Genomic DNA, 115,343 nt, shown 5'->3' with positions numbered 1-115,343 from the left:
CCACTTGTAGCCTCTACCAGTTTAGTTCCAGGAGCTATATCCCCACGTTCTATTGCACTTCTGATCATATTGAGCGACGCCCTGTCTTTAACACTACCGCCTGGATTGTTTCCCTCTAATTTGGCAAATACCCGTACAGCTGGGTTAATATTCAGCTTTTGAAGTTCAGCCATTGGCGTATTTCCGATCAGATCGATTATTCCTGCCATATTTTAATATATTAATTGGTTTCTTTATGGTTCCTAATGGTAATTATTGGAGAATGATAAGCCGTAGAAAAAGCTGGGATACTTTCAGTAAGCCATACGTTCCCCCCGATGATACTATCGTGCCCGATGATGGTTTCACCGCCCAGTATGGTTGCCCCAGAATAGATTACTACCCTATCTTCAACTGTTGGGTGGCGTTTACTGCCTGCTAATGTTTTTTTAACACTCAAAGCGCCAAGTGTTACCCCTTGATAAAGTTTCACATAACGGCCTATTGTACTGGTTTCGCCAATAACAATCCCAGTTCCATGATCGATATGGAAGTATTCGCCAATGCTGGCTGCCGGATGGATATCAATACCTGTTTTGGAATGGGCATATTCGGTAAGAATTCTCGGAACCAGCGGTATACTGAAATTATAAAGCATATTGGCAATTCTGTAGAAACAGATGGCATAAAAACCTGGGTAAGTTCTAATGACCTCAAACCTGCTCTGTGCGGCCGGATCGCCTTCATAAATGGCTACTATATCGGTGTTCAATACACGGTAAAGTTCTGGCAGTTCTTCAAAAAACTGACCTGCCGCATTTTTACATTCACTATTTTTAAGCTTACAACTGGCCGATATGATGTCATAAAGTTCAAGCTCCAAAACAGCAATATACTCCTTTACATCTATAATTGTTGAAAATACTTTTGGTGAATTTTCAGGAAAAAGTACTTGAATTAGCTTTTCTGCCCAAAGGGATATCACTTCATTGGGTGGAATATTTGGTTGTTCAAGAGGGTTCTTAATAATTTGTTCAAAAAAATGGTCTTCCATAACTGGTGGTCATACCTACCCGATCTGCTCATCGACTAGGTATATAGATTTAATCGCTAAATGTAAGTTTTGTTTTTTTAAACCAAAACAACTGGCGCATTTTTATGATAAAAATTGCTCGACAATAACAATAAAATTCATGAATATAGCTTTTAGAAAGATTTATCAGTAAAATCAAGCCTTAGAATTAAAGCTGAAAACAAATCGGCTACCAAACTTATTTATTCTTCGGCCAACTGACTATCGGTTTAGCAGAGAAGTTCTTTTGTGATGGTTTCCCGGCATCTAAAAAAACAGATATGGCCTGTTCGCTATCAGCTTTGAGCCTTACTTCAAATCCTACAATAGAAGTCCCCGGGTTTTTGGCATCATAATCGGTTCCCGGATCTGTTGACCAGGTTTTCATTTTAACTTCGCTTTGGGCATCCACGAAGAGATAACATTTTTTGTTTTTATAACTTAATTCGATGGTATGCTTATCAATAATGTGTACCATAGCAGCTGTAACCATCGACCACCGAAGTGTTACATCAGTGTTTCCTACGGTTATTTCATCGCGGATCAGCACCGTTTTTTTATTGATCAAGGCCACCCCTCTAATTGATTTTTTTAGTTTACCAGCATATAAGCTACTCAGATCGGCAACAGCATTCATAAACAGGCCATTATTAGCGCTACTAATGAAAGCAGCACTACCCTTAACAAGCTGAAAAGTACTATCGATGGAAAGGGTATTGTGTGCAAGATTATTATAGCGGAATATTTTCCAGCGCTCTGCATTTTGTTTAGTATCCCAAAGATTAATGCCTTTTGATTCGAGCGATTCATATTCTTGCATCCCGAAATCCATTGCCCAACGCACCCCTTGCGATTCCATGATGAAAGAGCCTACATCCATATGACCATGGCTAACACCGGGAGAACCACCTTTAAAGCCCACAAAAGTAGCCTGCGGATCTGTCCACGAACTTCGCATCAAAGCAACCGGATTAGGACCATTTCCTATCCAAAATTGTGTAGTTCTAGGCTGAATGTTATTAAGCGATAGTTTTGCACCCCACAACATTGCTGATGGCAGTAATCTATTCTGTAATGGCATTTGTTCATCAAGCTGTTTTTTAGTTACCCAAAGCAAACCAGGGTCGTTCAGTTTTGATGCAAACCAAAAAAGTGCGGGATTAAATTCAGCCACCGCCCTGCTATCCGAATAATTAAAAGGTTTGCCTGAAGGAGCGGTCATATTAGCCAGATAATCAGCTGATTTAAGGAAACCTGGCTGAGCGCTTAAATTAAAATCCTGATAAAAAACACCTTCCAAAGCACTGATAAACATTACATTAAAAGAAGTGCCGTATTCCCAATATCCATAACCTTCCGGATAAGCACCGTCGGGACCATATTGTTGCATGGGTAGGATTACACTTTTTATTGCCCGGTTAATGAGTTTCGCCGATAAGGCCGGGTGTTCTTCGAAAGTAGCGATTGCCCCAAACGAGATGCCCGCATTACAAACCTGATTCCAGTTATTGGTAACATTTAACCAGTTATTGTACTTATTGTTTGTTGAAGGCTGTATTCCCTTTTCGAGAATGGCAAGGGCAACTGTACTTCTGGTTGATTGGGGTAAATCTTGATATAACCAATCGTAACCTATTGATAAAGCCATTGTCATTTCACCTACATCAAGAAAATGATTTGGGTTCCAATCTTTAAAGCCAGAAACCGCAAGCAGTTCTTTTTCTGCCCTGGCTACATACTTTTTATCATGGTTGAGCCTAAAAGCATAAGAGAGGTAATAAATCCTTTTAAGTGCTTCTCTTGATACATCAAGCAAACGTTTGCCGATCATCACCCGTTCTAATATGGGTTTATTTAAAACATGATCTGCTTCTGATATTATGGCTTGGTGGATTTGTTTAAACTTCGCATCGCGCTTTACATTTTCTAAGATCTGTTCTTCAAGCTCATAGCTTATCAATAACCTTGGATGCGAAGGCATCTTAAAAGTCGAATCAATTTCCTTGTTTTGCCCTACTGCTATCGTTGAGCAAAACAAGGTTATGATGACACATATAATTGTGATAAGCTGATTTTTTTTCATGGATTACGGATCACCATTCTCAAATTTTATACGAGAAACTATTTCTTTTGTTCAGATAAAAAAGTAACTAACGAAGCCAGTTCTTCATATGATAATGAATTGGCCAATCCTTCAGGCATCATCGAAGTTTCCATTTCTTTTCTTGATAGGATATCGCCCGCTTTAATGGTGAAAACCTCTCCGGCGATATTACGAACCACTACTTTGGCAGCTGTTTCTTCTGTAATAAAGCCCATATAGGTACGGTCGCCTTTGGCCGTAATCATTACCGAAGCAAATCCCTGAGAAATGGAAGCATTAGGTTTTAATATCGATTCTGCAATCTGCTCACGGTTCATAATAGAGCCAATCTGCCCCATAAAAGGACCTTTCATTTTCTCGCTTTTACTTAAACTATGGCAGGCAATACAACCCTGATTATTGAAAATGTTTTTTCCTTTTAATGGATCACCCTGTAATTTATTGATAGCCAATAATACATCTTCGATAGATGATTTCCCCACCTGACCTTTTTTGTTTTTAATTTTATCCAAATCAATTTTTGGTTCTTCAGCTGCAGCTACTTTTTCTTCCTCGGCAAATTCAGGAATATCCATCCTTTGGCGTGCATTTAAATCAACGTAAAACTGTTTTCCCTGTGCTCCGGCTTTTGTAGCCTCTTCTTTCAGAAATTTCTCTATAATAGGAGAACCTTCCCATGAAACAGCTTTAAAATATGGGCCATGTGAATCGGGACGTGTACCCCACCACCAGGTAGCATCGTAAGCAATTTCTTTTTTATACAAACGACCTAAGGTAACCAGGATCTGCTGTTTTAATTTTTCATCTGTCGAGTGTTTGTAGTTTTCAATCAGTCCGTTCACCGCTTTTTCGGTATGTATATAACGTAATGCCCAAAGTGCAAGGGTAGAATTTCCAGTTTTAACTGCAGCAAGCAAAGCATCTACTGCCTGAAGATCAACCAAGGCCCTAACAGCTAAGTGAGGCAAAATAATGGCTGAATTTGGTGTTGCATGAGGTCCTTCAGTGCCTTTGGCAGGCGCTATAAATGAAGCTGGTACCTTGGTTTGCAAAAGTACATTGGCAACCTCTGGCCTGCCTAAACGGTTTAAACCAATTATTGAAGCCGCCTGAACGCGGACAGAAGAATCCTTTAAGCCTTGTAAAAATGGTTCAACAGGTATTTTGTCTATATTGACTTTACGATCAGCAAGTGCTTTTAAGGCAAATTCCCTCAGTGCTTTATCTTTAGTAAATTCCACCAAAGTAGCGATACCGTTTTCTTTGGTCAGCTGTGCATAGGTATAAATACCGGCTATACGAACGTCAAGTGCTAAACCTTGATCGGAAGCAACTTTTAAAGCCGTTGCAATAGCTTGTTTATTGTTGCGCAAAACCAATTCCTGCGAAGCAGTTAATCGGCCTACAGCACTATTCGATTTAAGTAACTCAGTTAACTTTTTAATTGAAGCTTTTTTAACATCAGGAAAAGCTTTGTATTTCCAGTTGTTCGGCACTGCACGAACAACGTAGCCTTTATTAGGACTTCCAGAGTAACCTGCACCATCCCAAGCCGACAAATAGAGTCTTCCTGAACCGTCTACATCAAGATCGGTAATCTGAGGTAGTTTAATAAATTCTTCGTCTTTCTGTGTAAAAGTCGGGCCGTCAGCGGTTACTCTATGAATATATAACATGCTTCTGCCCCAATCGGCCATCATTGGTACGTGGTTATATTGTTCAGGCCAGTTTGGTTCATCCATAAATAATGCTCCGGTACCCGATCCCCCACCTAAATCAGCAAGGGCCGGAATAATTTCGTCGGTAAAATTCTGAAATAAAACCGGGTAACCATATTCGCCAGATTGTATGTGGTGCGAGAAACGAACGTTCCATCCACCACCATCATTGGTATTTTCTCTGGTAAAAACGTTCATGTAAGGATCGATAGCTACATCATAAACATTACGTGTACCATGTGTATATACTTCCATTTCAGTTCCATCAGGGCGAACGCGCATAATTCCACCACCTAACATGGTTAGTTTTTTACCTGAACGATCTACCGCATCATGGAATCCAAAATCTCCAACTGAAATGTAAATCCATCCATCAATACCCATCCTAATGCCATTAGTAGCATGGTCGGTGCCACGTTCGCGGATATATTTAGCATTACTGATATGCTCTATAAGCGGCTTTTCGGGACCATCGGCCTTTCCATCGCCATCTTTATCTTCGAAAACAACTAAATCCATGCCCGTAGCTTGTTTTGTTTCTTTAGAAAAAGTTGTATGTAATACGTATACCTGGCTGCCTTGAACAATAATACCGCGTGGATTATCCACTTCGGCAAAATCTATATGCTCGTCCATTTTACCGTCGTTATCCTTATCTATCAATTTAAGAATATGGCCTTTTCCAGGATCTTTACCTAAAGAGCCCATCATATCAACACCAACATATACTTCTCCTGTTGGTGCTACGGCTAAACAGGCTGGACTGGGTGTAACGTCGGGTCCTGCGAAATTGGTTATCGTTAATTCAGGGGGTGATACACGTTGTATCTTTGGTTCGCTAAAAAAGTTTTTTAATCCAAAAAAAACTAGTGTAAAAGAAATTAAGCTTAAAGAAAATTTAATCATTTGTGTGTGTTATTGTTTCTGGTTGGTTGCTGGGTAAACTTACAAAAAAATATAAATTCTCTTGTGCCACAATTTTGTGCATTTTAAGTTAATTCTTAACCATTTGACACTTTTACTTACTGACCTCTAAACTTATTTACTTCATTTTAAAGTAAAACAACTTCACAGACGTTATCCTGATAAAGATCCACATCATTTAAAGCAACAATTCAAACTAATCACTATGAGCAACTAAATAAGCTTCAAGCAGCTATAATTATGCATAACAACAAGTAAAACACAAATTAAATGAAGAAAAAACACCTTATAAATAAGACAAAAAACCGATTTCATCAGAATCAGGTAAATTATTTCGTAAAACACTTGATCCAAACGAGATATTTCATTACATTTACTAAATACAACATTCATTAAATCAGTACGTTATGAAAAATATTTTTTATTTCTTTCTGACTGCCCTGATCTCCTCCATTGCGCTGTTAACTACAAGGGATTCATTTGAACCCGAATTGGTTTATAGCACAGTGGTACTAATATGGATTCTGTACATCTGGTACCATATTTATGCTGCTAATAAGAGGAACTACAGCGAGTAGTCTGTGGCTTAATTAAATTGAATTCTCCAATTGAATATAATCTGGAGCTAAAATATTAGTGACCAATATTTTATCCTTACTTTTTACTTTCATCTCATTATTAATTTGTTTAGTGCAGCCATTGAAAGTAAATCAATTTACTTTCTTGTTAAGAATTCGTAACTATTTAATATGATTGCCGGGTGCATCAACAGTTAATTTATTATCTTCGTCGAAAACTAAAACACAGTAGTTTACGTTTATAACTAAGCTTGGCCAATTGGCCGGGTTATACATAAAGCTTAATGAACTTGGAGTTATCGACCTCGTACATGGGGTAGATTAGCGCACAAGGTCATGAAATCAAAAGCAAAATTCCCATGTTTAGCAGGGAATACATTTTACTCGGAAGTTCGCCGCAGAGTAAACAACGACTTTAAAGAAAACAATAGAAGTATCAATGCCAACGTGCTGATGTGGTTTAAAGCTTTTCTTTTCCTTACTATATTTCTGGCACTTTACTTTTCAATACTTCTTTTAAACGTGCATAGCGCCATACTTTTAGGGCTCACCATTTTCCTTGGCGCAACTTGTGCATTTATTGGTTTTAATATCTGCCACGATGCCATTCACGGTTCGTTTTCGAGTTCTAAACGCATCAACTCTTTTTTCAGTTTTCTTTTTAATATGGTTGGTGCCAGCCCGTATGTGTGGAACATTACCCACAATGTGGTACACCACACCTATACCAATATACCGGGCCACGACGAAGATATCGAAGTAGCGCCGGGCTTAATACGGATCTGTACGGAAGATGAATTAAAACCACATCAGCGTTTCCAGCAATGGTATGCCTTTCCTTTATATAGCCTGGCTTCGCTTTCCTGGGTGTTTCGTAAAGATTATAAAAAGTTTTTTCAAAAAAGTGTGGGTGCCTGCCAGAACAAGCATCCAAAGGTTGAATACTTTAACCTCTTTTTCTATAAGTTTCTGTACTACTTTATTTTTATTGGTTTACCAATACTGATCATGCCGCTTGCCTGGTGGCAGATTGCAATCGGTTTTGTGGTGTTACACATGGCTCAAGGCTTAACCATGGGACTGGTTTTCCAACTTGCTCATGTAGTAGAAGGAACAACTTTTCCAATAACCAATGCAGAAGGCAATATGGAAGAAGCCTGGGCCGAACACCAAATGCGTACTACAGCTAACTTTGCTACCCAAAGCCCTGTTTCGGCTTTCTTTCTTGGTGGATTGAACCGACAGATAGAACACCACCTTTTCCCTAAAATATGCCATGTTCATTATGGACGGATCTCTATCATTGTAAAACAAACCGCTCTGGAATTTGGACTGCCATATCATGAAAACAGCACCTTCTTATCGGCACTTCGCTCCCATTACCGCATCCTAAAAAAAATGGGACGGCCCGAAACATTTTAGTGATTTTATTAATTTAAGGGCGATAATTCAAACTTAATATTCTTATTCCCTTAATGGTATAAATCCTTAAACCTTATTTATTTCATCATTAAGAACTTTAGGGCATTAAGATCATGCGAATTCAACCTTAATGTTCTTATCCCTTAATGGTATAAATCCTTAGCCATGCTTTATTTGATCATTAAGAAGTTCAGTCCATTAAGTTTTAACTCCAGTAAAATTCGGCAATATGCATGAACAAATGACCAATTCACTAATGACTAATGAACCAATAAACTAACACCTAATAACATAAACTTAACATAAAATACATTTCTTCAGGAGGCAGATGTTTTTATCTTTAACCATATGTACTGGTACGAAGAAGAAGTTAAACAATTGGAAAGGGCGCATCGCTTAGATCGGGAGCATCCTGGTGTTATTTTCTATGGCAGTTCATCTATCCGGTTGTGGAATAGTCTCGAAGATGATTTTGATTATATGAAAGTAACTAATTTAGGCTTTGGTGGCTCTACATTAGCAGCATGTGTATGGTTTTTTGAGCGGATTATGATAGACTACAGACCGAAGGCACTTGTGGTATATGCAGGCGATAACGACCTTGGCGATGGCAGAAACCCTGAGGAAATATTTATCTTTTTCCAACAGTTGATGGTTAAAGTTAACCAGCGGTTTGGCATACTGCCCTGCTATTTTATTTCGCTAAAGCCCAGTCTTACCCGCTGGCAAATGGCCGATCAGTTTAGATATACCAATAACCTCATCGAAAGCGAAATTATTAAACTAGATAGCCATTGGAAATTTATTGATGTATTTAAAAAAATGCTCACCAAAGAAGGCAACCCAAACCCTGCACTTTACGATCACGACGGACTGCACCTGAGCGAAGAAGGTTATCGTTTATGGGCAAATACTGTTAAAGAGAAATTAGGTTAATCATTACGCTTAATTAATATCCCGATAACATACATGCATTAATTTTCGACAAAAGAATTGAAGCCAATGAACAGGGAATATCATAAATGGTTCAGCCATAATCTTCAACGGGATATGGAACTACTTGTTTTCGGTCATGCCGGAAGAGCAGTTATCTTTTTTCCCACCCGCATGGCCAGATTTTATGATTACGAAAACTGGGGAATTATAGCTTCTTTAAGTGCGCGGATTGAAAATGGCGAACTTCAAATTTTCTGTGTTGATAGCATAGATGGAGAGAGCTTTTATAATGATGAGGTATTTCCATCGGTACGGATAGACAGGCATTTACAATATGAAAAATATCTCCTCGAAGAAGTATTATCGCTTATCTATCAGAAAAACGATGGCGATTATGTAGAAACTGCCGGCTGTAGCATGGGCGCTTACCACGCCATAAACCTGGCCATGAAATATCCCTGGTTATTTAAAAAAGCTGTTGGTATTAGTGGAAGATACGATCTTACAGACAATATAGGCGATTTTAGAGACCTGCTTAACGGGTTTCACAGTGAAGCCGTTTATTTTAATATGCCAGCACAGTACATTGCCAACTTAAATGATGATCGACTGCTATCAGCAGTTAGAAACATGGAAATTATTCTGGCGGTAGGCGAAACTGATCCTTTCTTGAGCGGAAACCAACATCTTAGTAGTTTATTATGGGAAAAAGGTGTGCCCAACCAGTTTCATACCTGGGAAAGCAATGCGCACCGCCCCCATTACTGGCGAAAAATGGCGCCTATGTACATTTAATTATTACATAACATAGGCACCCTATCTTACTTTACTGCCAAAGTAAAATATTGTTTAATATGGATGGTATCTACAGGTATTTTAGATTTTTCGGCGGCTACAACAATATGAGCATCCAGCAACCATTTTTCAGCTGAATTATTAGTATTAGCCACTTTAATTCCTTTAACTGTACCTGCAATTGGAGTTAAGTTGTAATAATCGCATGAGGAGCAAGAAAACAGATGTTTTACCTTTCCAGCCAGAATATCAGCAGCCGTTATTAAAAATTTATCACCCTGCATTGGTGCTTGCATGTATATCCGCGTGGTGCTGAAGCTATTACTTTTCGTAGCAAAAAAAATCCGGTGTTGCCCGGTGGTAAGTGCAATCTGCTGATCAACCATTGCTGCATAATTAGTATACTCAAACAGGCAGGTTCCCCCGGTACAAGGCGTTAGGTTTTGCGTATCAATGGTAAAATCATCTGGGTCATCAGTTTTCTTTTTGCAAGCACTCAAGGTGGTTAATACAATCAAAAAGACGGCGGTTACTTTAAAAGCGTTTCTCATAATTTAATTTTCTATGAATACGATAGAAATTTCGAATACGCTACAATTCGAACATTAATTTCTTATTAAATAAATGAACAGGAAAGAAATACCACTCAACTTAGCAGGATGAGTTTGGGTAAAAACTGACTACCTAAAGACTTTATCTTAACACTGATTGAACAAGAAAATATTAAGTTTGCATCTAAACAGATTAAATCTACAAAAACATGAAACAAGGATTATTAATAGATATGGATGGGGTGATTTATAGCGGGGAAGAATTGATATTTGGTGCTGATAAATTCATTAAAAACTTAATTGATGAAGATATTCCTTTTGCATTTATGACCAACAATAGTCAGAGAACAGCTTTGGAGGTAGTACGAAAACTTAAAGGATTAGGTATAAAGGTAGAAGAAAGCCATGTATACACCAGTGCGATGGCTACTGGAAAATTTCTGTCCGATCAAAGCCCGAATGGTACCGCGTATGTATTGGGAGAAGGTGGTTTATTAAGCAGTTTGCACGATCATGGTATTACTTTGGTAAACACCGATCCGGAATTTGTGGTACTGGGAGAAGGTAGAAACTTTACGCTCGAAATGGTGCAGCGTGCTGTTGATATGATTCTTGCGGGAGCTAAATTTATCACCACCAACAGAGATCCATCGCCCAAAAAACCAGGATGGAATAATTTAGGTATTGCTGCAACTACTGCCATGATTGAAGAAGCAACCGGCCGAAAAGCTTTTGTTACAGGTAAACCAAGTCCGGTGATGATGCGCTCGGCACGTAAATTTTTAGGATTGGAAACCAGTGAAACTACGGTTATTGGCGATACCATGGAAACTGATATACAGGGAGGTGTACAAATGGGCTATAAAACCATTCTGGTACTTTCGGGCATCTCAAGCAAGGATACTTTAGGGCATTATGCTTTTAAACCTGATATGATTGCAAGCTCTGTTGATGAGATTAAATTTCCTTTAGCCTGGTGGGAAGGTAAGTAGTGTGATTTTCGAACTTAAACGTGCTGCCAGATGTTACCATCTGGCAATGAGAACCATTTAGAAACTGGAATAAAGGATCAAACAAAGTGTCAGATAGAAATATCTGACACCACATGATAATCTTTATAGCGAATCACGGGCAAGAAAGATTGCTTCGTCGTTCCTTCTCGCAATGACGAACCTTTCTATTGGAATCTGTCAATGACAGAGGTTAGAATTTTTCAAAGACAACGGAGGTTGATGACATATTCGTAATTGATAGAATTACTTTATTTTATTAATTGTAAATAAAGGGTTTGAATGGAGATACACGGGCTTTAAAAAATTCAACCGATAATCAGTTGTAAATACAACAGGTGCACCCTCAAATTTAGCAGCAGTATCAACATGATTAAACAATTTTAATGAAGCTGAATCATTTACAATATGCTCATGTACTGAGGCTTCAGGGCTTTTATCATCAGTAAATTTATTCGCTTTGGTTAAAAGCCCAACTGCTGGTATAACCATTAAAAGCGCTACGCAAGAAATCAGTCTCATATCAATGTGCTTAAATTATCCTATTATTTGGTTAAGGTCTTTTTACAAAGATGAACCAATGTTATTAGTAAAATAGTTAGCTAGCGTTATGAAATTATTAAAGTTACGGTGCAGTTTTAATTCAATATTAAATGTATCACGCCAATAGCGCGATTTATATTACCGCACCCGCTATTTATATTATTGCACCTGTGATTTATATTAAGATATCGGGCTTAAGGATTATTTGATTTGATAATATGGATTTATAGCCATTAGGTTAGGATTAAGATTGCGTAGAAACATCCATCGCTACGCAATCATTAACTAACCAAATAAATGTATTTACCAAGGTTAACATCAGATAACCAGTCTGATGTACGTTTGATATAGACGGTAATTCGGGCACTAATCAACCTATTCATTACTATGTCGTTTACATTTAAATCTTCCTGTCCAAACTGGTTTATGCCCTCTCGGCCTTGCCTTCCTTTTATCGCAAAGCCTGGTCAGATAGTTTAAACCGTACGGCTCTTTAAATCTTACTTCAAAAAAAATTAGGAAAATAACGGTTCATCCAGGCTACATTTTAGCATCCATTAACTTTGCTGCTTTTGCTTTTGGCACCACCAGTTTCATTTTAATTACAAATGCTTTGTTGGGTTGAAAATCTTTTGGCAATATTACATCGTAATAGGTATTCTTATCCAGATCCAATCCGATGTCTGATTGTTTTAATTCCAAATTTTTGCTGTCGATTAAAAGCGCAGCTGTACCCGGAACTTGTTTTGAATTTTTGGGTACTGCAATGCGCACAATACCATTTACGGGTTGGTTAAAAACCGTTAAATAAAGGTTATCGTTTTTTTGAGTAAAGTAGCCTAATTTAGAAGGGGTTAATGCAGCATGGCGCACGCCATATACCGCCTCGGCATTTATTTTTATCCACTCGCCGATTTCCTTTGCAATTTTATCCTCCTCGGGATGCATATTTCCATTGCCATCGGGCCCAAAGTTTAGTACAAAATTGCCATTCATTGATACCGAACGCATCAGCATATCCAATAAATCGTCGGTGGTTTTGGTATAAATCCCCGACCAGTCTTTCATATATCCCCAACCGTTTGGCGGGATAGTCATTACCGCATCCCAATCGTTACCGTTTAACCACTCAAATTCAGCAGGTAACTTACGCTCCCAGCCTTGTTCGTAATCACCTAAAATGTTGCCATTCGAATCGAAGTGCCTCGAGCCGTGTTCATCGTTACGGAAACGTGAGCCGATAATTAATCCAGGATGTTTTTCGCGGAGTTCTTTTTCTAAATTATAGGTAAACTGATAGGCGCTCTTCCACGAAGCATCCCAGGTACCATCAAACCAGAAACCTTTAATTTTCGGATAGTTATCCAACTGCTCTAAAAGTTGGTTTCGGGTATAAGCTAAAAATTTATTAAATTTCTCTTTCTCCTCGTCTGTTTTAGGGGCTTTACCCATATAATTGGGGTTGTTCCATTCTAAAATAGAAAAATAGAGATATACATCAATACCTTCAGCGGTATAGGCATCCACAATCTGTTTTACAATATCTTTTTTATACGGCGATGCAGTAACATTATAATCAGAATATTTGGTTGGCCAAAGTGCAAAGCCATCATGATGTTTGGTGGTAAAAATCACATATTTTGCGCCCATATCCTTAGCTTGTTTAGCCCAGCGTTTAGCATCGAAGTTTTTCGGATTAAACTGCTTGTACAGGTTATCGTAAGTTTTGGTCCAATCTTTTGGCGCTGTAGGCCCGCCCCAGGAGCGGATCCATTCTGATGCTGCTGCACCTCCCCTTGCACTTACCCCGTTCCATTCGTTACCCGCAATAGAATAAATTCCCCAGTGGATAAACTGCCCTAAGCCATAACTGCGAAAAGCTTCCATATCGGCATCAGCACGGTGTGGTGGTGTTAAGGTGCCGTATTTAACTTCAACTTCTGTTGTAGGTTTGCTTTTTGGTCCTGTCCATTGTGCGTCTGCAGGACTTACTACAACTACAGCAACAAGGATAACCAGGGCAAACTTTAATATATTCTTCATATTCAAATTTTATTCGTGTTATTGTTAATCTTTATAATTTAATGGTTTCTTCCTCCTAACCGGTATTTCAGGGTTTTGTAAGGGTTTTGAAGGATGATAATAATAAAGTCCTGCTTTGCTATAAAGTACCAGATGCTGGCTTAGGTTGTTGCTGAAGGCTTTAAAATCTTTATGTTTTTGCGGTGTCCATGCGGCTTCTGCCAGGGCAGCAATCCGCGGAAAAAGCAAGTAATCTAAACGGTTGCTATTATCTACTGTTTCTGTCCAAAGGTTTGCCTGAATACCTAAAATAAGCTGTTTTTCTTTTTTATTTTCGGCAAAAGACTGTGCATCGAACTGGTATATCTGCTCAATGGGGCTATACAGTTTGTTCCATTTCCTACCGTATTGATGGGTGCTATCCTGAACAAAATCAAAATATAGCGGCAAACGTGGGCATAAAACCGTTTGATAACCTTTACTAAAGCAGTACGGAGTTGTTCAGGTTTTTCCTGACGCCACCAAAACATAATGGTTTTCTCTTTTGGTAAGTCGGCTTCGGCCATTTCATCCCAAAAAATAGCCCTCGCATTTAATTGATAAAGCGAATCGGCCATACGTTTCATAAAATAATGTTCTACTGCAGCATCATCCTTAAGCTTTTCACGCTCTCGGAGTTTTAAAATATCAGGGTTACTTTTCCATTTTTCATTTCCATAACTCACTTCGTCTCCCCCTAAATGGATTAATCCGGCAGGGAAAAGCACATTGGTTTCTTTTAGAATATCAGTTAAGTAACTATAGGTTTTTTCCAGTCCTGGGTTAAACGTAAACTCAGGATGCCCCATCGAACCACCCCCTGAATATTCCGGATAGGCTTTATTCGCTGCCGTAGCATGCCCAGGCATATCAATTTCTGGTATAACTTTAATGTAGCGCTCGGCAGCGTAAGCCACAATTTCCCTAATATCGGCCTGTGTGTAAAACTGAGCGGGCAAATTGGGGTTTAAATAATCACCAATGCCACCAATAAGAGCCAGATTCGGATATTTCTTAATTTCCAACCGCCAAGCAGGTTCATCGGTTAAATGCCAGTGAAAAGTATTCAATTTATAAAAGGCCATCCAGTTTAAAATGAACTTTACTTTTTGTTTGCCAAAAAAATGACGCGATTCGTCAAGCATAAAGCCACGCCAACCATAAGCTGGTGCATCACTTATCTCTGCCACCGGAAGCTTGTTGTTTTTATTGGTTAGTGCCAATTGCAACAGCGAAACTACTCCGTAAAAAATACCGTTAGGGTGTGTACCCGAAACTATAATCTGGTCAGGTTTGATACTAATCTGATAAGCACATGAATCTGCATGTTTGCGACCTGCTTTTAGGACCAGCACAATACTTGCCGATTTTACTTTCTGCTGAAGGGTAATTCCTTTTTGACTTAATAACTCGTTCTGAAAATAGTAAGCAATCGTTTTTAGCTGTTCGTTATTACAACTAATACTATTGTAATTATTTATGGTATAATAGCCATTGCCTTTTACAAATTGCACTGGCATAGGAATAATCTCCGGTTGCTGCGCAAATGCCGTTGAATATTTATCAGCTTTAAATTCTTCCAATGTATTTTTTTGCCCTGTTTGCCCAAACAGTAGCTGGGCAAACAGGGCAGATAACAGACTTAAAAAAAGTGTTTTTCTCATTTTTGATTACGTTTTGAACCATTTATCATAAGCCTGTTTATAAATATAATAATTAAAGGGCAATCACTTTTATGGATGATGCCTTATCATTAAAGCTAGAAACATACGTACTTGACGAAGTTAATTCGATGCTACTTCCGGTAAAGTTATCTCCATCATACATAATTACTTTAACGCCAAGACCTAAATTAACAGATGATACATCGTTATTGCTAATACCGCGACTAATTAAATCAGCTGTGGTATACTGGCCAACTGGTAACGATACCCCATAGCCACCATAACTGGAATTCTGATGAAATTTAGCTGAACCGTTTGCACCAATTTGTGGCACACCATTTAAAAATGAAAATGAATAGGTTTTGCTTACATTACCGCCATTTTTCAATAGCAGTTTGAACCTGATGTTGTAAGCTTCGTTATTTTTATAAGAAAGCTCGCTAAAAGGAATGGTTGCCGAAATTGTATTTCCAATGCTTGGGTTCGATCTCCACGCCACTGCATTATAATCCGCATCACTACCACCCAAATCTGGATCCATGTAAATTAAAATATCATTTACCTCTTTGTTGCTGGTAAACGAACCTGTAACATTGAAAGCCTGCGTTGTTGCATTATAGGCAAACTGTGCATTAATAGTGGTGGTAGCTGCCTCATAAGGTATTTCGGTAGGTAAAGGATTCTGGAATACTTCGTTACGGTTTAAAATGGCAGCATCAACCTCTGTTAAAAATGTTGGCTGACCTTTACTGAAAGTTACATTTCCTGATCCCATTAGCGATGTACCTAAGGTTGGTTGTTCTGAAGCATATTTGGCATGATTGTGCGGTAAATTTAAGCCATGTCCAAGCTCGTGCAGCATACCACCAAGTAAATTTGATGTTGCATTAGGGATTTTATCAACTGCCATATTTGAATTATCGGTAGCAAAACAATTTCTACCATAACCGTAAAAAGGCTGATCGAAACTGCCATCGGTACGCTGTGGCAATAAAATGAGGGTGTGGCTCGAATTTGAAAACTCTGAAGCATGTGTAGCTTTGTAAGCCGCAATTTCATTCAGGATTTTAGTTGCCGAAGTACTGGCGGCGTAAGGGTAAGCCGATTGTGCAAACTGAGCGGGTATTTCGATAAAACGCACCAATCCGGTAGAGTCAATTTTGGGAAGCCCCATGTATTTATCATAGCCATACCTTAACATTTCGGTATGGAACCAACCCTGAAAATGAACCAATAAAGAGGTTAAGCGGGTCTTGTAGTCAGCAAGCGCCGGATTATCAGTAGGCACAAACATTACAATATTCAGGTTTTTAGTATTGGTAACAAAACTCGGCGGCGTGGTTCCCGAAGTAATTGCCAATGTAGTAGGTTTTGTGCCAACTACTTCTGGTTCTGAAGCAGGTGCTTTTTTACAGGCGTTCATTAAAAGACCGCTTGAAATCATCAAAAGCAGCGCAAAGCAAAGTTGTTTTTTGTTTTTCATGTTTAATGGTTTGAGGTTATTTGATTAATTGATTTTTATTTCATTATTGTCATTTTAGTTAAAAAGTAACCCTTACAGCCCTCCTCGCAGCTTTTTTGCTGAATACCAATGTTTCTGGTACCGATACCCTAAGTCCTCTGTAATCTTGTTTCCAGTTGAGTTTTCGCCTGCTTCGCCTAACATTACCGCTTTAACCCGAATCTGGTCGTGAGATAGCGACTTAATAATCAGTTCGCCATATTCGGCTTCGTTTAAAAAAATCTGCAGTTCATCTTGCTTCCCCGAATAAAACAAAATGGGCTCAAGTGTTCTGATTTTTGTTATTGGGTTCATTGTGTATCGGTTAATTGTTTGAAACAGTTAACTGATTGGTTATTGTTCGTTGGTTCACTAGTCATTAGTTCATTGGTGGTTGGTCATTGATCAATTGGCCTTTCAAAATTGCTATTGAAAGGCAAGATAAGCGGTAGCTGAAGCAATCGCATTAAGATTGCTTCGTACCTCACAATGACGGCCTGATCGACTCCAGACTTATGACTTCGGACTTAAGACACTCTTACCATCCAGGATTTTGAATCAGCACTGCACTCTTGTTAATTTCTGATTGAGGAATAGGGAAATAATACATTTGAGGATTGGTAAATCTCCTTGTTTCAAAAGTAAAGCGAGCTCCGGTAACAGTTGATCCGCTACGTGTCCAACGCATCCCATTGGCCGGACCGTTTATTAAATTTTCCGCCAGTTTCCATCTTTTGATATCAAAGAATCTAGTCGCTTCCTCATAGGTTAACTCTACCCTTCTCTCATTGCGGATCACTTCCCTCATTTGCTCTTTGGTTAACTGCAATGGCAATTGAAATGGCACTAAACCAGCTCTTTCCCTGATTTGCTCAACAGCTTGATATACTTCTGTACCAGGCCCGCTAAACTCGTTAAGTGCTTCTGCGTAATTCAGTAATATTTCGGCATATCTGATAGCCACCAAGCCAATATTATTGGATATACCAAAATTGCCACCAGCACCTTCATGACAAAATTTACGGTATAAATACCCCGTTTTAGTAGAACCTGAGGTACCTAAGCCGTCGCCTGGAGCATTGGCGTACAAATTAACTACCGTTTTGGTGTTTGTTGTATTGTTTAACCACAAGCTGCCATCATATAATATAGAATAATAAAAACGGGGGTCTCTGTCTTTGTACATATTTGCTTCTACGTAACCAGAGCCTGCTTCTTTAATGTTCTTACCATTTTTCATCGGATAGGTATCTACCAGTTCCTGGGTTGGATAAGAATAAGCCTGCCCACCGCGGGAAACTGGAAGCAGAAAACCTTCGTACCATCTGTTTGTCGATTTCATTACCTGAAAAATATGTTCAGGAGTATTTCTTGTAATCATCATCTGATAGTATCCATAACCAGGCGCAGTTGTATTATCTTTCACTAAACTGTATATGCCCATATCCATCACCGCCTTTGATGCATCAACGGCCAGTTTCCATCTATTGTTATCTAAATTATCGTAACCTGCCAAATTTTTATTGGCACCTGTACCAGGGTTTTGCCCGTTAAATAGCGGACTGGCAGCCAGAAGTAAAACTTTTGATTTTAGGCCCAATGCGGCACCTTTTGTGGGCCGTCCGAAATCTTCAATTTGTGTGGTTACAGGCAAAGCTGCGCAGGCATCTAATTCGCTAACGACATAATTTACAGTTTCGGCAAATGTAGATCTGGCCAAACCAAAATCGTCAGTTATAGCATACACTTTATCGCCAATAACTGGCACGCCACTATAATTACGCAGTAAATGCCAGTAATAATAGGCCCTTAAAAACCTGGCTTCTAATTTTAAAGTTGCTCTTCTGCCGGCCGAAATTGGAGATCTGTCTACGTTTGCCAAAAAAACATTAGCCCGCCTGATGTTATTGTAGCAATTGTTCCAGTGGTTCTTAAATCGGCTAAAATCGGCCTGATTTTGAAATGTTGCCGAATTAAAGGCAGGTGCTATTTGTGCGGTAGCACCGCCCCATACGATATCCGAATCGTCTGATGCATCGCTGTACGACCACAAACCACCGCCCGTTAAGCCATTATCGAGGTAGTATGTTCCGGCCAACCCTGTATAAATACCTGTCAAAAATCGAAATGTTAACAAACTATCTGCAAATACGGTAGCTTCATTGAGCTGCCCCACATCTGTTTTATCCAAAAAACTATTGCTATCAGTTTTTTTGCAGGCAACAGCACCTATCGCTAATAAGCCAACTAATGTTAAAGTTTTTATATAATTTATATCTTTCATCTGTTTATATATTAGAATGTTACCTGTAAGCCAAGGTTTACAATTTTTTGTTGAGGATAGGATGAATAGGCTTCTACCGTTCCTGTAGAATTTATAGACTCAGGGTCTACATCGTAAATTTTCAAGCTAAACCAGGTAATCAGATTTGCGGCATTAGCATAAATACGGGCATTTGATAATCCGATTTTATTTACCAGCTTGTTATTAAAGTTATAGCCCAGTTCTACATTTTTGAGCCGGATGTAATCTGTTGGGCGTAACCAAAAGGTAGACTGGTCAAAATTGGCACCCCCTAAGCGTGGTAATTCTGCCGTTTCCTTAGCTTCTGGCGTCCATCTTTTTAAGTGTGTTTCAGAAGGTGTACCATTAGTAGTTCCTATCTGAAACATGGTAGACGCACTTAAACTTCCTTTTGCGGCACCCTGAAAAAGCACGGAAACATCGAAGCCCTTGTAGCTTGTACCTAATGAAAAGCCGTAGTTGACCTGAGGGATATTAGGATTGCCAATCGGGCCAATATCACCCTGATCGATCTTTCCATCGTTGTTAATATCGGCATACTTCAGATCGCCAGGTTTAACTGCACGGCCAACTGATGTTGGACTATTGGCAATATCGTCGGCGTCATTGTAGAAACCTATATTGGTATACCCATAAATCTGACCAATAGGCCGGCCTGTGCGCATCAGCAATGGGTTACCTTGATTATAGGGCTCATCACGGTAAATTATTTTATTTTTATAGATGGAAATGTTTCCTTTAACGAAATAGGATAAGTTTTCTGACAGTTTATTCTGGTATGACAGGTCGAGCTCAAAACCTTTATTATTTACAATACCCAAATTTACCGGAGGCAACGAAATACCTGAGAAATTAGGCACGGTTTCCCTTACTGTTAAAATATCGTACCTTTTATGGTCAAAATAATCGAAGGTTATTCCTAGTTTACTGTTCAGCAATTTAATGTCTGTACCAATATCCAACTTACGCTCCTGCTCCCATCTTACATCTTCATTTGCGAGGGCACCCGGAGTAATACCATACTGTAAGCTGTTATTATCGCCAAACCAGTAAGAGTTTGCCGCCGTTGACGGGGCATTATAAATTTCTTCGTAGATATAACGGTAAGTATTCGGAAAATCATCAGAACCAACGGTACCCAACGAGCCCCTTAATTTCATATAATTGATAAAAGGAAGCGCTTTTTTAAAGAAGGGCTCTTCACTAATGTTCCAGCCTGCACTTACTGCCGGAAATAGACCATTCCGCTTACTTGCTTTAAACCTATCGGTACCATTATACGCACCGTTCAGTTCGAATATGTACCTCGATTTGTAATTATATCCTACCCTTGCAGAATATCCTCTAAAATTTGCAGGAATATTGGCACCAGAAATATCTGTTAACTGGTTGTACACGATCAGACCGTATAAATTGTGGTTTCCAAGCTGACGGTTATAATCTAAAATACCTTGTGCATTGATCTTGCGAAGGGGGTAGCTAGATCTATTGGCATCAAATGCAGTAGCCGCGGTAAGCGGGTCTAACCTGCTTAGCTCCGGAAAAACAGGATCCAAAACATCAGATCCCGGCAGGTAGGCATAAGTAGGGAAACGTCCTCTGGTTAACGATCGGTTAAACTCTACATTATTGGTATAGGCCAAAATTGCCCTTACAGCAAGACCTTTGGTTACAAAATCTAAGTTTTGATTGGCCTTTAGGTTTAAGTTAAGGTTATTACTATAATTTCTGTTGTAACCTGCATATTGCAAAATACCAACCGGATTTAACGTTGCAGATTTTCTGCCTCCGTAACTCCCATCTTCGTTCTTTACCGGGTAGTTCCATGGATTTAAAAGTCCGCTGCTCAACCTTCGCCAAATAGAAACAGCGCCACCGGCCAGTACATCGGGTAGGTTTGGCTCATTAATTTCATTAAACCTGGCAGAAAGATCCAACTTTAGTGTTAATGTTTTAGTTACATTCAAATCAACATTCGATCTGATATTGTATCTTTTTAAATAATAATTACTGTTAAAATTTTCATCTTTTTGTATCTCTTTTAAAATACCATTTTGATTAACGTTACCTAGTGCAACGAAATACTTTAAATTTTGAGTACCACCAATAATGTCAATATTGTTGCTTTGCTGCAATGCGTTTTTGCGCATTACCTCATCGTACCATTTTACACTCGGGTAACGGTACGGATCGTCTCCCAATTTAAAATGGTTTAGTGCTTCCTCGGTAACCAGCCCCGGAAAAGTCAGGTTGGGGTCTCTACCCTCATTTACCTCCATCTCTTTCAACAAGATTAAGGCATTATAAGAATCCAGTGGTTTTCTTCGTATGGTTGGCGTTTGCAAGCCAAAATCGCTTCTGAATGTAATTTTCGGTGCAGAATTTGTTCCTCTTCGGGTGGTAATCGCAATTACACCGTTAGCGCCCTTTATACCATATATAGCCGTTGAAGAAGCATCCTTTAAAATGGAAACGGTTTCGATCTCATTAGAACTTAACTGACTTAACTGTTCGTAAGGGTACTCTACATCATCTACAATTACCAATGGCCTGTTAGACGCACCTGTATAGGTGCTAATCCCACGAATGTAAATATTAGCAGCATCGGCACCTGGCTGGCCGCTGGTTTGCTGCTGGAACAAGCCGGGTAGCCTTCCCGCCAGTGCATTTTGAAAGCTTGCAGCAGGGCTCTGTCTTAATTCTTTACCCGATACAGTACTGGTTGCACCGGCATTGGTGATCTTCTTTTGTGGGGTAAAGCCAACTACAACAACTTCATTTAAATTTGAATTATCTTCTTTTAAAACAATATTTAAAGGTTGGCTGGTAATGGTTACCACTTTTGTGATATAACCAACAGAGCTTATGATAAGTTTGGTACTATTTGCACCAACTTTTATGCTAAAAGCGCCACTAGTGTTTGTGATGACAATATTCTTTGGGTTTTCTTGCTCTGTAACTGTTGTAGCAATCAGTGTTGTGCCAGTATCATCTGCAACAACACCCCGTACAACTTTGCTTTGGGAGTAAGCTAAATTAGTGATCAGCACAAGCAATATTATATTCAGTATTTTTTTCATCTGTATATAGTTTCTTTTTATCAGCATGAAGCCATCCCGATTTCCGTTTCACTCCTGTGATCTGAAAAACCAGTGTGATTCATTATTTATATTTATGCTTTTTATTAGTTAGACCATCCTGGGTTTTGAACCACTTTATTATTGGCTAATATTTCGGCCTGTGGTATGGGGTACCAATACATTTTAGCATCGAAAACAGCATTTGCGACATTGAAATAAGTATAAGAGAAGGCTGTTCCGTTTTTGATAATCTGCACCCCTCTAACTGGCTTATTTAATTCAATTTCGGCCAGCTTCCACCTTCTCAGGTCCCAGGTTCTGTGCTCTTCAAAAGCCAGTTCTATACGGCGTTCGTTCTGAATTATTTTACGCAATTCATCTTTGCTAAGCGTAAGCGATAAGCCGTAAAGATTATTGGAACCCGGAAGAATTCCTGCTCTTTTTCTGATTAAAACCAAATTGTTAACGATATCAGCAACTGCTCCACCCGATTCATTCAGCGCTTCGGCATGGTTTAATAAAATTTCAGCATACCTTAATAAGATGACGTGATGGGCCTGATTGGTATAGGTAGTGGAAGTTTCAAATTTGCCCATAAATTTTCTCAGATAATATCCCGTTCTAGTCTGTGTTCTGTTCCCTCCCGGCTTATCCTGGCCGCCTCCAAATGTTTCAACAGGCCTTCCCAACCAATTTTTGCCATTGTGCATAATGGTAGCTGTTAACCTCGGATCTCTGTTTAAGTATGGATTGTTTGGGTCATAAGTTGATCCCGCATCGGAAATTGCTTTTCCATCAAGCATTAAAAATGCATCGACCAGATTTTGCGATGGGCTGGTTAAGCCAACACCCTGTAAATATCCAATCGGACCGTTATTGATTTCGATATTTGTATTTAAAGCATTCTGTTTAATAAAAATAAACTCGGTGTTTTTGGTCGCATTAAAATTGGCAATCCAATCGGTTACCAGGTTATAGCCCAATGCTTTAACATCGGCTGCTGCCTGTGCGGCTAGCGCCCATTTCTGGATATTATTTGTCGGGTTGCTTAAGGGGCTGGCGGCATATAACAGCACTCTCGATTTTAGGGCCATTGCGGCTCCGATATTCGCCCTACCCCAATCTCCATCGCTAATGGCATAAGGCAATAATGAACTTTTTATGACATCCAACTCAGCTACGATATAAGCATAACATTCGTCGAGCGTATTTCTAGGAACATTTATATCATCATCAATGGTAAATACCCTATCCCCAATTAAAGGTACACCGCCCCAGCGCTTAACCAGCTCAAAGTAAAAATAAGCCCTCAAAAATCTTGCTTCAGCTTTAAACTGAGTTTTTAAAACTGCAGTTGTGGGTACTACATCTACTTTGCTTAAAAAAAGATTGGCTCTTCTGATGCCCAGATAATTCTTGCTCCAAACATCATCAGGAAGGGTCGTAGATGATATTCTACCCGTACGGTAGAATTCTGCCTGGGTTCCTATTCTTGATGGTACTGCATCGTCTGTTCCGGCATCTAAAAAGCTGCCATCTATTCTGTTATACCAATCTGGCAACAACAAATAGGTTCCGTTTAAAAATTGCTTTGCATAATCAGCATTCTTATCAAGTGGATCAAAAATTAAATCGCCGGTTATGCGGTCCAAGGGCTCTGCCTCAAATTTTTTCGAACAGCCAAATGCAAATAACAGGCAGATTATAGCGAAGTATTTTTTGTAATTATTCATAATCAAGATTTAAAACTGAAGGTTAATACCAAAATTGAATATCCGCTGATTGGGTACATTTCCGATCAATACTTCGGGATCTACCCCGTCTAAGGTTGTAGCGGTTAACAGGTTAAGTCCATTGGCGAATACCCTGACATTGGTAAAGCCAATTAATTTAATCAGGTTACCGGGCAAGCTATAACCTATTTCTACATTTCTTAACCTTAAATAGCTGCCGTTTCTAACCCAGAAAGAAGAAACCTGACTATTATTTGGATTATTACCAACACTTAAACGTGGATATTGTGCCTGCAAAGCGGTAGCAGGTGTCCACCTTAACAAACTGCTTTCTAAGGCTTGTCCATATCCGCCAGCTGCACCGGTTGATGCAAAATTGATAAAGTTGAAATACACATTTCTGTTTGCTGTGCCATTCAAGGTGAATGAAAAATCTAAGCCTTTATAATTTATACCTCCGGTTATACCGTAAAAGAAAACAGGCTTGGTACTGCCAATTGCGGTCATATCATAAGTATTGATGATACCGTCGTTATTTAAATCTTTATATTTTAAATCGCCCGGAACCGGGAGGTAGCCATCAACCTTTGGTCCGTTGTTAATTTCGGCAGTGTTGTTATAAAAACCATCTGCTACATAACCAAAAGTTTGTCCTACGGGCTGCCCTGTTCTGTATTCGTAAGTATTTTTCCTAAAAGGCTCATCGTTAAAAATCACTTTGCTTGCACTCCACGAGCCGTTTGCAGAAATAAAATACTTAAAGCTGTTTATTTGATTTTGATATCCAAGGCCAAGCTCAACACCCGAATATTGATTTTTACCCATATTCTCGGCCGGCAAAACAGCTCCAATTACAGTACTTGCGTTTGTTCTTCTGGTTTGCAACAGGTCGTAATAACTGTTCTTATAATAATCGGCGGTAAACCATATCTTATCCTTTAATATTGAAGCATCGAAGCCGATATTAAATTTCCTTGCTTTTTCCCAGGTAATATTTGGGTTAGCCAGCGGTCCCTCATCTTTTGTAGTTGAAGATGTTAGCGGATTTCTGCTGTAAAATGTATCGCCATTCTCAAAGTTTTGCAGGTATTGGAAATAACCAGCGGCTGCATTTGTAGCTGTTAAGCCATAAGAAGTTCTGATTTTTAACGAATTAATTGTGTTCTTTAAATTGGCAAAAAAACTTTCATTGGCGATGTTCCAGCCTAAACCAACCGATGGAAAAAAGCCCCACTGGTCTCCGGCTTTATAGCGATCGTAGCCCATGTACGAAGTGGCCAATTCCAATAAGTACTTATTATCGTAATCGTAATTAAACCTCCCCCCAACTGATTGATTAACCTGCGATAAAGCGCCTCCCAAAACGTAACTGTCTCTAACAAATAACAATTGGGCTTTGAAAGTATTTTTATCTATTATTTTATCATAACCCAAATCGAAACGGGAAAATACTTGTTTATTTAAATCTGTGGGAGAAGAACTATTCGATTGCGTACCGTCGCCACCTATCGTTTTATAGCCAGTTTGGTTTGTAATAGGGTTTACTAACGGAGAATACACAGCAAAAGATTTACTTCTGTTAATGTTCTCATTATAGTAAGAATTGAAAGATATTGCACCACTAGCATACAAACCAGGCAAAAAGGTATCGAGCTTTTGCATTAACGATACATCTGCCCCTAAATTTCTATTTACCGATGGCCTGTAGCCCGATTTTATGGACATACCATACAGGTTATTTTGAAACTCAGTGTTTCCGCCCAGCGAGCCATTTTCGTTAAATTTCAGATAGGCATTATTAGGGGTAGTTAACAATGCACTGTAAATACTGGCTACGGTAGATCCAGGTTGATTGCTATTTCTTATTCTTCCAAACAAGCTTAAACTGAGCGTTGTGCTCTTTGTTAAATCAACATCTATATTACTTCTAAAAGAAAATCGCTTAAAACTATTGTTTGTTTCATAAGTATTTATGGAAGGATCGGTAACTAAAAAACCACTCTGGCTCAGGTAGTCGAGATCTACAAAATACCTTACCTTGTTGCTTCCGCCTCTTAGGTTAAGGTTTTGTCTGCTTACAGGTGCCGTAGCCTTTAAAATTTCATCAGTCCAGTTTATATTGGGGTGTGTAAACGGATTCGTACCATTTTTATACTTATCCAAATCGGCTGCTGTATAAATGGGTTGCCTTCCGTCGTTTGCCAAGGCCTCGTTAAATAAGGTAGCATAATTAAATGCATCTAAAAATTCAGGCCGTTCAATTTGTTGCTGAATACCATACTGACTGGTAAAGGTAATTTGCTTAGGCATATTTGCACCGCGTTTGGTAGTGATCAATAACATACCATCAGCTGCCTTCATGCCATATAGTGAGGTTCCCAGTGCATCTTTTATTACTGAAATGCTCTCTATTTGTTCGGGGTCGATACTCAGATACGAGCGTGGTACACCATCAATTACGACCAATGGTGTTCTTCCCCTTAATGATATAGCAGGCTCGTCAGAACCTAACTGGAAATTATTTTGAACCACGTACAAACCTGGCAGTTTCCCATACAGCATTAAGCCAACCTGTGGCGTTGGAAAACTCTTCAGTTCTTCTCCACTTATAGTAGCCGAAGATTGAATTCTTTTTACATTTTTCTGCGTTCCAAATAAAACCGGAACATCATTATCTGGCAAAGTTACCGTTACAGAATTCCTGAGTTTGTTTCTCAAAGAATCTCTCAAATTCGATAACGAATCGTTGGGAATTTGTTTACTATTTTTTTTGGCCGACACCGGTACCTGAAATTTCTTGCTTTTTAAAGCATTGGTAAGGTTTGGTAATGCCAAAACATCAACACTGTTTGCCAAAAATAATAGCACTCCAAACAGCGTCATCCGTTTTATAATCGAAGTATAAGTTCCGTTCATTTAAAATAATTTATTTTGTTTATAATTTTAGTTATGCAGAAAGTGCCTATTTTCAATGCTGAGCGTAGGTTTTATTCATCTGGCATCCTAATGGCCAGAATTATTTCTGCATGCCTCATTATTTGTAAGCAGCAACTCACATTTAATTTATTAGTGTGATAGATTGGATTTATGCCTTAGCATAGGCATCAGAAGTTTTGATTCGATTTCTGTAAATGATAAACGGAAACAGCGGACATATGCAAACCGGCATAGTACCCCGTTGGTTTGGGTTAAATTTCATTGTTTTGGTTATCTTTTTGATTAGTTGATTTGGATTAGTCAATTCAAAGTCGTGGAACAGACTATAGTTTAGTTTGTGCGGTTAGCTTTTCTTCATATCCTCTGGTTTGGTCAGTTTATTTAATCAATAGTTTGTACCACTGGTTATTGTGGAATAGTTGGCTCAATTTTGTTAAATCAAAACTGATGTATTATTCTTTCAAAAAGGTCGAAAATTGTAAATGAAAGGGTAGAAAAACTGTAATCCTTCAATATTTTGATAAGTTCGCGCTATATTTAAAGGAAATACATCAAGGGCTATTTTTCTCTTAGCTATAGGATGGCCAAAAAACTAGCTTAATTTTATGAAACTGCGTTTAAACGCTTTATGGTTCTTCCCACTGCTTTTTATTTGCACCTCCTTGTGTGCACAGAAGCATATTGTTTTTAACCACCTCAGGATGGAAAATGGCTTGTCACAAAATTCGGTGATGGCTATTGAACAAGACAGGAACCAGTTTATTTGGATGGGTACCAAACATGGATTGAACCGCTATGATGGCTATCGTTTTAAAATTTACAGTAATAGCTCCGATAACATCAACAGCATATCTAATAATGTGATTAATGCCCTATTGACAGATTCGAAAGGAAGATTATGGGTAGGTACAGAAAACGGGTTGAATATTTACAATGAAAAAACGGATCATTTTTATCGCATTAATAAACGCAGTTCTGCAAATTCCTTTAGCTGTGATTCGGTGGAGTGTTTGTATGAAGACCCTCAAAAAAACATCTGGATAGGCACATATAATGGTCTCAATCTGGTTATAGATACCAAGAAGCAGATTTTTAAGAAATTTCTTTTCGATAAGCCCAATTATAAATCTGGCCTTAACTGTGTTTTCTCGATTTTTAAAGACGATAAACAAAACCTTTGGGTAGGTACTTACAATGGTTTAGTACGTATTTACCTGGTTAAGGGCAAATATCACTTTGAAATTTTCAGGCATAACCCCAATAACAAGAACAGCATCAGTTCGAATGCAGTAAAAAGTATTGTAATCGATAAACAAAAGCGGCTTTGGTTAGGTACTTACAACGGCTTAAACCTATTCGATTACGAACACAAAACATTTAAACGATACCAAACCAGTGCTACAGATCCAAATTCGATTGTTAATAACGACATTAGAAAACTAACGTGCGACAAAGCGGGCAATATTTGGATCGGTACACAGGAAGGATTAAGTATCCTCGATCCAAACACCCGAAAATTTAGTAATTACCGTTACAATCCTGAGCAAACAGACGGATTGAGTCAGAATTCTATTCATAGTATCTTTCAAGATATTAAAGGCTCAGTTTACGTCGGTACATTTTACAAAGGGGTAAATGTTGTTTATCCATCTGCTACACCTTTTAATGTTTTTAGAAATTCGAAAAAACAGCAAGGTTTGAGCAGTAATATTGTTAGCGCCATGACCGAAGATGAATACCATAACCTATGGATTGGTACTGAAGGTGGTGGTTTAAATTACGTAAACAGAAGCAACAATACCTTTACCTACTATAAATCAGAACCCAACATCAATGGACTCAACTCCAACTTAATTAAAACCCTGTGCCTCGATAAAGCTGGGCAGCTATTGGTGGGTACACACCGTGGTGGTTTATACGTATTTAATCCCTCAAGCCATAATTTTAAAAAAATAATCAATGTTAAAGATGTAAAAAATAGCCCAGGGAGTTCAGAAGTGATTGCCATAGCTGTAGATAGCGATGGTACTGTTTGGGTAGGTTCCAGAGATGGATTATCTACCTTAAAAAAAACCAATGGCCAATATGCTTCTACAACGGTTAAAAGTCCGTTAGAGCTGAACCTAAGGAACACATATATCCAGGTTATATTTGAAGATAAGGCCAAAAATTTATGGATTGGAACGATGGACGGATTATATGCTTACCATCCAGCCAATAAAAGAATTACAGGTTATTATGAGAGCAAAAGCAAGGCAGGTAGTTTAAAATCCGATCATATTAATTGCATTATTCAAATACAAAATGGAAATATTTGTGTTGGAACTTCTTTTGGAGGTTTGAGCATTTTCGATAACAAAAGCAGAAAATTCAGGAACTACAGTGAAAAGGATGGCCTGCCAAATAGTAATGTATTGGGAATAATCGAAGATGAGGAAAACAATCTGTGGATCAGTACAGATAAAGGGCTATCCAAATTGGTAACCAAAACGGGAAAATTCATTAATTACACCAAAAGCGACGGGCTTGCAGGCAACGATTTTAATATCAGATCGTTTTTAAAAGATAGTCGTGGCCAGTTGTTTTTTGGCGGTTATGATGGTTTAACAGCCTTTTATCCCAGCCAGATTGATATTAATAGGGATGTTGCGCCAATCACCTTTACCGAACTCAAACTATTCGATCAAGCTGTGGCGGTAAATGCGCCAGATGGATTGTTAAAAGAAGATATCAAAAGTACCAAACAGATTACCTTTAAACACGACGACAACAATTTCAGTCTCGGTTTCGCCTTATTAAACTACATTAAACCAGAAAAAAACAGTTACCGTTACATCCTTAAGGGCCATAGCAAAGATTGGGTAAAAACCGATGTACCAAGTGTTACTTATACCGATCTTCCTGCTGGCAATTATACCTTTATGGTAACCGGAAATAATAATGATGGAAATCCTGGGGCCAAACCTGCAACCCTTAAAATCACTGTGCTTCCACCCTTCTGGGCTACCTGGTGGGCCTATCTTATTTATTTTGCTTTCTTTTCAGGCTTACTGTTTTTAATAGTACGTTATCTTTTTATTCGTGCTTTACTTAAACGTACAGAAGACATTCAGAAAATGAAACTGAATTTCTTCACTTATGTAGCCCACGAAATCAGAACGCCGCTTACCCTAATTCTAGGCCCATTAGAAAATCTTTCTAAACAATACCAAACCGATACAGAGTTAAACCGCCAGATTATTCCCATAAAAAATAATGCCAACAGGTTAATGCGGCTTATTACCGAGTTAATGGATTTTAGAAAAGCTGAAACCGGGCATCTCACCCTGCATGTTACAGAAGATAATATTGTCGATTTTATTAACGAAATTTTCATCTCCTTCGCTCATCTTGCCCAAACAAATGGTGTACAATACGAGTTTGTACACGAGCAGGAAAACATCAGCCTGTTTTTTGATAAACGGCAGCTCGAAAAAGTATTGTTCAACCTATTATCTAATGCCTTTAAATTCTGCGATAAAGGTGGCAAAATCTCTGTTTCTCTATTGGAAATGAAGAATGAAGTAGTAATTAACATATCAGATAACGGATTGGGTATACCTGCAGAAAGCTTAAAAAATCTTTTTAGCGATTATTTCCAGGTAGATGAGCAACACTCCAATCAAATTGGTTCGGGAATAGGTTTAGCACTTTCTAAAGCAATTGTAGAGGAACATAAAGGGCATATTGCCGTAGAAAGCACACCTGCTGAAAATGGTAAACGTGGTTTCACCAACTTTACAGTAAGGCTGAAGAAAGGAAAATCCCATTTTAAAACGGCTCTTTTTGATGGCGTAAAAGATTATCCAAGTTATCCCGATATCTACACGCAACAGCCCGAAAAAGAGCTAACAATTTCAAAATCTGGAAAAGAAACTGATATTTCCACCGAAACCATATTGGTGGTTGAAGACAATAGTGAAATCAGACTACTAATTGCATCACTTGTTGGCAAACATTACCAGGTAGCGGAAAGTGAAAATGGATTAATTGGTTGGGAAACGGCTGTAGAAACACTACCCGATCTGATCATCTGCGATATAATGATGCCCATAATGGATGGCATTGAACTTTGCCGCAGACTTAAGGAGGATGAACGCACCAGCCACATTCCTGTTATTATCCTTACCGCCCGCTCTTCTCATATCTATCAGGTTAGTGGTTTAGAAACTGGTGCTGATGCCTATATTACTAAACCTTTCAGTCCTGAATTGCTACTGTTAAACGTTCGTAATTTACTGATGTCGAGACAGGTAATGCGTCAAAAATTCCTGAAACACATCCATTTACAACCGAAAGAGCTCACCATCAATGCCATTGACGAAGCTTTTATGTTAAAACTGTTAAAATACATTGATGAACATATTACTGATGAAGATTTTGGTGTATCTGAACTGGCTTCGATGGTCGGTATGAGCAGGCCTGTTCTGTATAAAAAAATCAGAAACCTAACCAACCTCTCCGTAAATGATTTCGTTAAATCGATCCGTTTAAAGAAAGCGATGGAGCTATTTAAACAAAATAGGTTTACTATTTATGAAGTGGCTTATCAGGTTGGTTTTAACGACCCTAAATATTTCAGCAGAGAATTTAAAAAGCAGTTTGGAAAAAGTCCGCGGGCATTTATGAATGGCGAGATTGAGCCCTGAGTCTTCAGTCCAAAGTCCTTAGTCTCCTAGGTCTGTCACCCTGAGGGATAATTTATTTGTATAAGATCAATATAAATGACAGCGTATTTTTATTCCAGCGATAGGCAGTGAAGAATCGTCATTGCGAGAAGGCTTTTTCAGCCGACGAAGCAATCTAAAAGATTAATACAATCGTTGTAAGATTGCTTCGTCGTTCTTCCTTGCAATGGACAGACCATATTACTTTGCCTCTTCTAATTTTAACACCACGCTGGTTCTGGTGGCATCCACATTGGGATTAAAACCAACTTTCATCAAGAAATCGCCGGTATAGGTTTTAGTATCATCTATAGATGATTTTGTACCTGGATAAAGGTTGATTTCTTTAATGTGGTACTTCTTTGTTGCATCTAAACCGTTCAATTTAATCGGATACTTGCTATTTTCACCATAACGGTTATTGACCAGGTAATTAAAAATTACCCCATTTGTTTTTTGCGCATTCACATACAGCATGGATGCTATGCTACACGTACGTGGATTAGCCAAACGGTATTGTTCTCCTTGCCAGATCGTCTGTTTTACATCGTTATAGTTTTTAATAGCCTCCTGACAAAACTGAAGCTCTTTTTCAGGTAATTTACTCACTACGATATCAAAACCCAATTTCCCCATCATGGCTACATCAGTACGGAATTTTATTGGCTGTTTGCCCCAATCGGTTACATGGTTAGAACTGCTAATGGCCGGATAAAAATAAGAGTATTCCCATTGTATAAATATGCGTTCTAAGGGGTCGGTATTATCGCTAGGCCAAAACTCTGTAAAATACTGTAAGGCAGCATAATCTACCCTACCACCTCCACCAGAGCATAACATCATGGGTACAGTTGGATATTTTGCACGGATTCTTTGCAATACACTATACAAACCCCTTACATAATCGATGTAAAAATGAGATTGATTTTTTAAATGCGCAGAGTATGCATTGTAAATTACCGCATTACAATCCCATTTAATGTAGGCCAATTTAGGGTTTTTAGTAAATAGATCATCCACCACACCGAAAACAAAATCCTGTACTTTTGGGTTACTCAGATCAAGTTCCAATTGGTTTCTAAAATAATATTCAGGTCTGTTCGGCTGTTTTACTACCCAGTCAGGATGTTTTTCATAAAGTTCACTTTTCGGGTTGACCATTTCCGGCTCTATCCATATTCCGAATCTGGTTCCTACATTATCGGCCTCTTTTACCAAAGAAGCTATTCCGTTTGGCAATTTTTTCTTGTTCTCCTGCCAATCGCCAAGCCCGGCATGGTCATCATTACGCGGATATTTGTTCCCGAACCAACCATCATCAAGCAAAAAGAAATCGACACCCAGTTTTTTGGTATCTTTTAACAAATCGGCCAATTTTTGTTCATTAAAATCGAAATAAGTGGCTTCCCAGTTATTCAAGAGGGTTAACCTACTGCCTTTTCCATCTAATATTTTATAGTTACGTGCCCAATCTTGCAATTTTCTACTGGCATCGCCTTTTCCCTGATCAGAAAAAGTGTATAAAAAAGCAGGGGTAATAAAAACTTCACCTGCCTTTAAGCTGTAGGGCGAGGCATAATTGTTCATTCCGGCAATAATGCGGAGGTTATCCTGATAATCCAGCTCAAGATCTATCTTAAAGTTACCGCTCCATTCCATCGCACCATATAAAACATTGCCTTCGTTTTCTTCAGCTGGTTTATCTAACGAAATCATAAAAACAGAAGGTTGAAACAAATTTGCCCTCGTACCCAATTTGCTATCCAAAGTTTTAATACCGTGGGTAATTTCACTTTGTTCTGGCTGCATTTCCTTAGCCCAATCGCCATGGTACTGGTTTAACCAAAAATGCGGTGATTTTAGGTGCAGATTGGCTGATGCATATTTATGCAATACCACTGCTCCCTTTTCAGCATGTTTAATTTCAGTCCATTGTTCTATTACATCTTGTTTATAAAAAGACTTATAAAACATAGTGACTTCGAAATTGTAAACCGGATCTTTCAACCTGATTTTAAGTAAACTCACATTATCGTCAACAGCCGTAACGGTATGATCTACATATTTCAGATCTAAGGAGTTATTGCCATCGGCATGCGTAATGCTAATAGCTGGTTCTACCAAATTCCTTGATCCTGATGGCGTATACACAGAATTTAGCTGACCTGTATAATCTTCAGTCTGTTTATATTGCGCGGTAATTTGAGCGTATTCTTGTTTGTTGGCTAGTTTCCTTCCAAAAAATATGGTGTTTACATCTTTTTTTGCATTGGTTTCTAGTACCAATGCATTGTGTGCGGTTTCGATGGGTATTATGCTTTGGGCCTTAATATTGCCAATGGTAAAAAGTGAAACTGCAAGGACTAATGCCCCATGCTTCATGTAACCTGTAATTTGATCTGATTTGTTCATTTGTGCTTTCAATGTTAATCGGGTGAAGTTAGAATATCTATCCTAATAATCAGTTTATGGCTTAGCCCATTGAGATTCCCTATACAAGTTGTTTGTGTTTGATTAAGAATTTATGATGCTCAAATCTTTGATTTCAATGAACAGCTTTTCCTTATTCATGCAACTCCATTTAGTTTATAATCGATTTAGTTTAAGGTAATTTTGTTCGAAATATATAAATTTAATAGTGATAATCTGTAAAAATTTTATCGCAATACCAGGTGTTTATCGACTGCAAACAAACAAAACCATCATAGGCACGAAATAATCTTAATATTTGAGCTAAAAATTTAGCGCTCGGACTTCGGAGGTTACATGTGTCCTTTTTAATCGTGATACTAGATGTTACCATCTAACAGCGTCGAAATAGTTGTAACAATAGGTATAGGAAATCGTCTAAAACTTTTAACGAACTCAAAATGTTTAACTAATAAAAAAGAAAAGAACATGGGAATTTTAAAAACAGCAATTATTGGCGCAGCAGTTTATGCTGGCGTAAAATATATCACCAAGAAAGATCCAATTACCGGACAATCGATAGTAGATGAACTATTGGATAAAGCTCCAGAATGGGTAGAGAAAGCAAAAGGATACACTGAAGACCTGAAAACCAAGGCAAGCAATGCTGCGGAGGATTTAGCCAGATGAATACCAATTAAAAGAAAGGAACCTGAACAGGTTTATCTATTTCTTTAATTTTTAAAAAAAACAAAAAACGTCCCGATATAAATTCTGGACGTTTTTGATATCAGTGTCAGATGGTAACATCTGACACCACTATGAAAGGTGCTGATTTTAACCATAACCGGAAGCTGGTGCCCAAATTGTGTTGATGAAGCTACTTTTATTACGCCCTGGTATAAAGAAAACAAGAAACGTGGTGTAGAAATTATTGCTTTGCATTACGAGCGCTCAACCGAGCCTGAATATGCAAAAAAGGTGATGACACGTTTCTGCGAACGTTTTGGCATTGAATACGATCAGGTTATTACAGGTACCCACGATAAACAAGTGGTATCTGAATTGATACATTGCTGAAGAAATAAGATTTACTAATCTATTAAACCGAAACAACCATCTTTAGAAAAGGAATGGTTGTTTCGGTTTATAAATGCCCATCAAACTGTAAACTATGCAATCTTCAAAGTTAGGGCATAATCTAGTTTTGGTTTTGAGCCCTTAAGGTTTATCAATAACCCATTGTCGGTCTGGCTAAAAGATAATTTTTCTCCTGTTCCTACTAACTCCACCTTGTTAAGTTTTTGTTTCAGGTATTCGCCCCCATTCTTCATGCTTTTAATCAGGATGTTACCATCCTCAGGCCAGCCCAAAACAATTGCATAAATAGTATTATTTTTAGTGGTAAAACGAATATCGGCAGCAGTGAAGGGTTTTCCTTTTCCCTCGTTAAATCCTTGAGCCGAAAGTGGAGCAGCCGATTCTATTGAAGGCCCTTCGCCAAACACTAACCATGGGCGCGTATCGTATATAGCCTCATTATTAACAGCCATCCATTCACCAATTTCCTCGACAATTTTTCTTTCCAATTCATCTATTGTGCCATTTCCCTTTACCGGAATATTAAGTAAAAGATTGCCATTTTTGCTCACCACATCTGCAAGTGTATGAATAACTGTCTTGGCACTTTTATAGCTTTTGTTATTGTAGATACGCTGATCATAATGCCAGCTACCAATACAGGTATCGGTTTGCCAAGGTAAAGGCTCAATGGCATTACTTTGCCCACGCTCAATATCCCAAACCATACATTTACGTTGAAGCTGATCTAAAATTTTACCAAAAATTACCGCTTCTACTTTTCCGTTCTTCTTCAGGCTCTTGTTGTATAGGTGGGCTGCTATTTTCAATCCGGCATCATCTATAGGCCATAGTGGAAGTGCGGTATCGTCAAAATAAACCATATCCGGATTGTAAGCATTAATCAGATCGATGGTCCGGTTAAAAAATTTATCACAATAGGCTTTTGAAGGCAGGCTAACACCATTTCCCCAGTTCCACTGTTTATGGATGGTGCCATTATTTTCACTATGCTCGCTTAAAGCATGGTTCTGGGCATAAAGTTCCTGAGGATCAATCCCTTCCCACCATTTTCCTTTTCCATCTGCAGCTGTTAGTTTTCCATCGTAAGGTACACCAGCTAAGGGGCCAATCTTATCTGCACGTTGCGCGGTTTCCATCCAACTCCAGGTATGTGCAGCATGTACGCTTACACCGAAGTGCATATTATTATTTCGGGAGGCAGTTCTCCATCCCTCAATTAAATCTTTTTTAGGTCCTATTTTGGTGGCATTCCATTTTTTTTGATGTTTACTGTTGTATAAATCAAAATTATCATGATGATTGGCAAGTGCCATAAAATAACGTGCGCCTGCTTTTTTATAAAGCGATACCAGTTCTTCAGGATTCCAGGCTTCTGCTTTCCATTCGTTAATTACATCTTTAAAACCAAATTTTGAAGGATGACCGTATTTAGCAACATGATATTTGTATTGTGAACTGCCTTCCATATACATTTCGCGTGCATACCAGTCACCAAATTCGGGCTGGCACTGTGGGCCCCAATGCGCCCATATTCCAAATTTCGCGTTACGAAACCAATCTGGTGTTTTATAGGCAGAAAGAGAATCCCAGGTTGGCTTAAAGCTTCCTGAAGTCATCATTTCTCCCGATCCATTAAAGATATGATCTGCTGCCCTGATCTGGCTGGCCAATGCCAATGTGGGAATTGTGGTGGCCAAATGTTTTAAAAGTGCCCTGCGCTTCATTTTATTTTTGATTAGGATGGATATTTGGTTAGCTAATTTTATAGTTTGCGTAATAAAATTAGTCGAAAACAAATTTATAAAACCATCAATGTACATCTTTACATAAAACAGACCTAAAATTGTACAAAACCGACTTACAAGATTAATTTTATCTAAATTTTAAGACTCAACTAGATAAAACATTATACAAATCAGTTATTTCAAGATCGACCTAATGACCAGCATCACATCATAAAGCTGAGAATAAAGTTGATAACAATTTTCTTCGGCACCACTATCGTAGTTGTCCGGCTAAACCTCGCGATGTTAATCCCATAAAAACTGCCTTGCCAATTGAAAACAGGCGAACCGCATGCATTGGCTTTAATGGCTGCATCGTGTGTAAAAACAGCATTAAAACCATCTCTTCGCTCCGACTTTCCACCTTCAAATTTCTCTGCCGGGTGATTAAATACTGACTGACCCCGTCCCTCTAGTTTTAATGTTTTACTCATCTTACCCGAAGCATTTCCCCATTCAAAAGTAACCTCATCACCTTCCCAATACTTCATTATTTCCGGGGCGAAATCGCTTGCTTTTTTTATCGGTTTACCATTCATGCTGATCAGTTCATCTCCAACTTTTATACCCGCTTTTTCTGCCGGACTGTCCGCTTTAATTAGTGAGAACTGAACAGGGCTAGAGTTATAAACCACCATTGCACCCAAATAAGGCTGACTGTTAATTTTCGGCAGATTAAACAGCGTGCTACCCAAAACACTGCACATCACTTTGCCAGCGGGACCAATGCTATAAAGAAGTTTACCCATCTCTATTTTAACGCTGTCGCTACCAGAAATATTTAAATCAATTCCACCGTTTATCCGCTGTTCAAGTTCAAATAAAATCAGGTCATTTTCCTGATCTATTCCAATAAACTTAATTGGCACCGTAACTCCATTAACATCACATTGTACTTGTTCGCCAACCATAGTGTTTTTACTCAGTAGAAACTGTTTTTTAGCTCCATTTGCTGCGTTAACATTCAATAAAGTGGCATTAATCTCCTGATTTTTGCCTTCTACAATGCTTTTAATAGGAAAGCAGCTGTTTTTAACGGTTGGTAAATCAAAATCAGGATGTAGTGCTTTTTGTTTACTTTCTTTCTGTAATTGCAAAGACAAGGGATCTGTTTTCACACTATCCTTCTTTTCAGGGAAAGCTGTATAAAGCTTTTCACTGTTCAACGCTGTCCAATATCGGCGGTAAAGGTCAACAGGAATTTCGAAATTCATTTCTTCTGAAACATCAATGGCACTGTGTAAACCAATTACGCGGCCATAATAGTCAAATAAAGGCCCACCAGAATCACCCGGTTCCATTTTGCAAGTGGAGCGGATAAAACCATATTCATTTTTCGCTTCTGCAATATTTCCTAACCTTAACGTTGGCAGCATTTGATTTAAGGTTTCGGGATATGAAATACCGATACAAGGTTCATTTTTAACCAAACTTGCAGAATAACCCATCTCAGCAAATGGATAGGTGCCTTTATCTGTAATTTTCATCATGCCCACATCTGGAATGCCTGGCGTTTCCTTATTGTCTATCTTACCAAGTGCTAGCGCGATACATTCGCGGCCGTCAGGGAAAAAAACCTTATAATTTTTACCGGGTAAAATGGTGTGTGCAGCGGTTAGGATATAACCATCGGCACTAACTACCACCCCACTAAACTGAGCACTGGTTCTTTGGTTTTGCTGTACGTCGAAACCCCACATCCGTACACTGGCAGGGTAAGCTTTTTTAACCGCTTCGACAATGGTTTTCTGAAATTTTGCAACCTGTTTTTTCTGGGCCACAGCATTTAAACTGAAGAGCATAACTATCGTTACTGCTATTCCCTTTATAGCGTTATTCATTTCTTATTTATGATTTTTTGCCAATGTAATCCGCTCAGAAATTTCCAGGAGCGCAGCGGCATCGGTTCCGGTGAAGCCGGTTAGTTTAAATACAATGTTGCCTGCTTTATCAATAATAAACTTTGCAGGGATGGCACTTACGCCGTAAGCTTCAACCGCAGCATTACGGCCAGTCCCATCTTTCAGGTCCATCGCCACCTGAAAATTAAAACCCGATTTTGCGATGTAGTTCTTCACGTCTTCAACAGGTGTTTTGGTGGTTTCCCAGGTATGGATAAATAAGAACTTTACAAAAGGATCATTTTTATAGGCATTAACAGCAAGCTGCATCGCAGGAAAAGATTTTTTGCAGGGCACACACCATGTAGACCAAAAATCAATTACAATTACTTTCCCTTTTAATCCCTTTAGCGATACGATATTGCCATCGAGATCTTTTAAGGTAAAATCGGGTGCAGGCAAGCCAATCATTTCTGCCAGAAGTTTCTTATGAAGAGAATCTGCTTTATTCGCGGGAGATTGCGCCCGCAGCGAAGTATATGCGAGTACACTCAACATAGCCAATAGGCAAAGCCTGAAAAAAGGTATCATATCTTTTAGGGTTAAAAACAGTAGGCCATTTTACAGGCCATATACTGTGTGCATAAGTAGCTTAAATGAGTATTTCTAATATTTTTTCTTTCGGTGGGTAACATTTGGTTTCATCACACACCTGATAGTATAAGCCACATTTAATTTTAGTGCCTGCTTTTGCCTTGCTGTAATCGACCATTATCCTAAAGTTTGCCTTTCCTTCAAAAATAAACATGCCCTCGTTGCCCGGATATGGAATAGCTGCTGTAGTTTTCCATTCCTGATCAGCTATTGCGCCTTCAGGAAGTTCGAGGCGGGTTTCGGTAACCACAAATGGATTATCTTTAGATACATAAGCATAAATATGCCAGCCTTTTAAAATTTTGGCTTCGATAAGTAAACTATCTTTTTTATTGCCATTACCAGGAATAAATCTTGCAGAAACCGCAACCGGATCAGCTGTGGTCGGTTCATCACTTATGACCGATTTTGGCAATTGGTAGCTTTGTTGCTGGCTAACGGGAAAGCTTTTTCCATAGGTATTGACCATGAATTTAAAGCCACCAGATTCTGTATAAAATAGATTATTACGGTTTAGATTGAGCCAATTTCTCCATTCAGCTCCTTTGTTGAATTTTTGAGTAGTGTAACGTTCAAGCAAGCGTTGTGCCATCGCTACCTCTTTGTTGGCCTCCAATAAACTTACGCATTTATCTAAAAGCGCTACTTTACGGTTAGAGATGCCTAGTTTTTGTGCATCACGGTCTAACTGAAGGGTATACACGCCAGAAGGATAGAAATACTCGTAATTTTGACGGTAATACTTGTGATAGAGACTGATATTAGTACCATAAATAGCAAATAAACTATCTCCAACATAACCTTTTACATAATCATCAAAAGATTGAGTATCATTGGTTATTGGCATTTTCAAAAACATTTCGTTGCCATGGCCAATATCTTCACCTTTTGCTTTTTTATCCTTTAATTCCTGCTGCATTTTCAACATGCGAAGGTTCCCTTCACGTCGCGAAACAATGGCCTGATTATAGAGATCTTTGCTTAACCGATAGATCAGTTCATCCACGCCGCTACGGGTTTCGATCTGCACTTTTTTAACAATAGCCGGAAGACGATCGAATTTTTTGATGTAACAGATCGTGTTTACAAAAACATCTTTGGCCTCATCGGTCATATAATCAGGAGAGCCTGCAAAACCCCACATAAAATAATTCCCCTGACGACCTAACGCCACTGCTTCGGCATTTTTTAGGCAAACGCCACCTGAAATGGATTCAGCATCTGGCGAATCGTTGAATCCTTCGCCATGCGAAACCATACCGATAAGATAAGGTTCTTTTGAAGAAAAACCCTGCTTTACCACCTGCCACCTATCCATTTCTTTTGGTGTACCAACGCCTTGATGTCCGTTAAAAAAAGAACCTGGGGTCGGTTTTTTCACCATGCTTAGTTTTACAACATTGGGCGTATTAAAAATGGGGTGACTGGTTTTGATGTTCAAGGCCTCATCATCCAAACACTGGCAGTACCAGTCGAACTTTAAACCTAAAGGTAAACCCACATTGGGTGCCATTGCGTGCATTAAAACCATTGGGCGACTAAAGTTTGCAGGCATATTAACCGGGCCGGCATCCATCAGCGTTACATCTACCTCATCAGACATTTCGACCTTATAATCAGCCACATCTACCACTTTAACTTCGGTAAAACGTTGTTCCAAAAAGGTTTTAAAATCTGCCATTCTGGTTTTGTATATTTTTTCTACAACAGCTGGGGTTGTTGAATAATAAACTACATTTTTCGGCATTGGCCTATCGGGATTATAGCCTACATATAAAACCTTTAATGCAATTTTATCCCGATATTTCGCGGTCCCAAAAGTGAGCAGTGAAACCAGCATCAGGCATGCCGTTAGCATCTTTTTCATCATCTATATTTTATCAGCCAATAACTAATTGAATATTTCAGCAAGCTTTTTATTCAAAGGTTCGCCACGCAAGCCGTTACCAATAATTTTACCCTGCGCATCTACCAGAAAACTTGCTGGTACGGCGCGTACGCCATACAAACGGCCCACTTCGTTGTTCCATCCTTTCAGGTCAGAAACATGAATCCAGTCTAAAGCGTCTTTTTCAATCGCTTCTAACCAGCGTTCTTTCACATTATCCAATGAAACCGAAATAATTTCGAAGCCTTTATCTTTATAAGTTTGATATTGTTTTACCAGGTTCGGGTTTTCGGCCCTGCATGGTCCACACCAGCTTGCCCAAAACTCTACCAGTACCACTTTTCCTTTTAAACTGGCCAACGAAACTGGCTTGCCTACCACATTGTTCTGAGTAAAAAGCGGCGCAACATTTCCAACGGCGGTAATGCCGCTTGCAGCAATACGCTGCGCAAGTTCTTTACCCATATCGGTTTCGCGATAAGCTTTGTTCAAGGCATTAAAAAGCGGTTCAACCTTGGCTACATCAACCTTACTTCCGGCAGCCTCTGATAATGCTACCAAAGCGAAGTATGAAGTTGGGTGTTCTTTAGCAAATTGAAACTGTTTGTCTGTTCTGTTCTGGATGTTTTTTCTGAAGCGCATATCTACTGCTTTCATGTAAGCGGTATCTTTTTGCTGTTCAGGCGTACCACGGTTAAAATCAATATTAACGGCTTTGGTAAGCGCCATAATTGTCCCGCCAATGGCTTTGTTATAGGCATCATATTCCTGATAAACCTTCGAACCGGCAAAAACTGCATTTTCTAAAGAATCCTTTGAAGTGATTGTTACCTGTTCCTTACCAAAATAAAAGTAAATCACATCTCCGGTATAAACTGCCTTACCTTTACCGCCACCACTATGGTCTAATGCCATACGGGCGTAGGCATTGCCAGAAATATGTCCGGTAAATTTGAAACTTCCGTTAACCAAGGCTACAGAATCTTCATGGCTTACACCATTATCCATATAATCGATATAAGCCATTGCTGGCGCACCTAATGTGCCTATTTTACCTGTTAAACTAAAATTCGGCGCTTGTGCCCAGCATAAAACTGGAAATAAAAAGGCTAATGCTGTTAATTTTATAATTTTCATTTGTATGTTTCTTTATAATTTAAATATTTCCATGCCTAAGATTTTGAAGGCTTAAGCATGGAATAGGATTATTTTCTGATTGCGATATCTACAGGAGCACCAGGGATACCTTCGATCTTTTTAATGAGTATACCATTCATTCCGGTAGCTATATTTAGAAAAGAAACGGTTTCTTCTGTTCCTACCATCAGCGTTTCTTCATCATCGGTAAGTTTTAGCATCGTAATCGATTTACCACTAAAGCTGGTGGCCAATTCTCTGAGTTCTTCATTTACTGGATTATACCGATAAACTTTACTGCCATTGGCAATATAGATTACTCCATTTTTAGCACCACTCCATTTTGTATTTTCGTTAATTAACTCCTGGCGTACAAAAAGACGTTTATGTTGAGGTGTAAAGGTAAACGGCCCGTTAAACTGGACATTGAACTTTAATTCATAAATCTTTCCATCGGTCCCCTTACAATAGGCAAAACAATCTGCGTTATTAAGTTGCTCCAAATGAACAAGATCCAGCCCCACATTTAAAGGATCGAAGACATTTGTTGTGGTAACCGAGTATTGAGTGCCAAAATAAACAGGCGCACCATAAAGATTGATCCGGACAAATTGCTTTCTGTTTCTGTCGAAGCCAATAAAATAAGTAGCTGATTGCGTAAAGCTCATCACAAAAGATGGGGCCAGTTCGTAATCACCATCAGCTGGTAAGCCGAACATTCCATAAGTAGCGGCCTGATCCCATGTGCTTGTTGTTCCACCGTAAAACTTACCATTAACAACACCCATCATCACCCCTTGAGGATGCGAGATCAGTGAACCAACCTCAAGATTATCCGGCTGTGTAAAGAAGTTATCCTTCAGTGTATTTGGATATTTTGGATCTTCCTGCATGGTATTGGGCTCCAACCTGATTCCGCCATTTTTTGTAATGATCCAATATCCCAATAAGGCATTTGTAAATGTATTTTTTAGCAGGAATAAATTGGTGGGATTTGGAGGCAAATCTTTCCCCTGCATTGCCTTGTACAAACGTGCCTGTACACTACCATCTGGTTTTACAAATGAAAACTGTGTGATTCCATTTTCGACACTCAATACCGTTGTACCGCTAGCAAATTCGGTTCCACCGTCTATGTAAAACTTATGGAAATATTTCATTCCATTTGCTTTGTTGAAAACGGTAAGACGGGCAGCGTATCTTTTAGCCTGCAAACCGAATATGATTCTTAAAGCTGGTCCGGTATAAAGAACGTCATTCCCTTCCATTACACTGATTTTCCATTGAAGTTCTACATTGGCCGCATCGACACCTTCTATTTTTGGTTTGATGATCAGACTATCACCTACACTTGCAGTGTAAACAGAATCGAGGTTGGCCAGTTTAGGCTCGATTGGCATATCGATATCATAATTGCCCAGGTCTTTATGACATGCGGCAAGTGAAACCACACCAACTATTAACAAGATTAATTTTCTAATATTCATATTTTTATATTTAAATAACCTCATTACCGTTTTCATCTATAAAATAATATTTGCCATTCTGCATGTTTTTTCTCAACAGTGTTTTTTTGGCGGGATTGCTTTTATTGTAGAAATAATAGCTATCGGTATTGCCTGCAGTTACTTCTTCTATGACATAACCTTTTGCTTCATTTTTACTTACCCAATTAAATGGATTATTTAGCATAGTGGTTAATAAACCTATGTAATAAAGGTTTTTTGGCGCGTCCAGTCCATCAGTAGTAAGGGAGGTTTGTCCGGTAACCAGAATAAACAATTCGTGTTTGGTTCTCGAATAAGGAGGAAGCGGCCAGGTATCCCACCAATTAGGTTTTTCTAATTTGGAAGAGAACACTACTTTTGCCCTGATCAGATAAGGGTTTTCGATACCCAGATCTGGTGTACCGGTTAATTTGACAAGGATGGAAACCGATCTGTTTTCAAGTTCCTTATCCTTGTTATAAATCACCACAGGAATGTACCCTAATCCTTTGTTTGGAAGGATTGAATATTGTGTTTTCAAAGCTTCGTAATGAATTCCGGGAGTGGCGGTAGAAGAATCAGCATCTACTAGTGCGCTAAATTTCCGCTCTACATCTGTTCTGATTCCGGATAAACGTACCGGTAGCCATACGGTATCCTGAGCGAGTGTAGGGTTATAGGCAAAGGTTCTTACTATACTGTCTTTATCACCATTGTAAATGTCGAAATAGACATTAGCACTGTGATCAAAACGCATCTCTTCTGCTTTCTTGCAAGAAACAAGGCAAATGATTGCGAATATTAATATATATATTTTCATAATTTGCTATTAATAGAATTTAAAATTGTTTTATCTGCCACCATAAACAATCTCATCGTTAGGAAGAGGAAGTACGAAAATGTTATCGGAAGCAGGAATAGTTACACCGGTTTGTCCTAATATGCCTCTATTAAGCCGCTTATACATGTAGAATAACTGGCCTTCGGCTAACCATTCTTTACGGGCATCTTTAAGTAGTTCTTTTAATAAATCTTCTTCGTTATTTATGGTCAAAGGATCCCCTATTTGCCTTGCTTCACGAACCTGTATAAGATAATTGACTGCTGCTGTGGGATTGTTTGCATACGAACACTCGACAGCGATGTAATACATCTCACTAAGCCTGATTGCAGGAGCCATCAGGTAATGTAAATTTGCGCCAGTCTCAGTGCTTAAGGGATTTCTGCGGTATTTAACGATGTCGTAAGACCTTGACGATTGACTAGAGGTAGCAGATAACCAGTATTTATAGCGGGAATCACTTGCTCCGGCCGTTGCCTTTTCATAAATATAATCTGCGGCATCCTCAATCAAATAAAATCCCCTGGTGCCACTTTGAAACCAATTATCTTTTATTTCTTTTGCAGCACCCGGTATGTACCATCCAAAAACGAGTTCCTTGTAAAGAATACGATCTTTTTTCGAATCTTCGAATGCCTCAAAATCACTTTTTGATGTCCATGGGAATTTTTTCGAGTCGATAACCTCCTTAGCATTAAGTAAAGCTTTAACCTTATCATTTTTATAAAGGTAAACCCGGGCAAGTGTTCCGCATACTGCATAATAATTTAAACGATGCCTTCTGTTCTGCAAGAAAAGACTTGGGTTTTTCTCTTCTGTATTTTTCAGTGTATCGGTAACCAATGGATAATTTACTATATAGTTGGCACTCCGAATCGGATCTGCAACCAATAACTGTTTCGACTCCTCCAAGTCTTTGATGATCAAATCAAGGGTCTCTGATACATTAGCAACTGGCGTAATCTCTTTCGTGTATTTATTAGCATACGGAATTCCTTTTGCTGATGGGTTTCTCAAATAAGAAGGCGCAAAAAGACGCAACAGGTCGAAATGCAAATATGCTCTTAATGCAAGTGCTTCGCCTTTGATAATGGAATAATTGGAACCGCTAAAAATGTTCCTTTTTGCATCTACGTTTTCGAGGATCAGGTTACAGTTTACAATTGCATTGTATAAACCCGCCCATATCCTATCCTTACGTTTGATAAACTCGCCATGTTTATAATTGTACAGGGAGGTCTGTCTATAATCCTGTCCGTCATCACGCATCGAAAAATTTTGCGCCAATACTTCTGTTGTACCAAATGTAAGCTCTTTACCGTACAGATCTGATTCTGTACTGCGATTATATACACCGTTAATGGCTTCCATAAAGCCATTTTCTGTACTGAATAAAATTGGAGCAGCAATTTCCGATTCCGGCTCAACTTCCAACCATTTCTTGCAGGAACTCAATAACCCTGTTAACAGGATGAGGCATATTAACAATCTAATTTTCATGTTTTTATATTTTAAATCTGTTCATTAATAGCTTAAAAAGCTGCTCTAACAGAAAAGGTTAAACTCCTGGTAAACGGATAATTAATTCCTCTTTCTTCTTTTACTGATGACCAACGTACTACATCATTGGCAGTAACCTGAAACATGAGACTCGACATCGATAATTTAGATGCGATTTTTTTATTCATATCATAAGAAAGGTTGACTGATTGAAGGTTGATCAGATTATCAGGCTGTATAAATCTCGAGCTTACATCGGTCTCGCCATTATCTGCTATATTTTTATAAAAAGAGAGGTCGCCAGACTGCTTCCACTTTTCTTCGAATACACGCCTATCAACATTATATTTTGGATCAGCATTTTCAACACGCTCTACCAGTGTCAGGTTATATTTGTCGCCACCGAAAAAAGTTTGAAACTGTACATACAGGCTAAATCTTTTGTAGTTAACCGTTCCACCAAAGTAGCCACTTACCTTAGGATTAGGATCGCCAATTACAACATAATCTCTCTTATCGTAGTCGTATGTAAGCGTACCATCTTTTTTGAGGTACAATTCACGTCCGTTTTCCGGATCTATGCCTAACGAACGTACACCATAAATGGCATTATAAGGTTGTCCTTCGCTAAATCTAAGTAAGGGAATGCCCCTGTAACCACCATCTCCTGGTTTTACCGACTGCAGTTCATCAGCCCTGTCATTGTATTTTTTTAATGCGTTGGAGATTCTCACCACTTTGTTTCTGTTGGAAACCATACTTGCATTCAGGTTTACCGACCAGTCTTTGCTTCTTACTGCATCTACGGTTAGCCCCAGCTCAGCGCCTTTGTTCTCCATGTCGCCAAGGTTTTCTTTATAAGATAGAAAGCCTGTTGATGGTGGTAATGTAATATCGGCCAAAATATCTTTGGTAAACTTCTTATATACCCTAGGCGTAAGCATTACACGATCTTTAAACAGACCGATATCAATACCAATATCAGTCATCCTCGTTTTTTGCCATCCAAGGTTTTCATTTCCATAACTGTTTACACCTGCACCAATACCAGATGAATACCAGTTTCCTGTGTTATACTTATAAATGGTTTTTGATAAATAAGGATCGAACTCTACTGAACCGGTGAGCCCCGTAGAGGCTTTTATTCTAAGTTGGCTGATTACACTATTGCCCTGCAGAAATTCCTCCTGATGTACATTCCATCCCAATCCGAACGACCAAAAAGGAGCCAGTTTGTTGTTTACTCCGAATTTTGAAGAACCATCAATACGAACGGTTCCATCCATAAGGTACCTATTTTTATACGAGTAGTTCATTGTAAAGAAAGAGCCAAAAAGTCGTGCTTTTTCGAGCCTGCTTTGCGGTTTTCCATCTTCAGCATAGCCCTTTGCAAAACCAATGCTGGTAAAACGATCATTAGCAAATCCAATAGCTGTAAATTCTTTCTGATCGCGCAGCTCTGTACGGGCATTTACACCCACTAAAGCGTTAAAATAACTGCCGCCAATCTGCTTTAGCCATGTTAACCTAATATTACTATCCCAATAGGTTTCTTTCATTTCCCTGTTCATGTATTCTCCCTTTTCATCTATTTTATCTGTTGTGTACAGGTAATACTTATTTGCCTGCGGAGAGGTGAATACATCATCTGAATTTGATCGTGTGGTTACGCTCATTTGAGCCCTTAACCGAAGGTTATTCGCCACCTCTACATCAGCAGAAAGGTTATCAATAATTTCGGTATACTTCGATTTATTGAAACTGCTTAAGCCAGCATCAAACAATGGATTAAAAACATATTCTCTAGATCGATCCGATTTTTCATATATATCAGAAATCCTCATCGTCATGCCATTAGCATCTTTCAATGGGTAGTAAGGATTCATCCGTACATAATTAGAAAAATCGCCGTATGGAGATTCGGTAGCGCCCACTTGTGTTATGGATAATTCATTTCTGAACTGAATTTTCTTCACATTATACTGGAAACTCATTCCTCCCGAATATTGGTCCCTTGCCGACCCTTTCATTGCTCCGGGCCTGGTTTGGTAGCGAAGGTTTACATTATACCGGAATGCTTGTGAACCTCCATCCAGATTTACAGCATGCTTATGTCCTATGGTATTCCGCAGGGGTTGCGATAGCCAATAACTGTTTACGCCACCAACAACATTGGCTTTTTTGTGGTAATATATTTCATCAAGCTGATCTTGAGATACCTGTTGTTTCGAAGAGTTATATAAGCCTGCCAACACTTCATAATCCAGTTTTTCGGCTGCATTTAACACCTGGTAATCAGTTAGATCTGCAGCAGTAAGATTCAATTCGTAATTATATTCTATCCTTAATTTCCCTTCTAAGGGTGTTTTTGTAGTAATCACGATTACACCATTGGCGGCGCGCGAACCGTAGATTGCCGTTGCAGCCGCATCTTTTAATGAGGTAACCGATGCAATTCTATTCACATCCAGATCAAATACTTTCTGCACGCTTACTTCATACCCGTCAAGCATAAAAACAGGCATGTTCGCTGTTCCAAGAATATCATCCCTTCTCAACACCTGCCCATCGCCACTTGGCAGTGCAGAAGCCCCTCTAACATTGATAGAAGGAATTCTGTTAGGATTGGAGCCTGCAAGATTATTATCTATCAGTTTAAATGAAGGGTCGAAGGTGCCGATACTTTGCAACAAGTTTTGTGGATTTACCCTTTTCAGCTGATCACCAGATATCGTAATCGCATTACCGGTATAGTTATCTTTTTTTATCGTTTGATAACCCGTTACCACTACATCGTTCATTTGGGTCATCTTAGAGGTAAGGTTAACATTTAACGTTTTAGTACCTGTAACCTTGGCTTCAAACAAGTCGTAGCCCACGTAGCTAAAAACTAAAATGCTTCCTTCATCAACATTGACTTTGAATTCGCCTTTTTCGTTGGTAATGCCTACACTTGCACCATTTTTGATGGAAATATTTACACCTGGAATGGTTTCTCCTGTAGCTTTATCAGCAACAACACCTTTTATTTCAATTTTTACTTTAACACCTGCTGTTGGTGCCGGTAAACCCTCTTTACCGCTTATTACAATGGTTTTGTTAACGATACTGTAGCTCAGGTTTTGATCTTTTAAAGAAGCATTCAGCGCCTCTACCAGCGAAGCCTTATTGAGTTCTATTGTCACATCTGGTTTATCCTGCAACAACTGACCTTTATAAAAGAAAAAATAGCCCGTTTGCTTTTTAATCTCCTTAAAAACCTGTTTAAGCGAAGTTTTTCTTCGAGATAGCGTTACGGTTTGAGAAAAGGTGGCTGCCGAAACATGTAAGGCGCCGACCAGTAGTAAAATTGTAGTCAATTTCATGACCAATAAAAATTTAATCTTTACCCTCCGCATGTCGCACACGGGGTTGTAAAGGGTAGTTAATTTCATACCTTTGTAATGAATGAGGTTAAAAAATAGCAGCTGGGTTTCGAAGCAAGCTGCTTGTCCAAATTTCTACCGGAAGCGTTATCGCGCTTTCGGTTTTTTTTAAAGGTAGGATGCTAAATTTCTGGTAGTTTTTTCATCATAAAGTTTAGTTAGTTTGTGAATTGGTTGGTTGATTTCTCGGCTGTTTAAAGAAAAGCCATTCTTGTTTAATTTCCTGATACCGTAAGTACTTTGCCCTTTACCTCGGTATGCACATGGTTAAGTTCTAATATTTTAAAAACCTCTGCTAAGTTGCTGCTCCTTGGTATTTCTCCCACATATTTTTCTGGTGTAATTTTGCCCTGATAAACTACATCTACATCATACCAACGCGAAATCTGGCGCATAATGCTTTGGAGATCATCGTTATCAAAAGAGAAAACATTATTCTTCCAGGCCATTTCTTTATCAATATCAATCTCTTGATCGACAATTAATCTAGCCGTGTTTATATTTAGCCTCGATTGTTCTCCCGGGTGCAGGTTTACACTACCAGAGGCATTGCTCACTTTTACAGCACCTTCTAAAAGCGTGGTTTTAACTGCGGCTTCATCCTTATAGGCATTAATATTAAAATGAGTACCCAAAACTTCTACCGTTTGTGCATCTGTTTTTACCTTAAAAGGGCGGGTTTGGTCTTTTGAAACCTCGAAATAGGCTTCTCCATTAAGTTCTACTACCCTTTCGTTTTTTGCAAAGGCATATGGATACTTTAAGGTAGTAGCTGCATTAAGCCAAACTTTTGTGCCGTCGGGCAGGCTTACCTGGTATTGTCCGCCACGGGGCGTGCTAATGGCATTGGAGCCTGTAACTGATGCATTTGGGGTTTCTTTAATGATGTATTCGAGCTGGCCGTTTTTTGCCTTACGGATTACGATGCCATTTTGGTTGGCAATCTGACCGTTTTTGGCATCATCCAGATTTACCACCGTTCCATCTGCTAGTGTTAACATTGCTTTATTTCCACCTGGAAGAATATCTTTTAATTCTGTTTTAGCCGTTAACGGCAAAGTATTACGATCTGCCACAAAATAGAGTGCTACGCTGCAGCATAAAATAATACTGGCAGCTATCGCAATGCGCTTAACCGTGACCAATTTTACAGATCTTCCGTGAGGTCTTAACCGGCTCCATACTTCTTCTTTACTGGTTTCGATGAGCAAGTGATCAGGAGCCTCTTTTTCGAAAGGCAACTGAAGGTACCATGCTTCTACAATAGCAATTTCTTCTGGCGTACAATGGCCTGCACGGTATTTATCTAAAAGCTTTTTTGCATTTTTCTCCATTAAAAGAAATCTAGTTTGGTTGATTGTTATATATACGGCGAAGCTATAGCCTTGGGGGTATTGAAAAATTATTTTTTTTTAAAATATTCTCAATACAGCTTAATTTAAAGAGAAAAGACCGTACTTAAACCCTTAATGGTAGATTATCGATAGGTTTTCAAAAGGAAAGCAACATAAATAACCACCCCTAACCTTGATTTAAGAATTCGGAGCGCTTTTTTAACCTGCGTTTTAACCGTTAACTCAGAAAGCCCTAATTCGAGCGCAATTTCTTTATGAGATTTATTCTCTTTGCGGCTTAAAACAAATATTTCGCGCATTTTTGATGGCAAAGCATCAATTTCTTGCTCAATTAATAGCGCCATTTGCTTTTCACGCACCATATAATCGGTCGATACATGGTCTTGATCTATATAATCCTGCAAAGAATCAATGTATTTACTTTCTACTTTTTGATGCGCAAACACATCCAGTACACGGTTACGCACTGCTGTATATAAGTACGCTGATAAATTACCGTCAGGTGCTACCTGTAAACGTTTAACCCAAAGCGACTCGAACAACTGGTGTAATACATCCTTTGCTTCTTCATCATCATTTAAGCGTTTATTGGCATGGATAAAAAGTAAGCCATAAAAGCGGTTGTAAATTTCGGTAAAGGCCAGCTCATCACCCTGAGTTAACAAGAATGCCAATTCACTATCAGAATAAGAACTGTAAACACGCATAGAGATAACACAAAGATAATATAAATACAATCGGTTTCATTGGCTTGCATCGGGGTATATCATACTTATCTCGTGATATTTGTAACTTTTTACATGGAAATAGCGCTTTTTTTACTACAAAAAAAGAAATTCAACAATTCTGAAAGGTTTCGTAAACAAAAACAGTCATAAAACAGGTAAGCCTGATGCCCGCTACAAACAATAGCGCGGACAATCCAGGCTTCTCAATACAAAACCAATGAATATTGGGTTTCGGTCGGAGATGTCGACCGATGGACTAAAAGTTTTTAACCACAGACGCACACAGATCAACACGGATTTCATATATCTGTGTCTATCCTTTTTATCTGTGGTTAAATTATTTCTACTTGTGCTAACTTAATCACGTTATATTAAACCGTACTTACACGCTCTTTTTCGAAAACATAAGCAAAATGTTTAAAGGTTTCGTTTGCAGCAACAATGGCCTCTTGTTCTTCTTGCTCAGTTTTTGCTTGCGCATTTAAAACAGCTATAAAATTGCCCCACATCATACCTGTAGCTTCTCCATAACCAGAAAAGAAAGAAACACCTTTGGTTACCCCTCCTTTTTCGAGCATTTTAACAATAATGCTTCCGCCCATAATCGAACCTTCTAATACGTATAATGCACCTAAAGCCTGTACCGCATTTTCAATTTTTGGTACGGTTGTAAATGGAAGATCAGTGATATCTGCATCGAGTTCTAAAATATCAGCTTTAATATAAGCCGAATTTCTACGCTGGGCATAATCCGGTAGAACCGATGCCGTGATAAAGGGTTTAATCGTTGCTTCGATATGGCTGAAGTACGCAAAAAAATGTTTCAATAAATCTGCATAATCCTGATTGCTTCTGATTGCTTTCAGCTTTAAAACAACCTGTTTCTCTAAATTCTGGTGTTCGGCTTTTGTAGCTTCTTTAATAGTTGTACTTAACATGTTTTGAAATTTATGGTGTTTGAAATTTAATCTTTATATAAACGGTAGGTTAATCCAGCCAGCAAAACGCGCCCTGGCTGCCCGGGCATTAAACTGTAGGTATAGTTTAAAATGTTATCTGCCGTAAGTCTGATACTCAAATGCTGTTTCATTAATTTCTTTTCAAAAGCGGCATTAAACATAAAAAAACTGTTTACGAAAGCATCATAGCGATCGATAAACTGGTTTCCATTGCGGTCGCCAAAAGGATATTTACCCCTGTAATTTACGCGTATGTTTAAGCTGGCATCCCAGGGACGGTAATTATAAAAAGCTTTAAAATTGGCCATGTGACGCGATCTGTTTTCAATCCCCCAATAATCAGAAGGTTTTGGGGAATAAGAATTTCCGGTTGCAGCATCGTGGATATTCTGGTTATAAGGATAATGCCCGGTTTTAATGCTATCAATTACGCTTAAATCTTTCGCGATGAGGTATTGATAACCTGCACTCAATTCTAAATTTTTAAGCGGACTAATGGAAAAAGAGAGATCTATACCTTTATTTACGGCCTCAGGAAGGTTTTGATAGGTATAAATATTCCGGTTTCCGCTTCCCGTGGCTACCTGAATGCTGTTGATCTGGTTGCGTAAAGCGTGGTGAAAAACTCCTGCCTCTACTTTCATATTTTCTTTGGGTTTCCACTCCAGACTTAAATTTAACGAAGTGCTTCTTTCTGCCTGTAAATTTTGATCCAGCTGGTTTAACAGATATTGCCTGATCTCACTAATCTGTCCCTGAGCCTGCAGCTGATTTAGCGTTTGCCTCAACACTTCATTTCCAATAACCAGGTAATTTGCTGCCGGATTATAAAAAACAAGGTACCTAGATTTAAAATCGGGTGCTTTAAATCCTGTGCCTGCACCAGCCTTAAAGGTTAAAGTTGGGATAATTTTATACTGCAGACCTAAACTGGGGTTAAGTTTACTGCCGTAGGTATTGGTTAAATCGTAACGCAGCCCTACAACCACCCCCAATTGTTTAGTGAATTGCCAATCGCCCTGCAAAAAAGTAAAACCTGAACTTACTGAAGCTGGATTGGTTAGCGAAACATCGTTCATACTTTCGATACTACCGCCCAAACCGCCTGTGAATTTAAGTTCGTCGTTTACACCATAGGCAAACTGCTGTTCGAAACGGTGTAAGTTCTGTGCGAAAATATCCTTTGTAATGTTGCTATTGGTTTGTTGCCAATCTACACTTTGGTCTGACCGGAAATTGGTATAATAATAACGGCTCATGCTGCGCAAACCCGAACTGAAGTAATGGTCAAATGTGGCCGAAAGGTTTAAATCCTGCTCGTCCTGGCTATCGCCTGAAATAATACCCAAACCAAAATCTTTCGACATAAAAGATTTCCGTAGTCCGTAGCGCCCACTAAAACCAATTGTACTTTTTGACGTTAGGCGATAACGGATTCTCCCTTGCAAAGCATAGTTATCATAAGGTGGTGCAGTAGTACCTTGCTGGATGTATTTTGGATTGGTATTGAAACCATCAGTACGGTAATAATTTGCAGAGACATTGGCCGATCCTCTTTGAGAGGCAAATGGCGTTTCTCCTTCAAGGGTAACATCGGCAATATTCAAACTTCCGTAATTTGCGGCAACCGCTGCCTGCGGTTGTAATGCGCCGTAGCGGGTTACGATATTAATCGCCCCACCGAGCGCCTCGCTTCCAAAGAGACAGGAGGATGCACCTTTAATAATTTCAATCCTTTCGACATTGGAAACACTAATCCTGGACAGATCAAAATTCCCGCTGTTGCGGCCAACCATTGGCTGACCATCGATCAATATCATAATGTATTCACTGCTAAAACCTTGCATCTGTACACCAACCGACCTTGCGCCACCCCCAATGTTGTTTACTATGGCAATCCCGGTCTGTTCTTTCAATACCTCATCTAACCTCCTACTGCCCATTAATTCGATGGTTCGCCTGCTAATTACCGTAACAGGCATTGCACTGCGTTCTAACTTTAACAGGTTATCTGGAGCAGCACGGTTTTCGGATACGGCAACCTCGTTAAGTTCTCGTTCATCGTCTGATAGTTTAATTATTAAGTTATTTGCAGCTACAGAACCGATTTTAATATTGGCTTGATGATTGATTTTGCCGACCATACTTACGGTAATGTTATAATTACCAGTAAATATCTTGTTGAAGCTAAAATTTCCTTTGGCGTCGGTTTCGGTGCTATGCCCGTCAGGCTCCAAACGTATGGTTGCACCACGCAAAGGTTTATCAAACTCATCGGTAACCGTGCCTTTTAAACTTCCATAATCTTGTGCAGCAACCGTTAAATGGAAATTGACAAGCAGTAATATGATGGTGGATAGTTTAAACATTTTTAATCAGGTGTTATTATTTTAGGATTAGGTTTTTACCTTTCTTGTTTACTTTCTTAATCGTAACCTGTTTTCAAGCATTACACTTTCTATATTATTTACCTGCAAAAGATCAGCTTTAACATTGGCAATTTTATCTGTTGTGGCCAGTTTGCTTGCAGTTAGTTTTTTAGTTCCGTTAATCAGCGAAAGTGCAGCATTTAAGCACAGCTCATCCGGATCACCCAAAACCGGATGATCTTCCCCTTTTACCATTACCTCTGGCTCCATGCCCCTAAAATAATCAGACCAGCCATGGGCATTTTTAATAAGGAAACTGCTGAGGTAAACGCTGTACTGATCGATATTGATCCCGAAAAAGCCTACAGGTTTGCCATAGGTTTTCTCTCCGATCAGTTTCACATCAAAATAAGGTTTTAGGCAACTGATCAGCATTTCGCTGGCCGATGCCGTTTTTGCTGATACGATTACATAAACCGATTGGATACTTTGCAAATTCCCTTTTTTATTGAATGTATAGGTATTGCCTGCTACAGAATAATCTACATCGGCCATGGTCGCATTACGGCCATTGTAGATGGCAGTTTTCCCATTAGCATCTAAATACGGCTGGTATTTTAATATGGGTACGGTTCCATTCTGCATAGCTGCATTAAAAACCTCGCTATACATCACCTTTCCGTTCAAACTACTGGGAACAATTAAATTGGCTATATATTCTGCGGTTTCTAAATAACCACCACCATTGCTCCGCAGATCGATTACAATAGCTTTTGGATTGGAAACTGCGAGTTCGGCAAAAGCCAGATCTAAGGCCACTTTACTACTGTTTAATGAAGGGAAGGAAGCCAAAGCCAGGTAAGCAACAGGCGTATTTCCTGTAGCAACGATTTTACTGGTAACAGCAGTGCTTGAGTTTCCTATTCCAGCAATGCTTCCGGGAATGCTCCTCCCCACCTGGAGGTTCGAATATTTTGGATTCTCAAAGTAAACTGGCAATTCGTAAGGGAGTCCTGTAGTAACATTTATTTTAAGCTGCGAAATATCAAATAATTCTTTTCGAAAAGCTGTAATATCAGAACTGATTGCCCCATATTTTTGCCTTGGGTTAAACACAGCATAGCTTGGCAACGCATCATTCCATAGGTATACCTGTTTCGCATACAAAAAGATAGAATCGAGCGTAAACTGGCTACGCGTACCCGTTGTAGGCGAAACAATCTCTTCCGCATCATCAACAGAAACCTGTGCCTTTTTACAGGCAGAGGTTCCCGTTAGAATGAGCGTAAGAAGCGCGAAATATATCTTTATGTGTTGTTGCACCTTGTTATTTTATGATGGTAATTATATCATCAAAATAATCTGATCCGATACCCGCTGCATAATATTCTCCGGCAGGATAATTATAGATAAATAGATCGTATTGACCGATAGGCAGGCTTTCAGGCACATTTAATGTTAATTGATCAGTTTTAGCTTCTTTGACCGTAAGATCATAAAACTGTTTGTTAGCTACATTTCGGATTGAAAACTTATTGATCAATTCGATCCTGTTTACGCCATTTAGTGTAAATTCTTCTCCAGGTTTTAAAGTGGTTTTTATGGCGGCCATTTCAATAGCACTTATAAAAGGTGAGCCGGCAGTTATGCCAAAGGTCCGCTCTATAACCACAGTTCTTTGCCCTGAAACAACCTTTAGTTTATAAATACCATCTGGTGTTGTTGTATCTAATGTTACATTTATAGCTATTGGGCTCAATGTTCCAATTGTTAACTCTTTTTCATTGTTATTAGCTGTATTGATCAGGTAAACTTTGGTCTGATTTTTATCAGCAATAACATTATCACCACTTATAATAATATTTCTACCTTTTATTGCAAAATTTTTGGTATTGTAGACTGAGACCCCACCAGTTATATCAACCTTAAGTAGCGGCTGATTTACAACCTTTTTAATTGCATATTCTTTAGTAGTACCATTCTGCGCGGTTACCACAAACCTGGTTGTCTCTTTAAAAGCTACTGTTTGTCCAGATGACGGACTAATCTTCGCCCTTTCTGATACCACAATTATGGGTACGATATTATCGGGTACTGCCTGATTAGATGGCCAATATATAGTGAGGTTCTTTTCATCAATTACAGCCTTAATTGGTTCACCGTTGGCATCTTTTACGGTAAAACTTACAATATCGGCATAAGGAAAATCTTCATATTCTTTTTTGCAGGCACTAAATAGGCTTAATAAGCAAAAAAGCAATAGGGAGTATGAGCTGGTAGAGAAGCGTTTATATGTTGTATTCATAATCAATTATTATTAGATTTGCATTTTTAGCGCCCGCAAATATGGTTTTACCCAAGGCTAATATTTTTAAAACGATTCGGGATTATTCCCTTATTTGGGTGTCATTTATGATTTTTAGGGGCGGCTAGTTGTGTTTTCGCCCCTTTTTCAAAATCAATTTTAATTCAGGAAATCCCCCTGGTGAATTAATCCTTATTTTAATCTCTTAATATGGAAGTTTACAGTAGTATTGTAAGTACCAGATGTAGTTACGCCATCAAGCTGAACTACATAAAGTCTGGTTGAACCAGCAATTGTTGAGCCGTTACCTACAACAGCATATCTTTGAGCAACAGGAGTAATGGTACGATTAACGCGGTCGTAATTATACCATCCAACTACAGTTGCACTATTGCTACCCAAAGTGCTAATTGCACCCAATGTAACCGAAGAAACATCGGTTAAAGTAATACCAGTAACATTGGTTACTGAAGGAGAATCGTAATAACCAAGGCTATTTGTTCCTGCAATGGTAATGTTTCCGTTAAAGTTGCTGTCAAAATTAACCTGATTTCCAGAGCTTGCAACAACATTGTTCAATAGGTCGTAACCAACAGCAGTCCAGGAAGTAGGCGAAGTTGATGAATTGGTTACCACACCTGCCTCGGTAGAATCTACGGCGATAAGCGCAGTCGTATTTTGCAAAGCAAGTTTGTTATCTGGCTGAACAGCTTCTTTTTTACAAGCGGTTCCTAATATGGCTAAAGTTGCAATTGCGAACGTAAGTTTTAAAAATTTCATTTTCATTTTTTTTAGATTTATGATTTTATTATATAAATGGGAATAATCTCCCGAATCGTTTTTCATGATTAAATTGTAAATGAGTACTATTTTGCAGTTACAGTAACAGACCAGTTTAGGGTTGATAAAGGCCAGGTACCAAAAGATGCTATTGGTGTATATACCCCTGATGGAACGGTATCAGGCACGCGGATTACAGCCTCCGTACGGGTATAGGAAACAATAGGCAATAGTGTTTTTTGTCCGTTTACCGTAATATAGAATTCCTTAAAATCGTGGAATATAATTTGCGAGGAATTGATTTTAAAGGTTTCACCCTGTTTAACAATCACTGGACCGTAGTTTATCCCCGGCCTGCCATAAACTACCTTTACGGGATGCTTCATTTCGGCAGTTAAGGCCTGTACTTTTACCCTTACCTTGTAAGTACCGGTATCTAAAGTTTGCGGAACCTGTAAATAACCGTAAGTATACGTCTTAACACCAGCTATTATGGCTACCGATACACTTGGTGTTCCAAGCGAAAGGCTAGGCGCTAACTCATATTCCTTATTGCCTTTATCAACCAAAAAGGCTTTGATCTTTTTAAGATCAGAAACATTAAAATTACCCTGAACCCGCACATCATAAGCACCAACTGCCATTGTTGATGTTGTAGTAGCTGTTGATAGCTCGGTTAATACCAGGGGCGAGATCTGATTTAGTTTAATGATGAGTTTGTAGGTCGAAGTACTTTGATCGGCAGCAATTACGGTATAAGTTTTTTTTGTATCCAAAACCCCTACCGGTGCAAGCGTTTCGCTCAGTTTAGCTCCTGCCGAAAGTTTGATTGCAGGTTCGATTACATCCAGTTCATAATAATAAGGCAAGTAAAGCGTAATGGTTTTATCGGTCTCATCTATAGCACCGAAAATGTTTCCATCCGATACGGCAACCTTAAATTCGGTGATTTTATTTGCCGGAAGTGGATCAAGTCCGATTGTTTTTTTGCAGGCGGCAAGCGTAGCAACTGTTAATAAAAGGCAAAGCAGTTGCGTTAATTTATTTTTCATTTTAATACTGGTATTGATTTATTTGTGGGTTTATTTGATTTCGAATTTGGTGCTTCCTTTTGGAACAATGACATATTCAAAAGTGAAATACATGTGCGGTGTTGTTCTGAACCATTTATCGGCGGTAAAGGCATCTTTATAGCAGCTGATCATTTTGATCTTGGCATAATCGCCTTTGGCCGTACGGACAATAACGGTGCGTTTTTCGGGCATGGCATAGGCCACGTGCTGTTTATCATAACTACCGTCTCCCCTTTTGGTGCCTCCAAAATCGTACAGGTACCAACCAATGCCTTCTCCAAAATCGCCTTCATTGTCGGTTCCAATAAATTTGCTGATGCTTAGTACAGCATCTGTAGGCACATCAACTACCTGGTCAAATGGTTTTTCCAAAATGGTAATAGCACCAGAACCTGTGCTTCCCGATCCTAAACTTGTTGATGACTGACCGTTGTTAGGACTTAAAAAACTATTATAAAGTCCGTTAAAGCCAACATCCCAACGATTGGTTTTGGCATATAGTAAGGGCACTATTTCTTTTGTTTCCAGGCTGAACAGCACAGCTGTTGGTGGTACGGTTGGATTGGCATCATCCGTTTCTACAGCAAGGTTTTCGATACGCTGTAATTTATAATATGCTGTACCGCCCTCTGTTTTGGTCGGTACTTCTTTTCCAGGCTCTGGAGAAATAATTTCATCTTTTTTGCATCCCGTAAAGAGCACAGCCAGCACTAAAGAGATTGATGCCAATTTAAACAGCGTTTTATTTATTATAGTAATATTGTTCATCTTTAAATTATTTGGTCTGTAAATTTTTGCTTCCATCCTGCTGTACGTAATATTTAAAAGTATAATATGGCGCAGGCCAGTTTAAATCGGTAACACTGGGCGGATTGCCTTTATAGGCGTTGATCAATTGTAGTTTGGCATATTTACCATCAGGTAGCCTAATGGCGTAGGTGCGGTTGGGTATAGCCTGCATAATGTGCGAACTGAGGCTATAGAAAAACCAGCCATTTGAGGTTGCCGACGATGCCCAGCCAATTTTAGTTACTTCGCTCGCACTAAAGGCCTCATCAGAAGGAGCCTGATTAAGCGTATCGTAACTTTGCTCAAGCATTATAACCGCACTTTTAGCCGTTCCGCCATAACCAGGGTTAAATTGATAATCTTTATCATTTACATAAACCTCGCTATTGTAGGGACCGGTAAAGGCGAGGTCCCAGTCTTTTGTTTTTAACCATTGTGCCGAATCAGCCGCATTACGGATCCAGATCTGTTTCTGATCTTTAAAGCGAAAAAGAAAAGTATAAAATGCACGTACTTCTTTGCCCGGCGTTCCATTTCCCATGGCGGCCTGTGTATCGCCAGCCAGGTCGGTTACTACAATACTCTTACCATCCTGTAAAACTTCGTTGGGATCGAGCTCGTCTTTTTTGCACGAACCAAGTGAGAGAACCAATAACAAAAAACCAACAGCTAAAACTGTTTTTCTCTTTATTGCACGGCTATGTTTTATATACTTCATTGTTAATATTATTTTTAATCATTCTAAATAAGAACACTGCAAACATCCATATTAACCACCACAAATGGTTTGTTCAATCCGTATTTTAATTTGTTCAATCCGTATTTTCTTTTGTTCAAAGCGTATTATTTGTCACTCGTTTTAACTAAGCCTTATTGATCACCGGCTCCAAAAAACAACTATAAACAACTGAAAAACAAGAAAATAACAAAATCATTAATTTAAATCAGTTTTAAAAAGTGTATTTAAAGTAAATATCTTGCCCGCTCAATTACTTGTATTTAGATTAATTAAACACTTTTTTTGTTCCTATAACCATCGCATATATGAGGATTAAAAAGTATTATATTGTATTGATTATTGTTTCTTTTTTGAGTGCTACACAATATGTTGTTGCACAAGCGAAGCGCATCATTACCTTAAGCAGTGCCATTAGTGAAACCGTAAATGCATTGGGTTATGGCAAGAATATTCTGGCTACCGATGTAACCAGTGTATGGCCAGAAGAGATAAACAGATTGCCAAAAGTGAGCAGAAACCGTTCTTTCTCTATTGAGAGTATTACCGCTTACCGTCCAGATCTTATTCTGGTACCTGAAGGAGATTTTTCTAAAGAAAACCTTTACCAGTTTAAATCATTGGGCATCCGGGTGGTTACCATCCGTCAGGAATTTTCTATTCAGGGCGCAACAAAATTTATCAGGCAAATTGCTGCTGCCATTGGCGATAAGGCGCGTGGCGAGCAACTCGCACAAAAAACAGAAAGTAACATCAATACCACTTTAAGTCAGCTAAAAAAGGGCAGCAAAAGCCCAAAGGTTTTATTTATTTACGCACGGGGCGTCGGCACCATGAATGTGGCTGGCAAAGGCAGCAGTATAGATGAGATCATTAAATTGGCTGGAGGCAAAAATGCCATTCAGGAGTTTAGCGATTTTAAACCTTATACCACGGAGGCATTGATTAAAAGCAACCCGGATGTGATTTTAATGTTCGATTTCGGATTAAGCAGTTTAGGCGGAAGAGCAGCCTTTTTGGATCTCCCCGGTGTAAGTTATACCAATGCCGGAAAAAATAAAAAGATTGTAGAAATGAACGGACCTCTGCTCATCAATTTCAGTAATCGCTTACCCGAAGCCATTAAAGCACTAAATAACCGCATTTTATAATGAAAAGAACCGTTATTTATACCTGCCTGAGTGTAGGTTTATTGGTTTCCATCTGTTTTTCCTTAGCCTTGGGTGCTATGCGCATTCCCATAAAAGAAGTGATCGACACCCTAACCCATGCCATGGGATTTTCTGTTTTTAGCAGTGCAGATCATGGTATAAACGAAGGAGTAATTATGATGATCAGACTACCCCGCACCTTAATGGGTGTACTGGTTGGTACTGCTTTGGGCATTTCTGGTGCAGCCATACAAGGAATATTCAGGAATCCATTGGCCGAACCCAGTTTGGTTGGTATATCGGCTGGGGCATCTTTAATGGCGGTATTGATTATTGCTTTCGAAACACTGTTATTTTCTAGTTTGAGTCAGCTGCTGGGTTATTACCTTTTGGCCTTTGGCGCTTTTGCTGGTGCAGGCATTACTGCTATGTTGGTGTACAATCTTTCCAAAATCAATGGCCAGGCCAATGTTTCGACTATGTTGCTCGCGGGTATTGCCATCAATGCAATGGCTGGTGCTTTAACCGGATTGGTTACTTATCTGGCCGATGAACAAAAACTCAGGAGCATTACCTTCTGGATGATGGGCAGCCTTGGCGGGGCAACCTGGCAAAACGTAAGCTGTTTATTTCCTTTTGTACTTATCCCTGTAGTCGGGCTCCCATTTTTAGCTAAAGGTTTAAATTTATTTGCCATTGGCGAAAATCAGGCCGAGCTGATCGGCCTAAACCCCAACCGTATCAAAATATTGGTAGTGGTATTGGCTACCATGGCTGTTGGAGCTTCTGTTGCCGTTTCCGGCATTATCGGTTTTATTGGCCTGCTCATCCCCCACCTTACACGTTTGTTGGGCGGCGTAGATCATCGTTTTGTGCTTCCTGTTTCGGCATTAATGGGCGCATTGGTACTTACATTGGCCGATATGATTTCGAGATTGATTGTGCAACCGATCGAATTGCCGATTGGTGTGGTTACTGCTTTAATGGGTACGCCCATATTTTTATATATCCTAATTAAAGACAAAAAGAAATTAGTTAATTAAATAACCGGTTTATGCTCAGAGTAGAATCCATCAGCTATAAATTAAACAACAGGCCGCTTTTAAAAGATATCTCGTTCTGTATCAGGCCAGGCGAAATGGTTGCGCTTTTAGGGGCGAACGGTGCCGGAAAATCTACCTTAATGCGCCTGCTTTCTGGTGAACGAAAGCCCGATAGCGGACGGATTATGTTATACGGAGCAGATATTAAAGGTTATAACCGAAAAGTACTGGCCACCAAAAGGGCTTATCTGCAGCAGTACAACCCCATTACCATGGCCTTTAGTGTGAAAGAAATCGTGATGATGGGCCGTTATGGTTTTAAAAGTTTATCATCTGCTAAAAATGATCAGCTAGCCCTTACCGAAACGATGGAAATCTGCGGATTAACTGATCTTGCAGACCGATCGATGTTAAGCCTTTCTGGAGGTGAACAGCAACGGGTACACCTGGCAAGGATACTGGCCCAATTGTGGGATAATAAAGATTCTGTATTGCTCTTGGACGAACCGACCAACAATATGGATATTCAGTTTCAGCACCAAACCCTGGCCATAGCCGCTGCCATGGCAAAAAAGGGGTACATGATTATAGTGGTACTGCACGAAGTTAACCTGGCCGCGCAATATGCCAGCCGCATTATTATTTTAAAAGATGGTAGAAAATGGTGGGATGGAACGCCTGTACAGGTACTCACCCCTCAGCACATGTATACCGCATTTGGCATCCATGCACAGGCCTATACAGACCAAAGCAGCCTAAAAACGATTATTGTACCAAAGGAAATTAAGCTTGATGCCGGAAAATTTAACACCAATCTAAAAACTACACAACAACCCGTATATAAGTTAAAAACTATCGAAACCGATGAATTAATCAACCTCCAATCTGTAAAGATTTAATTCTCCACTACCTATGGAAAATATTCAAAAACTATTCAATACCGCACAAACTATTGGCCAGCTACCAAATTCTGCCTGTACCGACGCTTTTAAAGAAACACTTTTAAAGACGATAAACGATTACTGTAGATTAAAACGCCTATCCTTTTCCGAAAAAAGATTATGGATTGCCTTTAAACTGATGGAGGTAAGTGATTTTATTCATCCCGAATCGCTTTGGTTAATGCTTAAGGAAGATAAAACACCCATCAGCATCGGTTGTGTATACACCAACCTGAAGCTAATGGAAGCAGCAGGTATAGCCGAAGCGCAAAGTGCAGGATCGAGACTAACCCTGTATAAGATCAGAGCCGCACATCACTAGGCAAAATGCCATAGTATTTTTTGAAAGCATTGGTAAAACTGGCCTGATGTTTAAAGCCAACGTTTACGCCTACCTCATACATATTTTTGCCTTCTTCTAAAATCAATCTTTTGGCCTCTTCCATTCTTAAACGGGTTACAAAATCGTAAATGGTACTGCCAAAATATTTTTTAAAACCTGTTCTCAATTTAAACTCATTAAGCAAGATCATTTTAGAAAGCTGCTTATGGGTTGGTGGATCGATGTAATCGCGTTCCAAAATCTCCCTGGCTTCTTCGAGTTTTGGGATATCGCGATCAAGTAGCGACTCTCTACCACCTTGTATATGCTGACTAAATTGTTCCAGCTGATACATAATCAGTTCGGTAATCCGGGCATCGGTAAACAGGCGTTTCAATTCCCCATCTTGCCTGCAGGTGATAATCGCTTCGATGGATCTGCGCATTTCTGGCGTCATAAAAAGATCGTGTTCGGCAAAAGATGTCGAAATCCCTTTTTCCATCTCCTGCACAAATTGCTCATGTAATGGGGAATATAGATCAACCAAGTGCAGATAATAATCTTTAGAAAGTACGATTAAAAAATATACAAATTCTACATCAGGCTTCACATCGTAAGCTTCCTTTGCCGAAGGGATGTAGCGGATATTATGCCTGCTCCGGCCATATTTAGCTGATTGTTTACCCGCAGCACCCGAACCGTTTTTATTGCTAAAAATAAACTGACAGGTAATGGCCTCTCCTTCTACCTCGGTCAGGATCCTGGCAGGTCCATCAAATTTCATTTCAGAATGCACCAAAAAAAGGCCATTGGTAGAGAGCTGATAATTTTTAATACCTACCGGAGCATCTTTAATGGTTATAGATTTTTCGGATAATCGGTGATCGGGAACATATTTATCTGGAATTTCTTCCATGAACAGAAAATCTTTCTGATGCTCTATTCTTGCCTTTACAATCATTTCCGGTCTAGGTTAATGTTTAATCATGGGGATAGAACAAATATAATAATATTATTTATATCAATTCTAAATAAGAGCAATTAATCTGCATTCTTTATGAAGATATAGAATGCATCGGATTTTAGCTTTTGGTTAAAAGCAGATTGTTTTGCCAGAAAGGATAGGTCACGGTAATAATGGCTACAGTAAATTAAAACTTATTCATTCAATCGCCCGATTTTTTTCTTATTTGTTAAGGCTTCAAAGTCTGGCCTGTTTACCTCCGTTTCCTAACAGTTCCACATTAAACATTGCGGCTTAATATTGCTGCGTACGCTACCAGTACAATACAGATAAATGAGGCGATAGTTCTGATCCGATGGAATAAATTCCAGCTCGACTCAAATTTTTCACGTAATGCAGTTAGTTCTGTTGCACCAAGTTTATTAAGATCTGTCCCATCTAATAGGTCATTGAGCGGTACATTACCAATTACTGTAACCAGAAAAACACCACCGAAATATAATAAGGTTGCTGCCAAAAGCAGGTAAAAAACCATAGGCTGTTCTCTAAAAAACCAAACACTTATGGGCAATATGAATAGCGTGCCCATAAAAGAAATAAAAAATAACGGATTTAAAATAGCCCGGTTTATGGATTGCATAGCTTGTAAAAAGGAGGCATCAGAAAGACGCGCCAAGCCAGGAATAACTGAACAGGAGTATGCATAAAAAAGACCACCAATAAGTGCAGTAGAAACTGTACTTAAAAAAAGAACCAAGGTTTTAATATTCATAACCAATTGCTTTTAAATATGTCCGTACCCTAAAGAGTGTGACGAATTTAAGCAAAAACGTTATCCGAAAAAAAAATACTATCTAAAAAAGAGCGCCAATTTAGATAGGAAAGAGCGATAATCTAGATATGAAAAGTTAATAGGTAGATGTTTAATAAAAAATTTCAATGTTTATTGCTCCCAAACAAACGCCGTCCATATTAAAATTTCTACATTTTCATTGATTCTAAACGAAGATCGTATTCTGTCCTTATTTTCTGCACTAGGTTACATAGATCGGTCTGTTTTCGTTACAGATCGGTGCAAATGTTTGTCAAAACCTACATTTAGAACTACAATATTAGTAGCCTGCATCCCACCTGCCCTTGTTCTAAATCAAAGCGGGCTTTGGTTCCTACAACTAAAGAACGACTGTAAATCCCTATCAATTTCTGGTTATCTGCATAAACCATTTCCTTTCCATCATCACTTTTAGAGATAGATAAAGGATAAAGACCTAGACTGGCACATAAAAAGAAAGCCCACGTAAAACGCGGGCTTTCTTTTTAAAAGCGAAAACAAATTATTTAGCGCTATTTTTTTTATCAGTTACTTCAGCTCTAATCTCTTGGGCTAAAACTTTTAGGTCTTGCATTGCTTTACGTACACGTGTACCTGCTGCAGCATTACCACCATCATAAAATTTAGTTACGTCTGCTTCAACAGAAGAGATTAGATCTTGCACTTTTTTAAATTTGTCCATAATTTTTCCTTTATAGGGATGGTAAACATCCATTAATTAAATATATTCCTTTCCGCTCACAATAAACGGGCCGCAAAACTATTGCTTTTTACAAATTAAACAAACATTTATGTCAAATCATTATTGCTGATGGCATAAAAAGCCGATAAACATAAAGAGCTGTGGCAGTTACACTAGTCTTACTTTCAAACAAAACCGCCTCATTTTTAATATTTTACGCATAAGGTATTTGATAATAAAATATTTTACAATTAGGAGAATTTAGTTTAACAATTATGTTTTACCTTGGTTGGAAATATGCAATCTTTAAACCTGCTCGTTAGTACTAGTTGTCTATTCTTACTTTTATTCTCTATGCATCTTTTTTTCGCAAAAAAAGGGAATAAACTGCTTAACATCCTGCTTTCGGTTATATTTTTCGCCCGATTTGGGCAGATTTTAACTTCACTGCTCTTTAAATCGGGCCAACCTAATGCTTTAGCCTTTTTTCATCAGACTTTTACGCCGTTTTATTATGCTGTCCCAGCTTGCTTTTACCTCTACATTACAGGCTTTCTTCAAGATCGTAAAAATTTACAAAAAATAGAATGGCTTCATTTTGTACCAGCTTTATTAGCCATTATTCACGTTATCCCCTGGCATTTCTCTACAACACTCGATTGGGATTTGATAGGAAGCCAATTGGCTGAAAATGGTTACTTCTCACTAAAAACAAAAAGTGGTTTGTTTCCTCCATATTTCCATTACTTATTTAGGCCAATACTGGTATTTGGCTATTTGTGCTTTACCTGGATTGCAGTACTCCGTTTAAAAAACAAACCACAACAGATACTGGAAGGTGAAGGCAGAAAATGGATCATCTTTTTTCTCCGGGTTGCGACCTTTTTTCAGTTGTTTAGTTTAGTGCCCATTATTTTAAGAAGCTTACACATCCCATATGTTATGCCTCTTTTATTGTACTCAATTGTTTAACCCTATTAGTCATTTTATTATATGCGCTTCACAAGCCTTATATTTTTTATGGTTACTTGCTGGTGGCTGTTGATTGGACTAAAAAACCTGCAATCAAGAAAACTGAGACTGATTCCTCATTGGTTCCTTTATCAGAAGAAGATCAAAAACGTACACTTACAGCTGTCAAAAAAATTAATCTTTTAGATGCACAGCTGTCTGACTATGCCCTTGCCATGAAAGAAATAATGGAAGGGGAACAGCTTTACCTGGTACACGATTTTCAGATTATAGATCTGGCGGCAAAACTTAACCTCCCGATCCACCATTGCTCTTTCGTAATTAACAAACACATTGGCAAAAATTTCCGGGACTGGATAAACAGCTACCGGGTTAATCATTTTTTAAAGCAATATCCACTCAGATCGGATAAAATAACTATCGAAGCTATTGCTTCTGAAGCTGGCTTTAAAAGTCTGGCTACGTTTTACAATGCGTTTAAAAAAGAAACGGGCTTAATGCCAACCAACTATTTTGCACAGGAATTAAGCCGCTAACCTGTTATTACTCCATTTTTTCTCTAACGATCGTATCGTTAGAGGCCACAATCACGCTGTTTTTCTCTAAACATTGAAATACCAGATATCTTTGGTTTCTGATCATCATATGAGTATGCTTCAATCCATTTCTTAGAAATCTAAACAAGCCTTAACTATGCCTTATTCAACATCGTTTTTACGCCCGTTTTTCGATTATATTGAGCAATTCTATCCTTTATCTGGAGCCTTTAAGGCCGAACATGAAAAATCTTGTAAGCTCATCCATGTTAAAAAGAATAAATACATTCTTTCACCAATAGACAGTAATGCTTCGCTATATTTTTTGGTACACGGACTCGTTCGTGGCTTCGTACGAGATGGTAAAAATGATATCAGCACCTGGTTTAGCTGTGGAAATGAATTAATTGGTGCCATACGTCATCCCGTTCAGCAGCCTAATCATTCGATAGAATATCTTCAGGCGCTGGAAGAATGTCAACTCATCTGCATTCCTTATACCCTAATCGATTCGATGTACGCAAACTATCCAGAGGCCAACCTAATCGGCAGAAAGCTGTTGGCGCTTCATTATTATGCAGCATCAGAAAGATCAATCCTGGCCAGGATACCAAAAGCAATGAGCAGGTACCGCAAACTCCAGGAAAGTGACTTGGACATCAACAGAATACCACAGCGTTATCTGGCCAGCTACCTTGGCATGCGTTTAGAAACCCTGAGTAGAATCAGAAATAAAGTTTCAGCACTCGATTACCGGTTGTGTTCTTAATTTAACTACGACCATTCAACAATCATTCAGTTCTTCCATCATTCAACGCTTCGTCTTTTTTCCTTTCCGCTTCTTTTGCTAAATTTGCAGCAATGATTTTATATAAAACCAATGAAGAAGTAGAACTGATGCAGATCAGTGCCCTACTGGTGAGCGATACCCTTGCAGAAGTAGCTAAAATATTAAAACCCGGCATTACAACTCTTGAAATTGATAGAATAGCCAACGAATTTATACTTGATAATGGCGCCGTACCTTCCTTTTACAACTATAATGGTTTTCCCTTTCATATTATTACCTCGGTAAACGATGTGGTTGTACATGGCTTTCCGACTAAAGACGAGCTGAAAGATGGCGATATTATCTCAGTGGATGTGGGTACCATAAAAAACGGTTTTCACGGCGATCATGCTTATACCTTTATCATCGGCGAAGTATCGCCAGCGGTAATAAACCTGGTAAAAACAACTAAAGAATCACTTTTTCTTGGAATTAAAGAAGCTGTTGTGGGTAAACGCATCGGCGATATTGGTGCAGCAATCCAAAGCCATAACGAAAAGCAGGGTTATGGCGTGGTGAGAGATCTGGTAGGCCATGGCTTAGGTAAAGATATGCACGAAGACCCACAGGTGCCAAATTATGGCCGTAAAGGCAATGGTTTACTCTTAAGAGAAAACCTGGTACTGGCCATAGAACCTATGATAAATATGGGCAAAAAAGATGTTTTTCTAGATGAAGACGGCTGGACAATCAGAACTGCTGATGGAAGTCCATCTGTGCATTTTGAGCATGATGTATGCGTGAAAAAAGGGGAAGCACTTATTCTTTCTAATTATGCCCCTATTGAGGCTGCTGAAAAGCAGAACAGCAACCTTAATACCTCTTATTACTAAATAGCAACAATGCGCGCATGGAGATTTTGGAGAGATCGGCTCTCAAAAAACTCCATGCAACCATCTATCTTGTTACACCAATATTGCATCTGAAACTATCTCTTCAGCATTATCGTCTAATAATGTTTTAACTGTTTTTAGGGTAGACGCTGCAATTTCTGTTAAGGCCTCTTGTGTAAAAAAAGCCTGATGCCCGGTAAGCAAAACATTCGGAAAACTAATTAATCGCTGAATATCATCATCACCAATAATACTTGCTGAAAGATCTTTAAAAAAGAGTTGTTCTTCCTGCTCATATACATCAATTCCCAGCGCCGCAAGCTGACCTGTTTTTAGTGCTTCTATTACATCACGTGTATTAATCAATCCGCCTCTACTTGTATTGATTAGCGTAACGCCTTTTTTCATCGTCGATAAGCTATTTGATCCAATTAGATAATGGTTTTCCGATGTAAGCGGGCAATGTAACGAAACAATATCGGCATCTTTTATTACTTCATGAAAAGGCAAATATTTTACTCCTGCACTTTGCAATGATTTATTCACAAAAGGATCCGAAGCCAGTACAACACAGCCAAAACCAAGCATAATTTTACAGAAAGCAGCGCCAATTTTTCCTGTACCGATTACCCCTACTGTTTTGCCAAAAAGATTGAAACCCATTAAACCTGAAAGCGAAAAATTCTGTTCGCGTACGCGGTTATAGGCCTTATGGGTTTTACGGTTTAACGTAAGCAACATGGCCACGGCATGTTCTGCAACAGCTTGTGGCGAATAAGCCGGAACGCGGCAAACGCGAATTCCGTATTGTTTGGCCGCATTCAGATCGACATTATTAAAGCCTGCACAACGCAAAGCAATAACTTTCACCCCTTTTTGCGCCAGTATGGCTATAACATCAGCCGTTAGTTTATCGTTCACAAATACACAAACAGCATCAGTACCTACTTTTATCGCATCGGCAATATGAGGACCCAGATGAGTTTCCCAAAATTCCAATTCAAAATCATAATGTTTATTACAGCTTTCAAAAAATTCACGGTCGTAAGGCTTCGCAGAAAAAAATACAATCTTCATATCGTTAAAAATACGGATTAAATAGGGTTTTTGCTATACTGTTTTAACTTAGGGGTCAAAACGCTCACTTTCCAAAATCAAATAATAACGTCCCCTTAAAAGTTTTCCCGTCTGTTTTGTTTTTCTGGCTTTGAGGTCCCAATAATAAAGCCGACTGAAACTTGGTGCCAATGGCACTTATCCCTTTTAAGAAACCGATACTCCCTTCTGGGAAAGCGGGCTCTACATTGTTGTTGCTCAATGCCGCAGCTTCACGGGCAGGCCTGAACATTTGCAGATAAGTATCCTGATCGGGTATATAAACCGTATATGGGGCCTCCTTATTTTCTACAGTTACCCAGTTCACTTCGGCATGATAACCTTTAAATTCAGGGTATCCCCAGGTTTCGCCAGTGATCGAATTATTATAATCCTTATGCCAAACCCCAAACTGCTGTCCTTTTAACCTGTTTTTCCAAACCCGGTACGGGCCACGGCCAAGGTATTTCATTCCGGTAATTTTATCCTCGGGATAATTGAAGGTAATCCCCATAAAATCAGCATCGCCCTGTTGGTTAAATTGATATTCGAGTTTTACCAGCTTTCCGGTTTCAAATGTCCACTTCGCATGCAAATTACCAGCACCTTGATAATCAGATTCAACTATATATTTTGCTCCTTCTGTTTTATGGCTGAAATTTTTCAATTCGGTATTTACACCAGCCAACACCGGACCTTTTGACAAAGAAATAACGGTATTCCCTTTAACAACTTTCTCCAGATAACCCGTTGCCTTTTCAAAATAGTAGCTAATACCATCCTGTTTAATCAGGAGCGACTGGTAAGTTTCTTCGGCTTTTACTACTGAATTGGACAGTGTAGTTTCTTGCTTCTCTACAATCAAACGGGCAGTTTTTATCGGCCAGCTCCAGGTAAATATTTCCTTCTTATCAGCCCCATATGCGGTTAAATATAAGGCATCACTTTGTGTCCACGATTTTGGCAAAGCCAGATCGAGCGTACCTTTTGCGCCAGGTTTAAGCTTAGAAACCGTTGCACCACTGGCATTTACAATAGCTTTTGTTCCTGTAACGTTAGCCGAAGGGAAACTAAGCAATTTCCATTTAAAAGTGCATTGATCAAGATTGGTAAAATTGAAACGGTTCTCGACCGCGATTTTACCATTAAAATCATTCTCAATTTTTGCCAGATCGACAAAAACCGGAGACCATATCTCCTTTATGGTATAAAAACTGGCTTCCTTTTCGCGATGTGGTCCAATAATTCCATCGGGCGCATGGTTTCCATCACCATCATAAATGCCGTTTTTATCTGTACGGATTACGTTTTCATCCACCAAAGCCCAAATAAAACCACCGGCACCATGCGGGTGAAGCAGCATTTGATTCCAGAAATCATTTAAAGCCGCACCAGCACCACCATCATAAAGTGCATGCATAAATTCAGTTGGAAAGAAAACCTCCTGTCCTGAATTAGCGGCCTTAACCATATAATTATAATCTGGGTAATGTTTAGTATCGGTTCCGTTAAACTTCTCCCATGGGTGAATTACGGTACGTTTCTGGGGATCGTATAAGGCATAATCATTGTCGAGATCGGTATTAAAACCTCCCTCGTTGCCGTTGGCCCAAAAAATAATAGATGGATGGTTTACATCCCTGATTACAAGTTCTTTTACGAGTCTGTGCCCAACTGTGTTATCGTATTTTGCCTGCCAGCCCGTTAATTCATTAATCACATACAGTCCTAACGAGTCGCAGATATCCAAAAACTCCGCGTCGGGGGGATAATGCGACATGCGAACGGCGTTCATATTCATTTCTTTCATTAACCTCACATCCATCAAGTGTACCTCGCGACTTAATGTGCGTCCGCTTTCCGGCCAAAAGCTGTGGCGGTTAACACCTTTTAAAATCATTTTCGCACCATTAACGTAAAAACCGTCGCCATTACGCAGTTCAAGCGTACGGAAACCGAACTTTTGTTTTACCTGATGAATAATTTTCTGTTTATTTTTAATCCGCACCACCACCTGATATAAATTGGGGAATTCGCTGCTCCACAATAGAGGTTTTGAGAAAGTAGCTTTCAGGGTCTGCATACCATTCTCTAAATTCGCTTTTATAGCAAATGCTTTGCCTACATTTTCACCATTTATTTTTTTTACCTGGGCTTCAAGAATATCATCAGCAGCTAAATTTTGGCCATAAACATCAAGCTGAAAAGTACCATCGGCCTTCGCATTAACGGCAACCCTTTCTATAAATTTGTTTGGTACAGTTTCCAGGTAAACCGGTCTGAAGATGCCGCCAAAAATCCAGAAATCGCTCGTTCTTTCGGCTTTATTAATGGAGGCATTCGCCGAAACTTTATCAACTGTAACTTCCAGTAAATTCTTCTCTCCGGGTTTTAATAGTGTGGTAATATCATATTTAAAACGATAAAACCCGCCCTGGTGCAGATCTCCGGCAAGCTTTCCGTTAATACTAACCTTAGTATCGGTCATAGCGCCTTCAAAAACCAGGAATACTTTTTTGTCTGTGATTTTACCCACCAGAAACTCATAACGATAAATGCCCTGTTCGCTGGCTTTAACTTTATCATGCCCATAGTTATAAGTTCCAAAGCCCTGTAATTCCCAGTTAGAGGGCACCGGTATTTTGGTCCATATGCCGCTTTTACGACCGGCAGTACAATAAAAATCCCATTGTTTGGTATGGTCTTTATCTGTTCCGGAAAGATAGGTTTTAGTAGTTTCCTGCGAAAAGCCCGCGAAAGAAATCAATAGCAATAATACAGGTATTAATCTTTTGATCATGATATATTTAACATTAGAAAATAGGTTCGATTTTAATTAAAAATAAAGGTTTTTAATTTATTAAGCCGAACGTCTACAAGATAATGGAATTTGTACTTAAATGAGACTGGATAACCAGCATTTTACATCTTTTATCCCTCAGGGTTTTAAAAACATTAAAAATTTAATAATTTTACTAATAAGCCTAACCGATCCCACTATGAAAAACAACAAACTATCCGAACTTAGCCTAACCGAATTAAACAAACAGAAAAAACAATTGAGCGGCCTGTTAATTGGAAGTGCTGTTGTGATGTTGTTTCTGTTTGGTGCACTTTTATATCTGATTGTTAAAAAACAAAACTTTGTGCTCCTTGCCGTTATTCCAGGCTGTATGCTCGCTTGGTTACCCGTTGCAATTAAATTAAGTCAATTAAATACTGAAATAAAATTACGGGGTTCAGAAACAAACTCAGGCCTGTAAAAATTAAAATGGAAACAACAAATTTAAAAGATGGCGACTACTGCGTTGTGATTAAAGGAACGCATATCGGTAAGTCTGGCAAGGTAAGCGATATAAATACCAGTAAAACGGGCCACATAACCATTACTGTAGAACAAGATAATACTGTAAGGTTTAAAACCCTTGGTAGGAATGTTGTATTGAAAGCGCATACAAAATAAAATACCTGATGAATGGTAGCTCAATCTTAAATACCATCTTCTGCCAGCTTACGTCTGCCATTTGGCCTGATACCCAAGTGAAAGGAATCAAAAAGAACCTCATTAATAGCCAAAATTAGTAACATGTTGATTACGCTGAACAGTGTTAACACGCTGCTCCGTACTTTTATGCCACACACAAATAAATTCATGAGGGCTTTTACTAAATCGATTTTTCTACCCCTGCTCTTTGCAGGTATTTTCACAAACAGTAATGCGCAAAATTATACTGTAAAGGGTATAGTGTTAGATACTGCAGGCTTACCACTGCCCGGTGCGGTGGTCAGGATTAAATTCGGCACCGACAGTGTAGGCACCTCTGCCAATCCTGATGGTACATTTGCATTAGATAAAATTAAAGCTAAACAGTTTATTTTATCTGCCGCCTTTATTGGCTACGACACCTTTATTAAACAGTATCAGATCGAAAAGGGCAATATTTTAAACATCACCGACATCAGGCTGAAACCATCATCGAACACACTAGAGGGCGTAGTGATTTCGGGTGTTCCCCCTGTTAAAGTAACCGAAGATACCGTGAGTTTTAGCGCCAGGGCGTTTCCGGTTAGAGATGGAGATGCCGTTGATGAAGTATTGAAAAAACTACCTGGTATTAAGGTAGATAAGGATGGGAATGTAACCAGTCAGGGTTCGCCTGTAACCAAAATACGTGTTAACGGTAAAGATTTCTTCGGAACAGATGTAGCCACAGCCATTAAAAATCTTCCAGCCGACATTATAAAAAACCTTCAGTTTATCGACGATTATGGCGATCAGGCCAAACTTACAGGTATTAAAACGGGTGAACCAGAAAAGGTACTTAACCTGACTATTGAAGAAGATAAAAAGAAAGGCTATTTTGCCAGGGCCTCTGCCGGTGTGGGTAACTCCGATCGCTACAATACCAATATTCGGGGAAATAGCATGAAGGGTGAACAACAGGTTTCATTCGATGGCACTTCGGCCAATGCCAATATGCGTGGCGGTGGCGGTAATGGTATTACCACAAGAAATGCTGCCGGACTTAACTATAAAAATGAGTTTAACAGCAAGCTCTCTGCAGATGCCGGATATAATTTTAACAATAATAAAAACAACACCATTAGCTCTACCTATACTCAAAGTGTTTTACAAGATGCAGGGCAAAATCCGTTGAGCAGACTCGAAGATGCCCGAAACAACAGTAAGAGCGACAACTATAGCCATTGGTTTGGTGGCAATTTGGAGTATAAAATAGACACCATGAATTACCTTAAAATTTCTCCAAACTTTTCTTACAATACCAATAGTGGCCATAATACTGGTAACTCACTTATCACTCAGGATACGCTGTTCACCAGAAGAGAAAGCAACAATTTCAGTAATTCGAATAATTTAAATGCCCGTACCAATATATTTTACAACCATAAATTTTCGAAGAAAGGCCGAAATCTTAGCTCCTGGGGTAACATCAATTATACCAATGGCGAAAACTTTGGCAATGTGTACAACAAATACATCAACATTCATGCTAACGTAGCCGATTCGGTGTTACAAAATCAGCTGAACAACCAGAATAACCGAAATTTAGGCCTTAATGTAGGAGCATCGTACATGGAACCACTTTGGAAAAAAACCTTTTTAGAAGTAAACTACAGCTGGAACCGATCATCAACAAATAATTCGAGAGATGCTTATGATGTGGCTGATGGTAATCAGGTATTTAACCCTAACCTCAGCAATATTTATGATTACCAGTTCATTACCAATAAAGTGGGGCTGAATTATCGGTATATCGGCGAAAAACTGAACTATACACTGGGCATCAACGCACAGCCAGCCTTACTTCAGGGGCAGAATTTAAGTAATAGTATTGAAACCGTTAACCGTACTTTTAACCTCATCCCTTCCGGTCGGTTTTCGTATAAATTTTCTAACCAACAATCGTTTGACGTGAATTATTGGGGAAGGAATAACCAACCTGGATTTTTACAATTGCAGCCTATATCCGACAATTCGAACCTGCAAAACGTTGTTACCGGAAACCCAAATCTGAAGCCCGAATTTATCCACAGTATCAATGCCCATTACAAACAAGCCGATTGGAGCGCAGGAAAAGTGATCATGGCCAATTTTAAATACGAACGCACTAACGATAGGATTGTAACCACTAAACAGCGCGTACCTGGTACAGTTAATCAGCTTACCAGTTATATTAACACAGACGGATACTACACTTTACAAGGCGATTACGACATTAGTAAACCACTTTCGGCAGAGCGGAAGTTTACCATTGGCTATTCTGGTTCGGGACAGTTGAACAACAACATTACTTTTACCGATGATAGCAGAATAGAAGCGCGTAATATGGCCTGGCGCCAGGAACTCGAATTTAGGGTAGACCTGAAAGATATTGTCAACTTTGAAGTAGAAACCGCTTATTCCCAAAATCTGACCAAGTATTCGAATGAGACGTTTACCGACCGCCAATCTAACCGGTTTGAGTGTGGTATAGAAGGCCGTAATTATTTCTTTAAAGACCTTACCCTGGGCTACGATTTCACCAAACAGATTAACTCAGGTTTTGATAATGGTGCGGTGCGTAATCCAACATTGCTTCGTTTATCAATGGAATATAAATTTATGAAGAATGATATGGCCGCTATCCGCGTAGAAGGATTCGATCTTTTTGACCAGAACTCGGGGATATCAAGAGATGTATTTGATAACGTAATTGTAGATAAGCAAGTTAACCGTTTAGGAAGATATTTTATGTTATCATTAATTTATAGGGTACGTAAATTTGGAGGCTGAGATTAGCTTACATTTTTTCACGACGAAGAGAGATTAAATATCATCTGCGTTTATCTTCTTAAATCTGCGGGAAACCTATGCACCAACCGCCTCCCGCAGATTATACTGATTACCGCAGAACAAACTACATTTTGCATCCTATCCCTTTTCTATTCCAGTTTTAGTAGCCACTGGTTTTTTCTTCCTAAAGTTGGGAAAAGTCATCGGGCTTTTGGCCGGGCGTTCGTCTCCTAACAGCACACCCCATTGTTTAAACGATTCTGTACGATCGAAGACAATTTTGAGTACGGCCACAATAGGTAACGCGAGGAACATCCCCGAAACACCTGCTATACTACCACCGATAAATACCCCGAGGATGGCAAATAAGGCATTGATTTTTACCTTAGAGCCTACAATGCGCGGCATCAGTATGTTGTTATCTAAAAATTGAACAAATGCAATTACGCCCAACACGGTAATTACCGGCCACAATTCCTGTGAAGAAGTAAGCGTTAACAGTACACCTATCAAATTACCAATTAAGGCACCCACGTAAGGGATCAGGTTTAATATAGCGAAAATTACCCCGATTAATAAGGCGTGTTTTATACCGATTAACATCAATATCCCACCCAACAAAATGGTCATATAGGTTATCTGAATCAACAGTCCGATTAAGTAGCTTTTAATGATCGATTCGGTTTCATAAATCGCTTCTTTCACTTTTGGATGATCGTCGGTTTTAAACCACATGAAGATAAAGCGCAATAAAATGTCTTTATAAAAAAGCATCAGGTAAATATAAATAGGCAATAAGCCGATAAATACAAAAATACCACTTAATGTAACAGCGGCACCTCCTGCAAGCGAGGTTCCCATGTTCATCAGATCGTCGCTTTTAGTCTGAATAAAGGCTTTTTGTTCCTTATCGTTGTAATGGGTAATGCGACTGATCCAATCGCTTAATGAATTAATATGCTGTGTTACGTTCGCTTTTATCTGCGGAAAATCTTTAACCAAAATTCCAATCTGGTTCGAAAAAAACCAAATGATCAAAGCTACAAACAGCGCTACCAATAAAATGGGTAGAATGATGGCCAACGTTTCGGGTATCTTTTTTCTTTTTAAAAATCGATACACCGGTAGCAACATAATGCTGATAAAAAAGGCCATCAACATGGGCATGATAATGTCTCTTCCGATTACCATAACGGCTACGATGGCCATCAGACCTAATAATTCTATAGATCGTTTAACGGTTAGGGGTAAATTGTTCGTCATAAAAAGCTTAATCTGATTTGAGGTTTATAACACAATTATTATCTAAATGTTTTAAGTTACGAAAGTTAGCTGGGAGTTGCCTAGCATTGATCAATCAATTTAAACAATTAACCGATTAAGCAGTTTTGAGTTGGGAACTTGGCGTTGGGAGTCAATTACCGATTTCTCCTAAATATGTCACTCTGAGCGGAGTCGAAGAACTGGTAGTTAGTTTCGCGTCAGTTAACCGATTAAGCAAAGCTTAAAAAAATTACTTCCCTTACACCATATACCCATAGATTAGCCTTATTTTTGCAGCTTTAATACCGCACATGAACAATCAAGATACCATTATTGCTTTATCTACCCCTTCAGGTTCTGGCGCCATTGGCGTTATCCGTTTATCTGGTCCGGAAGCCATTTCCCTTACCAATACCGTTTTTGCAGGAAAAGATTTAGAAAAGCAGGCCTCGCATACTTTACATTTTGGCCTGGTTAAAGATGGCGATCATATTGTTGATGAAGTGGTGGCCGGTTTATTTGTTGCACCAAAATCGTATACCAAAGAAAATGTGGTAGAAATTTCCTGTCATGGCTCTAACTACATTATCCAACAGATTATTAACCTGTTAATTAGCAAAGGTGCCCGCGCTGCCAAACCGGGCGAATTTACCTTACGTGCCTTTTTAAATGGTGCTTTCGATCTAAGTCAGGCAGAAGCAGTAGCCGATTTAATTGCCTCCAATTCGAAGGCTTCGCATGATGTGGCCATGCAACAGATGCGCGGCGGCTTTGCCAATGAATTAAAAGGATTACGCGAACAATTGATCCATTTCGCTTCGATGATCGAACTCGAACTCGATTTTGCTGAAGAGGATGTAGAGTTTGCCAACCGTGAGCAGCTAAAAAACCTGGTAAACAAGATCAATTACGTTCTGCAACGTTTAATCTCTTCTTTTGAAATGGGAAATGTGATTAAAAATGGGGTTCCCATAGTTATTGCAGGAAAACCTAATGTGGGTAAATCTACCCTATTAAATGCCCTACTGAACGAAGAACGCGCCATAGTTTCTGATATTGCCGGAACCACACGCGATACCATTGAAGATGAACTTACCATAGGCGGCATTGTTTTCCGTTTTATCGATACAGCCGGAATCCGCGATACTGCTGATATTATCGAAGCTTTAGGCGTAGAACGTACCTTAGAGAAAATGAAACAGGCCAAACTGATTATTTACATGGCCGATGCCGCTCAAAGTATTTCAGAAATTGAAGAGCAGATTCGGGGTTTAGCGCAATTGGCTATCCCCTATTTAATTTTAGTCAATAAAGCTGACCTTCTTGCTGATGCGCAGCGTAAGGCTTTCGAAGCTTTAGATGTTGTTTTTATTTCCGCTAAAGAGAAACAGGGTATCGATGAATTAAAAACCACTTTATTAGAACAGGTGAACTTGCACCATATCAATACCAGCGAGACTCTGGTCACTAATATCCGCCATGTAGAAGCTTTAAAGCAGACAGAACATGCGCTGCAAAGGGTTTTGGCCAATGTAGACAATCCTGTTACCTCTGATTTCCTGGCAATGGACATTAAACAGGCACTGCATTATCTTGGTGAAATTACAGGTACAGTTACTACCGATGATTTATTGGAGAATATATTTACTAAGTTTTGCATCGGCAAATAATCCCCCAAAACAACCACTAATTCCGACAACTTACGACAACCAAACAACTGATTGTTAATAAGTTATATTAATATTTCTCCGCCAATTTCTTGGAGGTTTACCACTATTTTTCGCATTTTTGTTGCTCATTTGTTGCTCGAGCGACTGAAATTTTTCCCAAAAAAATCATGGGTGAAATGATGTCGCTTATCGACACTTAACGACACTAAAAAACATTAAACAGCGCTAATAAGCCACTATTTGAGGGAAAATTACCACTGATGTTCTAGGATCTAAAAGTCCTGTCGACCTGCAGCAGATGTAACAAAAAAGGATGAAATGAGTAGCAATATAACAGTTCAGCAAATCTGCGAACACTGCGGCAAAACATTCTTGGCAAAAACTACGGTCACCAAATACTGCAGCCTGAATTGTAACAGGCGGCACTACAAACAAAAGATCCGTAATGCGAAGATTTCTGCCAGCAATGAACAAATGAACAGACGCTTAGTATCCGTACAAAAGCGATCAATGACCAGTCCGCAGAGTTCCTTACGGTGAAACAGGCTGCGCACCTGCTTCATTGCAGTGAATGGATTATTTATTAGCAGATCAAGAATGGCAGGATTAAAGCAATTGAGCTCAGCGAACGGAAAACACTGATCAAAAGAAAGCATCTGGATAAGGCACTTAAACAGGTCGCGTTTCGGCCTGTTCAGCCTGCTGAAAGAACGAAAAACCCTGCGCTGGTCTACTGCATGAGCATGGCTGATGCCCAACAACATTTTGGTATATCAGAAAAAGCACTTTATGACCTGATCAAACGGAACGATCTTGAAGTATTCCGTAGCGGAAAGTTCAGTTATGTACTCCGATCAGCATTGAACCAAATATTTTATAAAAGTTAATGAGTTATGGGAAGCGTTACACTCAGAAGGAAAAACCTTATTACCGGGAGGCAAAGCCTTTATTTGGACTATTATCCCCCGTTTTTAATAGTAAGACCGGAAAAGCCCAGCGTTCTGTTACGCTGAAATTATACCTGTTCACAAAACCCGAGAATGAACTGCAGCGCGCGTTCATAACAAAGAAACACTGCTCACCGCTCAGACCGTCTGTGCGCAACGCCAGATTGAAATACAGAACAGGCGCTTCGGGATCATTTCGGAACAGGATCGAAATGCAAGCTTTACCGAGATTTTTAGGCAGGTATCCAAAAACCCCCGGAAATCAATGAATGATCACTGGGAAATGGGTATTTAGTAAATCGCCGCTGATAAAATATTAATCGAGTATTTTATCAAAACATCCAAATTATACCACAGGTGAGTTTTTGCATCAACACAAACAACTATCATTCAAAATACTAACTCACAACTAATTAAACAATAAGGTTCGACACCCTTTCGATCCAAAATCTTATGAATCATATACAGTTATTATTAATGGCCAACCGTTCACAATAAGGCCACCAACATACCGGCGCGTGGTTAAGGCCAGCAGGTGTATGGACGGATAGCCCGAAGTAAGCCTCAGCACGGTATTTGAGCAAGTGCTGAAATACCGTGCTGATGAAAAGCTCAATAGCTAGAAGAAAATGGAGGCCCAGGAATTGTCGAGTTTACCCTGATCAATAAACCAACTCCATTTTCGCCTCTATCGGGGGTGAACGTTGTTGCAGGTTACATGTTTGATAGTACAGTCCGGTACTGATCTTTCCCTTGACCATTTTTAAAGTCTTTTTCAATTTGTGAATAAATACAGCCGCATCTTCATATAACCACAAGTATGAGCAGCTTCTCCTCTGAGCGCTATCAGCCCACCAGCAATGAAATGAGTTTATGATTATCAGTAAGATAATATAAAGCTTAGCATTGTTGCATCAAATTATTTGATTTTTGATTATTCCTATATTTCAAAGTCCATTTCATACCGAACACGCGGCCCCAATCAACGCAGCCGTTTCCCCCTTCGCAGAAATATAAATGGGAACGGGAATAGCCATTGTTTGGATATAATATTTTAACTGCGGCAAAAACAGCGTTGAGGCATTGGATATATTCCCGCCAAATACTATACAATCAAACTTTTGTTTTTTATAAAGCTGTGTCAGGAAGGCGCCCATATTCATACTAAACTCATCGAATACCTGAAGTAATGGGCCACCAATAACAATATCATCGATGAGTTCTTTAACATTGTTAACCACCAGTCCTGTGTAGTCGTTATATTTTGACACAAACCACCTGGAAGAAAAAAAATCTTCACATATCCCTCCCATCAAGGGATGACACCAATAATCGGCGTCCATAGCAACCCCGTCCCTGCCAAAAGCAGATCCAAACCCTGTTCCCAAAGTAAAGCCAACAACAAGCTTATAAGCTGCAGCCGGTCCATGACTAATCTCTCCCTGAAGAAAACACCCTGCATCGTTTTTAAAGTGAAGTTCGTTTACTTTATACTTCAACTCCGATAACATCAGCTTGCGTACATCCATACCATAGAGTGCATCATATTTACCCATTCCTTTCATGTAGGATATACCATTTTGATAATCAAATGGTCCGGGCATAGCAATTGCTATCTTTCCAGCGTTGGCAGCAGACTGAAGACTTCTATCCATCACGATGCACCAGTTCCTGATAATATGCTCAGCATCAGCAAATGAGTCGATTTTCTCGCGATTGACAGAACCTTTCAAAATCGTGCCATCGCCAACATCCACTAAGGCGGAAGTAATGTGTGAGCCACCGATATCAACACCAAGAACAATATTATCAATCATATAAATTTATTAGTTTTTAATATCCAACAGGCCTATCCTGGCATAGAGTTCAGCAATACAAGCTTCATCCAGCAACCATTTTGGTTTCCTTTTAGAAGCCTCATCAGTCGCCCACTTTGCAGTTAAAAAGCCATATCGGTCAGACGATTTTGCCCAGGCTTCATCTAAACTTGAAGCAATCGCCTTAATATATGCCGGGTTGTTATCCAGCCTATATAATGCCTCATAGCCACGAAAAAGAATTGTGACGAACCAGGGAAGATCGATTTTAAACGTTCGTGTACCATTTTTTCCTTCGGAAAAAAAAGAATAAGCATTTTTAGCAACGAGCTGTGCTTCCTTAAGGTAGTCCGGATTTTTTGTAAACTCATACAACAAAACAGCAGACTCCAGCATTGAACCGGTATTGTAAGTATAATAGGTTTCGTTGGGCTTGCCATCCATCTTAACATCATTGTAATAAATGCCATCGGGATTCCGTAACCTCGACTGCATCCATTGATAAAAACGTTTTGCCCAATTCAAATAAACCGGATCACTCGTAGCCTGATATAATTTCAGTGCGGCCAGCGTAGCCATCCCGTTGCTACAGGCAGGCTTTTGATCTTTGTGACCTTCCAACCAGTAAACTCCACCACCCAATTTTTCGTCCCAGCCGCTTATGATAAATTTAAAAACCTCTTTTGCTTTATTTACATAAAGGGAATCTTTTGTATTTAAATAGGCTTCGGAATAATCGATACAAACCAGTGCGTTGTCGTCATAATAACGGTCGGATTTTTCCAACATCGCAGGGTATGCCTGGTAACCTGCCGGCACACGTGTAGTGTCCCTATAAGCCCAAACCCCGATAGCTAAGGTGTCCAGGTATTTCTTATATTTTTTCTCTAGGTGAGGATACCTGACCAATATATTTGCTGCAGAGAACATACCCGAAAATGGCCACAAGAAACTAACCTCTTTTTCCTTAACGTTCGAACCTTGAAAGTAATCCAGATCCACCTTTTCACCCCTGGGAAAGTGTTCGCTGAAAAGACCTGGATATTTTTTCAGCCGGTAATTTTTCCATACTTTTTCAAAAAACCTATCAGCTCTTTGTGTATAAAAGCTACCTGACTGAAAATGCTGGGCGAAGCTTCCCCGTGACAACACCAGCATGGTGATGATCAATAAGTATTTCATATCTTGTTGAAATCAGTTTAACAAAAACCTGTCAATTTACTGGGCAGAAGGCGGCTGGACATTTATGCCCCAGATTTTATTGGGTTTGTTGCCCATAATCAAGCGTAGTGTACCACCTTTCATAAGCTCATCCCTATACAGCCAGGCATTGTTAAGCACCTTTCCGTTCCAGGTAGCAGACTGTACATATACATTTTGCTTGCTATTATTTTCTGCGTGGATAATCAGTCGTTTCCCATTTCCCAGCGTTATTTCAGACCTATCGAACACAGGGCTTCCAATCTGGATGGTTGGCCTGGCATCAGTCAATCCTTTCACATCAAACAGCCCCATTGAAGCCATTACATACCAGGAACCCAGTTGACCCTGATCTTCATCCTGGCCATAGCCATACCCATGGATACTTTCAGTGCCATAGAATTCATCGCAGATTGCCCTTGTCCATTTTTGGGTTAACCATGGCGCCCCGGAGTAATTGAACAGCCAACTAATATGCAGGTTGGGTTGATTGCCATGATTATAAAGTGATTGGATACCCGCAAAAGCATCAATGGTTTTGCCACCACCAAAAGCATTTTTCTGCGAGGTTTCGAAGATATTGTTCAAACGCTCATTAAAAGTTTTTACTCCAATCTGTTTAATCAGACCTTGAGGATTTTGCGGTACATAAAAGGTATACTGCGTAGCATTTCCTTCCTGGAAACCACGCCAGGCTTCCAGTGGATTAAATTTATCAATGAATTTCCCATCTGCATTTTTAGGTCTTACCAGCTTCAGCTCCGGGTCAAAGATCATTCGCCAACCATTCGATAAGCGAAGAAGTTTATTATAATCTTCGTTTTTACCAAGCTTTTTAGCCAGCTGTGCAGCCGCAAAAGCGCTGTAACTATACTCCAAAGTATGCGACCCTGAAAAATGCGATCCTGTAGAATCGGTTTTATCAGCGTCTAAAAATGGCACATAACCTTTAGCTACAAAACTGCGGGTATCCATTTTTCCCGATCCTACCAGGCGGTTTTGATCATTCAGTTCGTTGCCTAATACCGCTTTGTAGGCGAGGTTTAAATCATAATCCCTGATATCAGCCTGGTAAGCTCCGGCAATGGCCAGTCCAACAAAGTTTGTTCCCACACCAGAAACGAAGTTACTGTTTGCAATCCCATCACCAAACCAACCCCTTTCTTTATAAATTTCAAGCTGGGTATGCACAAAATCACTATAATGCGAAGGATAAGATAATGCCCATAACTGGGTAATGTTCCAGAACCCGCCCCAAATGGCGTCTGTATTCATAAAATTGTAACTGAACCTGCCTTCAGCATCTTTAGGCAGTTGCCCGATACTACCGTCATGTCGTGGAAATTCACCATTAACATCACTTGCTATTCCTCTACCAAGCAAAGCGTGGTAAAGTCCGGTATAGAATTTTGTTTTGTCAGACCCGTTTTTGCCAAATACGCTTAGCTTTCCCAGTTCCGCATTCCACTGGGCCTGAGCAGCGGCTTTTGCCCCGGCAAAGGTTAAATGTTCTGCTTCCGTTTTGAGATTAAGTTTGGCATTGGCAACGGAAGTATAAGAAAGCCCTACTTTAATTTCGATACTTTCATTTGCAGTGGTTTTATAATTTAAAAACAATCCAGCTCCTATTCCTTTTGAAGACCTTTTACCTGCAGTGGCAACTTCCTTATTTAATGCGCCAACTTCAGCAGGTTTTTCACTAAGTTCTCCGTAGAAATACATCGCAACACGACCGCCTTCATCATATGTTTTCACATATTTAGGATAAGTAATTACAAAGCCCTGAAAATGGGTGGCATCAATCATTTCTACTGATGCATCGGTTATCGGACCACTTTCGCCCTGAACATTGCCAATGGATAAAATGATTCTGGAACTACTGCTTTGAGGAAAGGTATAACGGTGAAATCCAACCCGTTTGGTGGCAGTAAGTTCTGCTTTGATTTTAAAATCATCCAATATCACCGAATAGTATCCGGGCTGCGCCACTTCATTCTTACGGTCAAATGCCGAGCGGTATCCGCTTCCGGGTTTGTCCAGTTCGCCGGGAACAGTTTTCAACATTCCACCGGTCGGCATAAAACTGACGCCCCCTACCTGCCATTCGTGAAAATGGACAAATCCTTCTATAGAGTTGTGCCGGGTATCGTATCCTACGGCTTCCCACCCCTGTAGGTTACCATAACTACCATTTGTTGAGGGGGCAAGCTTCGCCATGCCGTAAGGAACTGCTGCAGGGGTATAAAAAAACCATCTGCTATGTGCAGTTCCGATATTCGGGTTCACATATTTCAATAAATCCTGCGCAAATGAAGTGAGTGCTGTGACGAGCAAAAAAATAACTAGAGATACTGATTTATAGCCTAATTTCATAATTAAAGATTCTGATTATTGGTATTTTGACAACATCGCCTGAATTCTCTGCATCCAGGCCTGGTCTACCGTTTCCATCTCTGTAGAACGGTTTTGTCCGTCAAAGCCGGCGAAAAAATAGTAGCCCAGGTTAGTAGAATTTCGGTTTGCAATATTCAACCGGTTAATGTTTTCCCTGGCGTACATCAGCCAGTCGGGATTTTTATCAACCTCGTAAAGCCGGATCATTGCCTGAGAGCCCCATGCGCACCATGCCGGGTTGATTCTCGCCTCGGCAGTATTGAAAACATAACCCTTATAAATTGCGTTCCATAAGGTAGTGTTCATCGCTCTACCCAGGTTTTGTGCTTTAGTCAGATAAGAAGGATCGTTCATAATCTTGCTATATAAGATAAAAGCCTCTATCATGATGGCATTATCGTAAGTAAATTTCTGTGTACGTTTAGTACCTTCACCCGGCCCGTCTATCTTCCAGATATATAACCCGGTGTTTGGATCGAACATCTTTGCGGTAAGCCAGGTATCCACCTGCCTGGCCCAATCCCTGTAAATGGATTCGCCGGTCAAACTGTACAACTTCAGGAACAATTGTAAGGTAAGTCCATTGGTCTGGGTAGGTTTTTCCGGTTTGAGCGTATTCCAGTAAAATCCGCCGCCGTACACATTGTCCCAAAGGCCGCTGTTAATCAGCCAATCTCCACAAGCCTTGGCCTTGGCAAGGTAAGCCTGTTTATCTGCACCGGTGGTGATGTCATAAGCTTCCAGGTAAACCATCCCACTCAAGGCATTGTCGTCTACATACTTATCGCCTCCTGCTCCTGTTCCATCAAGGTTTACCGATGCAAAATAGCCGCCTCTCAAATCCTTTTTATCCCACATGTTATCCATGAATTTAAAGGTATTATTCATATAAACCAGGTAGCTCGTTTCTCCTGCAGCCACCATTGCGGCATCAGCATAGATCTGGCTCACATTATACCACTCATAGCAATTATTTGATTTCGAAGTGGTATTCGCCCTATAGCCGTAACTTGCTGTCAGCAGGTTATTGACCGTAAAGGCATGTGTATCCTTTGCCTGCTGAAGATAATTTACCGGAGATCCGGGAACCACCGGCGGGTCTACCGGTGGAGGTGTTACAGGTACCGGATCTGCTCCTTTTTTGCATGAGACGGCGGCGAAGAGTGCAATAATCAGCAGTGTATTTTTAAATATTTTTTTCATGGCATATCTTTTATTCACCGGTATTTCCCGAAAAACAGGGCACTGATGATTATTGGACAACAATATTATGGGTGTATGGATCGGTAGCACTTAAACTAACAGTTGCCTTTATGCTTTTATTATCGGCAAATGGATTGAATTTATAGGTATTGTTCCACTGATCAGCGCTCACCGGATTCAGGTAAAAATAAGACGCAGGCTGCCCGACAGGGCTTACATTGTTCTCATTGCTGCTACCCATATATTTGATACCGGACGAGGTATGAAGCGCAAATTTATAACGTTCATCCCTACCCCACGAAAACTGATAAAATACAACAGGAATAATGCCCGACTGCCAGGTACCCCCTGAAGTGTAACTTAGCTGGCCAATTTCATTACCATAAGCAGACATATAAAGACCTACGCTTTGAACTTCGCTAAACTCAATCACACTGGCTACGTTGAAATCGTATTTGATATAATAAGGCTTTGCACTACCGCTTACCGTGATGCTGGATGTTCCCTCTTTTATTGAAGCGCCTTCTGTAAAAAAATTTCTTCCTGTCTGGGCCGTTTTATCGGTAAGGAAGTAGGTTCCAGCTTTTAAAGAAGTGTAAAGTTCGAATACCCCCTCTTCAAGTTTTTTGAATTTCACCGCCTTGGATAGCTCATCGCCCCCTTCACTGGCAGATCCGGTTAAATACAGGTCTGTTGGCACTTCAGCAAATCCCGCGGGCCGCTCAAGCTGAATCGTCCTGATTTCCTGACCAACTTTCCTGTTGCTCGCTTTCGAAGCAATAACCGTCCAGTTCACCTTACCGGTAGAAGAGGAGTTAATGCCACATAATGCCGCTATCCTGGTCAAATTTTTGTGGGATATGGTAACTTGAGGTTGTACACCACCACCATCAGACACCACTTTAAATACCGGAGCCGAGAAATTGCCACCCTCTTTATCGAAGGCCACTTCATAAAGAATCAGTCCGCCGTCTTCAGGCGTTGCTGATGTCCACTTAAATTGTTGCGAAGCCGCAGCATTGGAAGGCGTCAGTTTTATTGCAGCCTGATTTACAGGCAAAGTTAAAGCGCCGATAGGACTAATGTTTTCATTTAAATCCTTTTCATTCTTTTTGCAGGAAACTACTGCAAAGCATGCAAGCAGCGTTAAGGCGAATATTATTTTTAGATTTTTCATGTCTTGATCCGTTAATAGCCTGGGTTCTGAGTTAAATTTTTATTGAGACCGATCTCACTGGATGGCACCGCCCACAAATAATCCCGCTGAGGATTGAACTTACGTTGCTGGGTCCTGATGTAGCCCCCATCTACCGACTGGTCGGTCGCAAATTTTGCCCCGTGAGCGAAACCGTTCATGGTGGTTTCCGCTATTTTCCAGCGTCTGATATCATCTACCCTTAAACCTTCCATTGCCAGCTCTACCCTGCGTTCACGACGGATCACATTGGTCAGGTCCCCTGAAGGAAAACTTAAAGCCCCGGGATCGGTAAAACCTGCCCTTGAGCGAAGTGCACCAATTGTTTTTGCCCAAACCGCCGCATCCATCTGTCCAAGACTGTTCTTGGCTTCTGCATAAGTAAGGAGTACTTCAGCATAACGGAACAGGTGTAAATTATTTCCGGACACGAAACTTGACAAGGCAATCGGATCAAAATATTTCCTCCAATAATAACCCGTTGCCGATGCACTTTGCGAGCCTGGTGAATATTCATCCAGTCCGGGCTGAACCGGATCTGAACCTGGTCTGATATAAATTGTTTTGGTCGTATTGTTTGGATTTACCCAGTTATACCTGTCGTAAACCACTGTAGCAGTAAGTCTTGGATCACGGTTAACATATGGATTGCTTTCCACATAACCTGAACCAGCATCTTTAATTCCCCTACCGTTGAGCATGATATAATCATCGACCAATTCCTGGGTTGGCGCCATAGCACTTACCCTCCCGCCTACTGTTCTCGGTGCGAAATCCCAGAAGTTTTGCCAGGTCCTTACGGTGGGTACGTATTGAAGCGACAATATGCTTTCACTGTTGTTCTTATTGGTAGCCGGGTCGCTGAACAATGCACTATAACTTGGTGTTAAGGCATATGTTCCGTAGGTAGACTGATTGTTGATCAGTTTCTCGCAAATTGCCACCACCTCAGCCATCTTATTACCTTGATAAAGTAATGTTCTCATTTGTAAGGCAAGCGCAGCACCTTTTGTTATCCTGCCATTCTCACTGGCAGGAAGCTGATCTTTACTGGGCAGATTTGGGATAGCCGCTTCAAGCTGGGCAATAATGTAGTCGCTTACCGCAGCCTTCGGGGTACGTGGAATCACCTGTGCTTCTTCAGGCGTCAGGTCGCGATCCGGAAGCGGCACATCACCATACCACTTGCTCAGGTTAAACAAGGCAAATGCCCTCATAAACTGGTTTTCCGCTTTCATTCTGGCAATGGTTGCTGCCGGAAGCGTTTTATTTTGATCTACATTTTCCAGAAAAATATTTACCGATTTGATCGTCCGGTAATAGCTTGCCCAGTCTCCTGCAAATTTCGCAGTTAGTGAAGTGGCATTACCACTTGCAATGAGGTTTAAATCGCCTGATGGCGAATAGGCATTATCTGAAAGTGCTTCGGGCTCGAAATATAGCGAACTGTTATAAAGCAAACTGTAATTGTTGTTGAGTGCATTGTTTACATTAACGTCCACAGTCCAGAAAGTCAGGTCCGAAAAACGGTCTGTAGGTGCAATGTCAAGCTTTTTGCATCCTGCAATGGCAAGGATGGCAAGTGCTATAATTAGGTTTTTGAATATCGATTTCATATGAGTAATGCTAACCATGATTATTAAAAGGTGATGTCCAAACCAGCGCCGTAGAATATTGGCAGCGGATACTGCCTGGCACTATTTGAACTGGAACCTGTGCTTAGGTTATTTCCAAATTCTGAAGTTTCCGGATCAATAAATTTAAGTTTACTCAGCGTAAACAGATTTTGTCCGATAAGTGAAACACGCAAACGGTTTATGCCAATTTTACCGGTCAAGGTTTGCGGCAAGGTGTAACCAATGTTCACATTTTTCAGACGGACATAAGCAGCATCATATTTATATAGATCGGAACCTGTTCTCCAGTTGTTGGTATTGGATGGCGATCCGATGTTGGCAAAAATCGGATAACGGGCATCAGGATTGCCTGGACTCCAATAGTCGGTCATATGCTCATATACCGTTGCGCCGTAACCATAGTGAAAAGGTTCTACAAGCTCACCACGTAAAAATGTTTCCCGCTTGCCTACACCCTGGATAAACAACTGAAGATCAAATCCTTTTACGGCCAACCGGTAGGTAAATCCAAATGTATATCTCGGGAAGGGATTTCCAAGTATGGTTTTGTCTTTCGCATCGATCACGCCATCATTGTTCAGATCCTTAAATTTTACATCACCGGGAACTACAGCATTGCCTGCAATTTTTGGTGAATTGTTGATATCGGACTGATTCTGAAAAAACCCGTTAGTTTCATATCCATAATATTGAGTGATCGGTTCACCAACACGTCTCAGCAATTGGAACACATCCTGATTAATGATCTGCTCAGTAGCACCACCCGATAACTGAAGTAATTTATTCTGATTGTCTGCCAAATTGAGACTGAAACTCTGAGTTACTTTTTCTCCACGCAGATTGTAGGTTAACGAGGCCTCCCAGCCTTTACTTCTTATTTTGGCAACGTTAAAATCGGGAGTTGCTGCGCCAAAAATAGCAGGAATATCTTGTCTTGGTTGCAGGATATCTCTGGTTACTTTATTGAAATACTCAAAAGTGGCAGTTAGCTTGTTATCGAAAAAGCCGGCATCCAAACCAATATTGAGTGTAGAGGCTTTCTCCCATGTTAAATTACGGTTGGACAACAGAGTGCCCGCCCCGCCTACAGGAACATCATTAAAACCATAGGCACTTGCATAATTGAAATAAGTAGTCTGATACTGGAAATTCCCAACATTCTGATTACCCACTACGCCGTAAGACAGACGCAGTTTTAATAAATTTACAGTCTTTTCAATTGATTGCATAAAAGATTCTTTGGACAGAATCCAGCCAGCGCTTACTGATGGAAAGAAACTGCCGCGGTTTCCCTTCGCAAACTTAGAAGATGCATCATATCTGGCATTCGCTTCGAGGAAGTACCGATCTTTAAAGCTGTAGTTTAGCCTACCCAATGCAGAAACGAGGCTATAGGCATTTATACCAAGGCTATTGTTAGAGTTGATCGGGTCAACCAGTGTACCTGTGGTGGGCGTACCCAACAGCAGATCTGTAAGTGTTTTTTGCAACTGGAACCCACGCTGAGTATAGTTTTCGCTTTCTACCCCAGCCTGTACTTTAAAATCGTGATCAGCAATTTTCTTTCCATACTCCAGGTAAACTTTTGTATTGAAGAGCTGTGATTTGCTATTTGCATCAAGCACCGTGCGGTCATCACCATACACGCCCGAAGGGAGGTAATTCACCTGTGTTCTGCGGAAAAAGGTACCGTTATTTTGTAGCGTACCACCAAACTGACCGGTTAGTCTCAAATCTTTTGTGATATCAAGCTGCCCATTGAATGAGCCAAAAATCTCATCATTGTCTGCCTGGTTAAAGCCGCCTTTCTCCAATACGCCATATTCGTTGTATTGCGAAGCAAAAGGATTGGTCAGGTAATTTCCGTTTTCATCCTGCCAATTAAAATTAGCCGGCACCCTGTTGGCATCGGCAAAAATGTTGTTATCGCCCACACTATTGGTTTTGTTCCTGGTTTTGGTGTACAAGAGGATGAAGTTGGTTCTTAGCTTGCCGATAACATTTGTCTGGTTAAGCCTTAAGTTATATTTTTGATATCCAAAGTTTGCGCCTTCACCACCATTACCAATAAAATTGCTTTCCTGATCCTGAAGACCTGCGGATACAAAAAAAGCACTTTTCTCACTACCGCCTGAAATATTGACGTTATGCGACTGTTGCGGCGCATCGCGTAACAGGTGTTCTATTTCCCAGGTACCATCACCCTTATCTTTCAATTGTTGAATCTGGTCAGGAGTGTAGGCCGGACTAAGACCTGAATTAACAAGCGATTCGTTTTTATAATAAGCATTCTGCCAGGCGGGAACCTTATGCACTAAAACATTGGCATCCTGGATGCCATAACTTCCATTATAGGAAACGGTGGTTTTCTGATTCAGCTTACCTGCTTTTGTGGTGATTAAGATAACCCCGTTTGCAGCCCTTGAGCCATAAATAGCCGCAGCACCTGCATCCTTTAATACTGAAACGCTGGCAATGTCGTTCGGGTTGATCGTATTCAGGTTTCCACCAACAATACCATCTACAACAACTAATGGTGTATTGTCGCCCAGCGTACCCACTCCCCTGATGTTTACCGTGACGTTGCTGCCAGGGTTGAGGTTGGTTTGCTGAATGATTAGGTTTGGTGATTCGCCCTGCAAAGCCTGGTAAGCGTTTAACACAGGCTTGTTTTCAATATTTTTTGCATCTATCGTACTTACGGCACCTGTAATCGATACTCTTTTTTGAGTTCCGTAACCAACTACCACCACCTCATCAAGGGCATTTACTCCTCCAGCTTTCAACTGTACATTGATGGTTTTCCGGCCAGCAATAGGAATATCCTGGCTAACATAGCCTAAATAAGAAAATGTAAGACTTCTGGAAGCCAGATTATCTGGTACGGAAACGCTATAAATACCATTGGCATCAGTTACCGCCCCGACTGTAGTGCCCTTGATCTGCACACTTACTCCCGGAAGCCCAATGCCCTTTTCATCCACTACTTTTCCACTAACGGAAATTTCCCGCGTACCGAATAGTGCATGTGGGGCGTTCAGTGTTCTGGCCTCGAGGTTTCCGGCGCTAAATGGAACCAGTATTGAAACCAGTACCACGAGCTGCCTGAAGGGCAATCGTTTTAGTTTTTTGATTTGGTAAAGTTTATGTCTCATAACATTTTGATTAAGGATGATGCGGTTATAGCATCTGAAATATTAGGTTAGTTTTGAGGGCTGTTGTATTTTTCTTATTTCTTTAGGTAATCTTCCTGCCAGTAGCTATCTATTTCTTCCAGTGAGCGCCCTTTGGTTTCCGGAATAAGTTTCCAGGTGAGATATAGCGCCGGTGAGCAGCAGATAGCGAATATCCAGAAGGTCCAGGATGAGCCCAGTCCCTGAAGCATGAGCGGGGTAAGCTGACCGACGAAGAAATTTCCGATCCAGAGGGTTAGTGTAGCTAAAGACATTGCCTTGCCACGGATTCCGTTGGGGAATATTTCACCGATAACTACCCAGCAAACCGGGCCGAAAGAAAAAGCAAAGCAGGCAATAAAGGCCAGGATAAAAATCAGTATCCATGGACCTGAAGTTACACCGAACTGGAACAACAGACCAATAATAACCAACGAAATCACTGCTCCACCAATGCCCACATACAGCAGCGGTTTCCGGCCCCACTTATCAACAGTGAATATGGCCACAAAAGTAAAGACCACATTCACAAAACCGATGGTTACCTGACCACCAAGGGCGTTGTTCAGGGTAAAGCCGGCTTGCTCCAATATTCTTGGACCATAATATATAACGGCGTTGATACCGCAAACCTGCGACAGAAAAGGCAATAATAAGCCAATCCATAATGCCTTACGGTAAACCGGCCTGAACAATGTTCTCAAGGAGCCTTCCACTGTGGTCACATCCTGGGTAGCAAAGGCGTCAAGTTCTTTTCTGGCTGCCGTTTCGCCGTCAATTTTGATCAGAATTTTTTCTGCTTTATCCCTCTTTCCCGTAGAAAGTAACCATCTTGGAGATTCGGGGACAAGAAATAATGAGAATAGAAAAACGAGTGCAGGGAGTGCCCCAAGACCAAGCATTGCACGCCAAACCTCTTGAGATAATATTTTTTCAGCAACCACTCCAGAAAAATTTTCCCCGCTATGGCTAGCCAGGTAAGCATTCGTAAAATAAGCCGTTACAATACCTATCGTTAAGGCCAACTGGTACAAAGACACCATTGTTCCCCTAAGCCTGGATGGAGCAAATTCAGAAATGTAAAGCGGAGATACCATCGAGGCTACACCAATCCCAATTCCCCCGATTAACCTGAATGCAATCAGGGAAGAGAAAGTGCCTGCATACATGCAGCCCAGTGCAGAGATAAGAAAAAGAAATGCCGATAGAATTAATACTATTTTTCTGCCGAACTTATCACTCAGCTTACCCGAAATGATTACGCCAATGATACAGCCTAAAAGCGCACAACTTACAAACCACCCCTCACTTATCGCATCCAGCCCGAAGTCCCGTGTTACCAGGCTTATTGTACCCGAAATTACAGCAGTGTCAAAGCCAAATAAAAAGCCACCCAAAGCTGCCACCAGGCAAACCAGGTACAAATAGGAACTGCTCTTTTTAATCGCTGTATGTTGTTCTTGTCCAATCATGATATTTATTTTAAGAAAGCTTTAATCACTTTCGCTTGCTGACCCGAGTGATTGACAATGGTATAACTTTCCGCAGCAGCCGGGATTACAAAGGTTTCCGCATATTGAAAAGTCATGCTTGAGCCGTCAGCAGTTGTTACGCTGACCGAAGATCCTTCTACAAGCATCAAAACATGGCAAACATTCTCCGTTTCAACAGCTACAGACGAATTGAAGTCCAGCCTGTGGACATCATAAAAATGATCCTGATGTGTAGGCAGATGATAACAGGTCACCCCGTCGTTTTCGAAAAGGACAATTGGTTTAGCGATCAGTTCCTGTTGTACCTTTGCTCCTTTTCTTGAAAAATCAAGGTTTTTAAAGGCATGTTCAATATTGATGGGACGCGGCTTCCCATCTAAACCAAGTCTCAACCAATCGTACATCTTGAAGGTAAAAATGTATGGGGTAGCGCTGATTTCGAGCACAAGGTTTTGCGCACCTGCACTATGTATGGTGCGGTTGGGGATCAGGAACAGGTCGTGTTTTTTGGCTTTATGAACCTGGACATATTTCTCAATATCAAGTTCAACGCCGTTCAGGTTACTATCTTCGAGTACCTTTTTAAAATCATCTTCCTTAATATCTTCCTGAAAACCAAGGTAAACACACGCATCTTCTTTACAGTCCAGTATATAATAGGTTTCATCCTGAGTGATCCGTTCTCCGAACTGCTCTTTAATATATTCTAGGCTGGGATGACACTGAATAGAAAGGTTTCCTCCATCAAAGGTATCCAGAAAATCAAATCTGATCGGAAACTCCTCTCCAAACTGTTCGGCATGACGCCCGAGGACATTTTTATTTTGATTAAACATCAGGGTATCAAAAGAGACTTCAAGCAGCAAACCGCTGCTTTGGAATACAATTCCGTTTTCGGGTACGATCAACTCAAATGACCAGGCATAATTAACTTCGTTTTGATCAAGCTGGGGCATATGTTTTTTCATCCATTGCCCTCCCCATGCGCCAGGTGCAAACCATGGCCTGACCCTAAACACCGAGTTCGACATTGTTTTCATCCCGTTACGGATATCTTTCCCGAACGCCCAATTCAAATGATTATCCCATTGCGCATCCACAAAAACATCGATCTGGTTAGACAGTTCCTTCTTGTGCTTATTTAACACAACCCAGTCAACAAAATAAAAACGCTTGTACATTTCCATCTGTTCGAGCACTGTGGCCATTCCCAAATTACAGATTGAACCTGCACTCATCCGGTGCTGAAGTTCATTTTTCGGGAGGTCTACATAAATCAGTTTCCCGTCCCATCCGGCCAACGATGCACCAGAACCAATAATGATGTTAATATTGGCATCCGGGTTTGGACGAATAGCGCTTAAGTATTCCCTATCAAAATAATCCAAAAGCGTTAGCGTGGTTTTCTTGCCCCAAACCGAATCTTCCTGCCCCACAAAAGGAGCTGTCATACGGAGGATTTCTGCTTCAGGCTTCATTGATTCACTCAGATCAATAATATGGGTCTGTAAACTCCTCGATTGCATTTCAGCTGCTATAGCTGTCACTAACCTCTCCCAATATACGCCTGCATAACCGTCTACCACTACGGTCTTTTGTTCAACGATATAATTACACAAGGACTCAATACCTGAAAAAATTTTCTGATCTCCGAGGTTAAAAAACGGATATATATCATAACCGTTTACTCTTGCAATCTTATCAATTCGCTCAGGCATTATCTCCTGCTCGGTTTTTCTTAAGGGTTCTTCGATAGACATAGTGGTGTTTAAAATTGGGGAATTGTCAAAATGATCCTTTTGCATGTTTTAATTGTATGTATTCTGTATTCCTGACCTGCATTTACAATCTTATTGGTAATGATTGATGGATAAATGATGGCATTGATGCTGGCAAGAAATCTGTTATTTTCATCTCCATTGTTTAATCTATCCAAGCTGCCTGACACTGGTTTTGCAAACAATCAAGATTGATATCGTTTTGAAGCATATTAAAATCTGGTTAGACTATACATTCATTAGTATGTACATACAAATGTATTGTTAAAAAATTATTATCCAAATATTTTTTAATTTTTTTCCCAATAAAAGCTGCCTTACAGAACTGAAAGAAGCTAAACAAACTAAAATATGTATACACATACTTTAAAAAGATATTTTTTTTTTAATATTGTCATGATTATGAAACTTAGAATCGATCATAAAAGCCAAGTACCGCTTCATATCCAGGCGGAGGAATTGCTCAGGAAACTGATTGAATCTCCTGAATATATTGATGGAAAACTTTTGCCAAACGAGGTTGAGCTATCAAAAGACCTGAACATTTCGCGGACCACATTAAGGCAGTCAATCAATAAATTGGTTTATGATGGATTGCTGATCCGGAAAAAAGGTGTTGGAACTAGGGTTGTTGAATCTAAGTCGCTAAGTTCAAAGTCGAAAAACTGGATGAGTTTTTCACAGGAAATGAGCGCCCGTGGCATTCCGATCAGAAACTTTGAACTGCATGTGAGCTGGGTAATGCCTGAAAAGCGCATAGCCAGCTTTTTTGGGATCAAGGAAGACAAGAAAATACTGAAACTTGTTCGGCTCAGAGGCCGTCCGGAAGGTCCGTTCGTATATTTCGAATCCTATTTCCACCCCATTGTAAGGCTTACAGGCGATGAAGACTACAAAGCACCGCTCTACGAGATGCTGGAAAAATCACACGGGATTATCGCCATGATTTCAAAAGAGGAAATCAGTGCGTTGCTGGCCGACGAATTCATTGCGGCTAAACTGGAAACCAATATTGGCTCCCCTATTTTATTCCGCAAACGTTTCGTGTACGATATAGATGAGCGACCGATAGAATATAACCTTGGCTATTATAAGGCTGATAGCTTTGTGTATACGGTGGAAAGCCGAAGGGAATAAAGAAAGAACAGAATTTTCCAGTAGATAAAGTAACTATACCTGAGGAAGCAAGCGTCTGCGTGATATAACAATTTTAAGGGGCCGATACTTCAAGATCAGGGAAGGTATAAGTTGCTGACGGGACATCAGCTACAGATTGATAGCCTGAGGATCATAATCATATGCCTTGATCCGTCTGCAATTTGAGAAAAGCAAAAAAACTAATGCCCCCTCTTTGCTTTTCTCAAGACAACAAGCACTTCTAATATACTACAATAAGTAATGTCCAGTTTTTACAAGCTATCAAAACGTTCCAGTCCTACTGAAGAGTTCATTAAGGAGTTTAGAATCTCTAGCTCTTCTACCCAAAATATACCAGATATCATTAAGCAGTCCTTGATTTTAGGGACAAAATTATACATTGACAAAGTCTCTAAGCTCTTGCGATTATCTAAGTTAGAAAAAAGAGAACTCCAGTCTGCCGCCAACTGAATAAGTTTAGGAAAAGATCTAAATCAATATCTTTGCTCTTACCTGAAATTATCAAAGACGCTAAGCACCTCAAAGAATGAAGTGCGGTAATATCATCAATCCGTTCAGATATCGAAATATGCCATTTCAGAACAGCGATAAAGAAAATCAATCCCACATCGTGCCATTAAGACCGAGTATCAGCCCCATCCACAACCCAACCATTACAGCAAAAATGCTCAAAACATAAAAGACCGCACCTATCCACCCTTTTATTCTTCTAAGTGGCTCAGTTAAGTCATAAAGCAGCCCGATAAACGCACCAAACAAAGGCGTGAGCAAAAGCGGTTTTATACGCCAGTTACTTCCCCATGCAGGATCACCTTTTCCAGCTCCAATAACAAAAACACTGACCATCACCAATCCGATTGCGCCAACAAGCAGCATTCTTTTCACCAGCAAATGGGTAAACAATTTTTTTTCACTTAAATTTTCCTGAACTGTCATCATCTTGATTTTTTTAACAAAATTACATATTTACTTTGTAATTCAAAGTACTTTTCAATTTATTTTTTTTAAGCTAACTACCTATCATATAGCTGGTAGCAATTGTTAGAAATAGCTTATCATTAAAAACGAAAATATAATATTGCCGATGGTTGATGGCAGGCTCGAAAATCTAACCTCCTTGTCCGTTCTTCGAACTCAGCATCTTACTTTTACTATCTAAATATCATTTGACACCCCAATCGCGTTAACCTTCAACAGGATAAACCCCAGCCGCCGCAGCATTCCGCAACAAAATATCCGATGTCTGCAGGCACATCATTTACGATCCGGAAGCGGATCTTCCCTGCTTTCACCCCCACATAAAAGCGCTATCATTAACGTAGCGTTTGATAACGTAATTCATTTCTATAACGAATTGCTAAACTGGGCTATAATCTCGATGTTTGGCTTAAAATCTATTTATAATAACTACACAACAACAAGCTGTTGTGTACAAATGTCTTTTCATAAAAAACTCGGGCTTCACCTGAATAAAGATGAAGCCTAAGCAATAAAGCAGATTACTTTGCTATAAAATTAAAAGAAAGCATTGCTTGTCCTTCGCCATCAACATCCTTATCTCTAATCACACCAAGTTGAAGTGTATTTTCATCAAGAGATAAGATCTTATAGTTTGTCCAGTTACTTATTCCTGTAATTCCATTCTTTGCAGGTTTATATCCTCTAAGGATTGAACCCGAATTAATGGTTAACATTTTCGAATTCACATTTAAAAAGAAAGTTCCATTTTGTATAATTCCATTTTCCATAGGCTTAACGGCTTTAAAAGAAGCAGTTCCTTTTAATCCAAAGGTCATTACCCCATAATCACCTTTGGCCATCATATTTGGATAGATGTCGGCAAGTCCCGGACCCCAATTCCAGCAATCGGCACCATAGCATCCTGTGGTATTGGAACCCCATGGACCACCGTCTTTAAGCCAACCAATATTTACTCCATAAAATGCAAAAGGCCCTGCAAAATAAACACCTTCCGTATCCAATACCCATTCTTTCTCCTTACCCACACCGCCAGTAAGTGCTATCCAAAGTGGGTCGTCCACGTAGTTCAAATTATCTTGTGTAACTTTTACGACTACAGAATCCATCTTCACTTCTAATCCTCCGCTGAGTACAGAAAATTTAATCACATAATCTCCTTTAAAGGCAAATTTAACCGTATCTATCATCCTTCTGGAGGTTCCTGTTCCATAATCCCACATGGATATAGTCCCGGGGGTGGCATTTTTAAGAATTACAGTATTTCCACCGGCATCGGCCTGCAGATCCTGGGTTACCGTATATTGGATTTCTGATTTATCGAGCGTCCTATCGAGACTGTGCTCATTTTTTTTGCAAGCACTGAACAGCAAAGGCAGCATCAGCATTGCAAATATTTTTATATATAGTTTCATTTCTTTAATAATTAAAATAGATGATCTGTTACCAGCCTGCATTTTGTTTTAACGTTCCATTAGAAAGACCGATCTGGGTATATGGTATTTGCTGCAAACCTTTTGTAGCAATGATATTTGCGGCAGATATTTTTTTCTCTGCACTTACACCACCATTTGATACGGTTGAAGTTTCGGCAATTTCCTGGGCCGCTTTGTCTATTCCCTGACGCAGTAAATCATAATAGCGTATTCCTTCGAAAGCAAATTCCAGTCTGCGTTCTTTAATGATGTTAGCCTGGCTTATTGCAAGCGGTATAAATGCATCCTTATATGCACGCTGCCTAACAGCATCAAAATAGCTTTGGGCATTTCCACTTCCCAACTCTGCTGCCATCAATAATACATCGGCATAACGGATAGATACATAATCCTGGAACTGACCAATCTGGAAGTTGGTATTACCATGTGCCTCTGGTAGAGGTTTGCCATCTAAACCGATCATTGGGCTGTATTTTTTTACATAGTAACCGGTATATTCTCTTTGACCTTTTTGATTGGTGAAGGGGAGTTTTTCGTCGGCAATAGAAATGATAGAGCCTACTCTTCTTGTATCAGTTGGCAGATATGCATTCCATAGTTTAGGGTTTACTGTTTCAGCACCCCATCCGTTTCCATACGGGTAAAGTGCCTGCTCACGGATACCTGTCATTATCATCCAATGGTTGCCATCGGTATTGCCATCATAATCACTTGTATAAGTATATTTTATTGCAAAAATGGTTTCCTTATTATCTTCACCTGCATAAGCTGTTGGTGATGCAGCAGGCCATAAGTTGGCAAAATCCTCAATTAAACCATATCCACCTTTTGTAATTACATCTTCAAGATATGCAAGAGCTTCTGATTTAGATACAAGACCAACTAAATCTGCCTTTGCATAGTAACCAGTGTAAAACAGGAATACGCGACCTATCAGGGCTTCAGCAGCATATCTGGTAACCCTACCATGATTGGCTACAGCCTGAGCCGGGTAAGCAACTTCCGGTAAATTTACTGCAGCGAATTTAAGATCGTCAGCAATTACCTTATAAACTTCATCTGGATTACTTTGTGGTAAATTTTCGGTAGATGGAGCCGTTAACAATGGAATGTTACCCCAAAGTCTAACCATATCAAATAGCAGGTAAGCACGCAGAAAGCGGGCCTCAGATTCGTATGTTTTTCTTAACTGGGTATCACTACCCCATTCTATCTGATCTAGTTTACCCAATAGCACATTGCAGCGAAACAGCGCTCTATAATACAAAACCCAGTTTCGATTATATAAATTTTGATCTGATGGTGAACGCGACTTATCAAATTCATCAATCATCTGGTAACCAAAACCATCAGAATTTCCGGTTGCACCAAAAGTATTGTCCGACATTACTTCGGCTGCGACAGGCAAAGCAATCCCCTCAGACCACACCACCTGTAATCCATCATAACAACCAACAAGTGCAGTAAATGCATCTTTTGGTGTTTTGTAAAAATTTTGATCTGTTACTGCTGTCACTTGCTCAGTATCCAGAAAACTTTTTTTGCAGGCGCCTAAAGATAAAAGGCTTAGTGCAAAAGCATATATTTTTATAGCTTTCATATTTTTATGATCTTGTAGTTAAAACTTAAGATTGGCTCCTATCATGAATGTTCTTGGTCTTGGGTAATAACCCAAGTCTATACCAGACGCGAATCCTTGGGTACCATAACCTATCTCTGGGTCCATTCCATCGTATTTTGTAAAGGTGTAAACGTTTAATGCAGCAGCATATAACCTTACCTGTTTCAGGTAGCTCTTTTTAAATACCTTGCCAAGATCATAACCAACAGTGATGTTGCTGATCCTTAAAAAATCACCTTTTTGAATATACAGATCAGAGAAATTACTCCAATTCCGGTTGTCTTCAGTTAAACGCGGAATGGTGTTCGATGAGCCCTCTCCGTGCCATCTATCGAGTATCCGGGTGGTATAATTACCAAACTGACTAGACGGATTTCTGTAGGATTGAACAATATCATTTCCGGCAACTCCAGAAGCTACAACAGAAAAATCGAAGCCTTTGTAATCACCCGAAAGTGTGATACCAAATGTATAATTCGGATTCGGATTACCAATCATGCCTCTATCCAGATTATCTATCATACCATCTCCATTAATATCTACGTACTTAACGTCTCCGGGAGCAGCGGTTGGTTGTATTACCTTACCATTGGCAGATCTGTAATTTTGAACCTCGGCTTCATTCTGAAAAATGCCCGCTGTTTTTAACCCCCAGAAATAGCCAATTGGGAATCCGGTCTGAGCACGATAGAACTCAAGTGCATTGTTGAACAATTCATTCTCACCACCGTGAATAATTTCATCGGAAGTAGGAATATTTTCAACTTTGTTCTTATTATAAGCGCCATTAACTCCAACAGAATAATTAAATCCACCCACCTTGTTTTTATAAGTAAGGGCCAGTTCTATACCTGTATTTTTCACATTACCACCATTAATAAAAGGAGGATTGGCGCCAGCTGTGGCCAGAATCGGTACAGCTATTAACCAATCTTTAGTCGTTTTATTATACCAGTCGAAATTCAACGCAAATTTGCCCTGCAAAAAATTAGCATCAAATCCGATATTGGTCTGTTCTGAGGTTTCCCATTTCACTGCGGGATTACTAATTCTTTCTTGGTAGCCGCCAGGAGTAAGTACACCCTCATCAGGACCAAAAATATAATTTGTATTATTTAGCTTAATTGGTGCCAGATATTGAAACGCATCTATATTCTGACTTCCAACCTGCCCCCAGCTGGCACGGACCTTAAGAAAGTCTAACCAATCCTTTTGTCCCTGCATAAAATTCTCATTTGTTACTACCCAGCCTGCGGAAACAGAAGGGAAATACCCCCAGCGGTTTGCCGGGCCAAAACGTGAAGAACCATCTGCTCTGAAAGTGGCATTTAATAAATATTTTTCTTTGTAATTATAATTTAACCTACCAAAATAAGATAACCTGCGATCCGGATCGTTAGGTCTACCCCCAATAGTGATACCCGCTATGTTTTTACCCGTTGCGTTACTTAGCCAGGCATAATCAAAATTATCAGCAATCAAATTTGTATTGGTTCCAAAAATACTAGAACCATCTGCACGATATGCAGAACTTCCTACCATAGCTTCAAAAGTATGGTCATTACTTAACGTAAATTTATAGCTCAACAAATTATCCCAGATCAGTGATTTACCTTTATTCATCGACTGGCTGGCTTTGTTAACAAGGTTATAAGTGTAAACCGAAAGGCTGTAGACAGGGGTATAAGAACGACTTTCGCCTGCACTATAATCCATACCTAAACTGGTTCTGAATTTCAGATTTTTAACCGGTTCAATTACCATATAAATATCACCAAGTATACGCTGAGTATTATTTTTGTTCTGGCTGTTATATACCATCGATGCATAAGGATTTGCCTCAGCATTATTCCATGTAGACTTGCTGTTATCGAAGAAGTTTCCATTCTCATCATACATCTTCAAAAATGGGCTGGCACTAAATGCTCCACATAAAGTGTTATTATACTGATTACCAACACTTATACCGTTATTATTAATATCTGTGTAGGTAAGGTGCTGACCAATTTTGATGATATCTTTGTAAAAGTTATGTTCAGAATTGATTTTAAAGCTGTAGCGCTGGTAATTGGACAGGCCTTTACCCCCCACAATACCTTCCTGCCCGGTATAGGATAAACCTAATGAATAAACTGAAGCTTCAGATGCACCAGATGCGCCAAGTGCATAATTTTGTGTGAGTGCATTGTCTACAAACATCTCGTCCATCCAATTTGTACCTTTGCCAAAAGCTTTTATTTCATCATTAGTAAATAGTGGCTGCTTCCCGCCGTTTACAGCAGCCTCGCTCATCATAGCTGCGTATTGCGAAGCATCGAGCAATTCTAATTTTTTTGCAACATTTTGTACGCCTGCGTAAGCATCAAAAGTAATCTGCCCTTTCTGCCCACGTTTACCTTGCCGTGTAGTAACCAACACAACACCATTAGCCGCCTGAGAACCATAAATAGCCGCAGATGCAGCATCTTTTAGAACATCGATCGATTCGATATCTGATGAATTTAAATAAGTGATATCACCTGTAAGCACGCCATCCACAACATATAGCGGCGATGCATTGCCAATGGTACCTAAACCCCTTATGGTTACCTTGATGTTTTCGCCTGGCTGACCGGAAGTAGATGTGATCTGTACACCTGGAGTTTGTCCCTGTAAGCCTTGCAATGCGTTAGTAGTACTTTGCTTTTGCAGCGTTTCTCCTTTAACCTGAACTGTGGCACCGGTTACCAGTTTCTTTTGCTGAACACCGTAGCCCACTACCACTACTTCGTCGAGTTGCTGTTTATCTTCAGCTAAACTAATGTTAACTGTAGCACTTTGTCCAACCTGCACTTCTTTAGATACAAAACCAACAGAGCTAATCTGGAGTATATCTCCAGCCTGGGCATTAATGGTATACGCACCCTCGCTACCCGTTCCGGTTCCACCGGTTTTTCCTTTAACTTTTACTACCGCACCTGGTATAGGGAGCCCATCCGCTGAAGTCACTTTTCCGCTGATCTGACGCTGCTGCGCAAACAAAGATTCGCTGAAAACAAGCAGTGAAAGAAACATCAACAGAAAAATATGTTCTCCTTTAATTATAGAATTCTTTTTCATGCCGTTCTTAAAAATTTAGTAAATAACTGATTCATTTTATATTGGTTTAATTCTGGTTAGAGCTTGATTGTAGTTGCCTTACCGTTGTAGGTAAGGCTGTAGTTTGCCTTTTGGTTAAATTCTAATGCCTTGGCTGATTTGGGGGTAATCACTACGACCTTAAATGTTCTACTCTCCGGCATCCCATTGAAACTCCCCTGGCGACTACCCACCGTAAGCGTTTTGGTTTTTTCGTCGTAACTGAAATCTATCGTAGCGAAAGCACCTTTCTCATAATTGTAATTGGTACCCTCATCCTCATAAAGGGAGAATGAAGCATTTTTACCGGTGTACACAAACAGTGTTATCGGATCCGCAGCTTTTTCTGAAGTGTATTGTAATTCCGGTCCTGTAGGAATAATAGATCCTTCCTTCACATACACAGGCATCTTTTCATATGGTGCATCAGCTTTAATGGTTTGCCCGCCTTTAATATACCTGCCTGTATATAAATCATACCAGCCTTGTCCTGATGGAAGGTACACTTCCCTATTCCTGTCTTTATATTTATAAACAGGATTAATTAATAGAGAAGGGCCAAAAAGGAAGGCATCTGGCAAATTAGAAGCTTTAAGGTCCTGAGGAAAGTCCATCATTAAACCTCGCATCATGGTATAATCGTGATGATAGGTATTGCCGGCAATTGAATAAATATAAGGCATCAGTCTATAGCGCAATTTATTGTAGTACAGCATACTTTTATAAGCAGGGTGCCCCTCTGGCGCAATGTTATAGATCTCTCTAAAAGGAAACTGTCCGTGTACCCTAAACAAGGGAACAAAAGCTCCAAACTGGTACCAACGGGTATTTAGTTCTCTCCATTCTTCCAGGTCTTCCTTGCCTGGATTTTCATAGCGCTTTTCAACAGAAAAACCACCAACATCCATCGTCCAGTAAGGCATGCCCGAAAGAGAAAAGTTTACACCTGCACCGATCTGGGTTTTCATGTCCTCCCACCTTGAAGCGATATCCCCGCTCCAGGCCGCAGCAGCATATCTTTGCAAGCCAGCATAAGCAGAACGTGTTAAAATAAAGACCCTGTTTTCGTTGTTGGCTTTACGTTGCCCTTCATAAACGCCTTTGGCATTAACCAATGGAAATGCGTTAAAATAAGTTGTCGATGACCCCTCATACGTTGGATTCATGAGGTCTTTTCTAATCTCCACCGGTAAATTCGAATGCATATCAGGTTCCGTAGCATCCATCCACCAGGCATCTATACCTTTACTATACAATCTTTTATTCATCAATTCCCAAAATGCTGTTCTTGCTTTCGGATTAAAAGCATCGTAGAATGTATTTGAATATCCCTTGCCTATCCAATCTACACGCCCATCAACAATATTTCTTTTATAAAGGAAATTTTCTTTGTTAAACTTGTCATAGATATCAAAACCTTTATTAAACTTAGGCCAAACAGAAATCATCAGATTCACGTGTTGTTGGTGAAGCGATTTGATCATCTCATCAGGATCAGCAAAACGTGCAGGATCAAACTGCTGACTACCCCATTCCGGCTGCTTCCAATATGACCAATCCAGTACAATATTATCAAGCGGGATTTTACGATCACGGAACTCTTTTACGGTTGATAAAATTTCATCCTGCGTTTTATAGCGTTCCCTGCTTTGCCAAAAACCCATCGCCCATTTAGGCATTAACACGGCTTTTCCCGTTACTGTGCGGTACCCGCTAATTACCTGATCGGCATTTGCACCCCCAATAAAGTAATAGTTAATTGAGGCACCAGATTCGGAACTAAGCGCAAAGGTATTTTTTAATGATTCCGGCAAAGGAGGCAAACAGGTTAGTCCCAGATAAGATTCTCCGCCATCCGGTATCCATTCAATCTTAATTTTGGTTTTCTTACCTTTTTTTAATTCCAGATCTAGTATTGCCGATCCCGAATTCCATGCCTGACGCCAAAAATCGGCAACAAGCTGCTCACCAAACCAAACTTTAATATAACCTGCATATTTTAGCTGGAACTGGTACAGCCCCTCCATACCGCTTTCTACGGCTCCCTCATAATGCACCACGGCATCCTGCATTTTTATGCTTGAAGGAAATTTATGCTGGTCTGTTAACCAGTTTATAGATAGTTCAGATATAGGTTGCTTAAGCAATACCTTGCCTGGTTCACTTTTCGAAGTATAGGAAGCGGTAAGCCATCCTTCATCTCCCTCTTTAGAAAATAATTTCAATGCAGTTAAAGGCTGGTAATCTCTTATGTCGCCAGCGCGGGTAATCGAATAATTATCCCAAAGCAGCCCATAACCTTTATTAGAAACAAAAAAGGGAACGCCTATTTCTGTATTGTACTGCACAAGATCTACCCTGCGTCCATTATAATTTACCAGTCCCTGCTGGTGCTGTCCCAAACCGTAATATGCTTCATTTTCCTGCGCATCGAACAGCTGAGAAACCTGATAGGACGGCTCTCCATTAAATACTTTAGGGATAAGTGAAAGGCCTTCGGTTTTTGTTTGGGCCAGTAATACTTTACCGTTGGCATCACGATAAGTAATTAAACCGGTTTTTGTGGATACTTCCACCTTTAACAATGAAGTACTTAAGGTCACCTGGTCGGGTGTGTTGGTTGTTGTAAATTTAACAGCAGCATCTGAAAGCTTAACAGCCATTAAACTTTTGTCGTCAGGAAACTTGTCTGTCGCAATTGCAGTTACATGAATGATCTGATCGGATACCGGTTGAAGTTTTATTTTTTTAATTCCTGAGGCAGAATTTTGAATAGGAATTTCAATCCCTGAAGTTGTTTGCACATCATTTTTTACCTGCCCGTTTACATTTAAATAAAGTAGAATACTACCTATAAATATTACGGTGCCCACCCTAATTTTTTGCATAGAAATAAATACAGTTTATACCTGGTTGATTTATTTCTAAAGGTATATGCACCCAAAAAAAGCGAGGGCACTCGAATGATAACAATTAGGTATCCGTATGTTAACAAATTAGCCTAATAAATGTTGAATGGGCTATTTATCAAGTTTTGTTAATGCGTATGCCGATGGTAGTATATTGAATTCCTGTTTAAAATATTTACTGAAATGCTTGGGGTTACTGAAGCCTACTTCATAAGCAACTTCGGCAATAGTCATCTGCGATTTCAGTAATAGCGGTTTAGATTTTAGCAACCTGTAAGAGCGTATGTATGCTACAGGTGATTTACCTGTTAGCGGAAGTACTTTTTTGTATAAACCTACCCTGCTCATATTCATGTCTGCACTTAACTGGTCGACAGTATAGCCGGAGTCTGACAAATGTTTTTCTATATGAAAAGACAACTGTCTGATGAACTTATCGTCAACAGATTCAATTTCTGTTTCCAGTGGTTTAAACTCTACCTGCTTTTGGTAGGTCTTTTTTGAAAGTGCCTGCTGCTGCAGTAGGTTCCTTATTTTCGATAAAAGAATCTCAAAGTTAAAAGGTTTGGTCATGTAATCATTGGCACCGGTTTCAAGGCCCATCAATTGTTCGTCTTCAGTAGTTAATGCAGTAAGTAATATCACAGGTAAATGAGCCGTACGCTTATCCGCTTTAATTTTCCGACAAAGATCAATACCGTTCATTTCAGGCATACTCACATCACTAACAATCAAATCAGGGTGTATAGAAAGTGTTTTTTGCCAGCCTTCTTTACCATTGGCGGCCTCGGCTATCTGGTAGTATTCTTTTAAGTTGTCTTTTAAATAAAACCTAAAATCCTCATTATCTTCCACCAGCATGAGCATCGGCTTTTTACTTTTCCATACAACCTTAGGATCACTTATCTCATTTTCTTCTGCCCTGGCAGTAATGACCAGATCGAGCTTAGCTTCTGAACCAGATGGTCCTATATCTGTTTTAGGAAAAACAAGGTAAACTGTAAACTCAGTTCCTTCATTCACAATACTGGCAACCGTAATATGCCCACCATGCAGCCTTACAAATTCCCGGGTAATTGACAAGCCTATACCACTGCCCTGGTTAACAATGGAACCGGGAACATCATTTTGAAAAAACCTTTCGAATATCCTTGCCTGGTTATCCTCAGGAATACCAATACCCGTATCAGAAACTTTAAGAATCAACTGGGTTCGTTTTCGTTCATTAATGGTAGTGAGCAAACTTACTTTCACTTTACCACCCTGTGGTGTAAATTTAAAAGCATTCGAAAGGAGATTAAACAGTATCCTTTCAATTTTATCATGATCAAAAAAGGTAATCAGGCTCTTTCTATCGGTTTGAAAAGTAAAACTGATGTTCTCTCTGTCGGCTATATCACTAAAGGAAAATGACAGCTCCTGAATAAAAGAAATGATATCTCCTGTTTTAGGGTGCAGTTTTAATTCGTGTACCTCCATTCTTCTAAAATCCAGCAATTGATTTACCAGATTCAGCAAGCGGCGCCCGTTCCGCTGAATCATTTGAAGTTGCGGTCTTTCTGAATCCTGAGCTTGTTTGATCAGTTTCTCAAGTGGCGTGATGATCAGCGATAGGGGCGTTCTGAATTCGTGACTTACATTGGTAAAAAATTTTATCTTAAGCAGATCCAGTTCATGCATCCGTTTGGCTTGTTGTCGTTCCTGTTCTATTAAAAACTCCTTCCTTATCCGTTGAATGCCACGATGCCTGATGAAAAACAGCATACCACCAATTAACAATGCGTAAATGATATAGGCCAGCGTTGTTCTCCAAAATGGAGGCATAATGGTAATGTTAAGGCTGGTCTCATTATTCACCCAATTTCCCGAAGCATCAGTAGAAACCACTTTAAAAGTATATTCACCTGGATCAATATTGGTATAAGTTGCCAATCGGTTATTTCCCTGAAGTTCCTGCCAGTGCAGATCAAATCCTTCGAGCTTGTACCGATATTTTATTTTTTGAGGATTAAAGAAATTCAATGCTGCAAACTCAAGCGCAAATCCATTCTGGTTATGGTTCAGCTTTATATCTTTTGTAAAAATAATAGACTTCTTTAATATGCCCCTTCCATTTACCTGGTCATCAATGCCAATGCTCCTGTTAGAAATCTGCAGATCAGTAAAAACGATAACAGGCTTGGTAATGTCATTCCTGATGTCGGCAGGCTTAAAAAGATTAAAGCCGTTTGCTCCTCCAAATAAAAGCTCTCCCGATTTGGTCTTAAACCCTGCATTGGCATTAAATGCATTGCCCTGCAAACCGTCATGTTCATCGTACTTACGAAAGGTGTAAGAGAATTTGTCCTTATTTATCTTTTTGACAATAACCTCGAACAAACCATTTGCAGTGCTTACCCAAAGATTTTTGTCATTATCTTCAACCACTTTTAAAGTAGTCATTTCAGTGAGCCCATCTTTATTATCGAAATTCTGGAACGCTGCAGTTTCAGGATTTAACCGACTTAACCCATCACGTGTGGATATCCATATAAAACCATAGCTATCCTCCATCATGCCATAAACAACATTATTGATCAACGATTTTTTATCGCCTGGTTTATTTTTGTAATGAACGAATCGGCCATCTGGTTTCATTTCATCAACCCCTTCCGAACTCCCTATCCAAATACTGCCTTTTCTATCCTCTATTAAGCAGGAAAGCGAATTTGAAATTATACCATTCTTTTCTCCTACCTTTTTGTGAATAAAAATGCCTTTGCTTCTATCGAATTTATCCAGTCCACCGCCTAAAGTAGCAATCCATAGATTCCCTTTCCTGTCTTCAAGAATATCCCATACCCGGTCATCAATAAGGCTGTTTACATCCTGGCTATTGTGTTTATAATGAATAAACTTTGTGCCATCAAAGCAACTTAACCCGCCAAAATAAGTCCCTACCCATAGCTTTTTATCACGATCTATAAACAGACTTACGATAATGTCGTTACTCAAACTGTTTGGATTTCCAGGTTCATGCACATACCTTTTAAACTGACCTGTTTTTCTATTAAAATAAAATAGCCCACCTCCATTCGTACCAATCCAGATGTTATTCAGTCCATCTTCTACAAAACGGTTTACATCGTCATAAATCAGCCCACGGGGATTTGCATTCTGGTGTTTATAGAGCGGGAATTTGAGGATCTTTTCATGATAAAAGCTAACGCCCTTTTTAAATGTTCCTACCCATATTATCCCCGAATGGTCTTTATACAAGGTTAAAATGGCATTCTGACCAATACTTTTAACGTCGTCCTCTTTATTAACAAGATACCTGACACTAAAATTTCTTTTATCCAGCAGGTTAACACCGCCATGATCGGTTCCTATCCAAATCAATCCTTTATCATCCTGAATGATACTGCTGATCAGATTGTTATTCAGACCATTTGGTGCCTTGTCTATAAATCTGGTCTTCCCGGTTTTGGTTTCATAAAAATCTACTCCTCTCTGGCTATTCAGGGTATATATCCATAGATCAGACACGTTATCAACAAACAGTTTAAAGTTTTGAAAAGACAAAGGATTGGTATGTTTGAATACCGAGATACGCTTTTGCACTTTCCCAGTAGAGCTATTGAGCTGCTCAATGGTCTTATCCGTATGAATAATCCAAATGTCTCCATTAGGCCCTTTCTGTAATGCAGAAACTGGAGAACCGGCTAGTGATGCGGCATTCCCGGTATTCAGTTTTAGATGAATACTTTTTTTGCTCAGCGTATCATATTTAAAGACGCCTTCGTCACCTGCATTGAACCAAAAACCGCCCTTACCATCTTTTACTATTTCTATGATCTTTTTAGCAATAATGTTTAACTCCTTCAGGTAAGGTTTCACATCCCTTATAAAACTTTGTGTTTCCGCGTCATAGATATTAGCGCCATTCTTGGTTTCCAGATATAACTTGTTATCTGGCAGTTCAAAGATATTAACAATAAAGTCATCGCTTATTGATTTAGGGTCTCTCGGATCGTGTTTAAAAATCTTAATCTTCTGACCATCAAAACGATTTAATCCAGAAAGGGTACCAATCCAAATAAAACCTTTATTATCTTTAAGAATTGTATTTATCTGATTATGAGAGAGCCCATCGGAAATATTTATACAAGAAAACTGAATCTGGCCTTGCTGAGCTAAACCCGCAAACGAAATCAGTAAGAAGATTAATGCAATTATGGTTTTCCCTGTAAACATTAAAAATTCGTTTTATAAAATTCGTGCATGTTATTCTTTAAGTCAGAATAACAATTTAATATTGCAAGATAGAAAATGAATTATAAACACAGATGTTCCTGTAATTGTTGACCAGGAACAACCTTTTACTTTTAACGACTCTCTTTACACTAGACAAATCTTTTATTTCAATGTTCTTAAAGTCAACAGAATGGCCCGCGCTTTGCAGCGCAATAAAACCGCTGCTTAATAGCTTAGCATCTATTTTAATTTAGGATCATAGCCCTTTACTATACCGCCACCGATCTGAGGTTTAGCGTATTGCAATACAAATCAATATCCCTATCTTGTATACTACTGCCCTGCCAGGGACAAACGCGGCATCCCTTTGGAACAAAAGATACAGCAGATGGCCCGGACCGCAGGGGACAGCCAAGAACAACCCAAACCTCATTATAAACACCATCCAAAAAAAGCCTTCAAGCGGATTATACCAGAGATTTTCTTATTGCATGTTACAGCCATCCATCAGTTACTGGTTTTACCATGTGGGGATTTTGGGAAAGTGCCCAATGGAAGCCTGATGCCGCAATGTTCAGAAAAGACTGGACAGAAAAGCCGAATGCGGAAGCATGGAGAAATCTGGTGACAAAACAATGGATGACCAATCTGACAAAAAAAACAGGCGTCAACGAAAAAACCGAATCCAGCGGTTTCCTGGGCATTTATGAGGTAACCTTTACTTCAAAAAATGGAAATAAAACAAAGTATACATACCACCTGAAAAAACATCGGATCCACTTAAGATCATTCTAAAATAATCAACCTGGATGGTTAAACGGGCCACAGTTAGCGTTAACCATGCAGACCGGATCAGACTGCCTGGTTCAAAGTACAGGCTCCCAATGGAAGATACTCGTGCCCGCAAGTCAGCATACCTACATCACGGGGTCCTTTAAAACTTTGTCTAATTATGTTTATTGGGTAAAATACGTCAGGAGAAAATGCTCATCTAACCAGAGGTTTTTCTGTTGTCGAGTGAAGCATACTTAACAGCCTTGAACCCACAGGTAACTGAATCTTAAAACCTCAGCGAAATATGCCAAGGAGATGAATAGAAAATATCGATAAAAGATGTTGCTGCAGAACTCCGCGTTTCTATAACCATCGGACGAAGGAAAAGAAGATCAGCCAAAGGATAACAAAGAGGGTCGAAGAACTCGTTCTCCAAAAGCATTACGCCGATGATATATCTGCACCTTTCTTAGACAAAGTTGTCTATTAGGCTTAACCTGGCAACCGATCTACAGCAGCTTTTTGAATCATATAATTGAGGAACATTTTCAACAACAGGTTCTAAAACCTGAATTGATTTGTTTCAAATTCATCTGTTATTTTAAAGATCAAGTTTCGCAGAATTAAGTCAATAATTTGAATTTATGACCGTCTTTAATGAAATATCATTTATGCTTAAGCTATAATTGATTTTTTTTTTGCTTTTGGTTGAACTTATTTAGCAAAATGGCTACAAATGTGCGGAACATGTAACTTTGTAAAAAAGTTCAATGAAACATGCGAATTCTACAATTAGGTTAATTGAAAACGGCAATTGTTTTGCTGAATGCTTCGTCCAAAAAAAACGGAACCTCAAATATGATTTTCTGTAAGATTTTGAAAACATTTCGGGGAAGCAATTGTATCTATTGTTACCTGCCCCCGTTAGATTTTTAAAAAATCAGATAGCGCTATCGCCTAGTCACAGATAATATGGAGTGACTGATAAAAACAGATACTGAAAATATTACATGAAGCCGAATTACCATAATGATAAAAGATCCGAAGACTCATTACCTGCCATACCTGTTCAACTATCTAGCACAATATTGTATATTATAAGGAGACTACAAAGCGGCATATTATGATCATGTCAGCATGATAAATGTAAAAAAAAACAAATACCTACTTTCGCCAATTGATCACAATGCCTGTTTATATTACCTGATAAAGGGGTTGGTAAGGGGTTTTATAAAGGTCGGCAAAAAAGATATAACGACCTGGTTCAGTTTCGGAAACGAAATTATTGGGGCATTCAGAAATCCGGATGGAAATGCAAAGCATTCCACAGAATACATCCAGGCCCTGGAGGATGCAGAACTAATCTGCATTCCATATAAGCTAATTGATTTCCTATATGAAAATTTTGCTGAGGCAAACATAATTGGAAGAAAAATGCTGGCTCACCAATATTACTTAGCCTCGGAGCGGGCGATCTTAGCAAGGATACCAATGGCAACAGAAAGATATAGGGAATTTGAAGAAAATTCCAAGGTGGAATTATCACGGATTCCATTAAGATACATGGCAACTTATCTGGGAATGCGCCTTGAAACTTTAAGCAGGATTAGAAATAAACTTACCCCAACCAGGCTAGTATCTTAGTATGGTAAGTAAATACCTGAACAAGCGACGCACAAAGTTCTTCAAAGCCATAACCTCAGAACTTGATTTGATTGAGATCAAAGCAATGAGGTTCAGCCGGTGGCGACGGTGATGTCCTTCCCGGATTCTGATATTATAGTGCTTACCCCTATCGCATTTGCCCTCCAAAGGATAAAGCCCAATCTGCCGCAGCATTCGGCTACGAAATATTCTATATCAGCAGGAACATCATTCACGATCCGGAAGCGGATCTTGTATTTCGGGTTGTAACTGATGTAGACAACCAGATCATCGTCTGAAAATCCCCTGCCTGACAAAGGCTTAAAATGCACCTCCCGAAGTTCCTTCGCTGTACAGATCAAACGGTCGTTCATTACTTTCGCCAATGCTTTTTCGGGCTTAAAATCTGTTTCTAAAATCGC

The 115,343-nt window shown here is 39.6% G+C and carries 80 protein-coding genes and 1 pseudogene (1 of these 81 running past the window's edge); 24 read left to right on the top strand and 57 right to left on the bottom strand.

The window, feature by feature from the left end; genetic code table 11:
• From cysM to EYS08_RS13165, 4 genes are all read right to left on the bottom strand, one after another.
• Positions 1 to 209 carry the 5' end (the start) of a cysteine synthase CysM gene (gene cysM / locus EYS08_RS13180; RefSeq protein WP_131030483.1) on the bottom strand. It extends 664 nt beyond the left edge of the window, so the window shows 209 of its 873 coding nt (coding positions 1–209); its start codon is at positions 207 to 209; the stop codon falls past the left edge of the window.
• An 11-nt stretch (positions 210 to 220) separates the two neighbouring features.
• On the bottom strand, positions 221 to 1,033 hold the full coding sequence (locus EYS08_RS13175) for a serine O-acetyltransferase (protein WP_131030482.1): 813 nt from the start codon (positions 1,031 to 1,033) through the stop codon (positions 221 to 223).
• Positions 1,034 to 1,250: 217 nt separating this feature from the next.
• Positions 1,251 to 3,134, bottom strand: a complete 1,884-nt coding sequence (locus EYS08_RS13170) for a heparinase II/III domain-containing protein (RefSeq protein ID WP_131030481.1) — start codon at positions 3,132 to 3,134, stop codon at positions 1,251 to 1,253.
• A 38-nt stretch (positions 3,135 to 3,172) separates the two neighbouring features.
• A complete protein-coding gene (locus EYS08_RS13165) occupies positions 3,173 to 5,779 on the bottom strand; it encodes a DUF7133 domain-containing protein (RefSeq protein ID WP_131030480.1) in 2,607 nt (868 codons plus the stop codon).
• A gap of 425 nt (positions 5,780 to 6,204) precedes the next feature.
• Between EYS08_RS13165 and EYS08_RS25735 the strand changes: the two genes are divergently transcribed.
• From EYS08_RS25735 to EYS08_RS13150, 4 genes are all read left to right on the top strand, one after another.
• Positions 6,205 to 6,375 carry a hypothetical protein gene (locus EYS08_RS25735; protein ID WP_165456452.1) on the top strand — a complete coding sequence of 57 codons (171 nt, stop codon included), beginning with the start codon at positions 6,205 to 6,207 and terminating at the stop codon, positions 6,373 to 6,375.
• Positions 6,376 to 6,711: 336 nt separating this feature from the next.
• Positions 6,712 to 7,797: a fatty acid desaturase family protein gene (locus EYS08_RS13160; RefSeq protein WP_131030479.1), complete on the top strand. Its 1,086-nt coding sequence runs from the start codon at positions 6,712 to 6,714 to the stop codon at positions 7,795 to 7,797.
• A 348-nt stretch (positions 7,798 to 8,145) separates the two neighbouring features.
• Positions 8,146 to 8,733 carry a GDSL-type esterase/lipase family protein gene (locus tag EYS08_RS13155; protein ID WP_131030478.1) on the top strand — a complete coding sequence of 196 codons (588 nt, stop codon included), beginning with the start codon at positions 8,146 to 8,148 and terminating at the stop codon, positions 8,731 to 8,733.
• Between the two features lie 114 nt (positions 8,734 to 8,847).
• Positions 8,848 to 9,528 (top strand): esterase family protein, encoded by a 681-nt coding sequence (locus tag EYS08_RS13150; RefSeq protein WP_131030477.1) that lies wholly within the window; start codon positions 8,848 to 8,850, stop codon positions 9,526 to 9,528.
• 26 nt (positions 9,529 to 9,554) lie between these two features.
• On the opposite strand, the gene EYS08_RS13145 is transcribed toward EYS08_RS13150, so the two are convergent.
• Positions 9,555 to 10,079, bottom strand: coding sequence for a hypothetical protein (locus EYS08_RS13145; RefSeq protein ID WP_131030476.1), 525 nt, complete (start codon positions 10,077 to 10,079; stop codon positions 9,555 to 9,557).
• Between the two features lie 209 nt (positions 10,080 to 10,288).
• Between EYS08_RS13145 and EYS08_RS13140 the strand changes: the two genes are divergently transcribed.
• Positions 10,289 to 11,071 carry an HAD-IIA family hydrolase gene (locus EYS08_RS13140; protein ID WP_029280385.1) on the top strand — a complete coding sequence of 261 codons (783 nt, stop codon included), beginning with the start codon at positions 10,289 to 10,291 and terminating at the stop codon, positions 11,069 to 11,071.
• 264 nt (positions 11,072 to 11,335) lie between these two features.
• Here EYS08_RS13140 and EYS08_RS13135 read toward each other — a convergent pair whose 3' ends face one another.
• From EYS08_RS13135 to EYS08_RS13095, 10 genes and pseudogenes are all read right to left on the bottom strand, one after another.
• Positions 11,336 to 11,611 (bottom strand): hypothetical protein, encoded by a 276-nt coding sequence (locus tag EYS08_RS13135; protein WP_131030475.1) that lies wholly within the window; start codon positions 11,609 to 11,611, stop codon positions 11,336 to 11,338.
• Between the two features lie 561 nt (positions 11,612 to 12,172).
• Entirely contained in the window at positions 12,173 to 13,675 is a 1,503-nt protein-coding gene (locus EYS08_RS13130; protein WP_244215948.1) for an alpha-L-fucosidase, read from the bottom strand.
• A gap of 24 nt (positions 13,676 to 13,699) precedes the next feature.
• Positions 13,700 to 13,903: a hypothetical protein gene (locus tag EYS08_RS26045; protein ID WP_208745853.1), complete on the bottom strand. Its 204-nt coding sequence runs from the start codon at positions 13,901 to 13,903 to the stop codon at positions 13,700 to 13,702.
• Positions 13,904 to 13,915: 12 nt separating this feature from the next.
• Positions 13,916 to 15,213, bottom strand: a pseudogene (locus EYS08_RS13125) (beta-N-acetylhexosaminidase); the annotation flags it as partial.
• Between the two features lie 196 nt (positions 15,214 to 15,409).
• Positions 15,410 to 16,840 carry a hypothetical protein gene (locus tag EYS08_RS13120; RefSeq protein WP_131030473.1) on the bottom strand — a complete coding sequence of 477 codons (1,431 nt, stop codon included), beginning with the start codon at positions 16,838 to 16,840 and terminating at the stop codon, positions 15,410 to 15,412.
• A gap of 72 nt (positions 16,841 to 16,912) precedes the next feature.
• Complete coding sequence (locus tag EYS08_RS13115) at positions 16,913 to 17,173, bottom strand: hypothetical protein (protein WP_131030472.1); 261 nt, start codon at positions 17,171 to 17,173, stop codon at positions 16,913 to 16,915.
• A 223-nt stretch (positions 17,174 to 17,396) separates the two neighbouring features.
• Positions 17,397 to 19,142, bottom strand: coding sequence for a RagB/SusD family nutrient uptake outer membrane protein (locus tag EYS08_RS13110; RefSeq protein WP_131030471.1), 1,746 nt, complete (start codon positions 19,140 to 19,142; stop codon positions 17,397 to 17,399).
• 11 nt (positions 19,143 to 19,153) lie between these two features.
• The gene (locus tag EYS08_RS13105) at positions 19,154 to 22,243 is read right to left on the bottom strand and encodes a SusC/RagA family TonB-linked outer membrane protein (RefSeq protein ID WP_165456450.1); all 3,090 of its coding nucleotides are present in this window, start codon (positions 22,241 to 22,243) and stop codon (positions 19,154 to 19,156) included.
• A gap of 104 nt (positions 22,244 to 22,347) precedes the next feature.
• On the bottom strand, positions 22,348 to 23,976 hold the full coding sequence (locus tag EYS08_RS13100; RefSeq protein ID WP_131030469.1) for a RagB/SusD family nutrient uptake outer membrane protein: 1,629 nt from the start codon (positions 23,974 to 23,976) through the stop codon (positions 22,348 to 22,350).
• A 9-nt stretch (positions 23,977 to 23,985) separates the two neighbouring features.
• Complete coding sequence (locus EYS08_RS13095) at positions 23,986 to 26,892, bottom strand: SusC/RagA family TonB-linked outer membrane protein (protein ID WP_131030468.1); 2,907 nt, start codon at positions 26,890 to 26,892, stop codon at positions 23,986 to 23,988.
• Between the two features lie 626 nt (positions 26,893 to 27,518).
• On the opposite strand from EYS08_RS13095, the gene EYS08_RS13090 reads away from it, so the two are divergent.
• Positions 27,519 to 31,601 (top strand): hybrid sensor histidine kinase/response regulator transcription factor, encoded by a 4,083-nt coding sequence (locus EYS08_RS13090; RefSeq protein ID WP_131030467.1) that lies wholly within the window; start codon positions 27,519 to 27,521, stop codon positions 31,599 to 31,601.
• Positions 31,602 to 31,820: 219 nt separating this feature from the next.
• Here EYS08_RS13090 and EYS08_RS13085 read toward each other — a convergent pair whose 3' ends face one another.
• Positions 31,821 to 34,031 (bottom strand): alpha-galactosidase, encoded by a 2,211-nt coding sequence (locus EYS08_RS13085; protein ID WP_244215947.1) that lies wholly within the window; start codon positions 34,029 to 34,031, stop codon positions 31,821 to 31,823.
• Between the two features lie 486 nt (positions 34,032 to 34,517).
• On the opposite strand from EYS08_RS13085, the gene EYS08_RS13080 reads away from it, so the two are divergent.
• Together EYS08_RS13080 and EYS08_RS13075 are read left to right on the top strand one after the other, a co-directional pair.
• Positions 34,518 to 34,718, top strand: a complete 201-nt coding sequence (locus EYS08_RS13080; RefSeq protein WP_057933945.1) for a hypothetical protein — start codon at positions 34,518 to 34,520, stop codon at positions 34,716 to 34,718.
• 138 nt (positions 34,719 to 34,856) lie between these two features.
• Entirely contained in the window at positions 34,857 to 35,108 is a 252-nt protein-coding gene (locus EYS08_RS13075) for a peroxiredoxin family protein (RefSeq protein WP_131030466.1), read from the top strand.
• Between the two features lie 92 nt (positions 35,109 to 35,200).
• Here EYS08_RS13075 and EYS08_RS13070 read toward each other — a convergent pair whose 3' ends face one another.
• The 19 genes from EYS08_RS13070 to EYS08_RS12980 form a co-directional block, all read right to left on the bottom strand.
• Complete coding sequence (locus tag EYS08_RS13070) at positions 35,201 to 36,856, bottom strand: alpha-L-fucosidase (protein ID WP_131030465.1); 1,656 nt, start codon at positions 36,854 to 36,856, stop codon at positions 35,201 to 35,203.
• Positions 36,857 to 37,080: 224 nt separating this feature from the next.
• Positions 37,081 to 38,757: a trypsin-like peptidase domain-containing protein gene (locus EYS08_RS13065; RefSeq protein ID WP_131030464.1), complete on the bottom strand. Its 1,677-nt coding sequence runs from the start codon at positions 38,755 to 38,757 to the stop codon at positions 37,081 to 37,083.
• Positions 38,758 to 38,760: 3 nt separating this feature from the next.
• On the bottom strand, positions 38,761 to 39,348 hold the full coding sequence (locus EYS08_RS13060; RefSeq protein WP_131030463.1) for a TlpA family protein disulfide reductase: 588 nt from the start codon (positions 39,346 to 39,348) through the stop codon (positions 38,761 to 38,763).
• A 61-nt stretch (positions 39,349 to 39,409) separates the two neighbouring features.
• Positions 39,410 to 41,278 carry a protein-disulfide reductase DsbD domain-containing protein gene (locus EYS08_RS13055; protein ID WP_165456449.1) on the bottom strand — a complete coding sequence of 623 codons (1,869 nt, stop codon included), beginning with the start codon at positions 41,276 to 41,278 and terminating at the stop codon, positions 39,410 to 39,412.
• A 24-nt stretch (positions 41,279 to 41,302) separates the two neighbouring features.
• Positions 41,303 to 42,436 (bottom strand): TlpA disulfide reductase family protein, encoded by a 1,134-nt coding sequence (locus EYS08_RS13050; protein ID WP_131030461.1) that lies wholly within the window; start codon positions 42,434 to 42,436, stop codon positions 41,303 to 41,305.
• A 68-nt stretch (positions 42,437 to 42,504) separates the two neighbouring features.
• Complete coding sequence (locus EYS08_RS13045; RefSeq protein ID WP_165456448.1) at positions 42,505 to 43,923, bottom strand: PKD-like family lipoprotein; 1,419 nt, start codon at positions 43,921 to 43,923, stop codon at positions 42,505 to 42,507.
• A gap of 10 nt (positions 43,924 to 43,933) precedes the next feature.
• A complete protein-coding gene (locus EYS08_RS13040) occupies positions 43,934 to 44,743 on the bottom strand; it encodes a DUF4843 domain-containing protein (protein ID WP_131030459.1) in 810 nt (269 codons plus the stop codon).
• A gap of 30 nt (positions 44,744 to 44,773) precedes the next feature.
• Entirely contained in the window at positions 44,774 to 46,264 is a 1,491-nt protein-coding gene (locus EYS08_RS13035) for a RagB/SusD family nutrient uptake outer membrane protein (RefSeq protein WP_131030458.1), read from the bottom strand.
• 32 nt (positions 46,265 to 46,296) lie between these two features.
• Positions 46,297 to 49,629, bottom strand: a complete 3,333-nt coding sequence (locus EYS08_RS13030) for a SusC/RagA family TonB-linked outer membrane protein (protein ID WP_131030457.1) — start codon at positions 49,627 to 49,629, stop codon at positions 46,297 to 46,299.
• Between the two features lie 275 nt (positions 49,630 to 49,904).
• Positions 49,905 to 51,023: a FecR family protein gene (locus EYS08_RS13025; protein WP_131030456.1), complete on the bottom strand. Its 1,119-nt coding sequence runs from the start codon at positions 51,021 to 51,023 to the stop codon at positions 49,905 to 49,907.
• A 143-nt stretch (positions 51,024 to 51,166) separates the two neighbouring features.
• Positions 51,167 to 51,751, bottom strand: a complete 585-nt coding sequence (locus EYS08_RS13020) for an RNA polymerase sigma factor (RefSeq protein ID WP_131030455.1) — start codon at positions 51,749 to 51,751, stop codon at positions 51,167 to 51,169.
• A 392-nt stretch (positions 51,752 to 52,143) separates the two neighbouring features.
• Positions 52,144 to 52,710, bottom strand: a complete 567-nt coding sequence (locus EYS08_RS13015; protein WP_131030454.1) for a biliverdin-producing heme oxygenase — start codon at positions 52,708 to 52,710, stop codon at positions 52,144 to 52,146.
• Between the two features lie 26 nt (positions 52,711 to 52,736).
• Positions 52,737 to 55,100 (bottom strand): TonB-dependent receptor, encoded by a 2,364-nt coding sequence (locus EYS08_RS13010; protein WP_131030453.1) that lies wholly within the window; start codon positions 55,098 to 55,100, stop codon positions 52,737 to 52,739.
• A 48-nt stretch (positions 55,101 to 55,148) separates the two neighbouring features.
• Positions 55,149 to 56,423 (bottom strand): S41 family peptidase, encoded by a 1,275-nt coding sequence (locus EYS08_RS13005; protein ID WP_131030452.1) that lies wholly within the window; start codon positions 56,421 to 56,423, stop codon positions 55,149 to 55,151.
• 4 nt (positions 56,424 to 56,427) lie between these two features.
• Positions 56,428 to 57,405 (bottom strand): DUF5018 domain-containing protein, encoded by a 978-nt coding sequence (locus EYS08_RS13000; protein WP_131030451.1) that lies wholly within the window; start codon positions 57,403 to 57,405, stop codon positions 56,428 to 56,430.
• Between the two features lie 192 nt (positions 57,406 to 57,597).
• Positions 57,598 to 58,185, bottom strand: coding sequence for a hypothetical protein (locus tag EYS08_RS12995; protein WP_131030450.1), 588 nt, complete (start codon positions 58,183 to 58,185; stop codon positions 57,598 to 57,600).
• A gap of 86 nt (positions 58,186 to 58,271) precedes the next feature.
• Positions 58,272 to 59,237 (bottom strand): hypothetical protein, encoded by a 966-nt coding sequence (locus tag EYS08_RS12990; RefSeq protein ID WP_131030449.1) that lies wholly within the window; start codon positions 59,235 to 59,237, stop codon positions 58,272 to 58,274.
• A gap of 30 nt (positions 59,238 to 59,267) precedes the next feature.
• The gene (locus EYS08_RS12985) at positions 59,268 to 60,026 is read right to left on the bottom strand and encodes an HmuY family protein (RefSeq protein ID WP_131030448.1); all 759 of its coding nucleotides are present in this window, start codon (positions 60,024 to 60,026) and stop codon (positions 59,268 to 59,270) included.
• 7 nt (positions 60,027 to 60,033) lie between these two features.
• Complete coding sequence (locus EYS08_RS12980; RefSeq protein WP_131030447.1) at positions 60,034 to 60,765, bottom strand: HmuY family protein; 732 nt, start codon at positions 60,763 to 60,765, stop codon at positions 60,034 to 60,036.
• A 326-nt stretch (positions 60,766 to 61,091) separates the two neighbouring features.
• On the opposite strand from EYS08_RS12980, the gene EYS08_RS12975 reads away from it, so the two are divergent.
• The 4 genes from EYS08_RS12975 to EYS08_RS12960 are packed head-to-tail and all read left to right on the top strand — an operon-like array spanning position 61,092 to position 64,240.
• Complete coding sequence (locus EYS08_RS12975) at positions 61,092 to 61,934, top strand: heme/hemin ABC transporter substrate-binding protein (RefSeq protein ID WP_131030446.1); 843 nt, start codon at positions 61,092 to 61,094, stop codon at positions 61,932 to 61,934.
• Positions 61,934 to 62,977: a FecCD family ABC transporter permease gene (locus EYS08_RS12970; RefSeq protein ID WP_131030445.1), complete on the top strand. Its 1,044-nt coding sequence runs from the start codon at positions 61,934 to 61,936 to the stop codon at positions 62,975 to 62,977. Before EYS08_RS12975 ends, EYS08_RS12970 begins: the two co-directional genes overlap by 1 nt.
• A gap of 11 nt (positions 62,978 to 62,988) precedes the next feature.
• The gene (locus EYS08_RS12965; RefSeq protein ID WP_131030444.1) at positions 62,989 to 63,876 is read left to right on the top strand and encodes a heme ABC transporter ATP-binding protein; all 888 of its coding nucleotides are present in this window, start codon (positions 62,989 to 62,991) and stop codon (positions 63,874 to 63,876) included.
• Positions 63,877 to 63,889: 13 nt separating this feature from the next.
• Positions 63,890 to 64,240: a transcriptional repressor gene (locus tag EYS08_RS12960; RefSeq protein ID WP_131030443.1), complete on the top strand. Its 351-nt coding sequence runs from the start codon at positions 63,890 to 63,892 to the stop codon at positions 64,238 to 64,240.
• Here EYS08_RS12960 and EYS08_RS12955 read toward each other — a convergent pair.
• The 3 genes from EYS08_RS12955 to EYS08_RS12945 form a co-directional block, all read right to left on the bottom strand.
• The gene (locus EYS08_RS12955) at positions 64,221 to 65,201 is read right to left on the bottom strand and encodes a helix-turn-helix transcriptional regulator (protein ID WP_131030442.1); all 981 of its coding nucleotides are present in this window, start codon (positions 65,199 to 65,201) and stop codon (positions 64,221 to 64,223) included. The genes EYS08_RS12960 and EYS08_RS12955 overlap by 20 nt on opposite strands.
• Positions 65,202 to 65,484: 283 nt before the next feature.
• Positions 65,485 to 65,976, bottom strand: coding sequence for an anthrone oxygenase family protein (locus EYS08_RS12950; protein WP_131030441.1), 492 nt, complete (start codon positions 65,974 to 65,976; stop codon positions 65,485 to 65,487).
• A gap of 562 nt (positions 65,977 to 66,538) precedes the next feature.
• Positions 66,539 to 66,718, bottom strand: coding sequence for a histone H1 (locus EYS08_RS12945; protein ID WP_057933955.1), 180 nt, complete (start codon positions 66,716 to 66,718; stop codon positions 66,539 to 66,541).
• A 354-nt stretch (positions 66,719 to 67,072) separates the two neighbouring features.
• On the opposite strand from EYS08_RS12945, the gene EYS08_RS12940 reads away from it, so the two are divergent.
• From EYS08_RS12940 to map, 4 genes are all read left to right on the top strand, one after another.
• Entirely contained in the window at positions 67,073 to 67,690 is a 618-nt protein-coding gene (locus EYS08_RS12940) for a hypothetical protein (RefSeq protein ID WP_131030440.1), read from the top strand.
• 62 nt (positions 67,691 to 67,752) lie between these two features.
• Positions 67,753 to 68,226 carry a helix-turn-helix domain-containing protein gene (locus EYS08_RS12935; RefSeq protein ID WP_131030439.1) on the top strand — a complete coding sequence of 158 codons (474 nt, stop codon included), beginning with the start codon at positions 67,753 to 67,755 and terminating at the stop codon, positions 68,224 to 68,226.
• A gap of 157 nt (positions 68,227 to 68,383) precedes the next feature.
• Positions 68,384 to 68,995 carry a Crp/Fnr family transcriptional regulator gene (locus EYS08_RS12930; RefSeq protein WP_131030438.1) on the top strand — a complete coding sequence of 204 codons (612 nt, stop codon included), beginning with the start codon at positions 68,384 to 68,386 and terminating at the stop codon, positions 68,993 to 68,995.
• A gap of 92 nt (positions 68,996 to 69,087) precedes the next feature.
• A complete protein-coding gene (gene map / locus EYS08_RS12925; RefSeq protein ID WP_131030437.1) occupies positions 69,088 to 69,888 on the top strand; it encodes a type I methionyl aminopeptidase in 801 nt (266 codons plus the stop codon).
• 72 nt (positions 69,889 to 69,960) lie between these two features.
• Here the strand turns inward: map and EYS08_RS12920 are convergent, their stop codons facing one another.
• Both EYS08_RS12920 and EYS08_RS12915 read right to left on the bottom strand, forming a co-directional pair.
• The gene (locus EYS08_RS12920; RefSeq protein ID WP_131030436.1) at positions 69,961 to 70,965 is read right to left on the bottom strand and encodes a 2-hydroxyacid dehydrogenase; all 1,005 of its coding nucleotides are present in this window, start codon (positions 70,963 to 70,965) and stop codon (positions 69,961 to 69,963) included.
• Between the two features lie 64 nt (positions 70,966 to 71,029).
• The gene (locus tag EYS08_RS12915) at positions 71,030 to 73,783 is read right to left on the bottom strand and encodes a glycoside hydrolase family 2 protein (protein ID WP_131030435.1); all 2,754 of its coding nucleotides are present in this window, start codon (positions 73,781 to 73,783) and stop codon (positions 71,030 to 71,032) included.
• Positions 73,784 to 73,982: 199 nt separating this feature from the next.
• Here EYS08_RS12915 and EYS08_RS12910 point away from each other — a divergent pair, with 199 nt between their 5' ends.
• From EYS08_RS12910 to EYS08_RS12900, 3 genes are all read left to right on the top strand, one after another.
• Positions 73,983 to 74,246, top strand: coding sequence for a hypothetical protein (locus EYS08_RS12910; protein WP_131030434.1), 264 nt, complete (start codon positions 73,983 to 73,985; stop codon positions 74,244 to 74,246).
• Between the two features lie 8 nt (positions 74,247 to 74,254).
• Positions 74,255 to 74,446 carry a KOW motif-containing protein gene (locus tag EYS08_RS12905; RefSeq protein ID WP_131030433.1) on the top strand — a complete coding sequence of 64 codons (192 nt, stop codon included), beginning with the start codon at positions 74,255 to 74,257 and terminating at the stop codon, positions 74,444 to 74,446.
• 123 nt (positions 74,447 to 74,569) lie between these two features.
• The gene (locus EYS08_RS12900; protein ID WP_131030432.1) at positions 74,570 to 77,278 is read left to right on the top strand and encodes a TonB-dependent receptor; all 2,709 of its coding nucleotides are present in this window, start codon (positions 74,570 to 74,572) and stop codon (positions 77,276 to 77,278) included.
• Positions 77,279 to 77,416: 138 nt separating this feature from the next.
• Here the strand turns inward: EYS08_RS12900 and EYS08_RS12895 are convergent, their stop codons facing one another.
• Complete coding sequence (locus EYS08_RS12895) at positions 77,417 to 78,541, bottom strand: AI-2E family transporter (protein WP_131030431.1); 1,125 nt, start codon at positions 78,539 to 78,541, stop codon at positions 77,417 to 77,419.
• A 311-nt stretch (positions 78,542 to 78,852) separates the two neighbouring features.
• Here EYS08_RS12895 and mnmE point away from each other — a divergent pair, with 311 nt between their 5' ends.
• Together mnmE and EYS08_RS12885 are read left to right on the top strand one after the other, a co-directional pair.
• Positions 78,853 to 80,211, top strand: coding sequence for a tRNA uridine-5-carboxymethylaminomethyl(34) synthesis GTPase MnmE (mnmE, locus tag EYS08_RS12890; RefSeq protein WP_131030430.1), 1,359 nt, complete (start codon positions 78,853 to 78,855; stop codon positions 80,209 to 80,211).
• A gap of 743 nt (positions 80,212 to 80,954) precedes the next feature.
• Positions 80,955 to 81,098 (top strand): MerR family transcriptional regulator, encoded by a 144-nt coding sequence (locus tag EYS08_RS12885; RefSeq protein ID WP_131030429.1) that lies wholly within the window; start codon positions 80,955 to 80,957, stop codon positions 81,096 to 81,098.
• A 1,019-nt stretch (positions 81,099 to 82,117) separates the two neighbouring features.
• On the opposite strand, the gene EYS08_RS12880 is transcribed toward EYS08_RS12885, so the two are convergent.
• The 9 genes from EYS08_RS12880 to EYS08_RS12840 form a co-directional block, all read right to left on the bottom strand.
• Positions 82,118 to 82,975, bottom strand: coding sequence for an ROK family protein (locus EYS08_RS12880; protein ID WP_131030428.1), 858 nt, complete (start codon positions 82,973 to 82,975; stop codon positions 82,118 to 82,120).
• A gap of 9 nt (positions 82,976 to 82,984) precedes the next feature.
• Positions 82,985 to 84,157, bottom strand: a complete 1,173-nt coding sequence (locus EYS08_RS12875) for a glycoside hydrolase family 76 protein (protein ID WP_131030427.1) — start codon at positions 84,155 to 84,157, stop codon at positions 82,985 to 82,987.
• Positions 84,158 to 84,193: 36 nt separating this feature from the next.
• Entirely contained in the window at positions 84,194 to 86,548 is a 2,355-nt protein-coding gene (locus tag EYS08_RS12870; protein WP_131030426.1) for a GH92 family glycosyl hydrolase, read from the bottom strand.
• A gap of 15 nt (positions 86,549 to 86,563) precedes the next feature.
• The gene (locus EYS08_RS12865; protein ID WP_131030425.1) at positions 86,564 to 87,772 is read right to left on the bottom strand and encodes a glycoside hydrolase family 76 protein; all 1,209 of its coding nucleotides are present in this window, start codon (positions 87,770 to 87,772) and stop codon (positions 86,564 to 86,566) included.
• A 49-nt stretch (positions 87,773 to 87,821) separates the two neighbouring features.
• On the bottom strand, positions 87,822 to 88,949 hold the full coding sequence (locus EYS08_RS12860) for a SusE domain-containing protein (RefSeq protein WP_131030424.1): 1,128 nt from the start codon (positions 88,947 to 88,949) through the stop codon (positions 87,822 to 87,824).
• Between the two features lie 11 nt (positions 88,950 to 88,960).
• Positions 88,961 to 90,583: a RagB/SusD family nutrient uptake outer membrane protein gene (locus EYS08_RS12855; RefSeq protein ID WP_131030423.1), complete on the bottom strand. Its 1,623-nt coding sequence runs from the start codon at positions 90,581 to 90,583 to the stop codon at positions 88,961 to 88,963.
• A gap of 23 nt (positions 90,584 to 90,606) precedes the next feature.
• Positions 90,607 to 93,759 carry a SusC/RagA family TonB-linked outer membrane protein gene (locus EYS08_RS12850; protein WP_165456447.1) on the bottom strand — a complete coding sequence of 1,051 codons (3,153 nt, stop codon included), beginning with the start codon at positions 93,757 to 93,759 and terminating at the stop codon, positions 90,607 to 90,609.
• A gap of 74 nt (positions 93,760 to 93,833) precedes the next feature.
• Positions 93,834 to 95,249, bottom strand: coding sequence for a sugar porter family MFS transporter (locus EYS08_RS12845; RefSeq protein ID WP_131030422.1), 1,416 nt, complete (start codon positions 95,247 to 95,249; stop codon positions 93,834 to 93,836).
• A gap of 5 nt (positions 95,250 to 95,254) precedes the next feature.
• Positions 95,255 to 97,030, bottom strand: a complete 1,776-nt coding sequence (locus tag EYS08_RS12840) for a class I mannose-6-phosphate isomerase (protein WP_244215946.1) — start codon at positions 97,028 to 97,030, stop codon at positions 95,255 to 95,257.
• A gap of 420 nt (positions 97,031 to 97,450) precedes the next feature.
• Between EYS08_RS12840 and EYS08_RS12835 the strand changes: the two genes are divergently transcribed.
• Positions 97,451 to 98,185, top strand: coding sequence for a GntR family transcriptional regulator (locus tag EYS08_RS12835; protein WP_131030420.1), 735 nt, complete (start codon positions 97,451 to 97,453; stop codon positions 98,183 to 98,185).
• Positions 98,186 to 98,803: 618 nt separating this feature from the next.
• On the opposite strand, the gene EYS08_RS12830 is transcribed toward EYS08_RS12835, so the two are convergent.
• The 6 genes from EYS08_RS12830 to EYS08_RS12805 form a co-directional block, all read right to left on the bottom strand.
• The gene (locus tag EYS08_RS12830) at positions 98,804 to 99,145 is read right to left on the bottom strand and encodes a potassium transporter KefB (protein WP_131030419.1); all 342 of its coding nucleotides are present in this window, start codon (positions 99,143 to 99,145) and stop codon (positions 98,804 to 98,806) included.
• Between the two features lie 560 nt (positions 99,146 to 99,705).
• Entirely contained in the window at positions 99,706 to 100,599 is an 894-nt protein-coding gene (locus tag EYS08_RS12825; protein ID WP_131030418.1) for a hypothetical protein, read from the bottom strand.
• 28 nt (positions 100,600 to 100,627) lie between these two features.
• The gene (locus EYS08_RS12820; RefSeq protein ID WP_131030417.1) at positions 100,628 to 102,220 is read right to left on the bottom strand and encodes a RagB/SusD family nutrient uptake outer membrane protein; all 1,593 of its coding nucleotides are present in this window, start codon (positions 102,218 to 102,220) and stop codon (positions 100,628 to 100,630) included.
• Between the two features lie 18 nt (positions 102,221 to 102,238).
• A complete protein-coding gene (locus tag EYS08_RS12815) occupies positions 102,239 to 105,340 on the bottom strand; it encodes a SusC/RagA family TonB-linked outer membrane protein (RefSeq protein ID WP_131030416.1) in 3,102 nt (1,033 codons plus the stop codon).
• Between the two features lie 56 nt (positions 105,341 to 105,396).
• Entirely contained in the window at positions 105,397 to 108,246 is a 2,850-nt protein-coding gene (locus tag EYS08_RS12810) for a glycoside hydrolase family 31 protein (protein WP_131030415.1), read from the bottom strand.
• A 132-nt stretch (positions 108,247 to 108,378) separates the two neighbouring features.
• Positions 108,379 to 112,503: a hybrid sensor histidine kinase/response regulator transcription factor gene (locus EYS08_RS12805; protein ID WP_131030414.1), complete on the bottom strand. Its 4,125-nt coding sequence runs from the start codon at positions 112,501 to 112,503 to the stop codon at positions 108,379 to 108,381.
• Positions 112,504 to 113,028: 525 nt separating this feature from the next.
• On the opposite strand from EYS08_RS12805, the gene EYS08_RS12795 reads away from it, so the two are divergent.
• A complete protein-coding gene (locus EYS08_RS12795) occupies positions 113,029 to 113,298 on the top strand; it encodes a hypothetical protein (RefSeq protein ID WP_131030413.1) in 270 nt (89 codons plus the stop codon).
• A 1,116-nt stretch (positions 113,299 to 114,414) separates the two neighbouring features.
• Positions 114,415 to 114,921 carry a Crp/Fnr family transcriptional regulator gene (locus EYS08_RS12790; protein WP_131030412.1) on the top strand — a complete coding sequence of 169 codons (507 nt, stop codon included), beginning with the start codon at positions 114,415 to 114,417 and terminating at the stop codon, positions 114,919 to 114,921.
• Between the two features lie 92 nt (positions 114,922 to 115,013).
• On the opposite strand, the gene EYS08_RS12785 is transcribed toward EYS08_RS12790, so the two are convergent.
• The coding region (locus EYS08_RS12785) for a hypothetical protein (protein WP_131030411.1) at positions 115,014 to 115,343 on the bottom strand (330 nt) is incomplete at its 5' end.

It is taken from the genome of Pedobacter kyonggii (genome assembly GCF_004310665.1).
GTDB lineage: Bacteria > Bacteroidota > Bacteroidia > Sphingobacteriales > Sphingobacteriaceae > Pedobacter > Pedobacter kyonggii.
Note: the sequence above shows the minus strand (reverse complement) of the source record. Positions and strands in the feature narration are given on the sequence as shown.

Coding starts and splice junctions, on each gene's coding strand:
- EYS08_RS13175 (WP_131030482.1), bottom strand. CDS start 1,033: ATGGAAGACCATTTTTTTGAACAAATTATTAAGAACCCTCTTGAACAA.
- EYS08_RS13170 (WP_131030481.1), bottom strand. CDS start 3,134: ATGAAAAAAAATCAGCTTATCACAATTATATGTGTCATCATAACCTTG.
- EYS08_RS13165 (WP_131030480.1), bottom strand. CDS start 5,779: ATGATTAAATTTTCTTTAAGCTTAATTTCTTTTACACTAGTTTTTTTT.
- EYS08_RS25735 (WP_165456452.1), top strand. CDS start 6,205: ATGAAAAATATTTTTTATTTCTTTCTGACTGCCCTGATCTCCTCCATT.
- EYS08_RS13160 (WP_131030479.1), top strand. CDS start 6,712: ATGAAATCAAAAGCAAAATTCCCATGTTTAGCAGGGAATACATTTTAC.
- EYS08_RS13155 (WP_131030478.1), top strand. CDS start 8,146: ATGTACTGGTACGAAGAAGAAGTTAAACAATTGGAAAGGGCGCATCGC.
- EYS08_RS13150 (WP_131030477.1), top strand. CDS start 8,848: ATGGAACTACTTGTTTTCGGTCATGCCGGAAGAGCAGTTATCTTTTTT.
- EYS08_RS13145 (WP_131030476.1), bottom strand. CDS start 10,079: ATGAGAAACGCTTTTAAAGTAACCGCCGTCTTTTTGATTGTATTAACC.
- EYS08_RS13140 (WP_029280385.1), top strand. CDS start 10,289: ATGAAACAAGGATTATTAATAGATATGGATGGGGTGATTTATAGCGGG.
- EYS08_RS13135 (WP_131030475.1), bottom strand. CDS start 11,611: ATGAGACTGATTTCTTGCGTAGCGCTTTTAATGGTTATACCAGCAGTT.
- EYS08_RS13130 (WP_244215948.1), bottom strand. CDS start 13,675: ATGAAGAATATATTAAAGTTTGCCCTGGTTATCCTTGTTGCTGTAGTT.
- EYS08_RS13120 (WP_131030473.1), bottom strand. CDS start 16,840: ATGAAAAACAAAAAACAACTTTGCTTTGCGCTGCTTTTGATGATTTCA.
- EYS08_RS13115 (WP_131030472.1), bottom strand. CDS start 17,173: ATGAACCCAATAACAAAAATCAGAACACTTGAGCCCATTTTGTTTTAT.
- EYS08_RS13110 (WP_131030471.1), bottom strand. CDS start 19,142: ATGAAAGATATAAATTATATAAAAACTTTAACATTAGTTGGCTTATTA.
- EYS08_RS13105 (WP_165456450.1), bottom strand. CDS start 22,243: ATGAAAAAAATACTGAATATAATATTGCTTGTGCTGATCACTAATTTA.
- EYS08_RS13100 (WP_131030469.1), bottom strand. CDS start 23,976: ATGAATAATTACAAAAAATACTTCGCTATAATCTGCCTGTTATTTGCA.
- EYS08_RS13095 (WP_131030468.1), bottom strand. CDS start 26,892: ATGAACGGAACTTATACTTCGATTATAAAACGGATGACGCTGTTTGGA.
- EYS08_RS13090 (WP_131030467.1), top strand. CDS start 27,519: ATGAAACTGCGTTTAAACGCTTTATGGTTCTTCCCACTGCTTTTTATT.
- EYS08_RS13085 (WP_244215947.1), bottom strand. CDS start 34,031: ATGAACAAATCAGATCAAATTACAGGTTACATGAAGCATGGGGCATTA.
- EYS08_RS13080 (WP_057933945.1), top strand. CDS start 34,518: ATGGGAATTTTAAAAACAGCAATTATTGGCGCAGCAGTTTATGCTGGC.
- EYS08_RS13070 (WP_131030465.1), bottom strand. CDS start 36,856: ATGAAGCGCAGGGCACTTTTAAAACATTTGGCCACCACAATTCCCACA.
- EYS08_RS13065 (WP_131030464.1), bottom strand. CDS start 38,757: ATGAATAACGCTATAAAGGGAATAGCAGTAACGATAGTTATGCTCTTC.
- EYS08_RS13060 (WP_131030463.1), bottom strand. CDS start 39,348: ATGATACCTTTTTTCAGGCTTTGCCTATTGGCTATGTTGAGTGTACTC.
- EYS08_RS13055 (WP_165456449.1), bottom strand. CDS start 41,278: ATGAAAAAGATGCTAACGGCATGCCTGATGCTGGTTTCACTGCTCACT.
- EYS08_RS13050 (WP_131030461.1), bottom strand. CDS start 42,436: ATGAAAATTATAAAATTAACAGCATTAGCCTTTTTATTTCCAGTTTTA.
- EYS08_RS13045 (WP_165456448.1), bottom strand. CDS start 43,923: ATGAATATTAGAAAATTAATCTTGTTAATAGTTGGTGTGGTTTCACTT.
- EYS08_RS13040 (WP_131030459.1), bottom strand. CDS start 44,743: ATGAAAATATATATATTAATATTCGCAATCATTTGCCTTGTTTCTTGC.
- EYS08_RS13035 (WP_131030458.1), bottom strand. CDS start 46,264: ATGAAAATTAGATTGTTAATATGCCTCATCCTGTTAACAGGGTTATTG.
- EYS08_RS13030 (WP_131030457.1), bottom strand. CDS start 49,629: ATGAAATTGACTACAATTTTACTACTGGTCGGCGCCTTACATGTTTCG.
- EYS08_RS13025 (WP_131030456.1), bottom strand. CDS start 51,023: ATGGAGAAAAATGCAAAAAAGCTTTTAGATAAATACCGTGCAGGCCAT.
- EYS08_RS13020 (WP_131030455.1), bottom strand. CDS start 51,751: ATGCGTGTTTACAGTTCTTATTCTGATAGTGAATTGGCATTCTTGTTA.
- EYS08_RS13015 (WP_131030454.1), bottom strand. CDS start 52,710: ATGTTAAGTACAACTATTAAAGAAGCTACAAAAGCCGAACACCAGAAT.
- EYS08_RS13010 (WP_131030453.1), bottom strand. CDS start 55,100: ATGTTTAAACTATCCACCATCATATTACTGCTTGTCAATTTCCATTTA.
- EYS08_RS13000 (WP_131030451.1), bottom strand. CDS start 57,405: ATGAATACAACATATAAACGCTTCTCTACCAGCTCATACTCCCTATTG.
- EYS08_RS12995 (WP_131030450.1), bottom strand. CDS start 58,185: ATGAAATTTTTAAAACTTACGTTCGCAATTGCAACTTTAGCCATATTA.
- EYS08_RS12990 (WP_131030449.1), bottom strand. CDS start 59,237: ATGAAAAATAAATTAACGCAACTGCTTTGCCTTTTATTAACAGTTGCT.
- EYS08_RS12985 (WP_131030448.1), bottom strand. CDS start 60,026: ATGAACAATATTACTATAATAAATAAAACGCTGTTTAAATTGGCATCA.
- EYS08_RS12980 (WP_131030447.1), bottom strand. CDS start 60,765: ATGAAGTATATAAAACATAGCCGTGCAATAAAGAGAAAAACAGTTTTA.
- EYS08_RS12975 (WP_131030446.1), top strand. CDS start 61,092: ATGAGGATTAAAAAGTATTATATTGTATTGATTATTGTTTCTTTTTTG.
- EYS08_RS12970 (WP_131030445.1), top strand. CDS start 61,934: ATGAAAAGAACCGTTATTTATACCTGCCTGAGTGTAGGTTTATTGGTT.
- EYS08_RS12965 (WP_131030444.1), top strand. CDS start 62,989: ATGCTCAGAGTAGAATCCATCAGCTATAAATTAAACAACAGGCCGCTT.
- EYS08_RS12960 (WP_131030443.1), top strand. CDS start 63,890: ATGGAAAATATTCAAAAACTATTCAATACCGCACAAACTATTGGCCAG.
- EYS08_RS12955 (WP_131030442.1), bottom strand. CDS start 65,201: ATGATTGTAAAGGCAAGAATAGAGCATCAGAAAGATTTTCTGTTCATG.
- EYS08_RS12950 (WP_131030441.1), bottom strand. CDS start 65,976: ATGAATATTAAAACCTTGGTTCTTTTTTTAAGTACAGTTTCTACTGCA.
- EYS08_RS12945 (WP_057933955.1), bottom strand. CDS start 66,718: ATGGACAAATTTAAAAAAGTGCAAGATCTAATCTCTTCTGTTGAAGCA.
- EYS08_RS12940 (WP_131030440.1), top strand. CDS start 67,073: ATGCATCTTTTTTTCGCAAAAAAAGGGAATAAACTGCTTAACATCCTG.
- EYS08_RS12930 (WP_131030438.1), top strand. CDS start 68,384: ATGCCTTATTCAACATCGTTTTTACGCCCGTTTTTCGATTATATTGAG.
- map (WP_131030437.1), top strand. CDS start 69,088: ATGATTTTATATAAAACCAATGAAGAAGTAGAACTGATGCAGATCAGT.
- EYS08_RS12920 (WP_131030436.1), bottom strand. CDS start 70,965: ATGAAGATTGTATTTTTTTCTGCGAAGCCTTACGACCGTGAATTTTTT.
- EYS08_RS12915 (WP_131030435.1), bottom strand. CDS start 73,783: ATGATCAAAAGATTAATACCTGTATTATTGCTATTGATTTCTTTCGCG.
- EYS08_RS12910 (WP_131030434.1), top strand. CDS start 73,983: ATGAAAAACAACAAACTATCCGAACTTAGCCTAACCGAATTAAACAAA.
- EYS08_RS12905 (WP_131030433.1), top strand. CDS start 74,255: ATGGAAACAACAAATTTAAAAGATGGCGACTACTGCGTTGTGATTAAA.
- EYS08_RS12900 (WP_131030432.1), top strand. CDS start 74,570: ATGTTGATTACGCTGAACAGTGTTAACACGCTGCTCCGTACTTTTATG.
- EYS08_RS12895 (WP_131030431.1), bottom strand. CDS start 78,541: ATGACGAACAATTTACCCCTAACCGTTAAACGATCTATAGAATTATTA.
- mnmE (WP_131030430.1), top strand. CDS start 78,853: ATGAACAATCAAGATACCATTATTGCTTTATCTACCCCTTCAGGTTCT.
- EYS08_RS12885 (WP_131030429.1), top strand. CDS start 80,955: ATGGCTGATGCCCAACAACATTTTGGTATATCAGAAAAAGCACTTTAT.
- EYS08_RS12880 (WP_131030428.1), bottom strand. CDS start 82,975: ATGATTGATAATATTGTTCTTGGTGTTGATATCGGTGGCTCACACATT.
- EYS08_RS12875 (WP_131030427.1), bottom strand. CDS start 84,157: ATGAAATACTTATTGATCATCACCATGCTGGTGTTGTCACGGGGAAGC.
- EYS08_RS12870 (WP_131030426.1), bottom strand. CDS start 86,548: ATGAAATTAGGCTATAAATCAGTATCTCTAGTTATTTTTTTGCTCGTC.
- EYS08_RS12865 (WP_131030425.1), bottom strand. CDS start 87,772: ATGAAAAAAATATTTAAAAATACACTGCTGATTATTGCACTCTTCGCC.
- EYS08_RS12860 (WP_131030424.1), bottom strand. CDS start 88,949: ATGAAAAATCTAAAAATAATATTCGCCTTAACGCTGCTTGCATGCTTT.
- EYS08_RS12855 (WP_131030423.1), bottom strand. CDS start 90,583: ATGAAATCGATATTCAAAAACCTAATTATAGCACTTGCCATCCTTGCC.
- EYS08_RS12850 (WP_165456447.1), bottom strand. CDS start 93,759: ATGAGACATAAACTTTACCAAATCAAAAAACTAAAACGATTGCCCTTC.
- EYS08_RS12845 (WP_131030422.1), bottom strand. CDS start 95,249: ATGATTGGACAAGAACAACATACAGCGATTAAAAAGAGCAGTTCCTAT.
- EYS08_RS12840 (WP_244215946.1), bottom strand. CDS start 97,030: ATGTCTATCGAAGAACCCTTAAGAAAAACCGAGCAGGAGATAATGCCT.
- EYS08_RS12835 (WP_131030420.1), top strand. CDS start 97,451: ATGAAACTTAGAATCGATCATAAAAGCCAAGTACCGCTTCATATCCAG.
- EYS08_RS12830 (WP_131030419.1), bottom strand. CDS start 99,145: ATGATGACAGTTCAGGAAAATTTAAGTGAAAAAAAATTGTTTACCCAT.
- EYS08_RS12825 (WP_131030418.1), bottom strand. CDS start 100,599: ATGAAACTATATATAAAAATATTTGCAATGCTGATGCTGCCTTTGCTG.
- EYS08_RS12820 (WP_131030417.1), bottom strand. CDS start 102,220: ATGAAAGCTATAAAAATATATGCTTTTGCACTAAGCCTTTTATCTTTA.
- EYS08_RS12815 (WP_131030416.1), bottom strand. CDS start 105,340: ATGAAAAAGAATTCTATAATTAAAGGAGAACATATTTTTCTGTTGATG.
- EYS08_RS12810 (WP_131030415.1), bottom strand. CDS start 108,246: ATGCAAAAAATTAGGGTGGGCACCGTAATATTTATAGGTAGTATTCTA.
- EYS08_RS12805 (WP_131030414.1), bottom strand. CDS start 112,503: ATGTTTACAGGGAAAACCATAATTGCATTAATCTTCTTACTGATTTCG.
- EYS08_RS12795 (WP_131030413.1), top strand. CDS start 113,029: ATGTGGGGATTTTGGGAAAGTGCCCAATGGAAGCCTGATGCCGCAATG.
- EYS08_RS12790 (WP_131030412.1), top strand. CDS start 114,415: ATGATAAATGTAAAAAAAAACAAATACCTACTTTCGCCAATTGATCAC.